67 protein-coding genes and 1 pseudogene are annotated in these 88,497 nt (G+C 39.8%); 40 read left to right on the plus strand and 28 right to left on the minus strand.

Translation table 11 applies throughout. The features are described from left to right. Nucleotides 1-962: 962 nt before the first annotated feature. Complete coding sequence (locus tag RMY32_RS14410) at nt 963-1,118, minus strand: hypothetical protein (RefSeq protein WP_322667452.1); 156 nt, start codon at nt 1,116-1,118, stop codon at nt 963-965. Between the two features lie 109 nt (nt 1,119-1,227). On the opposite strand from RMY32_RS14410, the gene RMY32_RS14415 reads away from it, so the two are divergent. From RMY32_RS14415 to RMY32_RS14425, 3 genes are all read left to right on the plus strand, one after another. Next, nucleotides 1,228-2,031 carry an SAM-dependent chlorinase/fluorinase gene (locus tag RMY32_RS14415; protein ID WP_322709117.1) on the plus strand — a complete coding sequence of 268 codons (804 nt, stop codon included), beginning with the start codon at nt 1,228-1,230 and terminating at the stop codon, nt 2,029-2,031. A 330-nt stretch (nt 2,032-2,361) separates the two neighbouring features. After that, nucleotides 2,362-3,018, plus strand: a complete 657-nt coding sequence (locus tag RMY32_RS14420; RefSeq protein WP_322709118.1) for a DUF2301 domain-containing membrane protein — start codon at nt 2,362-2,364, stop codon at nt 3,016-3,018. After that, nucleotides 3,018-3,707: an ElyC/SanA/YdcF family protein gene (locus tag RMY32_RS14425; protein ID WP_322709119.1), complete on the plus strand. Its 690-nt coding sequence runs from the start codon at nt 3,018-3,020 to the stop codon at nt 3,705-3,707. The genes RMY32_RS14420 and RMY32_RS14425 overlap by 1 nt, the downstream gene beginning before the upstream one ends. Nucleotides 3,708-3,833: 126 nt before the next feature. Here RMY32_RS14425 and RMY32_RS14430 read toward each other — a convergent pair whose 3' ends face one another. Next, the gene (locus tag RMY32_RS14430; RefSeq protein WP_409883018.1) at nt 3,834-4,970 is read right to left on the minus strand and encodes an alpha/beta hydrolase; all 1,137 of its coding nucleotides are present in this window, start codon (nt 4,968-4,970) and stop codon (nt 3,834-3,836) included. Nucleotides 4,971-5,265: 295 nt separating this feature from the next. On the opposite strand from RMY32_RS14430, the gene dprA reads away from it, so the two are divergent. Further along, entirely contained in the window at nt 5,266-6,405 is a 1,140-nt protein-coding gene (dprA, locus tag RMY32_RS14435; protein ID WP_322709121.1) for a DNA-processing protein DprA, read from the plus strand. Nucleotides 6,406-6,792: 387 nt separating this feature from the next. On the opposite strand, the gene RMY32_RS14440 is transcribed toward dprA, so the two are convergent. From RMY32_RS14440 to RMY32_RS14450, 3 genes are all read right to left on the minus strand, one after another. Next, a complete protein-coding gene (locus RMY32_RS14440; protein ID WP_322709122.1) occupies nt 6,793-7,806 on the minus strand; it encodes a DnaJ C-terminal domain-containing protein in 1,014 nt (337 codons plus the stop codon). A 122-nt stretch (nt 7,807-7,928) separates the two neighbouring features. Beyond that, nucleotides 7,929-8,498, minus strand: a complete 570-nt coding sequence (locus RMY32_RS14445) for an AAA family ATPase (protein WP_322709123.1) — start codon at nt 8,496-8,498, stop codon at nt 7,929-7,931. A 71-nt stretch (nt 8,499-8,569) separates the two neighbouring features. Then, nucleotides 8,570-9,859 carry a glucose-1-phosphate adenylyltransferase gene (locus RMY32_RS14450; RefSeq protein ID WP_322709124.1) on the minus strand — a complete coding sequence of 430 codons (1,290 nt, stop codon included), beginning with the start codon at nt 9,857-9,859 and terminating at the stop codon, nt 8,570-8,572. 1,255 nt (nt 9,860-11,114) lie between these two features. Between RMY32_RS14450 and RMY32_RS14455 the strand changes: the two genes are divergently transcribed. Both RMY32_RS14455 and RMY32_RS14460 read left to right on the plus strand, forming a co-directional pair. Continuing rightward, on the plus strand, nt 11,115-14,192 hold the full coding sequence (locus RMY32_RS14455; RefSeq protein WP_322709125.1) for an amino acid adenylation domain-containing protein: 3,078 nt from the start codon (nt 11,115-11,117) through the stop codon (nt 14,190-14,192). A 560-nt stretch (nt 14,193-14,752) separates the two neighbouring features. Beyond that, nucleotides 14,753-20,101, plus strand: coding sequence for an AAA family ATPase (locus RMY32_RS14460; protein WP_409883057.1), 5,349 nt, complete (start codon nt 14,753-14,755; stop codon nt 20,099-20,101). Between the two features lie 356 nt (nt 20,102-20,457). Here the strand turns inward: RMY32_RS14460 and RMY32_RS14465 are convergent, their stop codons facing one another. Together RMY32_RS14465 and RMY32_RS14470 are read right to left on the minus strand one after the other, a co-directional pair. Next, nucleotides 20,458-20,757 (minus strand): hypothetical protein, encoded by a 300-nt coding sequence (locus RMY32_RS14465; protein ID WP_322709126.1) that lies wholly within the window; start codon nt 20,755-20,757, stop codon nt 20,458-20,460. A 114-nt stretch (nt 20,758-20,871) separates the two neighbouring features. Beyond that, entirely contained in the window at nt 20,872-22,599 is a 1,728-nt protein-coding gene (locus tag RMY32_RS14470; protein ID WP_322709127.1) for a S8 family peptidase, read from the minus strand. A gap of 640 nt (nt 22,600-23,239) precedes the next feature. On the opposite strand from RMY32_RS14470, the gene RMY32_RS14475 reads away from it, so the two are divergent. After that, nucleotides 23,240-24,706: a glycoside hydrolase family 13 protein gene (locus tag RMY32_RS14475; RefSeq protein ID WP_322709128.1), complete on the plus strand. Its 1,467-nt coding sequence runs from the start codon at nt 23,240-23,242 to the stop codon at nt 24,704-24,706. A 105-nt stretch (nt 24,707-24,811) separates the two neighbouring features. On the opposite strand, the gene RMY32_RS14480 is transcribed toward RMY32_RS14475, so the two are convergent. Beyond that, nucleotides 24,812-25,231, minus strand: coding sequence for a fasciclin domain-containing protein (locus RMY32_RS14480; RefSeq protein ID WP_322709129.1), 420 nt, complete (start codon nt 25,229-25,231; stop codon nt 24,812-24,814). 150 nt (nt 25,232-25,381) lie between these two features. Between RMY32_RS14480 and RMY32_RS14485 the strand changes: the two genes are divergently transcribed. Continuing rightward, a complete protein-coding gene (locus RMY32_RS14485; protein WP_322697759.1) occupies nt 25,382-25,618 on the plus strand; it encodes a DNA-directed RNA polymerase subunit omega in 237 nt (78 codons plus the stop codon). A gap of 75 nt (nt 25,619-25,693) precedes the next feature. Beyond that, nucleotides 25,694-26,341 carry a hypothetical protein gene (locus RMY32_RS14490; RefSeq protein ID WP_322709130.1) on the plus strand — a complete coding sequence of 216 codons (648 nt, stop codon included), beginning with the start codon at nt 25,694-25,696 and terminating at the stop codon, nt 26,339-26,341. Between the two features lie 654 nt (nt 26,342-26,995). Here the strand turns inward: RMY32_RS14490 and RMY32_RS14495 are convergent. Continuing rightward, entirely contained in the window at nt 26,996-27,316 is a 321-nt protein-coding gene (locus tag RMY32_RS14495) for a TMEM14 family protein (RefSeq protein ID WP_322709131.1), read from the minus strand. Between the two features lie 87 nt (nt 27,317-27,403). Between RMY32_RS14495 and RMY32_RS14500 the strand changes: the two genes are divergently transcribed. The 3 genes from RMY32_RS14500 to RMY32_RS14510 all read left to right on the plus strand — a co-directional run bounded on the left by RMY32_RS14500 (nt 27,404) and on the right by RMY32_RS14510 (nt 31,834). After that, nucleotides 27,404-28,777: an ATP-binding protein gene (locus tag RMY32_RS14500; protein ID WP_322709132.1), complete on the plus strand. Its 1,374-nt coding sequence runs from the start codon at nt 27,404-27,406 to the stop codon at nt 28,775-28,777. Between the two features lie 296 nt (nt 28,778-29,073). Continuing rightward, entirely contained in the window at nt 29,074-30,411 is a 1,338-nt protein-coding gene (locus tag RMY32_RS14505; protein WP_322709133.1) for a tellurite resistance TerB C-terminal domain-containing protein, read from the plus strand. A 94-nt stretch (nt 30,412-30,505) separates the two neighbouring features. Beyond that, nucleotides 30,506-31,834, plus strand: coding sequence for an ATP-binding protein (locus tag RMY32_RS14510; RefSeq protein WP_322709134.1), 1,329 nt, complete (start codon nt 30,506-30,508; stop codon nt 31,832-31,834). Between the two features lie 51 nt (nt 31,835-31,885). Here the strand turns inward: RMY32_RS14510 and RMY32_RS14515 are convergent, their stop codons facing one another. From RMY32_RS14515 to RMY32_RS14530, 4 genes and pseudogenes are all read right to left on the minus strand, one after another. Next, nucleotides 31,886-33,262 carry a serine/threonine-protein kinase gene (locus RMY32_RS14515; RefSeq protein ID WP_322709135.1) on the minus strand — a complete coding sequence of 459 codons (1,377 nt, stop codon included), beginning with the start codon at nt 33,260-33,262 and terminating at the stop codon, nt 31,886-31,888. Nucleotides 33,263-33,578: 316 nt separating this feature from the next. Then, nucleotides 33,579-34,061, minus strand: coding sequence for a cupin domain-containing protein (locus RMY32_RS14520; protein ID WP_322709136.1), 483 nt, complete (start codon nt 34,059-34,061; stop codon nt 33,579-33,581). A gap of 60 nt (nt 34,062-34,121) precedes the next feature. Next, nucleotides 34,122-34,310: pseudogene (locus RMY32_RS14525) on the minus strand (Uma2 family endonuclease); the annotation flags it as partial. Between the two features lie 108 nt (nt 34,311-34,418). Beyond that, a complete protein-coding gene (locus RMY32_RS14530; protein ID WP_322709137.1) occupies nt 34,419-34,631 on the minus strand; it encodes a hypothetical protein in 213 nt (70 codons plus the stop codon). A gap of 50 nt (nt 34,632-34,681) precedes the next feature. Between RMY32_RS14530 and RMY32_RS14535 the strand changes: the two genes are divergently transcribed. After that, the gene (locus tag RMY32_RS14535) at nt 34,682-36,820 is read left to right on the plus strand and encodes a peptidase domain-containing ABC transporter (RefSeq protein WP_322709178.1); all 2,139 of its coding nucleotides are present in this window, start codon (nt 34,682-34,684) and stop codon (nt 36,818-36,820) included. A 116-nt stretch (nt 36,821-36,936) separates the two neighbouring features. Here RMY32_RS14535 and RMY32_RS14540 read toward each other — a convergent pair whose 3' ends face one another. The 3 genes from RMY32_RS14540 to RMY32_RS14550 all read right to left on the minus strand — a co-directional run bounded on the left by RMY32_RS14540 (nt 36,937) and on the right by RMY32_RS14550 (nt 40,939). Continuing rightward, the gene (locus RMY32_RS14540; protein WP_409883031.1) at nt 36,937-38,574 is read right to left on the minus strand and encodes an HlyD family efflux transporter periplasmic adaptor subunit; all 1,638 of its coding nucleotides are present in this window, start codon (nt 38,572-38,574) and stop codon (nt 36,937-36,939) included. Nucleotides 38,575-38,677: 103 nt separating this feature from the next. Next, entirely contained in the window at nt 38,678-38,953 is a 276-nt protein-coding gene (locus tag RMY32_RS14545) for a hypothetical protein (protein WP_322709139.1), read from the minus strand. A gap of 804 nt (nt 38,954-39,757) precedes the next feature. Next, on the minus strand, nt 39,758-40,939 hold the full coding sequence (locus RMY32_RS14550; protein WP_322709140.1) for an AGE family epimerase/isomerase: 1,182 nt from the start codon (nt 40,937-40,939) through the stop codon (nt 39,758-39,760). A gap of 198 nt (nt 40,940-41,137) precedes the next feature. On the opposite strand from RMY32_RS14550, the gene RMY32_RS14555 reads away from it, so the two are divergent. After that, the gene (locus RMY32_RS14555; protein ID WP_322709141.1) at nt 41,138-42,037 is read left to right on the plus strand and encodes an aspartoacylase; all 900 of its coding nucleotides are present in this window, start codon (nt 41,138-41,140) and stop codon (nt 42,035-42,037) included. Between the two features lie 53 nt (nt 42,038-42,090). On the opposite strand, the gene RMY32_RS14560 is transcribed toward RMY32_RS14555, so the two are convergent. The 8 genes from RMY32_RS14560 to RMY32_RS14595 all read right to left on the minus strand — a co-directional run bounded on the left by RMY32_RS14560 (nt 42,091) and on the right by RMY32_RS14595 (nt 47,922). Further along, the gene (locus RMY32_RS14560) at nt 42,091-42,450 is read right to left on the minus strand and encodes a type II toxin-antitoxin system PemK/MazF family toxin (RefSeq protein WP_322709142.1); all 360 of its coding nucleotides are present in this window, start codon (nt 42,448-42,450) and stop codon (nt 42,091-42,093) included. Beyond that, nucleotides 42,437-42,667: a CopG family transcriptional regulator gene (locus RMY32_RS14565; protein ID WP_322709143.1), complete on the minus strand. Its 231-nt coding sequence runs from the start codon at nt 42,665-42,667 to the stop codon at nt 42,437-42,439. Before RMY32_RS14565 ends, RMY32_RS14560 begins: the two co-directional genes overlap by 14 nt. A 193-nt stretch (nt 42,668-42,860) precedes the next feature. Then, nucleotides 42,861-43,655 carry a Tab2/Atab2 family RNA-binding protein gene (locus tag RMY32_RS14570; protein WP_322709144.1) on the minus strand — a complete coding sequence of 265 codons (795 nt, stop codon included), beginning with the start codon at nt 43,653-43,655 and terminating at the stop codon, nt 42,861-42,863. A 2-nt stretch (nt 43,656-43,657) separates the two neighbouring features. Then, nucleotides 43,658-43,882, minus strand: a complete 225-nt coding sequence (locus RMY32_RS14575; protein ID WP_322709145.1) for a hypothetical protein — start codon at nt 43,880-43,882, stop codon at nt 43,658-43,660. Nucleotides 43,883-43,931: 49 nt separating this feature from the next. Further along, nucleotides 43,932-44,201 carry a YciI family protein gene (locus RMY32_RS14580; protein WP_289799149.1) on the minus strand — a complete coding sequence of 90 codons (270 nt, stop codon included), beginning with the start codon at nt 44,199-44,201 and terminating at the stop codon, nt 43,932-43,934. Between the two features lie 15 nt (nt 44,202-44,216). Further along, nucleotides 44,217-44,612 carry a hypothetical protein gene (locus RMY32_RS14585; protein ID WP_104909346.1) on the minus strand — a complete coding sequence of 132 codons (396 nt, stop codon included), beginning with the start codon at nt 44,610-44,612 and terminating at the stop codon, nt 44,217-44,219. A gap of 92 nt (nt 44,613-44,704) precedes the next feature. After that, nucleotides 44,705-47,155, minus strand: a complete 2,451-nt coding sequence (gene pheT, locus RMY32_RS14590; protein WP_322709146.1) for a phenylalanine--tRNA ligase subunit beta — start codon at nt 47,153-47,155, stop codon at nt 44,705-44,707. Nucleotides 47,156-47,424: 269 nt separating this feature from the next. Further along, nucleotides 47,425-47,922 carry a hypothetical protein gene (locus tag RMY32_RS14595; RefSeq protein WP_322709147.1) on the minus strand — a complete coding sequence of 166 codons (498 nt, stop codon included), beginning with the start codon at nt 47,920-47,922 and terminating at the stop codon, nt 47,425-47,427. Between the two features lie 616 nt (nt 47,923-48,538). Here RMY32_RS14595 and RMY32_RS14600 point away from each other — a divergent pair. After that, a complete protein-coding gene (locus tag RMY32_RS14600; RefSeq protein ID WP_322709148.1) occupies nt 48,539-48,718 on the plus strand; it encodes a hypothetical protein in 180 nt (59 codons plus the stop codon). A gap of 357 nt (nt 48,719-49,075) precedes the next feature. Beyond that, nucleotides 49,076-50,344: a hypothetical protein gene (locus tag RMY32_RS14605; protein WP_322709149.1), complete on the plus strand. Its 1,269-nt coding sequence runs from the start codon at nt 49,076-49,078 to the stop codon at nt 50,342-50,344. A 336-nt stretch (nt 50,345-50,680) separates the two neighbouring features. Here the strand turns inward: RMY32_RS14605 and RMY32_RS14610 are convergent, their stop codons facing one another. Beyond that, complete coding sequence (locus RMY32_RS14610; protein ID WP_322709150.1) at nt 50,681-52,087, minus strand: response regulator; 1,407 nt, start codon at nt 52,085-52,087, stop codon at nt 50,681-50,683. 747 nt (nt 52,088-52,834) lie between these two features. Between RMY32_RS14610 and RMY32_RS14615 the strand changes: the two genes are divergently transcribed. The 24 genes from RMY32_RS14615 (at nt 52,835) to RMY32_RS14730 (ending at nt 85,032) form a co-directional block, all read left to right on the plus strand. Beyond that, nucleotides 52,835-53,509, plus strand: coding sequence for a vWA domain-containing protein (locus RMY32_RS14615; RefSeq protein ID WP_322660910.1), 675 nt, complete (start codon nt 52,835-52,837; stop codon nt 53,507-53,509). A 52-nt stretch (nt 53,510-53,561) separates the two neighbouring features. Further along, entirely contained in the window at nt 53,562-54,344 is a 783-nt protein-coding gene (locus tag RMY32_RS14620; RefSeq protein WP_322709151.1) for a PP2C family serine/threonine-protein phosphatase, read from the plus strand. 58 nt (nt 54,345-54,402) lie between these two features. Continuing rightward, nucleotides 54,403-56,571, plus strand: coding sequence for a tetratricopeptide repeat protein (locus tag RMY32_RS14625; RefSeq protein WP_322709152.1), 2,169 nt, complete (start codon nt 54,403-54,405; stop codon nt 56,569-56,571). A 327-nt stretch (nt 56,572-56,898) separates the two neighbouring features. Further along, nucleotides 56,899-57,672: a glucose-1-phosphate cytidylyltransferase gene (gene rfbF, locus RMY32_RS14630; protein ID WP_322709153.1), complete on the plus strand. Its 774-nt coding sequence runs from the start codon at nt 56,899-56,901 to the stop codon at nt 57,670-57,672. A 116-nt stretch (nt 57,673-57,788) separates the two neighbouring features. Continuing rightward, complete coding sequence (lhgO, locus tag RMY32_RS14635; protein ID WP_322709154.1) at nt 57,789-59,003, plus strand: L-2-hydroxyglutarate oxidase; 1,215 nt, start codon at nt 57,789-57,791, stop codon at nt 59,001-59,003. Between the two features lie 434 nt (nt 59,004-59,437). Further along, nucleotides 59,438-60,466: an SDR family oxidoreductase gene (locus RMY32_RS14640; RefSeq protein ID WP_322709155.1), complete on the plus strand. Its 1,029-nt coding sequence runs from the start codon at nt 59,438-59,440 to the stop codon at nt 60,464-60,466. A gap of 100 nt (nt 60,467-60,566) precedes the next feature. Further along, nucleotides 60,567-61,520, plus strand: coding sequence for a glycosyltransferase family 2 protein (locus RMY32_RS14645; protein ID WP_322709156.1), 954 nt, complete (start codon nt 60,567-60,569; stop codon nt 61,518-61,520). 38 nt (nt 61,521-61,558) lie between these two features. After that, entirely contained in the window at nt 61,559-62,566 is a 1,008-nt protein-coding gene (locus RMY32_RS14650) for a glycosyltransferase family 2 protein (protein WP_322709157.1), read from the plus strand. Nucleotides 62,567-62,616: 50 nt separating this feature from the next. Next, nucleotides 62,617-63,459 carry a phytanoyl-CoA dioxygenase gene (locus RMY32_RS14655; protein ID WP_322709158.1) on the plus strand — a complete coding sequence of 281 codons (843 nt, stop codon included), beginning with the start codon at nt 62,617-62,619 and terminating at the stop codon, nt 63,457-63,459. 21 nt (nt 63,460-63,480) lie between these two features. After that, nucleotides 63,481-64,326 carry a phytanoyl-CoA dioxygenase family protein gene (locus RMY32_RS14660; protein WP_322709159.1) on the plus strand — a complete coding sequence of 282 codons (846 nt, stop codon included), beginning with the start codon at nt 63,481-63,483 and terminating at the stop codon, nt 64,324-64,326. Between the two features lie 237 nt (nt 64,327-64,563). Further along, entirely contained in the window at nt 64,564-65,121 is a 558-nt protein-coding gene (rfbC, locus tag RMY32_RS14665) for a dTDP-4-dehydrorhamnose 3,5-epimerase (protein WP_322709160.1), read from the plus strand. A 343-nt stretch (nt 65,122-65,464) separates the two neighbouring features. Continuing rightward, a complete protein-coding gene (locus tag RMY32_RS14670) occupies nt 65,465-66,778 on the plus strand; it encodes an NAD(P)H-dependent oxidoreductase (RefSeq protein ID WP_322709161.1) in 1,314 nt (437 codons plus the stop codon). Nucleotides 66,779-67,095: 317 nt separating this feature from the next. Next, complete coding sequence (locus tag RMY32_RS14675) at nt 67,096-68,196, plus strand: glycosyltransferase (protein WP_322709162.1); 1,101 nt, start codon at nt 67,096-67,098, stop codon at nt 68,194-68,196. A 120-nt stretch (nt 68,197-68,316) separates the two neighbouring features. Then, on the plus strand, nt 68,317-70,548 hold the full coding sequence (locus RMY32_RS14680; RefSeq protein WP_322709163.1) for a polysaccharide biosynthesis tyrosine autokinase: 2,232 nt from the start codon (nt 68,317-68,319) through the stop codon (nt 70,546-70,548). 885 nt (nt 70,549-71,433) lie between these two features. Then, nucleotides 71,434-72,153, plus strand: a complete 720-nt coding sequence (gene hepC, locus RMY32_RS14685) for a heterocyst development glycosyltransferase HepC (protein ID WP_322709164.1) — start codon at nt 71,434-71,436, stop codon at nt 72,151-72,153. Nucleotides 72,154-72,451: 298 nt separating this feature from the next. Continuing rightward, the gene (gene hepA, locus RMY32_RS14690) at nt 72,452-74,302 is read left to right on the plus strand and encodes a heterocyst formation ABC transporter subunit HepA (RefSeq protein ID WP_322709165.1); all 1,851 of its coding nucleotides are present in this window, start codon (nt 72,452-72,454) and stop codon (nt 74,300-74,302) included. A gap of 187 nt (nt 74,303-74,489) precedes the next feature. Further along, entirely contained in the window at nt 74,490-75,650 is a 1,161-nt protein-coding gene (locus RMY32_RS14695; RefSeq protein ID WP_322709166.1) for a glycosyltransferase family 4 protein, read from the plus strand. A 51-nt stretch (nt 75,651-75,701) separates the two neighbouring features. After that, on the plus strand, nt 75,702-76,694 hold the full coding sequence (locus RMY32_RS14700; RefSeq protein ID WP_322709167.1) for a glycosyltransferase family 2 protein: 993 nt from the start codon (nt 75,702-75,704) through the stop codon (nt 76,692-76,694). 237 nt (nt 76,695-76,931) lie between these two features. Continuing rightward, complete coding sequence (locus tag RMY32_RS14705; protein WP_322709168.1) at nt 76,932-78,128, plus strand: glycosyltransferase family 4 protein; 1,197 nt, start codon at nt 76,932-76,934, stop codon at nt 78,126-78,128. Beyond that, complete coding sequence (locus RMY32_RS14710; RefSeq protein WP_322709169.1) at nt 78,046-78,981, plus strand: glycosyltransferase family 2 protein; 936 nt, start codon at nt 78,046-78,048, stop codon at nt 78,979-78,981. The genes RMY32_RS14705 and RMY32_RS14710 overlap by 83 nt, the downstream gene beginning before the upstream one ends. A gap of 113 nt (nt 78,982-79,094) precedes the next feature. Continuing rightward, nucleotides 79,095-80,564, plus strand: a complete 1,470-nt coding sequence (locus RMY32_RS14715; protein ID WP_322709170.1) for an O-antigen ligase domain-containing protein — start codon at nt 79,095-79,097, stop codon at nt 80,562-80,564. A gap of 174 nt (nt 80,565-80,738) precedes the next feature. Beyond that, nucleotides 80,739-81,872: a glycosyltransferase family 4 protein gene (locus tag RMY32_RS14720; protein ID WP_322709171.1), complete on the plus strand. Its 1,134-nt coding sequence runs from the start codon at nt 80,739-80,741 to the stop codon at nt 81,870-81,872. A 287-nt stretch (nt 81,873-82,159) separates the two neighbouring features. Beyond that, complete coding sequence (locus RMY32_RS14725) at nt 82,160-83,809, plus strand: GMC family oxidoreductase (RefSeq protein ID WP_322709172.1); 1,650 nt, start codon at nt 82,160-82,162, stop codon at nt 83,807-83,809. A gap of 233 nt (nt 83,810-84,042) precedes the next feature. Further along, entirely contained in the window at nt 84,043-85,032 is a 990-nt protein-coding gene (locus RMY32_RS14730; protein WP_322709173.1) for an adenosine kinase, read from the plus strand. Nucleotides 85,033-85,358: 326 nt separating this feature from the next. Here RMY32_RS14730 and RMY32_RS14735 read toward each other — a convergent pair whose 3' ends face one another. The 3 genes from RMY32_RS14735 to RMY32_RS14745 all read right to left on the minus strand — a co-directional run bounded on the left by RMY32_RS14735 (nt 85,359) and on the right by RMY32_RS14745 (nt 88,273). Then, the gene (locus RMY32_RS14735; protein WP_322709174.1) at nt 85,359-86,552 is read right to left on the minus strand and encodes an MFS transporter; all 1,194 of its coding nucleotides are present in this window, start codon (nt 86,550-86,552) and stop codon (nt 85,359-85,361) included. Nucleotides 86,553-86,783: 231 nt separating this feature from the next. Next, nucleotides 86,784-87,788, minus strand: a complete 1,005-nt coding sequence (locus tag RMY32_RS14740) for an SDR family oxidoreductase (protein WP_322709175.1) — start codon at nt 87,786-87,788, stop codon at nt 86,784-86,786. A gap of 293 nt (nt 87,789-88,081) precedes the next feature. Further along, entirely contained in the window at nt 88,082-88,273 is a 192-nt protein-coding gene (locus RMY32_RS14745) for a hypothetical protein (RefSeq protein WP_322709176.1), read from the minus strand. Nucleotides 88,274-88,497: the final 224 nt, after the last annotated feature.

Below are 88,497 nucleotides of genomic sequence, written 5' to 3' on the forward strand. Positions count from 1 at the left end.
TCTTGCAGCCTTTCAACCAATATGATTGACATCGGATGGTGCGGGGACAGCCGAAAATGCTTGTTTGTCCAAAGGCGAATCCTGAGTTTGCCGAATTTTGCATCTAATAGCTCAATGGTTTGTGTTGGTTCTGACCAAGTATTGGCGTCATTGAGTTTAAACTTGACCATACTGTATGGTCTCCTGCCAAAATGATACGTCCTTGTTTTGGTATTTTTTTACTGTACAGCCTCATCAACTTGTTGCGTTTTGGTCTTGTATCCTGTATCGCTTCATATATACTTGACCATTGACGACGGAATACTGGACACATTGATAAATCTGCCAAGCTGTACGCTTTGCGTGACAGTAACACTGCATCCATCAATTCAAAAGTTGCATCTTTAGCTCGGCATAAACATTCATATGCTGCTTGACGGAATTCCCTTAGTTGTGCAAAAACATCCATAACGGGGTAGATGGAAATTGGTTGTGCTTTTTTCATCTTCCGTTACGGGGTGCTTGTTATTACAGGCATCCCTTTATTTTTTCCACTAGCTGCTAAAAACACGATCGCTCTTTTTTAGTCTAAAGTCCAGAGTAGACCGCAACTATGGCGTAGCCTGCGAAGTTTGTTTCCCATCTGGCTGATTTTGGTTGATTTTTGGAGTTTATAAATAAGATAATCTGATCATTTTCCCAGACAATCGGCTTTTTTCCATTCCTCCAAAAACGGTATCGTACACTACTATTTTTTAGCGATCGCTACGCCCGCCGAACGCGAGTGCGTCTCGTAGAGAAGGCATCGCTGAAGTTTTCGGTCTACTGAATGTAAGGTTGAAGGAACTTTCGCTTAGTGGAATCAATCTCGTCGCTTGAGTAAGGATGATAAGCTTTTATAGCTGTTGCCAGAAAACCTCCTAAAAAGAAAAAACCCGCCGTAGCGGGTTACACAACAAAACTATGAACAATGAAAACTTGATTTAGCTGGAATACCTCATTTCAGCTTCCAGTTGACGAATTAGCTGCTCGTCGCCTTTTGCTCTAGCTATTTCCAAGCGATGCTCTAGGCTTTTTTGAATATTCGCTCTGTGAGTTTCTCGTGATTTGCTCAAACTTTGTAGTCTATTTTGACTCATAGTGATTACCTGCTTTAGTTTTTCAATTTATGTCTTGTATTCCTAACATAACACACATTTTGTAGCTGTTGCTACAGAAAATATATTTTTTATATAATTTGGCTAAAATATGTCTAATAACCAGATAGATAAACAACCACTCGTGACTTTACTGAGCGATTTTGGTGATCGCGATGTTTATGTAGGCATAATCAAGGGAGTCATAGCCCAAATCAACCCCAGACTGACGGTGGTAGATTTAACGCACCAAATTCCACTGCAAGACATCAAAGCAGCCCGGTTTAGCCTGATGAATGCTTATGCCTATTTCCCAGTTGGGACAGTGCATCTGGCAGTAGTAGATCCAGGTGTGGGAAGCAAGCGACGAGCGATCGCAGTAGAATTTGCTCAAGGGTTTTTGGTCGGGCCAGATAATGGTATATTCAGCGGGGTACTGAATCAAAGTCTGGCGATCGCAGCCGTCGAACTTACAAATCTTAATTATTGGCGCACTCCTCAACCAAGCAAAACTTTTCACGGTAGGGATATCTTTGCACCAGTCGCAGCTAATCTTGCTAGTGGTGTCCCCCTCAAACAGCTAGGGCAAGAAATCGATTTAGTAAGTTTGGTAAACCTGGATATAGGCAACTGCAAGCAGACAACCACTGGTGTAGTAGGTTGCATTCAATATATTGACCACTTTGGCAACTTAGTGAGTAACATTCCAGCCAGTTACGTGCAAGGTAAAAGTTGGTATGTGCAAGTTGCAGGATTGAGTGTATCAGGCTGTGAAACTTACAGTGAGGTGAAACTGGGAGAGATACTAGCTTTAGTTGGCAGTCACGGTTGGGTAGAAATTGCCATTAATTGCGGAGATGCTCACTCACAATTACAGATTAATTTACAAGATCCGTTAGAAGTGTTGTTTTTTTAAGACAATCAGACCAGTGAATCTTGCTAAAGTTAAGACAGTGAAAAATTACCAGGCTGCAAAGTGCCTGTTGCTAATTTGTGGTCAAGTCAAAAAAAGGGGAAAATTCTAGATATAAAAAGGAGCGTGGGCAACTACACACCACTTAAAAACAAGCATTTTCATTCACCGTAGGCAGTGCCAATTTGACAAAAATTTCCAGAAAGCAACTGCTAAAAGATGTAAGTTGAAAAATGGTGACATGAAGTTGCCTTATTGCTCATAATAATAAAAGTAACCCTTGAGCAATTTCCTGTTGTACTCTACTAGAGAATCATAATTCTATTCTTAGCTATGACTACACAAACACTCTCTGCACCAGAAGTTTATCAAGGTCAGTTTGGGGAATTTACAATTACTCAAAGCGATCGCACTGGCGTAATTATCTATCGCGCTGGGTTAATGGTAGCAGCACTGAGCTTTGCCATTGGCAGCGCCTTGATTTTACTCAACAATAACCCAATTGTTGTAACTTTACTGACACCTCTATATGCTTGTTTTAGTCTGGCTCTTGGTGTAAGTTTATTTACCATCCATATTTACATGGCATCACTGCACCGAGCATTGCAAGTTTTTTGGGCAATTGGTAGTATCGCATCAGTGATTCTGGCGATCGCTAGTAGTGAACCTTTAGCTCTTGCGATTTACAATCAGCCAATTACCTTATTGGGAGTTGGTTTTATTTTCGTCGCTTTAACAGGTATTTATTTTAAAGAGGCTTTTTGCTTCAATCGCCTGGAAACCAAAGTATTAACCCCAATTGTACCGCTACTGTTGTTAGGACATTTGGTAGGAATTTTACCAACTCAGGGAGAAAGCATTTTATTAGGAACTTGGGCGATATTATTTTTAGTGTTTGCCCTGCGAAAGACAGTCCAAGCAATTCCTGCTGATATTGGAGATAAATCTGTGTTTAGCTACTTGAAAGAACAACGTTTAGCTAAGGGTTAATGCAGATAAAAAATCGTCGGTGTCAAAAATTTCCTAAAATCAAATTAATCAAACGCCAAGAAATGTGGACACTTACGGCTCAAGGGTGGGCGATTGCGATCGCTTTGATTGTTTATTTAATATTTTTCATTTTTACTCATGTACACTCATTTCTCGCCGTAACTTCCCCGATCCAATCAGCAGAAGTATTAGTTGTTGAAGGATGGCTACCAGATTACGCTATAGAAGAAGCTTTGACTGAATTTCAAAACGGTTCTTATCATCAAATAATTACTACCGGAGGTACATTAGGAAAAGGAAGTTATCTTACCGGATACAAGAACTTTGCAGACGTGTCGGCTGACACCTTCATAAAACTCGGTTTAGAAGCAGAAAAAGTAGTAGCCGTTCCGACACCTTTTGTGGTTAAAGATCGTAGTTATGCATCTGCTGCGGAATTTGAGCGTTGGCTATCCAATTCAAATTTAAAGATAGAATCGATTAATGTTTTTTCTTTGGACGTTCATGCCCGTAGGAGTTGGTTTCTTTTTAAAAAAATACTTAACCCTCAAATTAATGTTGGTGTGATTGCTGCGACAACACAAGATTATAATCCAAACAAATGGTGGAATTCTAGCGAAGGCGTGCGGATGGTTATTGATGAAGGTATAGCTTATCTTTATGCACGGTTTTTAAATTGGAAAGCCTAATAGTTATAATTCGTAATTCGTAATTCGTAATGACGCTCGTGGACTCGCTACCGCTACGCTAACGTAATTGGTAATTCCCAGATCCCCTACTTCTCAAAGAAATCGGGGATCTATCTGCTGAAGTGCTTACTTACCCAGGATTTGTAATAATGCTTGCCGATAAATTTTCAAACCCTCTGCATTCAGATGGTCGCCATCACTGGTTAAATTTTCTTTAAGAACATTATTTTCATATAATGGTGCTAGTCCGGCTGCGGCAACTGGCACTTTTTCTGTTTCAGCCACTTGATTAATCAAAACATTAATTTGTTCAACTCTCTTAAGTGGGGCTGCTACTGTTGGATCTGAGCTTGCTGCCACTGTCGAATAAAAAGCCGGAATTAGAAAAATCTCTTTAGTTCCCATTGTGCGGATAAGTGCGATCGCCTCTTGGAGATTTTTGCTAAATAACTCATCACTGATTTGATACAAAGCATCATTTCCACCGATGGCAATAATGGCTTTTTCGCATTTCACCTTGGTAGGAATTAAACTTTTGAGTTGTTCTAGTAATGAGATTGTACTCAGACCATTTAACCCAAAATTAAAAGTACCACTCCCAAGGGTATTGCCAAGTCCAGCCGAAATAGAATCGCCAAATAAGCAACCTGAGAACTGTTTATCCTGGGCGGCAAGTGTTTGATATTGTAGGGCAACTTTCCCTAAAGGTGAAGAACTTACGTCATCTTTCGGCGGCGCATCAGCAGAACTAGCAGAGGAATTTGCCATATCGACTAGCTTCTGAATTTTTGACACATCAATAACTAGTCGATCGCTGGGATAAGCTTCTAGAAAGGTGGTTATTCCTAAACCTTCTGGCGATCTTGCTCCGACGATCAGGGCAGATCGTAGTGCTTGTATACTAGCTCGATCGCGACGAGCGATCGCACCGGATGCAAAAGATAAAATTTGCTTGCCCATTCCTGTGTTTACCAGCTTATCTAAAGCCACAATATCAAGCGACATTTTCACTTGAAGGGCTTCTTGAAATTTCTGTTTCTCTTTAGCGCTGAGGTAATCTAGAAAAGATTTCAGATCGGCAGAAACTTTTTGTGTCTCGTCATAGTTGCGTATATCTGCCACCGGGATCGATTGCTCAAACAATCCGTATCTGACGGTAACTTTTTCGGCTGCCAAACTAGGTAATAAACCAAGGCCACTATGTACCAGTAAAAATATTAAGCACCCAGATAGGCTTATTAGAACACGATAGAAATATTTCATCACAGAAGATAAGAAGATAGATAGTCAATAGTTAATAGTCAAGAGTCAAGAGTCAAAAGTCAAGGGGAATTGGGAATTGGGCATTGGGCATTGGGCATGGAGAAGAGACAAGGTAGACAAGGAAGAGGGGGGAGACTTGGGAGAGACTGGTTCAATAATTCCTCCTTGTCTCCCTTGTCTCCTTGTCTCCTTGTCTCCCTTCCCTGCTCCCCCTGCTCCCCCTGCCCCCTCATCTCCACATCAACAGCCAACCCTAATTTGGGAATACTCAATCCAGTGGCGTGAGGATAGAACGGTGGTAGAAGAAGGCGCATATTGGCTAGCTTGGGCACAAATTTCGGGAATTGGGCCAGTATTACTGCGACGGCTACAACAGCATTTTGGCACGCTGGCAACAGCTTGGAACGCTACTAAGGTACAGTTAGGAGAAGTAGAGGGTTTTGGTTTTCAGACACTAGAAAAAGTAGTACAACAGCGATCGCGTTTGCACCCAGAACAACTATTCACCAAGCACCAACAGGAAAACTCTCATTTCTGGACGCCAGCAGATGCAGATTATCCCCGTTTACTGCTAGAAACTCCGAGTCCACCGCCAATTTTGTACTATCGCGGTGAAGTCGAACTCCAAGAAAATCTCGGACAAAAACCAATGGTTGGGATTGTCGGAACCCGCCAACCCTCAGAATACGGTATCCGTTGGACTCGCCAAATTAGTACAGCTTTGGCTAAAAATGGCTTTACAGTCGTTTCTGGTATGGCAGAGGGAATTGACACTGAAAGCCACATCGCCGCCATGAAAGCAGGTGGACGAACGATCGCAGTTTTGGGAACTGGTGTAGATGTTATCTATCCACATAAAAATCGGGATTTGTACAAGCAAATTTTAGCTGCGGGGTTAGTTGTAAGTGAGTACCCGACAAAAACTCCACCCGATCGGACTCATTTTCCCCGTCGCAACCGGATTATTGCAGGCTTAAGCCGCGCCATTCTAGTAATGGAAGCGCCTTTAAAATCTGGTGCCTTAATTACTGCTACCTACGCAAATGAATTTGGTAGAGATGTCTATGCATTACCTGGAAGACTTGACGATTATCCATCCCAAGGATGCTTAAAGTTACTGAATCAGGGAGCAACTTTCATTCTTAAGGAACTAGACGAACTGTTAACAATGCTAGGAGCAATACCACAAATTGATGCGATTGAAGCTTCTACAGCACCAGAACAGTTAATGCCAACTTTATCGCCAGAATTGCAAACAGTAATGAATGCGTTCGCCGCAGGCGTGCCGGAGGCACTCGCAAGTGATGCTTTACCCTTCGATTTTATTGTCCAACAAACTGGTATGGCTGCTGGCTCAGTTTCCAGTGCTTTGTTAGAGTTGGAACTTATGGGTTTTATTTCGCAACTACCAGGTATGCGGTATCAAAAAAGTTAAGAATTAAAAGATAACAACATTATTTAGCTTTGTTTTTAGCAATTAAATCATCAGATTTCTGCCAATATAAGAATACAATTTTTATATAAAAACAAACTACTTAAAGTAAAGAATCAGCGGGCTTTTGAATACCAAGTAGAACTATTGTGCCTCGAAATACAACTCCAAGGCTAATAGTTCAAATTCTCTTAACTGGACTAAACAACAATTTATCTCAAGTTCGGTTAAAACTTGCTCGAAAATGATTCAAGTCCACTTAAGTGAACAGTAGCTCAAAGCCGCAGAACTTAAGTTCTAGACAGGATGTGGTTTAGCATAATACTTTGACTGTTACCAAAATGTGGGTAATGATGAGATTTTCAATTATGGGGATTCTCTTTTTGCTTGTTAAAGCCTAAATTGGTTCAGATGACTACGGGGATTATAAGTACGTATAGCCCGGATTTTTTCATAATATTCCCGCTCTTGTTGGCTGAGGTCTTTTGGTGGAACGATCGCCACTTTCACCAACTGATCGCCGCGTCCACCTTTGGAGAGGGGCCAACCTTTGCCACGTAAACGTAGAGATTGCCCAGAACGCACTCCTGCTGGTAGTTTGACATTAACTGAACCATCGGGAGTGGGTACATCAATAGATGCTCCCAGAGTCGCTTCATCTGGTGTGATTGGCACTTCGCATACCAAGTTATCGCCTTCCATTTGAAAGAAGGTGTGCGGCTGAAGTTCGACTTTTAAGTATAAATCTCCCCGTTGTTGAGTCATGGGGTTAATCTGACCTTTGCCCCGCACCCGCAGGCGAGTACCAGTTTTAGCCCCAGATGGGATGTTGACATCTATTGTTTCATTACCTAAACTGAAGCGCTTTTTCACACCATTAAATGCTTCAGCAAAAGTTAGAGCGATCGCAGCTTCGCTATCCTGGGCAGTACCCACACCTCCATCTTGAAACCCAAAATCGTTAAAGCTGCTGCTAAAATGAGTTGAGGTACCCGGAGAAGTGCGGTAAGAGTGACTTCGTGCCTGACTTTGGCGCGCCCCACCACGAGGGGGAGAACCACCAAAGCGTCCTAGCAACTCATTAATGAACTCATCAAAATTGCCGTATTGACTAAAGTCAAAATTACCCATATCGGGAGCAGCACCACCAGATGGGAAACCTTCACCAGCTTGTTTCCAATATTGACCGAATTGGTCGTACTTTTTGCGTTTATCTGGGTCTGATATAACTTCGTAGGCTTCGCTAACTTCTTTGAAGCGTGCTTCTGCCTGTTTGTTGTTTGGGTTGACATCAGGATGGTATTTGCGGGCTAGTTTACGAAAGGCTTGTTTAATTTCCTCTGAACTGGCAGTCTTACTGACTCCCAAAATAGCGTAATAGTCCTTGAAGTCGGTTGCAGCCATCTACCAGCCTCCTAATTAGAAATTCCCGTTATGTTTTTTTGAAGATGAAAGATATTTAATTTGCCTGGTTATAGTGCCAAACAAAAAGAATCTGATTTCAAATTAACAAAAAATATAGAAAATCAAGTGTGGTTCTTGCTCACCAAGGAATCGCAATTCCCGTACTCCGATTTTTCTGATAAGCGGCTGAGGCTGTCTAGTCCTTCTTCGCGGCTTGGGGGAGCATCCCGAAGTTGACGGTGCATCCGCAAAATAATTTCTTCTGGAACTTGGCGCGATCGCCTTTTATTCCGTGCCAAACACAGCCAAACTGGTGTATCCACCCAAATTCCCCTAATGTAGGTAAAGCCCTGGTTACGGGCGAAAGCAATCACTTCACGACGGTGACGGCGCTGGGCATTGGTGGCATCAAAAATAGCTGTATTAGTTGTAGAAATAGCTTGCTGAAATTGCCGCTCAATTTCGCGCCAAATCAGTAGCCACGGCCCTTGAACGGCTTGGGAACCGAACAATTGCCCCCGAATGGCATCGGTAGAAATTAGCGCCATTTGGGGGCATTCTGCCAGTAATTGTTTTGCCAAAGTTGACTTACCACTACCTGGAAGACCAATCAGTAAAAAAAGTGAGGAGTGAGAAGTTAGAAGTGAGGAATTAAAAGTGATGAGTGAGGAGTAATCAGAATTTTTAGTCATTAACTCATAACTCCTAACTATCAAAATTTTTAGTCATTAACTCATAACTCCTAACTCCTAACTCCTAACTATCAAATGATAGTTCCATCAGGAATTACAGCATTTTTCAGTACGACAACTATGCCACTACGGATGTAGAAACCTTGACTTTCTCGGTCAGCTTCTTGCACGTTATCTTTATTGATGATTTTGACATCGTGACCGATGCTAGCATTTTTATCAACGATCGCACCGCGAATAATCGAGTCAGTACCAATACCTACAGGAATTTCACCTTTTTCTAGGTTACATTGGCGTTCTACAAAAGGTTGATAAAAATCTGCACCCATCAGTAGGGACTCTTCGATCACACAACCAGATTCAATTCGCGATCGCACTCCCAACACTGAATGTTGAATGCGGCAATTTTTCAAAATGCAACCTTCGCCAATAATTGATTCTGTGATTTGGCATTCTAAAAGTTTACTTGGAGGCAAGTAACGAGCGCGGGTATAAATTGGCGCTTCTTCATCGTAGAAACTAAAGGGTGGCTGAGGCTGCTGAGTGAGGGCTAAATTGGCATGATAAAATGCTTCGATTGTTCCAATATCTTCCCAGTAGTCATCAAAAAGGTAAGCTTGAACGTTGTAATCTTTAGAGGCATCAGGAATAATTTCTTTGCCGAAATCAGTCCTTTCTGTACCTTCTCTCAACAACTTGAACAAAACCTCTTTTTTAAAGACATAAATCCCCATTGAAGCGATGTAGGGCTGTTGCTGGGCATGTTCTTTTGATAATCCCAGTACACTTGTATCAACTTGCATTTGGCGTAACGCTTCACCTTTGGGTTTTTCGCTAAAATCGATTACTCTACCAGAATCATCAATTTTCATCAAGCCAAAATCTGAGGCGCGGCGCTCATCAATGGGGATGACTGAGAGAGTAATATCAGCCCCCGTTTCCTTATGGCGCTGGATAAACTGGCGATAATCCATCCGGTACAGGTGATCGCCTGAGAGAATTAGATATTCTTCTACATCCCATTCTTCCATTAACCACAGGTACTGACGTACAGCATCCGCTGTACCTTGGAACCAGTTGGGGTTTTCTGGTGTTTGTTGTGCCGCTAGCACTTCCACAAACCCTTCATTAAAGCCAGTAAAGTTATAGGTACGGGCGATGTGACGATTCAGGGAAGCTGAGTTGAATTGTGTCAGGACGTAGATTTTGAATATTTCGGAATTTATGCAGTTACTAACAGGGATATCGATTAAGCGATACTTACCCGCTACTGGTACTGCTGGTTTAGCGCGTAGTTTGGTTAGTGGGTAAAGCCGAGTACCCGCGCCACCACCAAGGATGATTGATAATACTTTCTTCACAAAATTTCTCCTGACTGCCTTTCAACTCTCACTCTCAGTTTAGGACTGTCTGCCACCACAGGTAAGGGGGATCGTCTGATTCTTTGGGATGAATTTTACAGAATGCTACTGGTAATGGATAGTGGGGCGATCAGTAAAAATAGAACATTTGTATTATATCGATCTGAAAAATGTTAGGAACTGTTGGCTAAAATGCTCTCCCGTAGAAAACAAAAAGAAGATAGATATATTGAAATTTACTCTTGTCATTTTTGCATTGAATTAGCCATTAGATATTTAAAGCAGCATTTTGGTTTAGGTGACTATCTTCTGTTTTTGGGAACAACTTATTGACCTATTTGTGTATTTAGCTTGTGTTGCTACTCTTTATTGTGCTTATTCTAAATGCAACAACTGGAAACTGAAACGAACTAGATGCCAGAAATTGAGGCTTTGAGTTTTATTTTTAGTTTTTTCCACCTTCATAGAAGACTCTAACATGAAAGCGATCGCTAAAATACTTTCCCAAAAGTCCGCTCCTTTGATTAGTCTTGTAGCTACCAGTTTCTTAGTTAGACCAGATTCTCCGTCTGACCGCTTTAAATCTCCGTTGCAACACTTTAAGAGGTCAGCCCAAGAGCTTCATTTCTGGAGCGTTTTCTGCAAAAGTATAGTTTGCGTACAATTACTTAAATATTTAAAATTAAAATATTTATTTTATGAATAAATTAATTAGTGCAATAAAATTATTAATCAAATATTAATATAAAGTTTTATTAAAAATAAATGTAGACTTAATTTGATATTTTTACTTAAATATTTTTCTCTGCACTAATTATATTTATTTGATAAAGTTAAAGATTTGGCAAATTTCTAGATATTTCAGAATATTTTTGTCACAATGATTATCTATAAACCAAAATTTTTTTTAATCAACTTGCTTTGAGAAAATTACACAACATCTTAAGAAATGAAATCTTCTTTTTGTTTTTTTCTGTGCGTACTCTTCGCTCAGCCGCTGTGCATATATGTGTACTAAGCTGCGGCATCTACTTCTGAGAATGCGGTTTGTCAAAAACTAATTTTCACAAGTGAAATAGGATAGCTCTCACATCTCAAATTATAAATTAGCAGTATGGAGAACGCTGATGTAGTCATTATCAGGTTTTCCTTAGCTTTGCTTAGCTTTGCTTAGCTTTGATATTTAATTGTTGTCAGGGCGATTTTACCTACCTCTAAATTTGCATTTTTTGGATAAATCCGTATCGATATTCAAATGAAAACTCAAAATACCCAAGTCCATCAAACAATTGTTTCCTTAATCGAACTTAGTTGTCAAAAGTATCACGATGAACTGGCAGTAATTTTAGAAAATCGACAGTTTACTTATGGAGAATTACAGGATCGGGCAGAACATTTATATCAGTATTTAATAACACAAGGTTGCTTAAAACCTAACAGTTTAGTTGGACTGTGTATAGAACCTTCTTTTGAAATGATTATTGCTATCTATGCCATTTTGAAAGCAGGTGCAGCTTTTGTTCCCCTCGATCCAGATTTACCCCGCCAGAGACTCAGCTATATGATTGCTGATGCTAAATTAACCACGATTCTGACACAACAAAAGTTTGCTTTTGATATTGAGCCAGCAATGCGGCAGAGTGGTTTGAATGGACAAATGTATTTTTTGGATACTCCTGCTGTCTGGGAACAGTTAACTACACCCTTTGCATTGCCTTCACTAGTAGAGCCTGAGCAACTAGCTTACATTATTTATACCTCTGGCTCTACAGGTGTACCGAAGGGGGTAATGCTTACCCATCGAGGTTTATTAAATCTTGCTCAAGCTAGCTGTAGTACTTTTAATATCAAACCAGGCTTGCGTTTACTTCAGTTTGCCTCCATCAGTTTTGATGCAGCAGTGTGGGAATTAGTTACAGCATTATGTGGTGGGGCGACTTTGGTACTGGGTGCAAGAGAGCAAATGCTTCCTGGAAAACTATTAGCAAACTTCATGATGAGATACCAGGTACAATGGGTGATGTTACCCCCTTCTGTACTTGCAACACTGACACCTTTTTCCGACCAGCTACCTGATTTACAAATGGTAGTGGTAGGTGGTGAAGCTTGTCCCATATCACTTGCTAAAGCATGGGTTTCACCTCATACCCGCTTTTTTAATGCTTATGGGCCAACAGAAATAACAGTTTGTTGCACAATTTACGAATTTAAGCAACAGGATATGAGTCTGCCTATTGGTTATGCATTGCCAAATGTAGAACTTTACATTTTGGATGAAGAATTTAAACTTTGTATTCGTGGTGAAAAGGGTGAGTTATATGTAGGTGGTTTAGGAATAGGAAAAGGCTATCTAGATAAACCTGAGATTACAAGTACTCGTTTTTTAGACAACCCTTTTGGTTTGGGCAAAATATACAAAACTGGTGATATCGTTTACGAAGATCCGCACGAACTTGGGCTGTTACACTATGCTGGCAGATCAGATCATCAGGTAAAAATTCGGGGCAAGCGTATAGAAATAGAAGCAATTGAAATGATACTTGCCCAGCATCCTGGGGTACAAACAAATGCAGTCAAAGCAATTAGAACTTCACGGATAGAACGTAGCGATGTGACAGAAAATTATGGCGTATCAATGCTTGTTGCATATATTGTCCCTAAAACTGGACAGTTTTTGATAGAAAAGCACCTGCAACGCTTTGCTGCTGAACAACTACCAGATTACATGGTACCTGCGCGGTTTGTTTTTATGGACGAATTGCCTTTATTACCTAATCGCAGTAAAGTAGACCGAAATGCTTTACCAAAACTGCCAGAAACCTCATCTTTCCTGACTGATACGATGGATGGCTCTCTCAAAATAGCGGTAGTTTTTGATGAAGCTTTAGAGTTACCTACTGGAACTTGCAAGCCTCACACGAATTTCTTTGAGGTAGGTGGTAGCTCACTTTGCATCGCTCATGTCTTGTATGCACTCGATCGCGATTTTGGTGTAACCCTTCCTTCTCGCTTAATTTATGAATATCCTACACCCTCGGGTTTAGCACAATTGTTAGAACAGTTTAAATTCAAAAACGAAAGTGCAGTTAATGATGGACATATTAACTTACAAGCAGAAGCCAGACTTTCTCCATATTTGAATACATCTATTTGGCAACAACCACCACAAGTTAAATATGACTGTGCATTAATTACAGGTACAACAGGTTTTCTAGGGGCACATTTGCTTTATGAACTGCTCATAAAAGGCAGCTATCGCAAAATTTATTGCTTGGTACGAGGAGAAAACGATGCAAATGCAATGGCAAGGCTGCGTGTAACTTTTATCCAATATCAGTTACCAACAACAATATTGGCGGAAGTACAAGTAATCGCTGGCGACATTCAGCAACCACAGTTGCAACTACCAACAATGTTATTTGACAAACTGGGTGAAGAAGTAGATCATATTTATCATGTAGCTGCTGACACTAATTACATCAAACCTTATTCGCTAATTAAAAAATCCAATGTAGATGGGACTGCGAATATTCTTACTTTAACAGCGCATCGTCGTCATAAAACACTGCATTACATATCTACTGTGTCTGTTTATGGAGCAGTAACTTCATTATTAAGTATAAATGAAGTTTCAGAAGATTTTGATATTGATTTTAGCCTACCAATTATGTCTGTAGAATACGGCTATGTACGGGCAAAATGGGCTGCCGAACGCATGGTCAAATCAACTAAAGAAAAAGGATTAGCAGTATCTATTTACCGTCCTGGTTTTATTTCTGGACACAGGCAAACAGGAGTTGCTAACCTTAACGACACATTCTACCGCTTTATTAGTGGTTGTATTGAGATGGGCATATATCCAGACTGGCCCGAAAAATATTGGACTCCTGTACCTGTGGACTATGTTGCTGCTGTCATTGCCCATATTTCTTTAGATGCAAAGCACACAGGTGGCAATTACAATATTGTTGTACCTCGAGAACAGGAATTAAGTAATACAGAAATATTTGAGTGCTTCAAGGAGTTGGGCTATCCTTTACAAAAAATTTCACCCAAAAACTGGTTGAATGCTCTCTCTAGTTTGTCAACAATTAATCCCTTGTATCCATTGACTTCTTTTTTTCAAGAAAAAGTGTATCAAAACCGTAGCACTATACTAGAAGTACACCATCGTACTCCTATATGCAAAGTAGATAACACCTTTGATGCTATGCAAAATTCGGGTATTTTATGCCCCAAAATTGACAAAGAACTAATGAAACAATACTTACCCAAATTTGATAAAAATTTTTCTACCAGAGAACTCCAGAATGTAACAGCCCTTAATTATTAGTGAAAAACTACATTCCCGATTTTTATAAGAAGTCGGGAATCTAGATATTTAATTTTTCACAAATTAAATAGAATTATATAGTAGAAATATCTTGAGTTTATGACTCAATCAAAAACATAGTTAACCTATTTTATCTACTATTTTATCTAAAACGCCTATTTTGCCGTAAACGCTGGCTGATGCTTGAAAACAGCGATGTCTGCGACAAGCTGCTAACAGCATCATTTATGCACGCTCGAAACCATTCACGAAATATCTGTAATTACATAAAGTTACATAAAAAAGAGTGCAAGATATCGCAACCGTAACTGAAGTAAAAAATAAAAATATATTGATACTTAATAATTACTTATTTCATGATAACTCTTTCTTATTGTATAGGTTTTTGTTTTTGACAACAATGAAAAATTTACTATGTCTTTTAATAAAAATATTTATTTGATTAAAAAATAGCAAAAGTGGGAATCATAAATACATAAATATACACAATTTGGTCTTTACTAAGAAGGGTAATGTCAATGCTCACATCTGGGTCAATTTCAGGGTACGATCTCAAAGAAATGCTCCATGAGGGAGATGATACAATTATTTATCGCGCTACATCACAACTTGACAAACAATCTGTAATTCTGAAAATTCTTAAAACAGATTATCCCTCCATAGATGCGATCGCTCGTCTGAAGCATGAATACAAAATTACAGAAAACCTGGATTTAGAAGCTGTTGTCAAAGTATTAAGACTCGAAACCCACGAAAATCGTTTAGCGATCGTATTTGAAGACTTTGATGGATATTCCCTTAAACAACTACTGATTACAGGCAAACAAGAGTTAAAGAGTTTTATTCGGATTGCAATTCAACTGGCACAAGCTTTAGTATCTGTACATACTTGCCAGATCATTCATAAAGATATTAAACCTGCCAACATTATCATCAATCCAAAAACTGGAGTTGTAAAGCTTACCGACTTTAGTATTGCCTCACGCCTCGATAAAGAAACAACGCAACTAGCTAACCCTAATCAACTAGAAGGTACCTTAGTTTATATATCACCGGAACAAACCGGGAGAATGAACCGTACTCTTGACTATCGGAGTGACTTTTATTCTCTTGGAGTTACCTTCTATGAAATACTTACCGGGCAATTACCTTTTCAAAGTTATGACCCATTAGAGTTAGTTTACTGTCATATTGCTAAACAACCTACGGAGATCGAAACATTAAACCCAGAAATACCGACTGCCATTTCGTCTATTGTCAATAAACTGATGGCGAAAAATGCTGAAGATCGTTACCAAACAGCTAAAGGACTCTTGGCAGATTTGGAAATCTGTCAAGAGCAGTTAGAAGCAACAGGTGAAATCATTGATTTCATACCTGGTCGTTTAGATGTTTTGAGTCAGTTGCTCATCCCTCAAAAGCTTTATGGCAGAGAAACTCAAGTTAACTCACTCTTAGAGGCTTTTGAGCGAGTCAGCCAAGGAAGCCGTGAACTTATATTAGTTTCTGGCTATTCAGGAATTGGTAAATCTTCTGTAGTAAATGAAGTCAATAAACCCATTACTCGCGCCAAAGGCTTTTTTATTAGTGGTAAGTTTGACCAATTCCAACGCAATATTCCCTATGCATCGCTGATTCAAGCTTTGAGTTCATTAATGCGGCAGCTGCTTACAGAAAATGCTATTAAACTTGAAACATGGCGTAGGGAAATCTTAGCCACCGTTAAATCACATGGACAAGTCATCATTGATGTAATTCCTGAAGTTGAATTAATTATAGGTAAACAACCAGAAGTAGTTCAACTGAGTGCGGTAGAATCACAAAACCGCTTCAATCGTGTTTTTAGTGAATTTATCCACATCTTCGCCAAAAAAGAACACCCCTTGGTTATCTTTTTAGATGACTTGCAATGGGCAGATTCAGCTACTTTAAAGTTAATAAAACTGCTAATTACTGACCATAATACTAAATATTTACTGTTGATTGGAGCCTATCGAGATAATGAAGTTAGCATTACACATCCCTTAATGGGAATAATAGAAGAAATAAATCAAAAGGGCACTGTTGTTAATAATATTATTTTACAAGCTCTTGCTATTGAAGACTTTAATTACTTAATCGCTGATACATTACATCAAAATCCAGATCCTATAAAATCATTAGTAGATTTACTCTACAATAAAACAGGAGGGAATCCATTTTTTTTAATACAGCTACTGCTGGTACTTTATCAAGATAATTTATTAAAATTTAACTTTGAAACTACTTTATGGGAGTGGGATATAGAAAAAATTCAAGCAATTGGTATTACTGATAAGAGTATAGTAGAACTGATTGCCAGCAGAATTAAAAACCTCCCACAAGCCACACAAGAAATATTAAAACTAGCAGCTTGTATTGGCAATAGATTTTCTCTAGATATACTTTCTATCGTCAGCGCAAAATCCATTACAAGTACGGCTAGTGAACTTTATTCTGCATTACAATGTGGGTTAATTTTGCCTTTAAGTGATGCTTATCGTATTCCCTTAGCTTTTGAACAAGAAGAATCTGTTAAACTAAATTTTGATTCTAAACAGATTAGTTATAAATTTTTGCACGATCGCATTCAGCAAGCTGCTTATTCACTGATTCCAGAAAATAATAAACAAGGAACTCATTTAAAAATAGGTCAGTTATTACTCCAACAGACACCTGCTGAATCGTTGACAGAAAATATTTTAGATATTGTGAACCAGCTGAATGTGGGTTTGGACTTATTGACTCAACAATCTGAAAAATATAATCTGGCAAAACTTAATCTTCTAGCTGGTAAAAAAGCCAAAGCAGCCACTGCTTACGAGTCTTCTGGTAGGTATTTAAATATAGGTTTAGAACTGTTAACAGTAGATAGTTGGAATCAATTTTATGATCTAACATTAAATTTATATATTGAGGCTACAGAAGCAGAGTATTTAAATGGTCATTTTGAAAATGCTCATACATTAGTAAATATTGCACTGAGTCAAGCAAATAGTACCTTAGATAAGGTTAAGTTGCATGAAATAAAAATGCTAATTTACATGGCACACAATCAGATGCTAGAAGTCCTAAAAATTGGTGTAAAAGCTCTTAAAGAGCTAGGAGTAATATTACCCAATAAACCTACAAAATTAAATGTTTTGTCAGCTTTAATTAAGACAAAACTAACACTAATAGGTAAACCGATAGAAGACTTAACTTTGTTACCTGAAATGTCTGATCCCTATAAACTAGCAGCTATGCAAATATTATTGCAAATTGTTCCAGCTGCTAGTCAGGCAGGATCTTTCCTTTTTGTATTAGCTGTATTTGCTATGGTCAGATTATCTGTAAAATACGGTAAATCACCTGTTTCGGCTTATGCTTATGCTGCTTATGGTACTATTCTATCTGATAAATTTAACCAAGTTGAAACAGGATATAAATTAGGAAAGCTAGCAATAGAGTTACTTTCAAACACGAATAATAACTCACTCAAAGCCACAGTTTACTTTGTACATAATGGCACAATTAGGTTTTATAAAGAGCATATTAAAGACACAATAGCACCACTCTTAGAAGGGATGCAGAGTGGATTAGAATTAGGAAATATAGAAAATGCTGGCTATTGTGCTGTAATTGCAGGCTATCATTCTTTGCTTTCTGGGGAAAACTTAGAGTTGGTAGATAAAAAAATATTGAGCTATGTCGAGTTGATGCAGAAGTTAAGGCTTGAATCTCTAGCAGCAGCTACAAGTGTTTTTAGACAAGCGACTTTAAATTTACAGGCAAAGTCATTGATGAAAACTGCTTTAATTGGCGAGGCTTTTGATGAAATGACAATGGCATCTGAAATAACTAAAAATTACTCTTTTAAAGGTTTTTACTATGGTTCTAAAACTATATTATGTTATTTATTTGAAGAATATGAACTAGCAATTGAAAATGCAATTATTGCTGAAGAGACTCATGCCGATAACGTTGGATTATTAATTTATACTGTTAATAATTTTTATTATTCTTTGGCTCTCATATCATTTTCTGAACAAGCTTTACCTTTGAAGAAAAAGCAATACTTAAAACAGGTAGTAGCGAATCAGCAGCAAATGAAAAAATGGGCAAAACAAGCACCATGTAACTTCCAGCACAAATATGAACTAGTGGAAGCAGAGAAAGCCAGAGTATTGGGTAAATTACAAGTGGCAATAGATTTATATGACTGTGCTATTGCTGGAGCTAAAAAAAATGGTTATATCCAAGAAGAGGCTTTGGGAAATGAACTAGCAGCAAAGTTTTATATCGGTTTAGGTAAAGAAAAAATTGCCAAAATGTACATGACTGAAGCTTATTATGGTTATATCAATTGGGGAGCTATAGCGAAAGTACAAGACTTGGATGAACGCTATACTAATTTTATAATTCGTAATCAAAATATTAAACAATTAGAAATAGATGTAACTAGAACTATTGCTACAACAAAAATAAATTACTCCCAAACTACAAGTAACAGCAATGGTGTCTTGGATTTAGCTACGGTAATAAAGGCTTCACAAGCCATTAGCAGCGAGATAGTTTTAGATAAATTGCTAAGTACTCTTTTAAATATAATTCTTGAAAATGCTGCTGCTCAAAAGGCTTGTCTGATTTTAGTTAAAGATAACGAATTATTTATAGAAGCAATCAATACTACAGAAAATTTCTCTATTATTCTGCAATCAACTCCGATTAAAGCAAGCCAAGATATTCCGATTTCAATAGTTAACTACGTTGCTAGAACCCAAGAAACTTTGGTGATAAATGATGCGATTTATCAGACTTTTTATCAATCAAATGTTTATATCCAACGCCATCAGCCAAAATCAATATTGTGCAGTCCTATTTTCTATCAGGGTAAATTTATTGGTATTTTGTACTTAGAAAATAAACTGATTGCAGGTGCATTTACATCAGAACGTGTCAATATATTGAATTTAATCACATCCCAAGCTGCTATTTCTTTAGAAAATTCTCGACTTTATCAGCAAGCTCAAGACTATGCTAAACAATTAGAATTTTCCCTGTCTGAACTCAAGCAAATGCAATTGCATCTTGTGCAGAGTGAAAAAATGTCTACTTTAGGTAATTTAGTATCAGGGATAGCACATGAAATTAATAATCCTATTGGTTTTATTATTGGTAACTTAAAACCTGCAAGTGAATATGTAAAAGACTTGTTAAAATTAATTAGCTTATATCAACATTACTATCCCCAACCTGTAGCAGAAATTACAGAAACAGTTGAAGAAGTAGACTTGGAGTATGTGCGTGAAGATTTACCTAAACTAATTACTTCGATGCAAGAAGGGATAAACCGTATTTATGATGTAAGCATAAGTTTGCGTACTTTTTCTAGAGGAGATACCCAAACAACAATTTTTTGCAATCTCTATGAAGTTATCGAAAGTACAATTTTGATTCTCAAACACCGTCTGAAAGCCTCACATATTCGTCCGGCGATTGAAGTAGTGAAAAATTATGATGACATCCCGTTAGTCCGGTGTTTTCCTGGCCAACTTAGTCAGGTATTTATGAACCTGCTTGCTAATGCTATTGATGCTTTGGAAGAGTCAAATATAGGGCGCAGTATAGATGAGATTAAGCTAAATCCTAATCGAATTACTCTAAGTACCAAGCTAAACGAAGACCAGAAGAGTGTGTTGATACGAATTAAAGATAATGGGATAGGAATGACCCCAGAAGTTAAGCAGAAAATTTTTGACCACTTATTTACTACCAAACCTGTTGGTAAAGGAACGGGTTTAGGATTAGCGATCGCACTTCAAATTATCATTGAAAAACATGGTGGAAGCATTGAGGTAAATTCTACGCTTGGGCAAGGAACAGAGTTTGTAATCCAGTTGCCAATATAGAGGATTTCTTGCTGAGTAACTTGGTCTACTAGCAGTCTAATGTTTCTGCCTTCTGAAGGACTTCCTTGCCCCACATTGACACAAGACCAAGCAATTGCCGTTGCGCTTAAGAAACTTAATAATACTCAGTCTTGCTGCTGTTTACTCATAATTAGAGCATAAAAGCTCTGGCGATCGCACACCAAAAAGTGCTGTCAATTTGTGCCTTACAATACGGACACTATATTCCTTATATTACCGAAGGCTCTGCTGAAAGTAATTTGGAAATTCAAGTGAAGTGTAAGTTTCCAGAAAAACCAAAACCTGATTCACAGTAACAGCAAAAAATTATCTCTACAAAAGGTAGGCAATACCAATTAAACACCCAACTTGCCTATATTTATTTTTCTATTAAGCAAACTTAATTGCTGCGATCGCTTCAAATACTTCACCCAAGGTTGCTCTGATAACTGGGAAATGGCTTTTGGTGAAAGTGTTGCTGTGAAAATATCTTTGCCACTGCTAACACCACTGACACCAAAGCTTTCTAAAACAGCAGTTGCAGTAGAGTTTAAAATTGGTTCAGTATGGATGAAAACGCCCAAACTCGTTTCTTCTGAATTTTGAACATCATTCAGCGCTGTAGCAAGGGCGGCATCTAGTTTCTGATAATTCATCAGCAATTCCTCGGTAAAAAGGGTAAGCAATTATTGCCTACCCTAACCTATCAAAGTTATAAGTTTTTATCGCCTATCCTTGTACAGAAATAATATCCATCATTCTCAGTCTAATTACAGATTAGCTGCGTTAATTACTCCATAACCCCATTTATCATCAAATGTGCCTGCGGGTTTGCCAGGAATGGCACTATTTTTACGTAGCAAGTCTTTGACAGCAGCCGCATCGAGTTTAGGATCTCGCTGCAACAGCAGTGCCACTAACCCACTTACAAACGGTGTCGCCATACTCGTACCAGCCTGCACCACAAACTTGGAATTAATCATCGATGAGCGGTCAAAATTAGCATCGGCAGAAAGTGTGGAAACAATCATCGCTCCTGGTGCTGCTACATCGGGCTTCTGCCCATCATTGCGTAGAGGCCCTTCACTACTAAATTCCGAAATAGTATCCAATTCTAAGCCCATTTCTCGCACTTGGCCATCAATATCTGTGTACTTGGTTTTAGTAGTATAGGCGGCAACTGTAATTGCACTGCTGGCGGCTCCTGGCGAACCAATTTTTAACGCATCTTTCACACTTTTACCAGTGAAAAATACTGATGAACTATCATCTAGTGTCCACACATTTAAACATGTGTCAGTTGAAGAAGTGTTGCGGACTCGCAACTGCCAAATACCTCCCATGACTGGCGAGGGGTCAATACCGCGTATTTGCACAAAGAAATTATGGTCGCCGTTGGCTTGGTCTGGTGCTGGTGTCGCTAATTGCACCCGTGCATCTGGTAATTGGTAATCTTGGGCAGCATTACCTTCAGTAATGATTTTTTGGAAGGGAGTAACAAAACCGTTCGGACTCCGCACAGATACTTCTAATTCGCTGTCTTTGGCATACCAAGCGTTTAACCAAACGATACCTACTTGATTCAAAGGAACATTGAAACGCATACCACGAGTGCGTCCACTGGGTATGGTCGCTTGTCCATGAATGTTGTCATTTCCTTCGTTACCGGCTGCACAGCAAACTATTCTTCCAGGGCCAGTTTCAGCATCAATAACTTTGGATAAGGAATCGCTACCATCATGAGCATCAGCGTGTCCGCCCAAGCTGAGATTCACCACTGCTGGGCGTCCCAACTCTCTAGCAACTCGAAAAATGTAACGCACACCATCTGCAATGTGGGCATCTTGTAAATCTGACCTGACGACAACTAATTCCGCTTCTGGTGCGACACCGCTATAACAAGTATCGACACCAGCGGCAATGCCAGCGACGTGAGTACCATGACCGCCAGTATCCTGAGAAACTGTCAGTTGCGCTCCCGTAAATTCAGCCCCATAGCCGCCCTCTGTGACTCCTGGCCCTGGGAGTGTTTGATCCCAAATGTGTAAAATTCGTCCAGCAAAGGCGGGGTGTTTCGGATCGATGCCACTGTCTATAATGCCGATGATTACTCCTTTACCAGTCAATCCGGTTTGATTCTTAAATTCCGGCAGTTTGACTGTTTCCATTGCAGTGTCCATCCTTAAATGAAGTTTGCGTGATGGCTTAATCCGCACAATCACATCTTCTTCAGATAAGACATCTAAACTATCTATGGGTAAGAAAGCTGTCCGCACACTCCCGGAGTTTTGATTGACTTCAATATTATATTGTGATAAATAACTTAAGTCTGCATCAGGGTCGCAGTAGATAAAAACGACGCTCTTAGTGGGCTTAACCGGGCTTTTGTGGGCAATGATGCCAAGTGATCGCTTGTGTGTAACTAAAGCTCGATCTCCTTCATTTTGATAGTCTTGATATGCCAAAAGTAGTCCAGGAGAAAGTTTTTCGTGTCTCATTTTTACCTTAAATTAAATTGAGTTGCCGTCAACAAAGTAGTGGTTATAGCAGGATAAGTCGCTCTCGGATTAACACAGTCTATGTAGTTTTTTTGCTTTGATTATTTGATGCGACTATAGTTATCTATTTATTTTATAGATAACATCAAATAAGCTTAGGAGGTAAGAGTTATTCCTAAGACAATTGCTAATTCATAACTCATATTCTGGAATTGCGTATCCCTCATAGTGATTTTCTGTGGTTCCTGAGACATCTTCGCTCGGTTGCATTTAATAATTCCCAAAATCTGAGGTAACAGTAATTTTTATGAAACTATTAAACTAATCCATCATCTGCCTAAATCATTACGGACAAAGTGAAGAAAATAAAATTAAGAAGAATTAAGTAATAAATAAATTTATTAAAGAAGATTTAAGGCTCAGAATGCAATCAGTGAGGAGTCTGTGTATATGAACTGTTAAAAACTAAAATAAATTGTAGTCAAAATAGTTAAGACTGATAACATTTGCGTATAAAACAGCATGAAAAAGGCTAAATCACTAATGAATACTGAGAAATCACAGATTCTCTATCATAAGTAAGAGCCATAAAGAAGCTAATATTTGCAACGATCGCTTCTGAACGTACAAAGAGTTATTCATGCAAATTCAAACACCAGACTGGGTGAAGCACGCTGTTTTCTACCAAATTTTCCCAGATCGTTTTGCCAGAAGCAAACAGCCACGCAAACGGTTATTGCAAGAGGCCCGTTGGGAAGATTGGGACTCTATGCCAACCCTCCAGGGCTATAAAGGCGGCGATTTATGGGGCATTATGGAGGGTTTAGATTACATCCAGAATTTGGGGATTAACGCGATTTATTTCACACCGATTTTTCAATCCGCCAGCAATCACCGCTATCATACCCACGATTATTACCAAGTTGACCCGATGTTAGGGGGCAACGAAGCTTTTAAAGAATTGCTCGATGCAGCCCATCAACGGAATATCAAAGTCGTTCTGGATGGGGTATTTAACCATTCTAGCCGGGGCTTTTTCTTTTTCCACGACGTTTTAGAGAATGGCCCCCATTCACCTTGGGTAAATTGGTTCAAAATTGAAGGCTGGCCGCTTTCAGCTTACAATGGCGAGTTTCCTGCCAACTACGTGGGTTGGGCGGGAAATCGCGCCTTGCCAGAATTTAACCACGGTAATCCAGAAGTACGAGAATACATTATGGAAATTGCCGAATATTGGATTAAATTCGGCATCGATGGTTGGCGATTGGATGTACCATTTGAAATTAAAACTCCTGGTTTTTGGCAGGAATTTCGCGATCGCGTCAAAGCCATCAATCCCGAAGCTTATATTGTGGGCGAAGTCTGGGGAGATTCCCGCGAGTGGTTGGATGGAACGCAATTTGACGGCGTGATGAATTATCTATTTGCTGGGCCAACAATTGCCTTTGCAGCAGGCGATCGCGTAGTCTTAGAACAAGTCCAAAGCCGCGACTATCAACCCTACCCACCCTTATTTGCTGCCGAGTACGCCACCAAAATCCAAGAAGTACTGCAACTTTACCCTTGGGAAATTCAGCTAACTCAACTCAATTTGCTTGCAAGTCACGATACAGCCCGATTGATGACCATTGCAGGCGGCGATATAGCCAGTATAGAATTGTCAACTCTATTGTTACTCACCTTTCCCGGTGCGCCCAGCATCTACTATGGTGATGAAGTTGGTTTACCTGGTGCTATAGACCCCGACTCACGCCGTGGTTTTCCTTTAGAGAGTAACTGGAATCAAGAAATTTTCAATACTCACCGCCAGTTAATTGCCCTCCGCCACACTTACCCAGCCTTACGTACTGGTGATTACCAAGTTCTCTATGCTCAAGGAGAACTTTATATCTTTGCGCGAACTTTGGGAACAGAGGAATTGATAATTGTCATCAACGCTGGCACAAGTTCGGCAACAGCGAATGCAGATGTCGCTACTTTGCGTACTCAACCCAACAAGCCTTTATATGGCACTGCTGAAGTTGAGTGGAATAGTAAAGGAGAAACTCAGCAGTTGTCATTGACTGTTCCTGCACGCAGTGGGTGCATTCTGGGGACTGGGGGCTAGGAACTGGGGATTGGTGATTGGGGACTGGGGGATGAGGGCGACAAGGAGAATAATCAATGCCCAATGCCCAATGCCCCATGCCCCATGCCCCAATACCCCAATACATTACTTCCCCGCCACCATTGCAGGCACCAACACCGCATCAATAATATGGATCACGCCATTGTCTGCCAGAATATCTGTTTTGAGGACATTGGTGTTATTTACTTTAAATTTACCGTCGGCAGATTCAATGGCGACAATTGACCCTTCAAGCGTCTCTGCCTCGTTAATCTGTACCAAATCATCAGACCTGACATCCCCACTAGCGATATGATACGCCACAATTTTCTGAAGCTTGGGGATATCTTGTAGTAGCGAGTCTAAAGTTCCCTCTGGCAGATTAGCAAAAGCTTCGTCAGTTGGTGCAAACAGCGTGAAAGAACCAGGGCTTTTCAAAGTTTCGATGAAATTTACAGCTTTAGCAGCCTTTATTAGGGTATTGAAATTACCCGCTGCGATCGCAGTTTCCACAAGGTCAGCCATGAGGGTGCGTTATTTAATACTACAAGTTACTTATAAAGTGACTAAAATATCTTAGCCTCTATCAATAGAGAGGTTGCTGGCGATTTAACAGACAGCAGTAGACTGATTTAGTACTGTTACACTGGAGAATGACCCCAAGAACCACTGATTATGCTAAAGCGTTCTAAGTTCGAGACAACTCAATCTCAGATTATGCACCGTGCTGAGGATCTGATTAGTGCAGCCTCAAATCGATACCGCATTACGGTTCAGGTAGCAAATCGTGCTAAACGTCGGCGTTACGAAGACTTTGAAACTAACGAAGATGCAATGATGAAGCCGGTGCTAAGGGCAATAATCGAAATGTCCGATGAATTGACTCAACCAGAAATTATCGGCGAACTATAAGATTGAGTGCTGAGTGCTGAATTCTGAATCAGGCAAATTCATCTTTCCACTCAGCAACGCCCAAAATATTGTTTTATGAAAAAGAAAAAATTTCTATTTAAATCAATTTTCTCAAAACTCACAACTCAGTACAAGCGAAACGCCCCGCTGCCGCTAACACCACTACTGCTTACCTTAATACTAGTGAGTGTAATTGTTTTAGGTTCAGGAGCGGATAAATCAATAGATAGAAATTTATTTAGTATCCAACCTGCTTCTGCTCAGAGAATCACGCCTAGCGATGTTTGGCAGCTGGTGTATCAACAGTTGCCAGATTTTCCATGGGAAAATAAGTATATCAGTAAAGAAAATGGGAAAGTTGCCGAAAACAACACCTTAGCAAATCGCCTAATTAGATATCACATTTATACCAAAGGGCGGGCCCCTATTTATCGCTTAGATTGGAAGCTGACTTTAGCTGATTACCTGGGTGTGAACGAAATTATGTATGATACTACCTATCCAGGAAATGATGCACTACGAGAAAATCCGATAGAAGGCGATCGCAAAGCTATCAAAAGTCTCACGCGCAGCCAACGAGATGCTTTAGTACAAGTCTTAGTCAATATATTTAATCCTGCTTCCCAAAATACCCTATCTCCTAATTCCAATACCGCACCCAGTCCGACGACATCAACTACCCCACAGCCACCACAACGAGGAGGTGCCGAACTACTAAAATGATAAATTTTCCTTTGCGTCCCTCTACGTTTAAAAAACTAAACTATAGAAGATGTGGAAAGGCAATTCGACAGTAGTCTTTCAGAACTGCAACGCCGAGAAAATTTTTACTTTTCTTTCTACTCTCTGTTTCTATGTGGTTAAAAAGTGATTTTTTAAACCAGTAATGCCCAAAAAAACAGTCATAAGAGCAATTAGAGCCGTAGTCACACAGATTAAGACAGTATTGATTGCTCAAAGTTTTGAAACAACTGGGTTTTGACTCAGCACTCAGCTATATTTGCCAACAATTTGACTCACCTTGATAAAGGTACTGTGCGCCTCTACCCGTTTACCTTATTTAACGTGAATTCGATAAACCTCTCCCTGCCTTGAACTTTAGTTCAAGGCTGTCCCTCTCCGACTCGGAGAGGGACGATTTTGCGTAGTAAAATCAGGGAGAGGTCTTTATTGATTGAGCGAATTTTGCAGACACTATATAAGCCGTCGAATTCACGTTTATTTAGACAGAAATCACTATAACTCATTGAGAATCCTAGAAGTTATTAGGCAAAGGTAACAAGTCACAGTAATATAAACGTACTAATATAATTCAAAGCAGAGAAACTCATGCCACACCAAAAAAACAGGAGGGTGGTTATTGCTGAGAGACTAATGCTACCTTAAAGCCACAAATTGATTCACCATCACCGCCAATGCCAACATACCCAAAATTGTCATTAATCCCGCAGGCATAAACTTGCGTGTTTTTGCCAGTCTCAATGCAAAGAAAACTACTAAAACAGCAGTAACTAACACTGCTAAAATCGCACCCCAAGTTTGTCCTTGGAGTTGAAAGTAAGCGGCAAGTATTAGTAATAAACCGCTAATGGTACCGCTTAAGAGTGAAACCTTACTTGTAGCTTGAATGTAGCCAATAACCCCACCAACAATCGCTAATATACCGTAGGCAAAAGCAGCAATTATACTTAAATTCATTGTTAAAACCTATGTAGACTTTGACTTTACTGCCAGGGTCAGCAGACAATTTACCATAGCTATCTAGCTATACCACACAGTTGATTTATGGATAATCAAGCGATGCCAATGGCAAGTACTTCTTCATATACAAAGATTCAATATCTCCAGCGCCAAGCAGCCTCACTTTTACTGTACCAATCTGTTCTGCAAGGCGAAGTCGGGATAGCATTTCTGGAACTTTTGCAAGCTATACGTTACACTGACACCGATGCACGGGGTTGTCTCCAAGCTTACGGCAATTACTTTTACGCTTTGGCTGCTAGAAATCAAAACTGGGAAGACTATTTAATTACTCAAATTCTCTTTTGTGAGAATCCTTTTACAAGGCTGGCGGGAGTGCAAGAATTTGAAGATTTGCCTCCAGCTTTAATAACAGCAGTTCAGCATGATTTACAAGTGTTGCAAAGCCTCTATGAGTGTAGCAGCGCTTCTTTGAGCGAGTGGGTACAAAACGTAGCTCACATGCCGATTTCACCAGTAGTGTGGTATAAAGAGCAAGAATTGGTAGGAGTAGAGACAAAATTCATTACATATCTACAAGAGTTAGATAATTGGGGTGATGCTGTAGAAGAGTTAGCAGCTTATTATCGGCAATGTGGCTCTGGTTTATTTGCAGAATATCGCGCTTTACGATGGCAATCTGGGCAGTTTATCGGTATTAGATATTCTGACCCGGTTAAACTGAGTGCGCTTGTCGGTTACGAATCTCAAAAAGATGCTTTGCTGAAAAATACAGAGTTTTTATTATCAGGAGAGATGGCACTGCATGTATTACTTTACGGTAGTCGCGGTTCTGGCAAATCTTCTTTAGTGAAATCTTTGTTGAATGAATATAGCGATGCCTCCGGCAAGGGCAAAGCCCAACGCAGCCTCCGCTTGTTGGAAGTGGCAAAATCCGATTTAAAAGACTTACCAGAAATCGTGGAACATTTACGGGGTGTGTCACAAAAATTTATTATCTTTGTCGATGACCTTTCATTTGAAGAAGATGATGATGCCTTTAAAGCCCTCAAGGTAGTTTTAGAAGGTAATTTAACGGCGCGGCCTCAAAATGTAGTTGTGTATGCTACTTCCAATCGCCGCCACTTGATTCGGGAGTATTTTGTGGATAGACCTACCCCCAAGGATAACGAGGAAATCCATGCCTGGGATACGATGCAGGAGAAGCTTTCGTTTAGCGATCGCTTTGGTTTAACCTTAACTTTTGAACCAGCTAATCAGAAAACTTATTTAAAAATTGTACAACATCTCGTGGCACAAGCTGAAATTAATATTACCCAAGAAGATTTAGAATTTCAGGCATTACAATGGGCAACTCGTCATAATGGTCGTTCTGGACGCACAGCACGGCAGTTTGTTGATTTTTTAAAAGCAGATTTAACAATTTTTCATGCAAATAAAAATATATCCAACACTTAACAATAAAATTATTTCATTAATGATTGCACTTTTTTGTAACTTCCAGAACAATGTTATGCAATATTAACTAAAATGAAAGATTTCATAACAATTACGATCCCAAATCTGGGAAAAATATCTTGAATAACAAACAGAACAATAAATTATAAACCACTTACATTAAGTATTTTATGTATATGTGTTGTTTAATTACGAATTACGCTAGTGTAGCGGTAGCAAGTCCACGTACTCTTTCAGAGAAGCAAGCTACGCTTTTAGCGTCTCGTAGAGAGCGTCATTACGAATTATAAATTACTATGAGAGCTACTTATTTAGATAATTTAACTACGCTAAAAACCAGCAATATGCAATCAGTAACGATCGGCAATAGATTTATACTAGTGATAGTTGCCTTTAGTGTGAGTTTTGGTCTTAGCCTTGTCCCAAGCTGGGATTTTAATAAAGCCTTTCTCACAGGTGTAATTACTGCCGTTACTATCCATACAACAGCATTATTCATAGACAAGAGGCGCAGAAATTATGAAATGTTTGTTTTAGGTTCGCTCCGCAAGCGAATTAAAGATATGGAGGAATTAAAGGCTCGTGTTGTCAGAGAAATCAATCAAATTGAAGAACATCATAATTTACTATATGCTGAATCACAACAGTTGCAAAATCAAGTCATAGAAAGCCGTAGCCAAAGAGATAGTTTACATCGAGAATTAAGAACATTTGCTGGACAAAAGAAGCAATTAGAAACAGAAGTTAATAGCCTGCAAATTGAAATTAATAATTTGCAGAATAATCAAACTGAATTGAACAATGCTTTTTCTATTCTCACCGCAGAAAAGCGGCGTTTAGAGTCAAATTGTAATGTATCTCGCGCTGAAATCGCTCAGTTGCAAAGTCAAATTTCCGAGCTACAACACGAGAAACAAGAAATTGAAAGTAATTTAACTCTTTTAGGCAGACTCAAACCCCAATTAGAAGAAAAATTATACGAACTGCGAATTGCAATTCAAGAGCTAGAAGTTGAGACAACCCAAAATAATCAATTGCTGGTAGCAACGAAAACCGAAAGAGAAAATATCCAAGCTATTCTTAATTATTCACAAACCCAACTCGCAGAACACAAAGCCGAATTACAGCAATTACAAGGCCAAGTTTCATTATTGCAAGAAGAACGAGACTCATTACAAAATCAAGTATGGGAATTACTACAACAAGTAGAAACCTTAAATCCAGAGCCTTTGTTGGATAATTCCCAAGAAGATGATATTGAGTTGTTTCCATTTTCCGAAATAATTGAACCTTCAAATGTAATTAAAAATTCGGAAGTTGAGACATTGGAAAATATCTCCGAAGAATGGACTAATTTTCTAGTAAATCTCCCAGGACATGAGTTACAAGTATTAAAAGCTATAGTTGAACAAGATAATCCTAATAGTGCTATTAAAACAATTGCTGAAGCAAACATCACTATGCCAAATTTATTAATTGATTCTATAAATGAACGTGCAAATGATACTATTGGCGAATTAATAATCAATTCTGATTCTGAAAGACCAAAAGTTTATCAGGAGTACATAACAGATGTCAAAAAAATGATTGCGATGTATGAAGGCCTCATGACCAGACATACTTCGTCAAATTAAATTGTTATTGCCGTCGTAAGATTTAGTAGTAAGATGATACACCTTACCTACTTACCGCGTGCTTCTGCGTTTAGAATAAAGTGAAGTGTAATACATGGCAAAGCTCAAAATCTCGAAAAAAATATCCACTGCTTTAATCAATTCCCTTGGTGCGGGGGTAGTACCAAGAGTGGGAGTTGAATATATAGCAGTAGGGCGAGAAAAAGAACTAAAAAGCCTATTACAAAATCTCGATGATATTGCAGAAGGTGTAGCAGCATTTCGGTTCATAATTGGTAACTACGGTTCCGGTAAAAGTTTTTTACTGCAACTAATTCGCAACCGTGCGATGGAGCAAGGTTTTGTAGTAGCTGATGCTGATTTATCCCCTGAACGGCGATTAGCTGGAAGCAACAATGAAGGTGTAGCCACCTATCGAGAATTAATGAGCCACCTAGCTACAAAAACTCGTCCTGATGGTGGTGCTTTAGTCTCTATTTTGGAAGGATGGATTAATAAAATTCAACAAGAAGTGGTTAAAGAAACTGAAATGCGTCCAAATGACGATGGTTTTGATGACCAAGTTGAATCGAAAATTAGGGAAGTGGTTCAGTATATTGAAGACTTAGTTCACGGTTTTGATTTTGGTAGCGTAATTATCGCTTATTGGCGTGGCTATCGAATGGATGATGATAATTTAAAAAATGCGGCGATGCGCTGGTTGCGGGGAGAATTTACTACTAAGGTTGAGGCGAAGGCTGCTTTAGGAGTGCGCGTTATTATTGATGATGATAGCTGGTATGACTATATAAAACTGTTTGCTAAATTTGTAGCTGAGATTGGTTATAAAGGACTGTTAATTTTAGTTGATGAAGCTGTACATTTATATCAAATATCTACTACAGTTACGCGGGAAAAAAATTATAATCGACTCCTGGCAATGTTTAACGATACCATGCAATGTAAAGCAGAACATCTTGGTATTGTTGTTGGTGGAACAACTAAATTTTTAGAAGACCCCAAACGAGGACTTTTTGCAGACCAAGCTTGGCAAAGACGCACCAAAGAAAGTCGTTTTGTTGCACAAGCTAATGTTCAAGAACATTTAGGGGCAGTAATTCGGCTAAATCCGTTGAGTGAAGCAGAAATATTGATGCTTTTGCAACGTTTAGCCGAGATTCATGCAGTAAATTTTGGCTATGAACAGACTTTGACAAATCGTGAGTTGAAGGAGTTTGTGCAAGAAATTATTAGTCGCTTGGGTGCAGAAGCATTACTGACACCAGGGGAAATTGTGCGAGATTTTATGAGTGTGCTGAATATTCTTCACCAAAATCCAGGAATTGTGTTTGGTGAATTAATTCATGGCTCTAAATTTAAACCTACTGCTATGGGTAAGGATGCAGATGTGGATGAGGATGGCGCAGCCGAATTTAGTTTGTGATTAATAATGAAGACACTGAACAATAAAAATAACCAGATTACTCTACAAAGTTTACTTTTTTGTAATTGGTAAGCTTAGCCAATCGCTGAGTTCATGAGCTAGCCAGTCAAGTTCCAAAAGAGTTACAGTAAAAATATCGAGTTCATTACTGGAAATTACATATTTTTTAATACCTGCCCATATTGTCAAACGATATCTATTGTACTCACTTTTGTTTATATCTAACCGTAAAATCTCTTGTCTAGAACTTGGAAGCGGATTGTGACGTTCAAGCTGAAATATTTTATAAATCAAATAAATCTGCTGTCGATTTATGTAAAGTCGCTTTCGCCCAAATACACATATACAAATCAGAATAAAAGCTACAGGGGAAATGAATAAAATACCTCTTAATAAACTACTCCAATCACCACTTAATAGCGGAATACTCATTATAAAAAGTATAAAAAAGTAGAGAATTATAAATGTAAGTGTTTGAATAGATAATAATCCTGCCCCTGGAATGATAATATCTATAAAATTAGCATTCTTATTCAACAAAATTTTACTACCATGAGGTTTTTTAGGAATTGAATTAATTGCCGTGCCCCTAAGCTGACTCTGATTATCCTCTAAGATTCGCATAGCATCTTCAGTGGAAGCCAAGCGTTTACTCATAATAGGTTCTGTCATCCGCCTTAACCAACTGCTAAAACCAAAACTAATATTAGCAGCTTGTTCAAATTCAATTTGTAGGTCTGTTTGTGGTAAATCGCCTGGATGCTGACCTGTTACTAAATGAATTAAAGTTGCTCCTAAACTGTAAAGGTCAGAAGCACGAGTAGCTTTACTATTAAATTGTTCTGGTGGCATATAGCCGTAACTTCCCACAACTGTCATAGTGCTGCTTGTTCTGGCGATGGTTTGCACTGAACCAAAATCTACTAAGTAGACTTCACCCACACTATTACCAGAGCGATTTGTTAATAAAATATTACTTGGTTTGATGTCACGATGAATTACGGGCGGTTGACGACCATGCAGATATTTGAGAATTTCTAGAATGGCTTTTGCTAGTTCTTTGACTTCTTCTTCACTAAAACTACGCCCTGCTTTGAGTTGCGCTTCTAGAGATTGGGCTGGGATATAACTTTGTACGAGTGCAAATCCTCTGCTGTTAGGTAAATCTAGCTCAAAGTAGTCAAGGTAACGGGGAATGGCTGGGTGAGAAAGTGCTTTGAGAGTTTCAGCTTCTCGCTCAAACAGTTTGAGGTCGTTCCATTCAAACTCATTACCAAAGGACAGTATTTTGACTACTACTAATTCTAGAGTTTGTAAGTCACGAGCTAGCAGCGTCCGTCGTCCAGCTTTTTTGCCTAATTCCTGTTGCACTTGATACCTTTCTAACAGGATTTCTTGATTAGAATCTGGCGATTCTCGACTTGTCATTTGCTCGTGACTCCAAAGCTTTGTTGCTTTTATAGCTTTGCTGTTTGTTACTGCCCCACTGTAAGATTACTTAAGTTAGCAACAAGCATTAGGGAAAGTATTTTTCTAAAATTTGACTTACTATAGTGATTACCAGTTACGTGAGGTACAGATAATATTTTGAAACGCAAAGGGACGCTAAGTAAAGCGCAGAGGTACGCAGAGATTTGTACCTCAACAGACTAGGAAACGCTATATCTACTCAATACTACTTAGATTTTGCCTAAAAAAAATGTATAGGAATAAAACTCAATCAAAACTACAATTATCATCGAATTCATCTGCTTTCAGTATTGGTTAAAATAGCTTTTGGTTGATTAGCATTAAATAGAGAAGCAGACAACAGAATAATCGGCTTGTTTGTTTGGTTTTCTGCATAATGAACCATTCCGGCAGATTCAACTAAAGAATCTCCCACTGTAAGCTGTATAGTTTTCCCTTTTTGAAGAATCAATTCTGCACCGTTAGCTTTCGTTACTTTAGCTTCTCCTTTCACAACAGTATAAGTTAAACTTCCCGCCTCTACTCGTTCAATCTGCATTCCCGGATGAGTATGAGTAGGGAGTTTTGCTCTTGGTGCGATGGTATAGCGTACAAGCTCAAGAATCTGTTTTTGATCTTGAGTAGGATAACCATTCGCTAAAACTTCACGGGTAACAGATTGAGTGTAAGTATTGGGTGAGGAGATTTCTTGGCTCTTAACAACTACACTGCCAAAAGCTAGGATAGCTAAGGGAAGAATCAGAGACAGTTTTCTCATATTAAAAGTTTTTTGTTTGGGCAATACCTTTAATTAAATCATTTAAAGCATAAGGTATCAGTCGCCTAGAAGCCGATCCAATTGACGGCATAGGATAGAACTACAAACTGTATGAGGCGTTCCCTTTGCTGTCATTTAAATCAGTTCCCCTCGAATCAATTCAATACGATCGCCTTCTGTGAGAAATCCGAGTTCAATCAATTGATGGTATTGTGCGAGCGTAAATTGCTTAGGTGTCACAGCATTCATCAGACATCCTTCCAATGGCAATGATTCCACTTTGACTTGTACACTAACAGAGATTAAACTGGCTGCTTTGTTTACCGCCACAGGCATTGCAATAACTTACAGTAACTTTCATCTTAAATAGACCATGCAATAGGACACAGCAATCAATACTGCTCGGTTAAGGGAAATGGAAGGTGAAATCAAGAAAATTTGTTGGATAGACAGTTGTAAAGTCAGGATGGCTTGTTGTAGCAGTTGGGCTTTAGAAATAATGTCCGAGTCAAAAGCAGGCATTGCTCCCGTGCCTATGGCGGTGGTAATTAGGGGGAGCTTTGTGTTCATTTTAAAACCCAATTGGGAAACATAAAGTAAAAAATTGGGTATTTTCTGTGATGAAAGCGGTTTTACAACATAGTGAAGAAGATTGTGGTGCTGCTTGCCTTGCAACCATAGCACAACACTACGGTAGAACCTTCGGCATCAACAAAATGCGGGAATTAGTAGGTACAGGTAAGCAAGGTACTACTCTGCTTAGTTTAAGACGAGGAGCGGAAAACTTGGGTTTTAATACCCGTCCAGTGAGAGCAACTCCTGAATTAATAGAACGCTTGGATAGAATTTCTCTACCTGCCATCATTCACTGGAAAGGATATCACTGGGTTGTATTGTACGCACAAAAAGATCAGAAATATGTTATCGTCGACCCAGCAGTAGGTATTCGCAAGCTCAACCATCAAGAGTTATTAGAGGGATGGACGAATGGTGTCATGCTGTTATTAACTCCAGATGAAACTCGTTTTTATCAACAGGAGTCGGATAAAATAGACGGCTTTGGACGTTTCCTCAAAAGAGTTTTACCCTATAGCAAAATACTTGCGGAAGCGATCGCAATAAATATTGTAGTTGGACTTCTTTCTCTGGCTTATCCTTTAATGATGCAGCTCCTTACAGATGATGTTTTGGTGAGGGGAGATATACAGCTATTAACTACCGTAGCCATTGCGGTTATTACCTTAAATATTTTTCAAGCTGCTATTGGTATTGTTCAATCTCACTTAGTAGGACAATATGCTCAAAGGCTAGAGTTGGGATTAATTCTAGATTACGGGTATAAACTCCTGCGCTTACCCTTATCTTATTTTGAGGCCCGTCGCAGTGGAGAAGTTGTTAGCCGCATTGATGATATAGAAAGAGTTCATAATCTAGTTTCTCAAATTGTTTTGGGTTTACCCAGTCAATTTTTTATCGCTGTCATTTCTTTAGGAATCATGATTTTTTATAGTTGGCAGCTTTCTTTAGCTTCCTTATTTGTCTTTATAATAGTTGTAGGTATTAATTGGCTATTTTTACCGGCTTTACGACAAAAAACCCGTGCTTCTATTATTTTAAATACAGAAATTCAAGGTTTTCTTGTAGAAACTTTTCGCGGTATGCAAATACTTAAGACTACCCAAGGTACTCCTCAAGCTTGGGAAGAGTATCAAGCTAATTACGGTCGCCTCGCTAATTTTAAGTGGAGTACCATGAAGCTAGGGTTTTACAGTACCACCGTTACAACTCTATTCAATAGTTTGACAAATATTGGTTTACTTTGGTTAGGCAGCTACTTTGTAATTAATCGCACTCTAAGTATAGGTCAATTACTTGCTTTTAACGGCATGAGTGGAAATTTCTTAGGGTTTTTGAGTTCGGTGGTCGGCTTAGTTAATGAATTTATTACTGCTCAAGTAGTAATTCAACGCCTCACAGAAGTCTTAGATGCTACAACAGAGGATGAGAAAGAGTGTAAAAAACCTTGGGCGGAAATCACTGCTGACACAGATATTATTTGTAATAACCTAAATTTTCATTATCAAGGTAGAGTTAATTTATTAAAAGATTTCTCTCTCATCATTCCTGGAGGAAAAGTAACGGCCTTAATCGGACACTCAGGTTGTGGAAAAAGCACTTTAGTTAAGTTATTAGCGGGATTATATGACTTGCAATCTGGTAATATTCGTTATGGAAATTATAATCAGCAAGATATATCTTTAGACTGTCGCCGTCAACAAATAATATTGATTCCTCAAGAACCGCACTTTTGGAGTCGTTCAATTATCGAAAATTTCCATTTCGCCTATCCTTCAGTTAATTTTGAACAAATCGTGAGAGCTTGTCAGATAGCTGGTGCAGACGAATTTATTAGCAATTTACCTGATAAATATCAAACTGTCTTAGGGGAATTTGGTGCAAATATTTCTGGAGGACAGAAGCAAAGATTAGCAATAGCTAGGGCAATTGTTAGTAATCCACCAGTGCTAATATTAGATGAGTCTACAGGCGCTTTAGACCCAGCATTAGAAACTAAAGTTTTAGATAATTTATTAGCAGATCGTCAGGGTCAAACAACTATTATGATTAGTCACCGCCCTAGAGTAATTGAGCGGGCTGATTTCATTGTTCTGTTAGAAACAGGAGAGTTAAAGCTGACTGGAACTCCCAATGAATTACGTCAGCTACCCGGTCAGCACTTGAAATTTTTAACTCCCTAATATTCTGAAGTAAAAGTTTTTATAGCGATTCTCAGTTACGTGAGGTAGAGATAATATTTTGAAACGCAAAGGTACGCAGAAATTTGTACCTCAGCAGATTAGAAAACGCATACATATCATACATTGGCTATTAATCTTGCTTTTCTCAAAATAAATTGTAAGACAGTTTCCTCTTGAGAGATAATATCAGCGCTTCCTTCCATTCCTAATTGGATTGCACATTCTTTTCCTGCAATCTTCAATATATAGTTTTCTGGTTTAATATTCACCTTGTAACTACCTGTTTGTGAAATTCCCCCCATCCCTAAAGAAGAGTTAGAAGAATTTAAATTAGATTGAGGTTCTATTGCATCTGGAGAAATGCTGCTCACTGTTCCTTGTAAAGAGCCATAGTCGGGATAGGGACAAGCAGATACGCGCATATATACTTTTTGTCCTAGCCGAATTTTACTGATTTCCTCAGCAGGAATATCGGCTTTAATTTCCAATGGTGCTTCACTAGGAGCAATTTGGGCAATCATCTGTCCAGAACCAATGACTTGGGAGATATTTCGTAGATTGAGTTGTGCTATTGTGCCAGAGGCAGAAGCACGAATTATGATATTTTGAAGTTCAATTTCTATTTGTTTGAGTTCTTTTTGGAAGCTGTTTAATTGGTTTTCTAATTCTGTTCGTCGTTGAATAAGCTGTTCTCTTTCTTGTTGGAGTCGAGATAAAGTTGCTTCTCCTCTAGCTTTTTCCTGAGCGATTCTTTCATGAGCGATCGCTACTCCTGCTGCAGAGTTAAGGGTAGTTTTAGCTTTTTTTAGCCTTGCTTGGGCTGCTTCAACAGCTCTTTGTTGCTTTTCTACAGTTTGCTTGTGAGCTTCTACTATTGCTAATTGGGATAAAAGTGTTTGTTGTTGTTGTTGAACTGCGAGAGTTACTTCTTCGTATGCGTCTTGAGAAAGCGCACCAGATTTGACTATCGGTTTATAGCGATCGCGTTTGACGATCGCTGCCTTGAATGAAGCTTGGGTTGCAAGTGAACTCGCTTGAGCCGACTTTAATTCTGCTTTGGCTGTTTCTAAATCATCTTGAACTAATTTTAAGTTAGCTACTAATTCTTCTACTTCCGTGCTGGTGCTAATTTCACTGTTGCGATAATCCGTTTGAGTGCGTTGCAGTTCAGCTTGAGCAGCAGATGTGGCACGATTTGTTTGTTTGGTTTCTGCTTGAATTTGTCTATATAAAGCAGAAATTTGAGCAGTTATTTGAGTTGATTGAACTGTAGTTTGTTGAATATTGCCAAGAAGTTGACTTTTTTTAGTTTGTAAGCGAGAGCCATCAAGTATAGCGATAATATCTCCTTGCTTAACTTGCTGATTTCCTTTTACTAAAATATCTTTTATTATCCCTTCCGTTGCAGCTTGTACTAGACGGAGTTCTCCAGCAGGACGAATGGTAGCAGCTACTTTAACTGTAGTTTTATATTTGAGGATACTTGCAAGGGTAACGCCTGCAACAAAGGTAGCTATAAGTATCAAGCCGCCAATAGTTGTCCATTTACCGATCGGAGGTAAAAAGTCTTCTGGACTAGCAGCAGCTAGAGAGTTAAGATTAATTTCTTCTGGCTGAGGTATTGCTTTTTCTACCTTGGAAAAGGAATGAGAATTTGGGACGAAAGAGATATCAACATTAGTCATAGTTAAGTAAAAGAAGACAAGTTTAATAATTTCTAAAATTTTTAGTTGCACTTGAAGTCTAGTAAGCAAAAAGCTCTGCCTTTAATTGTTTGAAGAAGGCAGAGCTTGAGTAACTGCATTTCTCGGTTAGAGTTGAGAAATCAGGTAGATAAGTTGTTTGAGTTTTGCTAGTCTAATTTCCGTCTAATTGGCCCTCTCCCACTATTCCAGTTGCTTCTAAAGCTAGCTCACCTGCTGTATAGAGTCCAAGTGCTGTCATGCCTCCAGCCTGAGTGACTCCGTTGCCTGCATTATTCAAAGTTTTTATTGTAGCCTTTGAGACTACTTTTATAGCTTTTTTCCACCAACTTTTACCTCCTGTCAATTGTTCGCAACATTCATCTGATAAGACTTCAAACAATTCTTCTTGGTTTTCAATTCTCAAGCTTTCATTTTTGTTAATAGACATAATCGTTATTCTCCAAAATAAATACGAAAGTTAACTTGTTAATTCTTGAGCTAGAAAATTATATTGTTTCTGGCTAGAACTATTAATTAGATTAATCAAAAATAATCTATATACACAGACTTGACAATCTAACTTTTGGAAGATAGCAGATATCCATGACAATTTTTTTGCTGTTGATTCAGTATTTATATGGCTCATTTTCCCAAACTAAGCTTAGTAAGTAAATATATGGAATTTTATTCGCTATATAGTCTTTATTCTTATAATTATCAAGCTTTTCAAATGCAATATTTTTTAGGTATTTACATATATAAATAATATTTATATGATCATTATGAATTAGTTATAGTTTTACAGGATTTATTTAAATTTATTAATAAACTTTTTAAGTTATTTCTGCCTATTTACACTGAGATTTATTTTCTGCTAAGGTATCAATTGTATGAAACGCTAAACTGGCATAGCTGCTGTAGCTTGCAAACAAGACATTGGAACAACACGATTTTGTGAGGTTAGCTTAAAAATAAGCGATCGCACGACGAGACAATTCAGCTTTACGTTGCTGTTGCAGATAGCCACTATTACATTAAAGTAAGCTACTCCATATTTAAATTGCATAATTACGGCGGGCAAGATGCCCACCCCACAAGAGTTATATAAATTTTAGATATGCAAACTAGATGTGGTTTAGCTTATGACTTGACTATCTAAAGTGGATCGGTTCTATAGTCTACGCTATCAAATAATTGTTTGAGCATAAAAAATAAGATGCGTTTTCCCTAAAGATTAAACTGACTGCGTTGTTTACCGCCCCAGGTTTTGCAATGCTTCAAATTGTTGCCAACAAAGGTACAATGCACGCGGTACGTGAAAACATCCTTTCCATTTGCCGCCTTTGAGGTTCAATAAGATTTCTCCACGCCGATTCAGATAGCCAAACCATTCACCATACTCGGAATCAGCAAAGTGTGACCAGGCGTAATCGTGCATCTTTTGATACCATTCCCAACACACCTCACGCCCTGTCAACCGATAACCCATCGCTAATGCAACCAATGACTCTAGGTGAACCCACCACAGTTTTTGATCCCATTCCAATTGTTGTGGGGGATGACCATTTGCATCCATAAAGTAATACAATCCGCCGTACTCGTTATCCCAAGCAAAATTCAGAATATTTAGCACTACATCAACGGCTTGGTTAATAGTTTTGGTGTCGTTTTTCCGACGCGTGATGTCCATGATAAACCACATCGCTTCGATACCGTGACCTGGATTAATCAGCCTTCCCTCAAAACTATCGATGTGGGAACCGTCAGGGGCAACGTTTTCGTACATTAGTCCCCGCTCTTGGTTGAGAAAATCCGTCATCACTTCGCGGACTGTCTCAGCTAGGACATTCTCTAGTGTTTCCTTTGGTAGCAACCATTCCATTTCTAGAGTCAGGTTGGCTAAAATCATCGGTACAGCCAATGATTTCATCGGGCGTGTGCCGGGATAAGTTTTATTATATTTGCCCTTGGGGTTATCTTTGCGGCGTAATACGTTGTTATAAGCTTGCATTGCTACATCCTTTGCCCATTCTTCGCCGCCAGCGAGTGCATATTGACTAAATGCCATCGCTGCAAAGCAATCAGAAAAGATGTTGTAAGGGTGAACTAATGGTTTACCTTCACGGGTGAGGGCAAAGTACCAGTTACCATCGCTATCTCTGCCATGTTGGGCAAGAAAATTAGCGCCATTGCTGGCAATTTTTAGCCAGTTTTCGCGCTTTTCTAGCTGGTTGTAAAGCATCGAAAAAGTCCACACTTGGCGGTTTTGCAGCCAAATGAATTTGTCTGTATCATAAATTTTGCCTTCGCGATCGAGGCAGGTGAAATAGCCGCCTTGCTGCCAATCAAGAGAATATTTTTCCCAAAAGGGGAGTACGTCGTTGAGGAGGGCGTTTTTGTAAAGTTCAGCGTTCGCTTGAAAGTCCTTCTCCATAAATTTCCTCCCTTTTTGTACTAAATCTAACAGCTTAACAGTTATCATATTTTGGCTCTAATATGGAGCGTAGGCGTAGCCCTTCGTAGACATCGCGTCAGGCTTTTACAAGATTTAATCAACAGAAGTTATACTTCTATCTTGGATCTTGCACCATTCTCAATAACCGTAGGGTAGTTTTTTAGAGATGAGGTTGTTATGAGTCAGATTGAACGAGTTGCGATCGTTGGAGGAAATCACGGTAATGAGCTAACAGGAGTACATTTAGTCAAAAAGTTTCAGCAATATCCTAATTTAATTAATAGGGCAAGTTTTGAAACTCTGGCATTACTTGGCAATCTCAAAGCTATTGAAGAAGGAAAACGATACATTGAAAAAGATTTAAATCGTTGTTTCACTAATCAAGGTTTACAAAATCCTCAACTCTTAAGTTATGAAGATATGCGGGCAAAAGCAATTCAACAGATATTGCAACCGCAAAATCAGCCCTTTGTAGATGTAATTGTTGATTTGCATAGCACAACTGCCAATATGGGGTTAAGTCTGATTTTTTGTGATATGCATCCTTTCTTGCTCCGGTTAGGCGCTTATTTAAGTTCTATCAATCCTTTGGTGAAAGTCTTTATTAATCAGGAATCAAAAGAAAATGGTTTTCTCCGTTCTTTGTGCGAATTGGGTTTTGTTATAGAAGTTGGTGCTGTAGCTCAAAATGTTTTAAACGCCAAATTATTTCAGGAGACAGAACAGCTTATTTATGCAGTTTTAGATTATTTTGAAAAGTGCAATCAGGGTAATATTCCGCAGACAAGCAATCACCTTACACTTTATAAATACATTCAGACTATCGATTATCCGAGAAGCGATGCCTACGGTGGGCTGCGCCTACGCGGGGAAATTCAAGCCATGATTCACCCCCAGCTTCAGTTTAGGGATTATGAACCTTTGCATCCAGGCGATCCAATGTTTCTGACTTTTGAAGGAAAAGATATTTTCTATGAGGGAGCGTCTACTGTTTATCCTATTTTTATTAATGAAGCAGCTTACTACGAGAAAGGAATTGCGATGTATTTAAGTCAAAAACAGGAAGAAATAGTTTGATTTGTTCATCGCCTTTGCCTCATTTTTATCTCTATTTTTATTCCCTAATACCTCTAAACCACAAATCCTAAAACTACATTTAAAGCTGTATGAATAAGTTCCCAGTAGTCTGACTCTAGTACACCAATTAAACCCAAAATACGACTACAATCAACAGCACGAATTTGCCCAACATCAATAAAACGGTCTTGGTCTAGTCCATTATTTAGTGTTGCTTTTATATTGACAACATAGGGGGCTTGTTTACTTCCGGGGCGAAATGGTATGACGATTGTCAGTAATCCATACTGATTCATGATGTCATTTTGCACAATCAAACAAGCGCGGATTTTTTTTGCTTCAGCTCCCACTGTTGGATCGAGATTCACCCAACGTATTTCTCCTCGCCGATAAGTTAAATTACTCCCTGGCATTTATGCCATCTCCTGCAACACCATCCCAAGCAGCAATTTCAGCTTGATACTCTGCATTTTCAACATCCTGCTTTAGCGCTATAATCATTTCTGCTGCTAAAATTCGGCGGCGGTGTTCTGCTAGCAGTGTATTGATGTATGCACTACGGTTTCCCTGTGCATACCGATCTACAAATTGCAGAATGTCTTCTTCTAAGGTAATTGTGACTTTGAGCATCTATCAATAATTTTGAGTATTACTATTTAGTATGACTTTATAATCATACTAAAATTTGCTAGACTTATACACTTGTCCTGTATAGGCAAATTACAGTAAAGCGTAGACCCATATTTACTTGTGGTCAGACATCACTTTAGTCGATTTATTTAGCGATCAAAATTAAGCAGACAAATATTTTTGGCCATTAATATTAATTTTCTGCTTGTAATAACCAAAAGCCGCTATAAGTCATACCAGAATCATCGGGTTGAACTAACAAAAAATGCAATCCTCGGCAATGCTTTTTACGTTGTTCAAATGCTTGGGCTGCTGTTGTAACTTCTGGATCTTCAAATGTGGCAACAATCCACCTATCCACCAAGCTAGCTTCTAATATTAAGCCATCCGGTGCGCCAGAAATGTAGTTCAAGCTTACAGGACGGGCTTGCTGCAACCACCGTGCTAGGCGCATTGATTGCCGTCCCCCATAAATTACTACACCAGGAACGGGGACTGTTGATGCCAAACCTAAATTGATCGGTTTGAAATGTTCCGGGATGTGCAAAATGGGAATAGGGCGATCGCTAAATCTCGTTTCTACATCACTAGCAGCTAAACTTGCAAAACGCCATTGTTCTCCCCAGAGGTTTTCTGGTAATGGTGCTGGGGGTGGTTTATCCAGCGTTAAGGGATATTGCTTTTCTTGTAACCACTGCTTTAACGCCAAGGTGTGGCGGGTAGGTTCGACATTTATACTTAAGTTGCGTCCAGCCGCTTCAATTAAGCTTAGAGACTGAGGACGAAACACCTGAATTACATCTGGCAATTTTTCCCCAGCAGCTAGCTCAAGTTGAGTCGCAACCCAATTAGAATTTGCTGCTGACTGGAGACAGGTGGCTTCATATTCAAAGCTGCGAGTTGCGTCACAAATCAACAATTCCCATAAAATTTGTCCAGACGCATCTTGTGAGGGACGACGATAAAAATCAACCTGCCAAATTTTCATAATTATGTGGGCATGGGGCATGGGGCATTGGGCATGGGGAGATGGAAGAGATCGGTGAGAGTTAAAACTGAAAGTTTCATGCTCAGAGGTTCAAGGTTCATGCTCAGAGGTTCAACGTTGATGTTCAAAGGTTCAAGGTTCATGCTCAAAGGTTCAACGTTGATGCTCAGAGGTTCAATGTTGATGTTCAGAGGCTCAACGTTGATGCTCAAAGGTTCAACGTTCATGTTCAAAGGTTCAACGTTGATGCTAATTCTCCCATGCCCAATGCCCAATTTATAAAGCCTGAATCCATTCTTTGACTGAATATTCAGTCCAGATGCCATTTTTCCAGTAAGGATCGTTCTCAATTAACTGGCGCACAGTGGCTTCGTCTTCGGCTTCGTAAATCCCAAAAACTTTTGTAACATCCTTAGTGGGGCCGATGGTAATCAGCACACCGGATTCTTTCTGTTTTGCTAATCCGTCTAAATGAGCTTGACGATAGGGGGCGCGTTTTTCGATAACGTCTTCGCAGTAAGTTCCCCAGAGTACATATTTAGGCATAATTGCTTGTTACTCCTACTGGTTAATAAGATATTGCTCTGCCAAGAGCTTGAGCCGATCTCCCTCTAAAATGAGATTGTCAATTGCTTGTTTGATTTCAATGTATGGCTGACGAGATAATTTTTTTTCTCGTTCAATTGCACGTCGAGTTTCTGCCCTCAACCTTCCAGCCCACTTGTGTTTACCAAAAATATCTAAGCCAACCGACACAACACTATCTGTACCAGATTGACTTGCTTCTTGATTAATATTACGTATATTTGCATTAACCTCCTTTTTGATCGCTCTAAGTTGCTTTTGTAATAGAGAAATTTGCTTAACCTGTAGTTTGACTGATTTAGGACTATCAAACGTGAGAGACATGTGTGATTGCGTCTGCTGAATTTGTTGAATTATTTCCAGCGTGTTCATAATACGCCCCGATCTAGAGTTGAAAATTTTTGGTCAGTAAGTAGAGTATTCCCAGGTTCAACCTGGGAACTAGACCAAAAAACTTCTAACTCCTAACTTCTCAGGTTAACGCCGAATTTTTCCACCAAGGCTTCGCGGACTTTATTGTGTACTGGTTCCACTTCTGCCTCAGTAAGGGTACGATCGCTAGCCCGATAAATTAAGCGGAATGCTAAACTCCGTTGTCCTTCGGGGACGTTTTCACCCCGATATTCATCAAATAATTCCACTGATTCGAGCAAATCTTTACCAGCTTTAGTAATTACTTTTTCAATTTCGACAACTGAGATTTTCACGGGTGCGAAAAAGGCAATGTCGCGATCGCTAGCTGGATATGTAGAATAAGGCCCGAATGTGGGAATGAGGACTTCATCTTCTCCGAGAGAATCTAAAAGCACATCTAGATCCAACTGAAAAACGTAAACGGAATCTGGTAAACCTTTTTCTCGCCGCAGTTGGGGATGGAGTTGCCCAAAAATCCCTAGTCTGTTACCCTGAATCCAGAGGGAAGCGGTGCGTCCGGGATGTAAGCGATCGTCGCGGCGATCGGGTTGAAATTCGATTTGCAAGCTAAGTTGCCGAAATACACTTTCTAAAATGCCTTTGGCTTCAAACCAGGTGATAGGTTCTTCACGTCCACTTTTTGACCATTTGCCAAGGGAAACATCCCCTCCGATAATTCCCGCTAGGGCTTCTGTTTCTTGCAAACCGTCTTCTTCTTGCCAGAAAATCTGCCCGATTTCAAAGCCGTTAAGGGCACCATTACCCTGCTCTAAATTGTATTGAAAAGCATCAATTAACCCAGATATCAAATCGGTTCGCAGTGCTGAATATTCAACAAATAAGGGATTGGACAGGACTATATTTCTGTCTTCTCCTGGTTTGACTAAAGAATAGTGGATTAATTCTGTCAATCCTTCAGCCCGGAGGAAAGCTCGTAATTTGCGAATTACTTCCTCATCTAAAGGCAGATAGCCAGCTTCCGCTTTTTCTGGTAAAGTATCGCAGAATTTGTTGTAACCATAGAGACGGGCGATTTCTTCAATTAAATCAATTTCGCGCTCTAAGTCGCGGTAACGATAGGGTGGTACGGAAACTGACCATCTAGGTTGATGGCTGCTATCTTCTCCTGAAGAAGTTAACTGACACCCCAATGCAGTTAGGATGCGCTCAACATCTTGTTTTTGCAGTTCGCCTGTATCTTCTCCTAAATCTATCGGCCCCAATATCTGATTAACTCGCTCTAAACGCAGGGCGATAGAACGACTCCAGGTAGACGGATCGGGGCGGGTGTCGGCAATTTCTTGCTGGACTATAATTCCACTCGCTAATTCGCTAATTAAGGATAAGGCGCGGCGATTGGCTATTTCCAACTCAGCCCGGTTAACTCCCCGTTCGTATCTGCCAGAAGCCTCACTTCTTAATCCAACACTGCGGGAAGAACGGCGAATTGCCACGGAATCAAATAAAGCTGCTTCTAAAACTAGACTTTGAGTACCTTGATGGACTTCTGTTTCTTCCCCACCCATGACTCCCGCCAAGGCAACGGGTTTTTCGTTAGCGGTGATTAACAAATTTTGGGATGCTAGGGTGCGAGTTTGTCCATCTAGGGTTTTGAGCGATTCTCCATTATTGACGAAGCGAACGCCGATGCTTAAATTTTCACCACCTGCAACAGATTTTAGGCGATCGCGGTCAAACGCGTGCAGTGGTTGTCCCCATTCCAACAAAACGTAGTTAGTAATGTCCACCACATTACTGATAGGACGTACCCCAGCCGCCCGCAAACGCTGTTGCAGCCATTCGGGAGATGGAGCAATTTTCACCTGTTCAATTACCGTACCGATGTATGCAGGACAAGCTTGGGTATCGGCAATTTTTAAAGTTAAATTTCCGGCATTTTTGGAAATAGAGACTTCAGCAGGTTCAGGAATGCTCAACTTTCCACCCGTTAAAGCTGCTACTTCTCTGGCTACACCTACCATACTCAGAGCATCAGCGCGATTTGCAGTTGCCGTCAGGTCTAAAATTACATCATCTAAACCTAACAACGGTCGGACATCACTACCCAATGGTAAATTTTCCTGGGTAAAAATGTGGATTCCGTCTACATCGGTAGGCAAACCGAGTTCCTTTAAAGAACAAATCATGCCCTGAGATGGGACACCACGTAGTTTTGCAGGTTTGATTTTTAAATCAATTTTGGGTAAGTAAGTACCCGTAGTTGCCACTGGGACATAGATATCTGCCTTCACATTGGCAGCACCACAGACAATATTTAAAGTTTCACCTGTACCGATATCCACTTGGCAAACACTCAATTTATCGGCGTTGGGATGGGGTTGACGCTCAAGCACTTTGCCAATCACTACGCCATTTGCCCAAGTGCGGCGATCTTCAATCTCTTCAACTTCAAACCCCGCCATTGTCAGGGTTTCGGCTAATTCTTCTGGACTAAGTTTTATCTCTACTAGTTCGCGCAGCCAATTTAGAGAAATACGCATGGAGTGTGCTTGTTTTAGGAATCGTCTTTTGCTCTTATTTTAGGGTGCCTGCTAGCGATCGATGGCTACTCGCCCCGCAAGGCACACCCTTTCACTTGAACAATCCTACTACGTTAGACAGGCAATGTAAAAATAAGTAAATATATCTACGCAGGCAAGAAATACCGATTCTCCAAAATCAGGCTACAGATGTAAAGCTGAAAATCCAGATTCAGTCTAACTTTTTTAATTACGAATTACGAATTACGAATTACGAATTATTTAGTCATCTAATTTTTACTAACAACAATTTTAGCAATGTAGTCTTTGAGCGCGATCGCCTTTTTGCTATTTGGGTACGGGGAAACCTCGATCAATTTCACCGAATACTTATCTAAAAATTGAATTGGTAAAGCATCACGACCTGGGACAAGGGTTAGCGTTAATGTTGAAACTTGCTGACCATTTTTTATGATGTCTAATCCAATAATAACTTGCCCTTGCCAAATACAAGTTACATCAGAAGGACACCGAGAATCCTGGATAACTTTTGAAAATTTGATTTCAATATTTTCAGTGGGGAGGTAAGCTGTCCTTCCATATCTCAGATAAAATGGAGTATTTAAAGTAGTTCCAACTCTAGCCATCAATTGTTGATGATTACCTGGAGCAATTGATTTAACTTCTATGCTTGAAGGCTTGATATTGGATGATATTCCATAGCTAGGAAGACAATTTGCTCCACCAATCAATGTTAATATAACTGCTGCGCTTACTACACTTTTCATTTTTTATACTCCATAGTCAGGAAATTTTATTATTAGTTTAACCAGAAAGCAGACTGATAAATTATTTTGTTTTCTGCTAGAGTGAAGCTTCAAAACACAAAACGTAATTAGTTAACCTTTGTGCGTTGGCGCAACCCGTCGTAGACATCGCTTCTTGTATAACTATTAAGAGTGAGAACCGTTTGGTTTCTCACGCTTCAGTTAAAATACCATAAAACCAGCAATCTAAATACACAAGCTTTTTTCTGATTTCAAGAACTTCAACAGTGCTTTGCAAGGAATTTTTTGCTTAATTTAAGTAGAACGATACAAATAAAGCTAACTACCAATAATCGTCATTTGTCATTTGTCATTGGTCATTTGTAAAAGTTTCAAATGGTTTATGTTTCTTAATCTAGTTGGGTTTATTCTCCCCGACTTACTTATCTTAAAGATTCACCTACTTTTACTTTCTAGCACTATTAGTCCATAGTTTAGCAATTATTACATTATGTAAAAGGGACATTATTTTTTCTCTCTTCTCAACAAGCCCAGCTTATTGAAATGAGCAACGATCGCGATTTCACAAGGCGTAGCCCATCGGAGATATGGCTTTGAGACTTGGAAAATAAATCAAATGAGAAATGTTGATTTTTCTCGTTGGTTCTTAACATTGGTTGCGATCGAGAGTAATTTAGATGCGTTTGCTCTAGCGATCGCAGAACTTGAATCTTTAAAACTCGAGCAAACCTCACAAGTAATATTTTCTCATTCAATAGACTACAAAAATTACACTTTCCTCTTTTTTGTAGTGTAATTATATTGTATTGTGTTGTCGAACTCCAAAGAGATAAATTTGCCCCTCTTGGAGCCGAACAAATTACTGTACAAACTGCCTCTAAAGCATTCACTATCAGGATGATCGGACAATTTGCTGAAATCTATCTCAACAATATCGAAAGAATAGACAATCCAATCTAAAGAATAGGCAATCCAATCGAAATTTTGTTCATTTTAAATGTAAATCTGATTTTATATACTTTTACTAAATGTGGTGATTGCTGTTTTTATTAGTAGTTTTTATTGAAAAAAAGTAAAAAAATGCTTTCATTCATGTCGTTAATCTTCCTCTTGATAGAGGTATTTCAGTTTGAGTAATAGGAGTTTAATTCTAATGGCAACTTCTGGCAATAGCAATCAAACAACTGGGTCACAAAGTACTAGTAAGAATTTAACTGGTAATGGCAATTTTTCTTTCAGTGATGGCAAATGGCAGTCTACCGATGGCAGCAGTTTAGATGGTGGCGATGGCTTTGGTAGTGCTGCTAGCGGTGGCTTTGGTGGCAGTGTCTCTGGTGGCGATGGCTTTGGTGGTGCTGCTAGTGGTAGTAGTGTTTTCGCTTCCTTCATCGGTGGTGGTAACTCATCCACAACCAGTGAAGATGGAAAGTACAAATATAATTATGAGCGACCACTTGACGAGCGGGCTTTAACTGATACTAATAATCCGTTCAATCAACTCATCGGAGTCCTTGGCGGTGATATTAGTGTATTAGGTAGTGGTAGCGACAACCCCTTTGCTGGTGGTGCATCTGGTGGTAACGCATCTGGTGGTAATGCATCTGCTGGTGGCGCATCTAGTGGTAACGCATCTGCTGGTAATGCATCTGCTGGTGGCGCATCTAGTGGTAATGCATCTAGTGGTAGCGGCAACCCCTTTGCTGGTGGCGCATCTAGTGGTAACGCATCTGGTGGTAGCGGCAACCTTCCTGGTAACTTACCATTTGGCAGCACTCCACCCTCCAAGGAAAGTGGTAGTAACCTACCTGAAACTGGCAACGGTCAACCTGTACCTTATAAGAGTGACAACTGGATATCTGATATTCAAAAATTAGATGGTGCAAATACTACCGATAACAGTGGCCAAGGTAACGGTAACTGGCTATATGGTAGTAACAACACAACCGACGGTAATGGTAACTGGAATTTTGGTAGTGGTAACACAACCAACGGTAATGGAAACTGGAACTACGGTGATGGCGGTAAAACTGAAGGTAATGGCAACTGGGGCTTTGGTAACGAGAGCACAACCAACGGTAATGGTAACTGGAACTTAGGCAATAACAACGACATCCTTGGTAATGCCAATACACTACCTGGTAGTAAAAACGATATCCTTGGTAGTGGCAACACTGCCAATGTAACTAACAGCAATCTCCTGGGAAACCGGATTGAAGCTAGTGGTGATGACAAAACACTCGTTGGTAATGAAGGCTGGAATTTCTCTGTTAATGGCGAACTGATATCGCTAGGTAGTACTAAACCTAGCCAAAATATAGGAACTGATGTCAGCAGTTTACTCAGTAGTTCTGACCTTGTAACATCCGCCATATCAAATCCAGGCTACAACAACCCAAATTATGATTTCTCTACCATAGCCTAAAAGTTTGTGGCAGAAAGGCATCTGTTTTGCATCTGTAAGCCTGTCTATTGTGGCAATGGTTCTTTTTACCAACTTGAGTTGATTACATTTTGAATACAATACTTCTGGGTTAAGCTTTGCAGTTGACATTGCTCTCATTGAGCGGCGCAAGAATCAACCTTCTAGTACTTCAAGAATTTCAATCTGTTAGGACTTACGCAAACTCTACGATTCTTGACGTTATTGGCGTTCTTGGCAGTTCGATAAATTAAGCTTTTTAGCACTTTTTGCGTAAGTCTAATCTGTAATTAACCCAGAAGTATTACTCTTTAAAATGTAATGGGTAAGCTAGTTAATTTAAGTCAAATGCATAAAGACTATTTTCAGTAATTCGGCGCGAGTAAACGGTTTAGTCAGATATCCAGACGCCCCAACTAATTTGGCTTTTACTTTGTCTACGATTCCTTTATTCCCAGTGACAAAGATAATAGGAGTATTTTGAAATAGTGAATTATTTCGTATAATCCGGCACAACTCATAGCCATCAATTCCTAGCATGTTTAAATCCAACAAAATTAAGTCTGGTTTGTGCCTTATAATTGACAAAACTGCTTTCACTGGATCGTTAATAGTCACTACAGAAAAATTTTCATTTTCTAAGAAATAACTGATTTCTTTAAGAATTGTAGGGCTATCATCTACAGAAACGATTTTGTGGACTTTTTTTACTGTTACAGTAGCAGCCGTTACTCTTGGGGAAGCAGAATTTATGTTATTTGATATTGTTGGTTCCTGAACGTTTTCTTTGGAAGGAGTAGAAATCTGTGGTAATCGCTGAACAGGCACTATTTTCTCTTCAGGAATATTTTGGTAAGAATTAACAGTGTTACTTAGTTCTTGTTTCGTGTCAACTAACCCTGAAATCAATTTTGAGAAAAGCGTAGGCGTAGCCCGTCGTAGACATCGCTCCTCAAAAATCTTTGGTAATTTATCATAAGGTGGATCGGGTTCATGAAGGATAATCGCACCCTTAAGGATGTAAGGGTATAAATTGCGAGCTAATTGAATTTCATCTTGATTCAAAATTACAGCCAGATGACACAAGCTAAAACCCTTCATCCAGTTAATTAAATCTGGCTGTAGATTGGGTAAATCTTGGTCATCAAACTTGCTATTAATCAATAGATAGGGACGTTGATATGCTGAAGAAATTTTAGGTATAAAAGCCTGCCAGTTCTGTAATCTTAATTGGCAATACTCTAGAATTTTTTCGACACCTAATCGACAAATTTTTGGCATTCTATCAAGTGATTCTGTTAATTCATAAGTACCTTCTTTGATGAGCAAAAATGATTCAATTACCTCTTTAACTAATTCTTGAACCAGTACTGCTGCTTGTGTAGAATGTAGATGTTGTTCACTAACAAGCCAGGATATAGCCTGATACTCAGGAGGGTGGCTTCTCGAATTAGTGTCATCTATGATTAACTGACTGTGTGAGTCAGGTTCAAACATCAGCCGAACTTGATGGCGAACCTCATTAGTCAGGAGTGGAATTTGCTGGCTGAGGCGTCGCAAATGGCGTTCTAGTCGATCAAAGGGTTCCACGGAATGGGTAGCGTAAGTTATTTTGCCCTGTTCTAAGTAAATCGACCAAGAAACTGAGTTACTCAATACTTGTAAACAAGTACTGTCGGAACAATTGGATAATTGTCTTAACAAACTTAGAGGACGTAGTTTGGTGAATGTACCTGAGTTATTCATATTTTTCAAGTTTTTTGCGGAATCAACAAGCGAACATTTGTAGATTGAAAATATGAGCTATAAAGTATTCTCTTCTTTGTAATATTTTTCTAACCACAAATTATTTATTTGAAAATATGTACATATATTAAAAATTGTAAGACTTTTAAGTAGTCTGTTACATTTAGCACATTTTACTTAATCTATCTCAAAAATCAAGTAGGTATGAATAAAGGTAAGCATCTATCATAGCGAGATTATCAGTGGATGTTGGTTAATTCTGGATTTTACTAACTACTGACAACTCTTGAATGAAGACCTTAATAATGACGTTTCTTTATGCCCACTCACTTCAAGAAGCATATTTAATTCCAAGTTTGCGTAGTTACACTGGTATACTTCTAAAGTTAACGAACTTAATTATGGTTAATTACTTTTCCTTAAAGAAACGATTCTTCTACATAAAATCTTTAAAAACTTATCTAAAAAAGTTTACGTATTTATTGTACTGTAGGGTTAATGGATATAAATTTTTGGTAGATACATTACAACAGGTAATGCTGGGTTTTGATAAACTCTTTTTTGCTAAACTAAGCTGTACTCAAGTTCATCTTAAATATATAGAGAACTTCATGAAAATAATTTGTTTAATAAAGATTAGAGCATCTACCAATAGATACTATATTCTGTAGTCGCCTCGGCGATTGGAACTATATACTCTGAGCAAAGGGAAATAAAGCTTTGAACTTTAACATAACACAAAAAGTTATGCATGATACATTAAGACTTGATGAAGTAGTAGAATTTGCTGAGAACCCAGAACCCCGTTGTCCTTGTGTACTTTTATTAGACACATCTGGGTCGATGCAAGGAGAGCCGATTGAAGCTTTAAATCAAGGTTTACTAAGCTTAAAGGATGAACTAGTCAAAAATTCCTTAGCCGCCAGACGCGTGGAAGTGGCGATCGTCACTTTTGATAGTAATATCAATGTAGTACAAGACTTTGTGACTGCCGATCAATTCAATCCGCCGATTTTGACAGCACAGGGCTTGACTACAATGGGTGCAGGAATTCATAAAGCTTTAGACATAATTCAAGAGCGGAAATCTCAGTATCGTGCCAACGGGATTGCTTACTATCGTCCTTGGGTATTTATGATTACCGATGGAGAACCCCAAGGTGAGTTAGAGCAAGTGGTAGAGCAAGCATCCCAGCGCCTACAGGGAGACGAAGCGAACAAGCGGGTAGCATTCTTTACAGTTGGTGTAGAAAATGCGAATATGACGCGTTTAAATCAAATAACTGTACGTACTCCTTTAAAGCTGAAAGGATTAAATTTTATTGAGATGTTTGTCTGGCTGTCAACTAGTATGTCGGCTGTTTCTCATTCTCAAGTAGACGAACAGGTAGCACTACCGCCGATTGGTTGGGGGACTGTTTAATGAAAAATCGCAGCTTGATGTTTACGCAGCTAGCTGCTTGAAAAAAAAATTTATGAACATATCAAAACAGATTGCTCAATGGCGGATTGTGGCTGCGTCTGTATGTGGTACAAGTCACTTAAAAAACAATCAATTATGTCAGGATGCTCATCACTGGCAGATATTGTCAGATAATGTTTTAGTGGCGGCCGCAGCAGATGGCGCGGGTTCTGCTAGCCTTGGGAAAGTGGGAGCGATGATTGCTGTAGAGACAGCAATCGAAAACATTTCAACCATTGGGCTGACCCGAAGAAGTTTGACTGATGATACATTGGTGCGATCGCTCTTAAATGATGCCATATTCGCCGCCAAAAAAGCTGTGGAGGATGAGGCGGCTACTTGTGACAAACAGCCTCAAGATTTAGCAACTACCTTAATTATGCTGGTTGCCACACCAGAAGTTGTAGCTGTAGTTCAGATAGGTGATGGTTTGGCAGTGGCAAAAGATCGTCTGGGCAACCTGCTGGCACTGACGATGCCTGACAGCGGTGAATACATCAACGAAACCACTTTTTTAACTTCGCCTAATGCCTTAGATACAGCACAAATGAGATTATGGCGCACAGACATAGTAAACGTTGGTATCATCACCGACGGATTACAAATGCTGGCTTTGAATATGGTTGTTGGCGAACCTCACAAACCATTCTTTTTTCCGCTGTTTGAATTTGTCGCCAATACCGAGGATAAGACAGAAGCGAAGGAGCAATTGGTAAAATTTTTACGCTCAGAGCGGATTACGCAACGCACTGATGATGATTTAACACTCATTATAGCTGCATTCAACGACTCATGAGCAACAAATCTACAGGTTTCTACATCTTACAATAACTTCCGTTAGCGGTAATTTCATTATGCAGGTACTACGTTGTTCCCCCAAAAAAGAAATCCTCAGTCTCAATGTCAGTTTGGGACGTGGCGGTGAAGCTTGTGTTTATGCAGTGCCATCCGATAACGACTTGGTGGCGAAGATTTACCACAAGCCAACCACTGCTCATGCAGAGAAACTCCAGGCGATGCTTGCCAACCCGCCAGAAAACCCGACGGCGAGTTTAGGGCATATCTCTATTGCTTGGCCAGAGGATTTATTGCGGGCGGCAGATGGCAAAAATAGCATCCTGGGCTTTTTGATGCCACGTATTCAGGGGATGCGTCCAATCATCGACTTTTACAACCCCAGAACTCGTCGGCAACATTGCCCTTTATTCAACTATCAGTACCTGCTCCGCACGGCTCGAAACTTGGCGGCAGCTTTTGCCGCTTTGCACGCTAGTGGATATTGCATTGGTGATGTGAACGAGTCTAATATCCTCGTCAGTGATACAGCACTGGTAACTTTGATAGACACAGACTCTTTCCAAGTAACCGACCCAAACAGCAATGTTGTTTATCGCTGCCCAGTAGGTAAACCTGAGTTTACTCCACCAGAACTACAAAATAAAACTTTTGCCCAGCACGATCGCGAAATCTCTCACGATTTATTTGGGTTAGGGGTGCTAGTATTTCAACTTTTAATGGAAGGCACCCACCCATTTTCGGGGATTTTTCAAGGTGCGATTGAGCCACCACCTTACGAAGCACGCATTGCATCGGGTCATTTTACTTACAGCCAAAAGCGTTACGTACCCTACCTGCCGACACCCATTGCACCCCCTTGGGAAATTCTCCATCCCAGCTTACAGGAATTATTTATCCGTTGTTTTGAAGAAGGTCATAACAACCCACAACTACGCCCCAGTGCCCAGACTTGGCTCTCAGCCATCGCTGAAGCCGAAGAGTCCCTGATTACCTGTACGACAAATCCCCAGCATCGCTACAACAACCACATGCGTAGCTGTCCGTGGTGCGAACGTACAGTGCGATTAGGCGGACGCGACCCCTTCCCATCACATCGGGCTATAGAAGCTAGAGAACATCTCCAACCGCGAGTCAAAGCGAGAAAGCGCTACAATCAAACACCGCATTTTCCCCAGCGAGCCATGTCACCGCAGCAGCTAGTTAATTACTGGCAGCCAATAATGACTCCCAGCGGTTCATATAAACCTTCCAAAAAGTCAAAATTATACCCGATTATTTGTTGTTTGCTAGGTTTTGGTTTATTGGGATATGCAGACGTAATGATTAAATTTACTCAGCCGTTAGTTTCCCAAAATGCTTACACCCAACAAACAATCAAGTCTTCCCAGCCAAATAATAAACTCAGCTTCGCTGATTCTTATCAGCAAGGTTATATTGCTTATAAAGAGCGAGACTATGACAAGGCAATTGTCAATTTTAGCCAAGCAATTGAACAAGAACCGACACATGCTAGAGCAATTGTCAATCGTGGTAATGCCCGCTATAACCTGAAAGACTATGAAGGAGCAGTTACAGATTATAGCCAAGCTCTGAAAATCAATCCCAATCAAATCAAAGCTCTGGTAAATCGGGGCAATGCCCGCTATATGCTTGCCGAATATAGCAACGATCCCGATAAAGAATATAATCTAGCGATCGCAGACTATAATCGAGCCATTGGTCTAGATAATAATGAAATTGAAGCTTATGTCAGACGAGGGATTGTCCGCGCCCAAATGGCTAAATACAGCGGTGAATCTCAACAAGCTTACAAAAAAGCGATCGCAGATTTTACTCAGGCAATAAAACGTAATATCTCCAAAGCCGAAGCTTACTTCCAGCGGGGTGTTGTTTATTATCAAATTGCTCAATATAGCAGCAATTATCAGCAAGAATATAATCAAGCGATCGCTGACTTTAACGAAGCATTAGCCCTAAGCCCCAAACTAGCAAAAGCATATCTCAAACGAGGTATGGTTCGCTATGAACTGGCACAATATGGCGGTAGTGAATCGAACAAAAACCAAGCGAAAGCTGTCGAAGATATACAGACATCTGCCAAAATATTTCTTGAGCAAGATGACATGGATAATTATCAACAAGCACTCAGTAATATGTGTGTAGTCATCGAAAATAAATGTGACCCTTTATTCCAAGGCTCAAGTAATGTGGAAAAAACTAACTAGAAACAAGTAAGTTTTGTTACTAACATATTGTTGGTTTTGATTGAACAAATCAAGCCTGACTAGGGTTAGCTGGCGCTAACCCTAGTTATTTTATAGGTAATATTTTTATTTCATTGAGTAATTTATTTCTGTAGTTATAGATATTCATAGAGCTTTTATATAGAAAAGATTTTAATTTATCTTACCTTTATAATTTCATCGGAAATTACAGTTAGATTATTGACGGAGAAACAGAAATCAGAAATACATTTCTCTCCCTTGGAGTGCATCCTCTTCATCTCGAAAAAGTCGAATAATCATATCCCTACAAATCTCCGAGGTAATTGCATGAAAGCGGTGATTTTGGCTGGAGGTCTTGGTACACGCCTCAGTGAAGAAACCAGTGTTAGACCCAAGCCGATGGTTGAGATTGGTGGTAAGCCAATTCTTTGGCACATAATGAAAACTTACTCTGCTCACGGCATTAATGACTTTATTATTTGTTGTGGTTACAAAGGTTACATAATTAAAGAGTATTTTGCTAACTACTTCTTACATATGTCAGATGTTACTTTTGATATGCGCTTTAACCAGATGAACGTGCATTCTGGTTATGCAGAACCCTGGCGTGTCACCTTAGTAAATACGGGTGATAATACAATGACAGGCGGACGCTTAAAGCGAATCAGCGAACATCTTGGTAATGAAACTTTTTGCTTTACTTATGGCGATGGTGTCAGTAATATTAATATCACCGAGCTAGTTAAATTTCACAGAGAACAAAATAGTTTAGGAACACTTACAGCTGTTCAGCCCGCTGGACGTTTTGGTGCTATTTCTTTAGGATATGAGCAAACCAAAATCACTAGCTTTCGGGAAAAACCCGAAGGTGATGGAGCTTGGATTAATGGCGGTTATTTTGTGTTAGAACCAGAAGTAATCAACTTAATTGCTGATGACTCTACGGTATGGGAACAAGAGCCATTAGAAAAGCTAGCTGATATGGAACAGCTATCAGCTTTCAGGCATGATGGGTTTTGGCAACCAATGGATACTTTACGCGATAAAAACTATCTCGAAGGGCTGTGGAAGAACAATCAGGCTCCTTGGAAGGTATGGTAAGAAGAGTTAGGAGTTAGGAGTTATGAGTCAGGAGTCAAATAACAAATGACAAATGACAAGTGACAAATGACAAATGACTTTATAGATTTACTGTAATTTGAAGTGCGATAATACTAATGTATGATTTTGCGATTATAGGTGGGGGAATAGTTGGACTCTCGACAGCGTTGGCTTTAGGAAAACGCTATCCCAATGCCCAGATTTTAGTACTAGAAAAAGAGAGTCAATGGGCATTTCACCAAACTGGTAATAATAGCGGGGTAATTCATTCTGGTATTTACTACAAGCCAGGGAGTTTCAAAGCTAAATTTTGTCGTGATGGTTCTCGTTCAATGGTAGAATTCTGCCAAGAGCATGGAATTGACCATGAAGTTTGTGGTAAAGTAATTGTCGCCACTGAAAAACAAGAACTACCACGCTTAGAAAATCTTTACCAACGCGGCTTAGACAATGGCATAGAAGTCCAGAGAATTAGCCCCGAAGAAGTTAAGGAAATTGAACCTCATGTTAGATGTGTAGGTGGAATTCGGGTATCCTCAACTGGTATTGTTAATTACAAGCAAGTTTGTTTGAAATATGCCGAGCTTATTCAACAGCAGGGTGGAAATTTACACCTGAATACAAAAGTCCTAAAAATCTTTGTAAGTGGTAAAAATCAGGTATTGCAAACAAACAACGGCAACTTTGAAACCCGCTTTGTAATTAATTGTACTGGATTGCATAGCGATCGTACCGCCAAACTAGGTCAAGTTGAACCCCAAGCCAAAATTGTCCCATTCCGGGGAGAATACTACGAACTCACCCCAGAAAAACGTTATCTGGTCAAGACACTAATCTACCCAGTTCCCAATCCAGATTTCCCCTTTCTAGGTGTCCACTTTACCCGGATGATTGATGGTAGCGTCCACGCAGGCCCAAACGCGGTTCTATCCCTCAAACGCGAAGGTTACAAAAAAACCGACTTTGACTTACGAGATTTTCTGGAAGTCATTACCTATCCCGGTTTCTGGAAATTAGCAGCTAAACACGCTGATGAAGGCATCCAAGAAATCATTCGTTCTTTTAGCAAAGCAGCCTTCACCAGAAGTTTACAAAAACTAATTCCCGAAGTGCAAGCAGAAGATTTAATTCCCACCCATGCAGGAGTCCGTGCTCAAGCCTTAATGAACGATGGCAAGCTTGTAGACGACTTTTTGATTGTTTCTGGTCAAAACTCCATTCATGTTTGCAATGCTCCTTCTCCTGCTGCCACATCTTCTCTAGAAATCGGCAAAGCGCTTGTGGCAGAAATTCCCCAACTTTCGCATCTAGAGAGTGTAGTAATTGCATAGATAGCATCGTTGTTATTTCCGGGACTGCTGAATTAAGGGATGAATCTTGTATAGTGGGCATCTTTGTCTGCCTGAAAATACAAGGGACAGGTAAGACACCCATCCCACAAGAAAAAAGTGTCATGCATCAATTAAGAACCGCTATAGAGTGCTGCTACCCAATAAGTAAGCCTGCAAAGGTTTTAATAATTACATAATGACTTTAGCCAAGTTATATATAGCAAAGTGCTGTTAGCGGTAGCGGGGCGTTTAGCCCGTGCTGAGTAAAAACCCAGTTTTGTCAAGGTTTTGAGCGCTCAATACTGTCCTAACCTATGTGACTACGGCTATACAGCGCTTCCCTTCTAGATGCAACACACTCTAGGGCGTACATCTATGCGTCCAGTTAAACGAAGAATTCAACTCATCAATACAATACAAAGGAATTAACCACAATGAAAATATTAGTAACAGGAACAGAAGGTTATCTAGGTTCATTATTACCGCCTCTGTTAATCGAACGAGGACATGAAGTTATTGGTCTAGATACTGGTTTCTATAAAGTTGGTTGGCTGTACAACTCTAGTGGAGTGACACCCAAAACCCTTAATAAAGATATCCGCAACATCACACCTGATGATTTAGAAGGTATTGAAGCCATAGTTCACATGGCAGAACTTTCCAACGACCCAGCCGGACAATTGGCACCCAATATTACCTATGAAATTAATCATGTAGGTTCAGTTCGTTTGGCTAGTCTAGCTAAGGCTATGAATGTACGTCGTTTTGTATATATGTCTTCATGCAGTGTCTACGGTGTTGCTACCGCAGGTGATGTTACAGAAGAATCCGCAGTTAATCCCCAAACAGCCTACGCAGAATGTAAAACTCTCGTAGAAAGAGATGTCGCACCACTCGCTGACGATGACTTCTCTCCCACCTTTATGCGGAATGCAACAGCCTTTGGTGCTTCTCCTAGAATGCGCTTTGATATTGTTTTAAACAACTTAGCAGGGTTGGCATGGACAAGCAAAGAAATCAAAATGATTAGTGATGGCACACCTTGGCGGCCATTAGCCCACGCATTGGATATTTGCAAAGCAATAGTTTGCACCTTAGAAGCACCACGAGACATTGTACATAACCAAATCTTCAACGTGGGAGATACAGCGAATAATTATCGCGTTAAAGAAATTGCGGAAATTATTGCTGATGTTTTCCCAGATTGTAAATTATCCTTTGGTGATAACGGCGCAGATAACCGCAGCTATCGCGTATCTTTCGAGAAAATTAACACAATCCTACCCGGATTTAAATGTGATTGGAATGCCCGACTTGGTGCCCAGCAGTTATTTGATTTATTCAGTCAAATACACATGGCTGAAGATACGTTCTTGTTTAGAGGATTTACTCGCTTAAAACAGCTAGAGTATCTAATTCGGACAGAGCAGATTGACAAAGATTTTTTCTGGAATAAAAAGTAGCTAAAGTTGCCTATTAGTAACCAAAAATAATTTAAGCATCCGAATCAAATAGTATTGATTCGGGCTTACTTCATCCATAAAAATATTTGTAAACTATTATATGAATAAATTACTGACTATCGCAATTCCTACATTCAATCGTGCTCATATTTTAGATAAACAACTTACTTGGTTAGCCAATTCTATTAAAAAATTTGAGTCTGACTGTGAAATTTTTATTTCTGATAATTGTTCGACAGATAATACCCAAGAAATTATTAAAAAGTGGCAGTTAATTCTTAGTAATGTCACATTTACATCAAACAGTAATAGTGAAAATATTGGGGTCATGGGTAATATTGCGTGTTGCTTAAAAGCCCCAAATAGTAAATATATTTGGACAATTGGCGATGACGACCCAATTCAAGAGAGAACCCTAGATTATGTGTTAACGACACTAAAAAAACATTCAGATTTAGGACTAATGCTTTTAAACTTCTCTGGTCGTCAAAAACAAACAGGTCAACTTGTTGTCGAACGCTGGTTGAATAGTGATAACGACGAACTAAAAGTTGATGGTAAAACTGTATTTCAAAGTTACCTGAATGAAAATTTTGGTGGTGTAGTTTTTATATCAGCAGCAATTTATCGCACAAATTTAGTGCAACGAGCTTTACAAAAATGGCCGTCTGCTACTAATAATTGGGCGTCTCAAGCATATTGGACTGCATTTTGTGCTGCTCATGGAAGTATCATCGTCACTAAAGACACTTATTTAGAATGTACTATGGGCGCTAGTCTTTTGGATCTTGACCCAACATGGAACTTTAGAATGCGATATGCATACATACCTGAAGTTTATATCAAACTACTACAGGTAGGATATCCTCATAAATTTTGTCAGGAAATGATTTGGCAGAATTTCCATCAAAAAACTGACTTGAAAATTTTATTAGGTGCTTTAAAACGTTGGCCTTTCTTGACAATCAAGATATTTATTCCTTACCTACGTTTGTTAAGTATATCAGCTTGGGCAATTCTTTTCCCACCCAAACAGCTAGAGACTAGCCTGTAACCATTTATATATCAATTTATTAACTACTATTTATTACCATGCAGAAATTATTGACCATTGCTATACCGACTTATAATCGGGCTGAATTACTAGATAAACAGTTAGCATGGCTAGCTCAAGCTGTCAAAGGTTTTGAAGATGATTGTGAAATTTTAGTTTCTGATAATTGTTCAACAGACAACACTCAGGATGTAATCAACAAATGGCAAATAATACTTAGCAATATTCTATTTAAATCAAATAAAAATCCTCAGAATTTAGGCGTTGTCAAAAATATTATGTATTGCCTAAATTCGACAACAACAAAATATGTTTGGACAATTGGTGACGATGACCCAATTCAAGATAGAGCTATTGCTTATGTAATTAGCAAACTTAAGCAATACGAAGATTTATCACTATTGTTTCTCAACTTTTCCGGTCGAAACCAAATTACTGGTGAACCAGTTCATCCACCAACAATTGTTGGTAATCGCTGGTTTGATATAGATAGTGAAGATGGTGATGGTGATGGTAAAGCTATATTTGAGCATTGTTTCTCAAAAAGTGTTGGTGCAGTTATTTTTCTGACTGCTACAATTTACCGTACTGATTTAGTGAAATGCGCTCTCCAAAATTGGCAAGATGCTGAGAATAATTGGATATCTTTAGCATATTTAGCCGGGTATTGTGCTTCTAATGGTCGTGTAATTGTCACGAAAGAGACTTATTTAGAATGTGTTGTGGGTGTAAGTTATTGGCAGAAAGAACCAAAATCTGCACTGTTAATGCAATACAAACACATACCCGAAGTAATTTTGAAATTGGAACAGAGTGGATATTCTAAGCAGTTTTGTCGGCGGATGCTTTTGCAAAACGGTAAAGAAGTCAACTTGAAAGTTTTCTTAGGTGCTTTAAGAAGATGGCCTATGTCTGCCATTAAGACAGTAGTCCCATTTTTGGCTTTAGTCGGTTTATGTGCTTTTGACGTGATAATTTCTAAAGAATTTAGTTTAGCCGAATCAAATGAAATACCTGCTCAAGAAATACGAAACTATAAGCCATAAGCTACTAAATTACTGATAAATCGACATTGAAACTGGAAATAGTTTACCACATGTTTAGTGTAATTAAACGCAAAATATTTACGCTGTCTGCTGATTTTGAATATTATGTAGCTCGTTGGAAGCATAGCAGAAATCTGCCAGCATTGGAAGGGCGCGATCGCAACATTCTCAAAGCTCTCAAAAAAGACGGTGTTTGTGTCACAACACTGGCAGATTTAGGCTTCGACTCTAGCTCCGAACTGCTCAAAGCTGCTTATCAGCAATTGTCTCAGATGGAAAATCCCAACAACGACCATCTAGATGAAAAGTTACCACAAATTTACACGGTTACAGGTTTAGCAGAATTTTATGCTTGGGCAATGGAGAAAAGACTTCTCAATCTGATCGAAAATTATATTGGTCTGCCTATTGCTTTTCATGGTGTACATTTACGTAAAGATTTCCCTAGCAAACATCAGTTTGGCACACTGCTATGGCACAGCGATGCTGAAGACCACCGCATTATCAAAATCTTTATTTACTTGAATGATGTCGAAGAAAAAACTGGGCCTTTTGAATACATTCCCCGCTCTTTAACTTCCTTGTTTAGTTGGAATTATATTCAGCTTTACTACAAACTTTGGAAATCAGGTTATATGGGCATCGATGATGAAAAAGTAAAACCAGTCATCCCCAAATCAGCTTGGAAATCCTGCCCAGGGCCAGCAGGTACAGTCATTATTGTAGATACGAAAAATGCTTTGCATCACGGCACAGTCCGCACAGAAGAACGCTCAACACTATTCTTTTGTTACACCGCTAACCCTCCTGAAAGACCAGAACTCTGCACCCAATACTGGGATGATACTTATCCCAGAGCAGAGTTAAGGCAGCAAGTAGAAAATAGCCGATAGTCTATTAAAGGTAGTCATGTCATGCTGCTCAAGATTAAACGCAAAATATCTTCACTGGGATCTGAATTAGTTTACAGATTAGCACTTTTAAAACACGCTGCTAATTTGCCTGTACTAGAAGCAAGCGATCGCAAAATTCTTGATGACCTTAAATTTGATGGTATTCATATTACCACACTTGCTGAATTGGGATTCGATTCAACAGCAGAATTGCTCAAGGCAGCTTATGGTTATTCGTCCCAAATGGAATCTAGCAATCATGACGATTCAAAGGAAAAATTTCCCCAAATTTACACAGTTACATATTTACCTGAATTTGCAACTTGGGGAAGCGAAAAAAGGCTTCTAAACATCATTGAAAACTACATTGGTCTGCCAATCATTTTTCATGGTGTACATCTCCGCAAAGATTTCCCTAATAAAAATCAGTTTGGTACACAACTATGGCATAAAGATGCAGAAGACCGCCGCATGATCAAAATCATTATTTACTTAAATGATGTTGAAGAAAAGCACGGGCCATTTGAATATATCCCAGCCTCTTTAACCTCTTTATTTAAATTCAACTATTACCGTACTTACTACAAGCTTTGGCAATCTGGTCATTTAGGTATCACCGATGAAGAACTAAATGAAATCATCCCGAAAGAGGCTTGGAAATCTTGTACAGGATCGGCAGGAACAGTCATTATTGTCGATCCCAAAAAAGCCATACATCACGGTACATCACGCACTGAAGATAGGTTAACTTTATTCTCGTGCTACACTTCTACTTCTCCCGATCGCCCAGAAGTTTGTACTCAATATCGAGACAATACTTTTCCCCAACCAAAGTTAACTGAACCAGTCAGTAATAGCGCCATATAGTTCAATACAGTTCAGTTAAGCTTTTTATCTCTCCCCCTGCTTCCCCTGCTCCCCCTGCCTGCCTTAACAGATAAATTTGCTTAACCCAAGCGTATTGCCATATAGTTCAGTTAAAGCAAGCTGCTTGTTAATCTAAAAATCTGCTCAAAACTATTTTTGATGAGATTTCTAACAAGTTAAGTTTTCAAATTTGCCAAGTTTTGTTATCGTCAATATTCCTATCAAGGTTATTCATTCATGATCTTCACTCAAACTGCACTCAAAGACGCATTCATCATTGATTTAGAAGAAAAGCCAGATCATCGTGGTTTTTTCGCTCGGTCTTTTTGCGCTCAAGAATTTGCAGCACACGGATTAAAGCCAACAGTTGCCCAATGTAATCTGTCTTTTAATTATAAAAAAGGCACTATCCGCGGAATGCACTATCAAATTTTGCCAGCAGCAGAAACAAAATTAATTCGCTGTACTAAAGGTGCAATCTACGACGTAATTATTGATATGCGTCCTGAATCTCCTAGCTTTTTATCATACATTGGTGTAGAGCTAACCCCAGAAAATCACCGTGCTTTGTATATTCCAGAAATGTTTGCTCATGGCTATCAAGCGCTAACCGATGAGACTGAAGTTGTATATCAGGTGGGTGAATTTTACACTCCAGGATATGAAAGAGGTTTACGCTATGACGACCCATTTTTTAACATTGATTGGCCTCTAGATGTGACTGAAATCTCCGAGAAAGATTTAAATTGGCCTTTGTTGAGAATGATGACTGTTGGCGGTACAGCTTCCAGATAACTATAGCAAGGGACTGGGGACTGGGGACTGGGTGAAAAGCCTTTTTGTGTCTAAGTTTTATCGTCTGTTGATGTCCTAACCACCAAGACTTGTGCTATATATAGCGATCCTAAATGAGATTGTGAAAATTTTTGTTATGGTCGTCCTTTGTCATTTGTAATCACAAATGACAAATGACAAATGACTAATGACTAATGACAGCCAATTATAACATCTAGCAAAAAACCAGTTAGTAGCTGTCATTAATGAAAATGTACTTAATGTTGATCTGTAAAAAATTATTAAGTGCAAAATTATCGAGAATTTGTAACACAACAAACAGTTCCAAAATGGAGTTTAGTTCATGATTATTATCGATCGCGCCTTACAAGCCCGTGCAGCAGCAGGAAATCCTATCAAGGTGGGAATGATTGGTGCTGGTTTTATGGGTCGAGGAATTGCCAACCAAATTGTCAATTCAGTGCCAGGAATGGAGTTAGTTGCTATATCCAATCGCCAGATTGGTGCAGCTAAACAAGCTTATTCAGAAGCAGGAATTGAAGATATTCAAGTTGTTGCAACTGTCAGCGAATTAGAAGATGCGATCGCTAACGGTAAGTATGCAGTCACAGAAGACGCTAAGTTACTGTGTCGGGCTGAAGGCATCGATGCATTAATCGAAGTCACGGGTGCAGTGGAATTTGGCGCTGAGATCGTGATGGAAGCGATCGCCTACCGCAAACATGTGATTATGATGAATGCTGAACTCGATGGCACCATTGGCCCCATCCTGAAAGTGTATGCCGACAAAGCAGGCGTGATTCTCAGCGCTTGTGATGGCGATCAGCCAGGGGTGCAAATGAACCTTTATCGCTTTGTCAAAAGCATTGGTTTAACTCCCTTATTGTGCGGTAACATTAAAGGACTCCAAGACCCCTATCGCAATCCCACCACCCAAGAAGAATTTGCTAAACGTTGGGGTCAAAAGTCCCACATGGTGACTAGTTTCGCCGACGGAAGCAAAATTTCCTTCGAGCAAGCGATCGTTGCTAATGCCACAGGTATGAAAGTCGCCAAACGGGGAATGCTAGGATATGACTTCAGCGGTCATGTCGACGAAATGACTCAGTTATATGATGTTGAACAACTTAAAGAACTGGGCGGTATTGTCGATTATGTAGTTGGAGCAAAACCAGGCCCAGGTGTATATGTATTTGCCACTCACGACGACCCCAAGCAACGCCACTATCTCAACTTATATAAATTAGGCGAAGGCCCACTTTACAGCTTCTATACTCCTTATCACCTCTGTCATTTTGAAGTTCCTTTGTCCGTAGCGCGTGCTGTTTTATTTGGTGATGCTGTGATGTCTCCGCTAGCAAGTCCGCTAGTAGATGTTGTCACCACCGCCAAAATCGACCTGAAAGCAGGAGAAATCTTAGATGGCATCGGTTACTACATGACCTACGGACAATGTGAAAATTCCGATATCGTCCAACAGCAAAATCTTCTACCAATGGGTTTAGCTGAAGGGTGCCGCCTCAAACGAGATATTTCTAAAGATCGAGTCCTCACTTATGAGGATGTAGAATTACCTGAAGGCAGACTTTGCGACCAATTACGAGCTGAGCAAAATGCCTATTTCGCTCCAGAAAAAATCTTAGTAGCAGTTGGATAATATCGGTTCTCAAAACATTTGCCACAAAATTTGCCACAAATGAATTAGCTGTAGGGGCGTACAGCTGTACGCCCCTAATACGGTTTGGATGAGATCCCCCCGTCTGCGGCGACCCCCTTAAAAAGGGGGTGAAAGAATCAGAAAAAGCCCCCCTTTTTAAGGGGGGTTGGGGGGATCTCCGAGTCCGCTACCAACATATTTGTCACAAAAATTTCATCAAGAGGATAAGAAGCTATACTGCGGGACACTAAAGTTGTTGATAGTAACTTGCTGGGGAGCGTTTCAACAAACCCGATCGAAACTTTAGGTCAAATTCCATGAAAATTGCTCTCGTCCATGATTATTTAACCCAGCGAGGTGGGGCAGAGCGTGTGTTTGAACTGCTTTGTAAGCGCTATCCCGAAGCAGATATTTTCACATCTTTGTACGATCCCCAAAAAACGATCGATCTAGGCGATCGCATAGTTAATACAACCTTCTTACAAAAGATTCCTGGTGCAGCAAAATATTTCAGGTCGATGGCTCCTTTATATTTTCCTGCCTTTCGTGCCTTGGATTTGCAAGACTACGATTTAATTATTAGTAGTAGCACCAGCTTCGCCAAAGCAGTACGAAAAAACCTCAATGCTCGCCACATTTGTTTTTGCCATAACGTTACCCGTTTCTTATGGGATACAGCAACTTATTTAAGAGAGTACGGAGACTATCGATATTTTGCTCCTTTAATCGAACAAATATTTCAAGTCATGAGAAAGGTAGACCTGAAATATGCACAGGAACCTGACCTTTACATTGCTAATTCCAGCGTTGTTGCCCGCCGAATTGAACATATTTATGGCAAAAAGGCAATGATGGTGAACTATCCAATTGATACTAGTAAATTTGTTTTTTCAGATATAAAAGATGAATATTATCTGGCCTCCGCCCGGATGATTAGTTATAAGCGACTTGATATAATAGTCGAAGCTTTTAATTGGTTAGGGTGGCGGCTATTAATATCTGGTGACGGGCCAGAACTAGCACGGTTAAAATCCAAAGCATTACAAAATATTGTGTTCTTGGGACACGTAAGTGATAGAACCCGCAAAGACTTGTTTTCCAAAGCCAAGTCTATTATTGTCGCAGCCTTAGAAGATTACGGATTAGTTCCAGTAGAAGCTAATGCTAGCGGTACACCAGTCATCGCTTATGGTGCTGGTGGAGTATTAGATACTCAAATCCCAGGTGAAACAGGAGTCTTTTTCAAAAGGCAAACACCCGAATCTCTCCAAGTTGCCTTACTAGAAGCTAACAGCATTTCTTGGGATTACGATCGCATCCGTAATCATGCAGTAGCAAATTTTTCAGAAAATGCATTCTTTGGCAAGGTTGAGCAAATTATCAATCAAGCTTGTGGCGTGCAGCAATTATTCATTTGATTTCTGAATTTTCCACTATAAAATTACCTATTTATTTTCTCGTCCTTGGCGGATTGTTAAAAACAATAGGTATTCTTCGGAATCTCTCTTAGCGTAAGTCTTGAAGACAAGGATATAAAAGTGGTTCAAACTAGTCTAAATCCTCATCTAGCTCCAGCTTCTGAAAATGAACCAAGTTACGGGCAAATGTTTGCCGTATTTGTGCGGCGATTTCCTTGGTTCTTAGCAGTATTAATTAGTTCTCTTGTCATTGCCAGCATAGTAACTGTAAAAACAAAGCCTACTTATAAAAGTTCTATGCAACTGCTAGTAGAACCTAACTATCAAGGGAAAACGGAAGGTGGTGCGGGGGTAGACAATCAGTTTACTGACTCTAATGTGGTCATAGATACTGCCACTCAGCTTAACTTGATGCAAAGTTCGGGACTCATCCAAAAAGCAGTTGATAAACTTCAGTCTAATTATCCAGATATAACTTCAGCAGAAATTAAAGCTTCTTTGGTCTTAACTCAAATTAGGAGCAAAGAAGATAATGTCGCTACTAAAATATTTCAAGTTGAATACACCGCTGGAGATCCTGAAAAAACCCAAAAAGTTCTAGATGCAATTCGACAAGTTTATCTGGAATATAACAAACAACAACAGACTGCGCGTTTACAAAAAGGTCTACAAATCATCAGGGAACAGTTAAGTAAAGCCAGTGAAGAAGTAAACGCGGCTGAAACAAATTTACAAAGATTTCGCAGAAATCAGAACTTAATCGATCCAGAATCACAGGCCAAAGCGATTGAAACAGCTTTGAACAATCTTTCCCAAGAAAGACAGACAACTCGCGCTCAGTACGGGGAAGCTTTAGCACGCCAAAAATCTTTAGAAGAACAACTTAACCGTTCTCCCCAAAATGCTCTAGTTGCTTCTCGTTTGAGTCAGTCTACTCGTTATCAAGGCTTACTAAACGAAATCCAAAAAAGCGAATTGGCACTAGCACAAGAACGCTTACGCTTTACAGATCAAACTCCGAGCGTGCAAAAACTGAAAGAACAGCTTCAGGGCCAGAAGGAATTATTGCAACAAGAGGTGGGAAGAACTTTAGGCGGAAAATCTGCTGGTGCATTCACGAATGGAGACTCTCTTCTCGAAAAAGGACAACTGGGCCAAATCGATCTCAGCCTTGCTGGTCAGTTAGTAGAAACGCAGACAACTATAGTTGCTTTAACTGCTCGCGACCAAACTTTGGCTCAGAAAGAAAACGAGCTGCGTTTTGAAATCAAACGCTTCCCGCCTCTGTTGGCTTATTACAATCGGATGCTACCGCAGTTGCAATTTAGTCGTGAAAGATTAGAGCAACTTTTAAGAGCAGAACAACAATTACGGCAAGAACTTTCCAAGGGTGGATTTAATTGGGAAGTGGTAGAAGATCCCCAAAAAGGCGCACAATTAGGCCCCAATCTCCAACAGAATTTGCTGTTAGGTGCTGTGGTTGGCTTAATGTTAGGAGGTATTGCTGCCTTTATCCGCGAATCGGCTGATGATGCAGTTCACACCACTGCTGAATTAGAGAAGCAAATGGCCATGCCGTTGTTGGGAACAACTCCCAAGTTACCGCCAGCCAAACCCAGAGAATCAACGATCAAGTTGCCTTTTGGTAAGCCAGAAGTTCTTGCTCCTTGGACAATTCAGGTATTGCAATCTCCACCGCGTTGGGAATCGCTCGATCTGATTTACAAAAACATCGAACTTTTAAATACTGTCACTAATTTAAAATCTTTGATGATTACCTCAGCTTTAGCCGATGAAGGTAAATCAGCTTTGGCGTTGGGTTTGGCAATGAGTGCTGCTCGTTTACACAAAAGGGTACTGCTGATTGATGCCAACTTACGCGATCCCAGTTTGCACCATCAACTGAATCTTCCTAATGAGCAGGGGCTTTCAACTTTATTGGCGAGTGATACAACTCTACCCAATCAAATTAATCTTCAATACTCAGGTTCCGCCTACATCGATATTTTGACCGCTGGCCCCAAACCTAACGACCCAGCTAATCTGTTGAGTTCCCCGCGGATGATGCAATTAATGGCAGCATTTGAGGAAAACTATGATTTGGTTCTGATAGATGCTCCCCCAGTTCTCGGTTTGGTGGATGCTATGCTTACCGCATCATCTTGTCGTAGTGTGATTATGGTGGCAAGCATTGGTATTGTGACGCGAAGTCAGCTTAATCAAGCGACAGCTATGCTGAGTAAGTTAAATCTGATTGGGGTTGTAGCTAATGGGGTATCAAACTCTAATAGTAATTACGTACCTAATATCAAACAACAGCAATTGGCTCTGCGACAAGCTGTAGAAAAATAGCTAGTACGGCTAGATGATAAATCCCCGACTTCTTAAAAAGGTCGGGGATTTTGCGTTTCGTATTTATAACCAAAATTTAATTTTGTTGCGATCGGGATAAATTCAGTATATTTATGCTATCTTCATGGGTTTTCAGAGAAATCACTGACTCTTTAAAGAATAAATAAAGAAGTTATTTGAGCGATCGCTATTTCTACATACTCTTATATTCTAGAAATTAAAGCACCTTCATAAAGGCTAGAAGACAAGAGCAGACTGGTTTTTCAAATCTATCGAGACAATGAACACCTCAGCGTAATTAAACGTAGATATAGATTCATGGGTAATTTCTCTCTACACTTCTCTACTATCAGTAGTTTCCGGAAAATCAAGATTTGCCCATGAATGTTAATAGTAGCAGTCCTAAATCATTTGTAAAATATTTTTGGAGTTGGCTGTCATTAGTCATTTGTCATTTGTCCTTTGTTATTTGCAATTACGTAGACGCGCCAGCGGTGAAGCAGCGCGGTCTTCTCCCAAAGGGAGAGGCTAGCGCCAAGGGGGTTTTCCCCATGAGCGACTGCTGAACCCGTTGGCGCAGTCTCTCGTAGAGAAGGGCTTCCCGCAAGGTAGGACAAATGACCAAGGACGACCATAACAAAAATTTTCACAATTTCATTTAAGATTGCTACCTATGTAATTAGTATCTGTCTAATTTGTAAATCTCTACACCAGCAGAATTCTACGCAATACATGCTTGGCTGAGTGGCAAATACCATAGCATATTTTTGCCCTCAATTCTCTCCAACTTTTTGGACTTACAACAAGATTCGGATTTGGGTCTTTGGCATTAATAGCCTTTGATAACGCCTCAGTAATTCACTTTTGTATAAACCCAAAGACATTATGACAACTTCAATAATTCCAACTCTAGAGAATTTATATGATGTAACCCAGTCACACCAAGATAATCGTGGGTACTGCACACTCCTGTGGCGGCGGGGTAAGCTGTTGGTGAAGCCGCTTGGAGGACTGAAACAACCATATCTGGCTTCATTAGATAATAAGCGATCGCTAGTAGAATGCTTACAACATTCTCCAGTAAGTTTGGTCAGCATAGATCCAAAATTGGGTGAGACTTTGCTCAAATTTTGGGCAGATGCATGTGAAGCAGCTCAAAAACCAATATTCCTAAGCATACCCGCTGACAAAAAACTTCCTAACCAACCCTTCAGACAATTGCAGCGAATAATTGATTGGATTGCTGCTTTCGTATTGCTGCTATTAGTAAGTCCAGTAATGTTGGGATTGATTGGATTAATGCAGGTTTACTCGCCAGGGCCAATTTTTTGTCATGAATGGCGTGTTGGGAAACGAGGTAAACTCTTTCAAGCGATGAGCTTTTGCACCCACAATACCACACCGCTAGCGCGTTGGATGGGTAAATACAATCTCAACAATCTGCCACAGTTATTTAACGTGCTATGGGGTGACATGAGTTTAACCGGATCTCGTTGTTGGACTTTGGAAGATGCAGTACAGCTAAATAAATTACCAGAAATTACAACTTCCTGGGAAGTAGAGGCACAGTCTCATCTGTTACATCTGGATAGCCAAACTCTGTAATACCAATTCGTAATTCGTAATTAAGAAAGTCTAATTTCATCTGGTTTTACTGGTTTGAATTTGTTGCCGGATTTTAGAGAATTAGTAGAAATTCATCTGTGCGGTAATTGATTATTTCATCTACCGCACTGAGGCTCAAGTAAAAATTGTTTACATAGCATCTATAAAGTAATCTGGTTCTAGATAATTTGTTTTTCAAACGTGATAAATCGCATCTCTACATCATGGGTTTGAGCTTATCTGAACTGTATCAATCTATAGATGTCTATCTACTTGCCAAAATATTCTGAGAAAATTAATGAATTTTAAACTTCCTCAACCACTCAGTAATCTGCTTAAAGCTAGCAGCTTTTGGCAGGATAACTATTTGATATTGCGAGAATTTAAACACTTTCGCAAAATTGCAATCTTAGCTCTGATTTTCTCAATTTTGGCGGCAACCTTTGAAGGTGTAAGTATTGGTTTCTTACTTTCCTTTTTGCAAAGCTTAACTAGCCCCAACGCTCAACCTGTCCAAACAGGAATACAATGGTTCGATCTTTGGATTTTAGGAGCCAAGACTTCAGCAATTAATCGTTTATATCGCGTATCTTTGCTAATTTTATTGAGTACTTGGTTACGTGCCACTTTCAATTATTTTTCTCAAGTCTATACTGAATTATCTCAACTACATCTTGCCGATCGCTTACGCAAGCAAATTTTTGAACAGTTACAATCATTATCGCTAAGTTACTTTAGTAAAACTCGCTCTGGCGAACTAATTAACACAATTACTACAGAGATTGAAAGGATCAGACAAGGTTTTAGTGGCGGAGCTTTTTTAGTAACTAGAGGACTCACAACCTTTGTTTACTTAATATCAATGTTTTTAATTTCATGGCAATTAACGATAATATCAGCATTGCTATTTACACTTTTAGGTGTGGGGTTGTCAAATTTAAATGCCAGAGTTAGAGAATCAAGTTTTGGCATGACAACTGCTAATGCTAATTTTACATCAACAGCCATAGAATTTATTAATGGCATTCGCACTGTTCATTCTTGTGGTACTCAAGAATTTGAGCGTCAGCGTTACTATAAAGCTAGCGATAAGGTAATAAGTAGTACAACAAAGGTTGTATTTACCTGGACACTTGTGAAGCCAATTGCCGAAGGGGTAGCGACTACGGTATTGATTGGAATGATTATTTTGGCATTCACTAGTCTTGTCACTAATGGAACGCTACAAGTTGCTTCTTTGCTAACCTTTTTCTTTGTACTCTTTCGCTTTATCCCATTTGTTCAAGATATTAATGGCACGAGAGCATATCTTAGCACTTTACATGGTTCAGCAGACAATATTAAAAATCTGTTGACAAGTGATGAAAAATATTACTTTCAAAATGGCAGAGTTAAGTTTAAGGGATTAAACAGGTCAATAGATTTAGTATCTGTGGATTTTGGCTATGATGATGAAAATTTAGTGCTACATAATATTACCCTGACAATTGAAAAGGGAAAAATGACAGCATTAGTCGGAGCATCTGGTGCTGGTAAAACAACTCTTGCTGATTTGATTCCTCGATTTTATAATGCTACAGATGGATACATTTACATTGATGAAATCGAGATACGGCAGTTTGAAATTAACTCTCTCCGTCGCAAAATAGCTGTTGTCAGTCAAGATACTTTTATCTTCAATACTAATGTTTGGCAAAATATTTCTTACGGAACTCCAGAGGCGACGAATGAGGAAATTCAAGAAGCCGCTAAACTAGCAAATGCACTAGAATTTATTTTGGAAATGCCCGAAGGTTTTGATACCCAATTAGGAGATCGGGGTGTTAGGTTATCTGGAGGACAAAGACAGCGAATTGCTATTGCACGCGCTTTACTCCGGAACCCAGAAATTTTAATTTTGGATGAAGCAACTAGTGCCTTAGATTCGCTATCTGAGCGCTTAATTCAAGATTCATTAGAAAAGCTATCTGTTGGTAAAACAGTAATTGCGATCGCTCACCGTCTTTCTACTATTTCTAAAGCAGATAAAGTTGTAGTTTTAGAACAGGGACGGATAGTAGAGCAAGGTAAGTATCAAGAACTATTGGAGCTAAAAGGTAAGCTTTGGAAATATCATCAAATGCAATATGAACTAAGGCAGCCAGATTAGAAACAACATCTAATTACCAAAGTAATTACAACATATTCATCGGCTGTATATCTTTACAGCCGTAACTCACTAATATGTATCAATAATTTTGCCAAGTTAATAGTCAAATAATAAGATTTTAAACACTTATTATTCCTACAGATAAGTTATTAAAGTTCGTCCTATATACTTAAAATTCATAGAGAATATGTCCCAGAAAATCTTTGATCAAGACCTAATCTATCAATGCTCAAGTTTCGGTGTCGGTGGGAGTGGAGGTGTTGAAACTTATTTAGCTTCTCTGTTTGAACATCGACCACCTGATGTTAGCGATCGCGTGATAAAATCACTGAAAAATATCGATCAAAAACAGTTCAAACTGTTGCACATCCACAGTCCAGATTTGCTATTGCAGCTTACAGGCGAATGTCCTGCTATCTTCAGCGTTCATAATCACTCATTTTACTGCCCTAGTGGTACAAAGTATTTAGCGGAGCATCGGACAATCTGCGATCGCAACTTCTCTTACTTAGGATGTACCTGGGGTAAATTAGCAGATAAGTGTGGTAGCCGTAGACCTTTAAGAACTCTTAGAGAACTTCAAACCACTCATCAGTTTTTAGATGTCTTGAAAAGGCTAAAAATTACTTTCATTGCAAATAGCGAATATGTGCGGCAAGAGTTAATTCAAAACGGTGTATCTCCCGAACAAGTTATAACACTACATTGTGGAATCTCTATACCAGAAACAGCAAGTTCACTCCTAAGCTTGGAAGTACATCAAAATCATCGAATTTTGTTTGCTGGACGAATTGTTTCTGATAAAGGTTTGGAATGGCTACTCAAAACCTTAATACATACAGACCCAAAAATTCAACTTGATATTGCAGGTGAAGGTTGGGAACGACCGCGGTTAGAAAAATTAGCAAGCACACTCGGATTGAATCAGCGAATCACTTGGCATGGTTGGTGCGATTCAGATAAATTAGATAAACTTTATCAACAGTGTTTTGCAGTCATCTTTCCTAGTGTTTGGCCTGAACCTGCTGGTCTTGTAACTCTGGAAGCATACTCTCGTTGTCGTCCTGTAATTGGTAGTGCAGTCGGAGGAATTCCAGAACATTTACAAGATGGAGAAACGGGTATTCTTGTTCCAAGCAATAATATCCAAAAGCTGGCTGATGCTATTAATGAATTGTCTAGAGATTATCAAAAAAGCCGATACATGGGCGAGCAAGGTCATACTTTATTGATGAAGGAATTTACAATGGCTGCTCATGTAAATAATCTCCAAACAATTTATGCAAAAACAATAGCTGAATTTCCTTCCCAAGCGAACAAACTATATAGTATCTCTCCAGCTAAATAAGCTGGATTAAATAGTGCATCTTTTACTTAGAAAATATCAAGGTAGAAAAATATGTCATTACATCAAGAATGTCAACAACCTTTAGTCAGCGTTGTTATCCCCACCTATAATCGACCAGACTATCTTAAGCAAGCGATCGCAAGTGCAATAAAACAAACTTATCAAAATATTGAAATTATTATTTCTGATAATTGTAGTACAGAAAATCCTCAAGCAATTGTCGCATCTTTTGGTGATTCACGCATCAAATTTTGGCAGCATCCGCAAAATGTGGGAATGTTAGCTAATCAGCAGTATGGCTTTAGCATGGCGCAAGGTAAATATGTTGCTAGTCTACATGACGATGATATTTGGCATGAAGACTTTTTAGCAAAGCTTGTACCACCACTAGAAGCCAATTCTGATTTAATTCTCGCTTTTTGTGACCAATATATTATAGATGCTAATGGCATAATTAATCATGCTGGTACTGAAGAAAACACACGCGTTTACAAGCGAGACAAACTAGCAGAAGGAATTTATAAACCTTTTTCCAAAATTGGATTAATAGACAAAAGTATACCTACTGCTGCATCTTGCGTGATTCGCAATAATTTGGTGGATTGGTATAGTATTCCCTCAGAAGTTGGTGGGATGTGGGATTTATATTTAACCTATCTATTTTGTATATCTGGTTATGGCGCTTACTATTGTCCTGAAAAATTGACGCGATATCGCGCCCATGAGCAAACTGATACTATGCTCAGTGGTAGTCGAGATGTGCAAGCAAAAATTCGCAAAGCAAAAAGCGAAATGTTTTGCTATCAAGTATTTATGGAAGACCCTCGTTTACAGGAATTTAGAACTCATTTTCAGCAGAAATGGTTAGAAGCTAATACTACTTTGGGAATAGGTTTGCTACGAAGCGAACAAATAGCCGCAGCACGTCCTTATTTTTGGCAAGCGCTGAATCAACAAAAATTTAATGTGCGAACTATGGCAGCACTTAGTCTTAGTTTTACGCCGCGATTTTTAACAAGTAAGTTAATCGGGGTATCGAAATAATATCTCAATATCTCTTATAGCAATCTTAAATGAGATTGTGAAAATTTTTGTTATGGTCGTCCTTGGTCATTTGTCCTACCCTGCGGGAAGCCAAGCCGCTGGCGCGTCTATGTCATTTGTGACTACAACGGACAAATGACTAAAGAGCACAAAGGGAAGAAAAGAAGATTATTTTTAAATTATTTCTCTGCACCTCTGTCTCTGCGTGAAGCTTTTTATCCTTAAGGAAGATAGTGGATGAAACTTTGTATTGTTACTCATAAAATCAAAAAAGGTGATGGTCAAGGACGAGTAAACTATGAGGTTGCGAAGGAAGCAATTCGTCGCGGTCATCAATTGACATTATTAGCTAGTGAAGTTGCACCAGAACTAGAAGAAAATAGCCAAGTCAATTGGATGAAAATTCCAGTCAAAGGCTATCCTACAGAATTTGTGCGTAATTTCATATTTGCCCAAAAAAGTGCAGATTGGTTGCATAAACATCGCTCTGACATTGATTTAGTTAAAGTTAATGGAGCAATTAATCTGGCTGCGGCTGATGTGAATGCTGTACATTTTGTCCATAGTTCATGGTTGCGATCGCCTGTTCATATTTCCCGTAACCGCCGCGATTTATATGGTTTTTACCAGTGGCTATTTACGGCTTTTAATGCCCGTTGGGAAAAACAAGCTTTCCAAAAAGCGCGGGTTGTGGTGGCTGTATCTGAAAAGGTAGCCCAAGAATTAGTCAACATTGGTGTACCGCGTTCTCGAATTCGCGTAATTGTCAATGGCGTTGACTTAGAAGAGTTTACCCCTGGGCAAAGCAATCGCCAAAAATTAGGTTTACCGGAGAACGTCACCCTAGCCTTGTTTGCTGGAGATATCCGCACACCCAGAAAGAATTTAGATACAGTACTACACGCCTTAGTGAAAGTTCCCGATTTACATTTGGCGGTGGTAGGTCATATCGAAGGTAGTCCCTTCCCACAACTAGCGGCATCCTTGGGGTTAAGCGATCACGTGCATTTTGTCGGATTTCGCCGCGATATCCCCGAAATTATGCGGTCAGTAGATTTATTTATTTTTCCTTCCCGATATGAAGCTTGTAGCCTCGTATTGTTAGAAGCACTTTCTTCAGGACTACCAGTAATTACTGCCACAGCTACCGGGGGTGCAGAGTTGGTGACACCAGAATGTGGCATCGTCTTAACCGATTCAAATGATATTGATGCTTTGGCTGTGGCGATGATGTCCTTAGTAAATGTAGATATGCAGCAAATGAGTCAAGCTGCTCGTTCTGTGGCAGAACAACACAGCTGGACTACTATGGCTCAAACTTATGTGGATTTATTTGAGGAGTTAAGCAAGAATGCGGAACACCGTTCTGATACCGACTTATCGGCGTCCACAAGACCTCTCACGCTGCCTTTTGGCGCTACAGGAGCAAACTAAACCAGTCGATCAAGCGATCGTGGTTGTCCGCGATACGGATGCAGAAACTTGGCAATTTCTGGCCCAATACACAGCGCCCAACTTGCCACTGCATCCCGTGAAAGTGACACAACCGGGGGTAGTAGCAGCCCTCAACGCCGGACTAGCAGCAGTGGAGGGCGATATTGTTTCCATTACCGATGATGATGCCGCACCCCACCCCGATTGGTTAGAGCGGATTGCAGCTTACTTTACCTCTGATAGTCGCCTCGGCGGACTGGGAGGGCGTGATTGGATATACCACGGCAGCAAATTAGAAGACGAATCCCGCCCAGTAGTGGGACAGTTGCAATGGTTTGGGCGAGTCATTGGCAACCATCATCTGGGAGTGGGAGAACCCCGCGAAGTCGATATTCTCAAGGGCGTGAACATGAGTTTTCGTACCCAAGCAATCGGACAACTGCGCTTTGACGAGCGGATGCGCGGTACTGGAGCGCAAGTACACTTTGAAATGGCATTCACTCTGGCATTAAAGCGAGCGGGTTGGAAGATAATTTACGATCCTAGCGTTGCTGTAGATCATTATCCAGCACAACGTTTTGATGAAGATCAGCGAAATAACTTTAATGAAATTGCCTTTATTAATTTAGTCCATAATGAAACCTTAGTTTTATTAGAGCATTTGTCATTTTTCCGGCGGATTGTATTTTTGTTATGGGCAGTATTCGTGGGTACGTGCGATAGTTTGGGCTTGGTACAATGGCTGAGATTTTTACCTAGTCAAGGGCAATTGGCGGGGAAAAAGTTATTAGCATCTTGGCGTGGACGTTGGCAAGGATATCAAGAATTCAAAATTCAAAATGACGCTCGCTGACTCGCTAACGCTGCGCTAACAAAATTCAAAATGAGGCAGAGCCTCGAATAACTTCATTCCCAGGCTAGAGCCAGGGAACAAGTTGATTTATTTATGTGTACATCTAAAATTGAATGAATTCTAAGCAGATACTTTTCAATAGTTTTTTACAAGAAAACTATTCTCCCGAAGAGCGATCGCTACAGGGTTGGATGGCGATCGCAGGCTTTATATTACTAACTGTAGTTTGCTATTTTGGTGGTGTTACTGCCGGATTGCGCCTAATTTTCCCAGCGACAGCTTTAGTAGTAGCCTTATTTTTATACTTGCGGCATCCCATTCTCTACATTGGCTTTACTTGGTGGATTTGGTTTCTCACACCCTTAGCGACTCGCTTAGTTGACTATCGGGTGGGCTGGGATGCTAGCCGTCAAATGCTCATAGCACCCTACTTAGTGGTGTTTATAACTATAGCAACATTTTTGCGACACTTTCCCCGCGCTTCTCGCCAAGGGGGTTTGCCGTTTGTTTTGGCTTTTATCGGAGTTTTCTATGGCTTTCTCATCGGTCTAATTTACAACCCACCTATCCCTGTAGCACGCGGATTAATGGATTGGCTCAGTCCGGTTATTTTCGCTTTTCACTTATTTATCAACTGGCGAGATTATCCCAGCTATCGCCAGAACATTCAACGAACATTTCTCTGGTCTGTGTTGATTTTAGGAACTTATGGCGTATATCAATTTGTAGTAGCTCCTGAGTGGGATAGGTACTGGCTCATACAATCAAAATTATTCATGAGTTCTGGAAACCCTGTACCTTTCGGGATGCGCGTCTGGAGTACATTACACTCAGTCGGCCCCTTTGGTTCTGTGATGCAGGCTGGGTTACTGTTATTATTCACCGGTTCAGGAAGCTTAATTTTTCCGGCTTCGGCTGTTGGTTATTTATCTTTTCTATTAACACAAGCACGTACTAATTGGGGAGGCTGGTTATTTGGAATAATTATGATTATGGGTTCAGTCAAAGCCAAAATTCAAATGCGCTTAATTACCATAATTGTGGTCATGGCTATTTGTGTTGTGCCATTGACAACTATCGAACCAATTGCTGGAGTAGTAGCAGCACGTTTTGAAACTTTTTCTAATATTCAAGAAGATGGCAGCTTTAAAGATAGATCGGGAACTTACGACAGAAATCTTGGTTTAGCCCTTTCTAATGGTCTAGGTAACGGCTTAGGAAATATTTGGAAAGTCGACGAAAAAACTGGTCAAATTGAAGTAGTAGTAATTGATAGTGGCATTTTAGATATGTTTTTTACCCTTGGTTGGTTTGGAGGCATATTTTACATGGGTGGATTAATCTTTTTAATTATTACTGTTAGCAGTTATGGTGAAGGTCGTTTCGATAGTTTTGTCAGTGCTGCCCGTGCCATTGGGATCAGTTCCGCTTCACAGTTAGTTATCGGTAGCGGGATGTTGAGCGTGTCAGGGATGATTCTTTGGGGATTTTTAGCTATGGCTATGGCAGGACATAAGTACTATAGCAATCCTCAGATGTTCTCCAATATTCCTAACTTCTCTAATAAATCGAGAATCTCATAAATCTTTTGACATCCTCACCGCCGTGAACGCACTCTTAAGAAGGAGTAATGAGTAAATACCCATTTTTCATCCACTCATTACTCATTACTCCTTACTTATTACTTGAAAGCCGTGCTGGAAACACGGGGTTTAAAACCCATTTCTCTTATCACTTAAATAGGAATTTTATAGATTATGAAAGTAATTATTGTTATGCCACTGGCCGAGCAACGAGGCGGTGGTGAAATGATGCTTTGGGATTTGGTGCAGCAGGGACGTAATGCTGGTGTTGAGTGGCTGGTAATATTTTTAGAATCCGGGCCGATGGTGGAACAAGTAAAGTCTCTCGGTATTGATGCGCGAGTTGTAGAAAGTGGACGTTTACGCCAAATCCACCGTTTTATTGGCGCTGTTTTGCGGATAGCTGCGATCGCACGCCGCGAACGTGCAGATATAATTGTCAATTGGATGTGGATTACGCATATATCTGGAGGTTTAGCGGCAATGTTGGCGGGCTTGCCTGCTGTGTGGTATCAACTAGAAGTACCTAGCGATAAAACTTGGTTGGTACGAATCGCTACTTTAATCCCAGCGCGGGCAATTATCACTCTTTCGCAAGATGGCAAGCAAGCACAGGCAGAGATTTGGCCCCACAGACCAACACCTTTGGTTTATCCTGGTGTCGCATTAGACCGATTTGAGCCGAATGCTTTACCAACTCCTGAAGAAGCACGGCGAAAATTAGGCTTACCTTTACACGGGCCTTTGATTGGAATTGTGGGACGATTGCAACGATGGAAGGGAATGCACGTATTGGTGCAAGCAATGCCCAAAATTTTACAGAAGTATCCCGATGCCCATTGTGTAGTAGTTGGCGGTAAGCACGATTTGGAACCAGATTATGAGGACTTCTTAAAAGGTGAAATCACTGCTTTGGGCTTGAAAGACCAAGTAATTATGGCTGGACTACAGCGTAATATCCCGGAATGGGTGCAAGCGATGGATGTATTCGTTCATGCATCGGATAAAGAACCCTTTGGGATTGTGATTATTGAGGCGATGGCATTGGGTAAACCTGTAATTGCTGGCAGTGCAGGTGGGCCGACAGAGATTATTACCGATGGGATGAATGGACTATTAACACCTTACGGCAATGCAGATAAATTAGCGATCGCAATTCTCCGCTATCTTGACGAACAAGAATTTGCCCAGAGTGCAGGAATAGCTGCTAGACAACGCGCCCTCGATTTTTCAACGCAGAATTATGCCCAAAATTTTATTAATGCAATTCGTTCTGTAATGCCTAGCCCTCTATCACAAAAGTTTTGATCGGTTTGTAGTAAGTACTTTAGTGCTTAAAAATTCAGGAATAAAGTCCTTACTACAAACACATTATTAACGTGAGTTCGACGGCTCTAAAAACCCCACTTCCATTCCTCTCCCCCACTGGGAGAGAGGCTTTGAAACCCTAACTTTTTCGTTGTCAACTAAAAATATTTCTGCCCCTCTGTGCCTCGGAGAGGGGTTGGGGAGAGGTTCATCGAACTTACGTATTATTAATACCCTCTATGCATCTACGCAATATAAAAAATATTTATGCAAAAGGAATTAAATAAATGTTGATTGATAGCCGCAAATTACCAATAGATGAAATTATCAATACGGAAGTTTGTATAGTTGGTGCTGACCCAGCAGGAATTACACTCGCACGAGAATTAATTGGGCAAGACTTTCGAGTGTGCTTACTAGAAAGTGGTGATTTGGAATTTAATCAAGAAACTGCATCTCTTGGTGAAGGTGAAACGGTTGGAGATCCTTTTCCACCCTTACAAGATATGCGCCATCGTCAATTTGGTGGAATGGCTAATGTCTGGAATATTGAAATTAATAAAAATCAACTTGGTCTGAGGCACGTGCCGTTAGACGCAATAGATTTTGAACAACGAGATTGGGTTCCATACAGTGGCTGGCCTTTTAGCAAATCTCACCTTAATCCATTTTATGAGCGCGCGCAAGCAGTCTGTAAACTCGGTTCTTTTGCTTATGAAGCTGAGGCTTGGGAAAATACTCAATCTCCTCGGACACATTTCACAAGTGACCGAGTTACTACCAGTATGTTTCAGTTTGGCCCGCGCGATATTTTCACCAATGAATATCGCCATCAAATCAATCAATCTCCTAATATAACTACATTCCTCAACGCCAATGTGGTAGAAATTGAGGCAGACGAAACAACTCAAACAGTGAAACGCGTGCAAGTTGCTTGTTTATCTGGTAATAAATTTTGGGTTGTTGCAAAAGTATTTATTTTAGCCGCAGGTGGGATTGAAAACGCGCGTTTATTATTACTATCAAACAAAATTCAAAAGAATGGATTAGGCAATCAACATGATTTAGTGGGTAGATTCTTCATGGATCATCCTTTTATCCGTTGTGGTATGCTTGTTCCCCAAAATCGCAAAATCTTTAATTCGATGGCTTTGTATGACTTACGTCGGGTGAATAATGTCACAGTCATGGGAAAATTCGCGCTGACAGAACAAGTAATGCGCCGCGATAAATTACTAAATATGACCGCGTTGTTATATCCCAGAGATGAAAGGTATAGATCGGCGGCAAAGGCTTCTGCAAAAATTTTGTTCTCTTCAGTTCGACAAAGACAGTTACCTAAAAATATTTTTCAGCATTTGCAAAATGTCATAAATAATATTGATGATTTAGTCGCTGATTGGTATAAATACAATCTCAAAAAAGAATATTTATTTCCTGATTTGAGTCATGGAGGATGGTCTGAGCGTGAAGGTAATGAACAGAAATATACAAAGTTTGAAGTTCTCAGCCAAACTGAACAAACACCAAATCCAAATAATCGGGTAACACTCAGTAATCAACTAGACAAACTGGGTTGTCCGCAAGCAAAATTAATTAATTATTGGAGCGAAATAGATATTTGCAGTCTGAAGCGATCGCAGTTAGTATTTGCACAAGAGTTTGCTAGCGCCGGACTGGGTGAGTTGCAGATTGAATCAGATGGAGATCGTCCAGTTGCTTCTCTTAGTACCCATCATAATATGGGAACAACGCGTATGCATCACGACCCAAAACAAGGAGTAGTCGATGCAAATTGTCAAGTTCACGGCATCTCTAATTTATTTATGGCAGGTAGCTCTGTTTTCCCTACAGGAGGCTATGCTAATCCGACGCTCACCATTATTGCCTTGGCAATTCGATTAGCTGACCATCTGAAAGCTGAATTATCTCACTAAGTATAACTTTGTGTAAAATCGTCACGTTTTAGATGTAGTGATCGCCTGAGTTTTTCTTCGTGCCATTCTGAGGATTTGTACTCGTAGTGTCACAGTAGTAGTAATTATATTTGCTTGCTCGTCTTTTTGAAAGTATTTCATCAACGAGTAAGCTTTTTCTACCTACGGGAGTTGCCTATCTGTTATCATCAGTTCTGTTCAAGTCAGATAGAAATTATTCTCGGAGATCAACAATGGGCAAGAAATATGATGTTTATGGTGTAGGTAATGCTTTAGTAGATATAGAATACGAAGTACCTCCAGAGTTACTACAAAAGCTAAAGATTGATAAAGGTGTAATGACACTTCTAGATGAAGACAGTCAAAATCATATTTTGGAAAATCTCAAAAATCTTCATTGCCATAAGAGTTGTGGAGGATCGGCAGCAAACACAATAGTGGCAATTAGTCAACTAGGAGGAAAAACTTTTTATTCCTGCAAAGTAGCTAATGATGAATTTGGAGACTTTTACATCGAAGATTTAGTCAACTCTCAGGTAGATACCAACTTAAAAAATGGCGATCGCCAATCAGGAATAACAGGTAAATGTTTGGTGTTAGTAACTCCCGATGCAGATCGCACCATGAATACATTTTTGGGAATTACTGGAGAATTTTCTACACAAGAATTAGTATCATCAGCGATCGCTGATTCAGAATATCTATATATAGAAGGATATTTAGTGGCTTCTCCCACAGGAAAAGAAGCAGCTATAAAAGCTAGAGAAATAGCTGAAAAAGCGGGAGTAAAAACTACCATGTCCCTATCTGATTACAACATGGTTAAATTTTTTAAAGATGGTTTATTAGAAATCATTGGCCCTGGTTTAGACTTAATTTTTGCTAATGAAACTGAAGCATTAGAACTAGCAGATACAGAAGATTTTCAAGTAGCTGTAGACAAACTAAAAACCCTGAGTAAGAAATTTGCTATTACTCGCGGTTCCAAGGGTTCAGTAGTATTTGACGGTCAGAAATTAATCGAAATCGCTGCACCTCAAGTAAAAGCTGTAGATACAGTAGGAGCAGGAGATATGTATGCAGGAGCTTTCCTCTATGGAATTACCCAAGGTATGAGCTATGAAGAAGCCGGAAAATTAGCATCGGCCGCAGCTTCTAAGATTGTTACATGCTATGGGCCAAGATTAAAAACTGAGGAGTTAAAGGCATTAGTTATTGCTTAGAGGATGTTTGAAAAGTATCGTATAGCATATTCAATTTTGATATTACCCCCCTAACCCCCCGATGTATTGGGGGGCTTTAAGAGACTATTTCCCTTTCCAAGGGGGGGTTAGGGGGGTATTAAAGGTTGTTTTAAAAGTTCTTTGGTCGGTAGCAAAACGTTTTAGATCCCCCTAAATCCCCCTTGGAAAGGGGGACTTTGATTCCGGTTCCCCCCTTTTTAAGGGGGGTTAGGGGGGATCTAAAAATGCCTAAAATCACAGCGAAAAACTTTTCAAACATCCTCTTAGATACTTTGGGTAACAAATATGGGTAAGTTTTTTGAGACTTAACGAGAAAAGTCAGTTACCGAATGTTGTACCAGCCAGCAATGTAAGCCCACCATTAACAGCGCCAATGGCAGCATTAACATTGGGATGATTTCTAAAGTTGTCCAACTTGCAACCCAACCGGCTCCAGTGGGTACGATCGCTGCGCCCAAACTGGCAGCACTAGTGGCAATGCTAACAGCCGCAGGAACATGGGGATCTGGTAATCGTTGAGGGATTAACCAAATGGTTGCAGGAAAGATGGCTGCCAACCCAAAGCCAATCAACGGTAAGCTAATCCATTGATCTGGCAATTGCCACCAAGCAAGCAATCCAATGATTACAAGACTGAGCGACATACTGATTGTGCGCACCGCCCCAAGCGATCGCAAGAAATAACCTAAGATGAAACGTCCTAATGTTAATCCCACCCAGTAAGCACTAACGCTGTAACCAGCAATCAGCGTGGGCGTGTGACGAGCGACAGACTGCACAGTGTATGCCCAGTTACCAATGCAGGCTTCAGTGCCAACATAAACCAGCAAAAGTAGCCCAGTTAGCAGTACTATCGGAGTTTGCAGCGCTCTGCCTAGATTTTCTAAAGCAGTTGTCTTTGATGGCAATATCCGTACTGTCATTGGTGTGTAGTTGAAGATGATAACACCCAGCACGCTGACAATTAATAAGCTGACAATCCCGGCTAATACCCCATAAACTTGCCGCCAGTTCATGCCAACTGCTAACAAAGTAGTAGCGATCGCGGGGCCAGAAAGAGCGCCAATACCATAGAAAGCATGGAGCAAACCAATCAAACTGGCACTGCGGGAATCTTGCACAATGTAAGTGTTAATGCCTGCATCAATCAACCCAATGCCCAATCCCAACGCCGAGCCAGCGGCAACCATGAGAAACCAAGAGGGTGAGATGGCATAGATCGTCAGTGCCATCGTCAGCGCACCCGCAGCAATCAACAGCATTCGCGCTAACCCCAGCCGACTACTCACCAGACTGCTGGTGAATGCTGCCAGAATGTAACCGCTAATTTGACTGAGAAACAGTAGGGTGACGGTTGCCGGAGTCAGGTTATAGGTAGACAGAATCGAGGGCAAAAGAACTCCTAATCCTGCTTCAGCAATGCCAATGGCAATAAAGGCATAAAAAGCGATCGCCGAACCTATCCACAGAGGCGGTAAGGTGCGTTGATAGTCTGTCATTGGCTGGAATGCTCCTGGATCGGAAAATTTGACTGCTGAGATTTACTCTAACTACAAGAAACTTATGGTTGTGCAAAGTATGAATAGTTAAAAAGATTTTTATAACTACTAAATAGCATTATTAGTAATTATCTCGAAATCTCATCACTATGTTGCTAAAAAGTTTGCAATGATTTCTCTCAAACCCTTGTAAAAACTGGATTGCAAATTTTCCGAAAAGTTTATTTATCCTTAATCTTTGAATACTTGAGTTGCTAAAAACGCTAATGCTGCTGTACCAGCGATCGCACCCCACTGAAGAAGCGGATTTTTTTCTAGCCAGTCGGAAATGCTAGGTATAACTAAGTTACTAAAATCACCCTTAACTCTGTCATCTTCAGGAACAGATTGGTAAAAATTATTTGGTGCATCTTCAGATTTCGCCTCAGAAGAACGTAGTAAATCGAAGCCGACGAGCAGTAACAGTGAATCTACTAATGATGGTGAGACGCGCTGTACCACATCTAATATTTTAGCTACATCCCCAACTAAGTAGTCACGAGTTGGATGTTCGGCTACGTAGAGAATAGCATCAGCTACAAGTTTAGGATCGTAGTAAGGTGGTATCCCGGAAGGCTTTACACCTAATTTCGTCAGACCATTATTCCAAAAGGGAGTATTAATCACCGCTGGTTTCACACTCGTGACGCTAATCGGCCATTTTTCATGTTGCAACTCCAGGCGCATGGCTTCGATAAAGCCCTCAACTCCGTGCTTGGCTGCCGAGTAAGCACTTTGGTAAGGGAGCGATCGCTTACCTTCCATTGAAGAGACATGGATCAGCGCCCCCCGTCCCTCACGCTTCAAATGGGGTAGGGCTGCCATTGCACCATACACTTGTCCCATGAGATCGACATCAATGACATGCTTAAACTCTTCTGGTGTTATGTTGTCGAAAGTGGCAAAGATGCCGATCGCAGAGACATGTACCCATGTATCGAGTCGCCCGTACACTTCTACAGCTTTATCTGCGATCGCTTTAACTTGGTCAAATACTTCCACATCAGCTACGTAAAAAGTTGCCTCACCGCCAAAGCCGCGAATCTCCTCTACTAAAGACTTTAGCTTCAACTCACTCCGAGCCGAGACTACAACTTTTGCGCCGCGTCTAGCAAACTCAAGAGCTGTGACACGTCCGATCCCACTGGAGGCTCCGACGACAGAAACGACTTGCTGATTGATTGGCTTTAATTGCATAAGTGTTACGTTTTAAAATAAATTAGGAATTGGAAATTGGCTTCGAGAATGTTAGAGACTTTAGCTTCAATAGGTAATTCAGCCGCTTTGTTACTATCAGTTGTTATTAAAAATATTTCTTAATAACTCTCATAGTACATATATATGTTAATTATTATTACGGTTGCATTTCTCTGTCTATTGGGGAATCTGAAAGCGCCACAGGTAGTAGATTGCAGGAGGCAGAGGGGCAGAAGGGCAGAGGGGAAAGACTTACTGCAACTTTCCCCCTGCTCCCCTGCTCCCCAATCTGTTTAAGGGAGCCACTGTAATCCCTTGTTCTGTAATTTCTGCTCGATATGCTGCATTTCCTGGATAGTTTCTCCAGTCACGATCGCATAAATTTCGGTGTAGATTTTTCCGTATTTGACCTTCTCTAAAGCCGACAGAACGATTAATTCCTTGCGATCTAGTTCTGGTTTTAAGGTGACTAAAATTGAATCCAACGTACCTTCCATATTGAATCTAATTGTAGCAACTAGTTCATACTTTAAATAAATGCGAACGCAACCTAATTTCAAAACGCTAAATTATATCAAGTTCGGATAAATACTTATAATAAAGCTGGGATCGTTGCAGTGTATCTATCTACGTCTTATGCCGAAACGGATTGCGATCGTTAACCACATGAGTACGGAAGAACTACTGGCTCATTATCGTCAGGCGACAG

It is taken from the genome of Nostoc sp. ChiSLP03a (assembly GCF_034531215.2).
Taxonomy (GTDB): Bacteria; Cyanobacteriota; Cyanobacteriia; order Cyanobacteriales; family Nostocaceae; genus Nostoc.

Coding starts and splice junctions, on each gene's coding strand:
- hepC (WP_322709164.1), top strand. CDS start 71,434: ATGACAACTTCAATAATTCCAACTCTAGAGAATTTATATGATGTAACC.
- RMY32_RS14655 (WP_322709158.1), top strand. CDS start 62,617: ATGTTTAGTGTAATTAAACGCAAAATATTTACGCTGTCTGCTGATTTT.
- RMY32_RS14570 (WP_322709144.1), bottom strand. CDS start 43,655: ATGAAAATTTGGCAGGTTGATTTTTATCGTCGTCCCTCACAAGATGCG.
- hepA (WP_322709165.1), top strand. CDS start 72,452: ATGAATTTTAAACTTCCTCAACCACTCAGTAATCTGCTTAAAGCTAGC.
- RMY32_RS14410 (WP_322667452.1), bottom strand. CDS start 1,118: ATGAGTCAAAATAGACTACAAAGTTTGAGCAAATCACGAGAAACTCAC.
- RMY32_RS14645 (WP_322709156.1), top strand. CDS start 60,567: ATGAATAAATTACTGACTATCGCAATTCCTACATTCAATCGTGCTCAT.
- RMY32_RS14530 (WP_322709137.1), bottom strand. CDS start 34,631: ATGAACACAAAGCTCCCCCTAATTACCACCGCCATAGGCACGGGAGCA.
- RMY32_RS14725 (WP_322709172.1), top strand. CDS start 82,160: ATGTTGATTGATAGCCGCAAATTACCAATAGATGAAATTATCAATACG.
- RMY32_RS14515 (WP_322709135.1), bottom strand. CDS start 33,262: ATGACAAGTCGAGAATCGCCAGATTCTAATCAAGAAATCCTGTTAGAA.
- RMY32_RS14430 (WP_409883018.1), bottom strand. CDS start 4,970: ATGAAATATTTCTATCGTGTTCTAATAAGCCTATCTGGGTGCTTAATA.
- RMY32_RS14500 (WP_322709132.1), top strand. CDS start 27,404: ATGGATAATCAAGCGATGCCAATGGCAAGTACTTCTTCATATACAAAG.
- RMY32_RS14705 (WP_322709168.1), top strand. CDS start 76,932: ATGAAACTTTGTATTGTTACTCATAAAATCAAAAAAGGTGATGGTCAA.
- RMY32_RS14555 (WP_322709141.1), top strand. CDS start 41,138: ATGAGTCAGATTGAACGAGTTGCGATCGTTGGAGGAAATCACGGTAAT.
- RMY32_RS14490 (WP_322709130.1), top strand. CDS start 25,694: ATGAAAAAGAAAAAATTTCTATTTAAATCAATTTTCTCAAAACTCACA.
- RMY32_RS14510 (WP_322709134.1), top strand. CDS start 30,506: ATGGCAAAGCTCAAAATCTCGAAAAAAATATCCACTGCTTTAATCAAT.
- rfbF (WP_322709153.1), top strand. CDS start 56,899: ATGAAAGCGGTGATTTTGGCTGGAGGTCTTGGTACACGCCTCAGTGAA.
- RMY32_RS14585 (WP_104909346.1), bottom strand. CDS start 44,612: ATGAACACGCTGGAAATAATTCAACAAATTCAGCAGACGCAATCACAC.
- RMY32_RS14605 (WP_322709149.1), top strand. CDS start 49,076: ATGGCAACTTCTGGCAATAGCAATCAAACAACTGGGTCACAAAGTACT.
- RMY32_RS14470 (WP_322709127.1), bottom strand. CDS start 22,599: ATGAGACACGAAAAACTTTCTCCTGGACTACTTTTGGCATATCAAGAC.
- RMY32_RS14600 (WP_322709148.1), top strand. CDS start 48,539: ATGAGAAATGTTGATTTTTCTCGTTGGTTCTTAACATTGGTTGCGATC.
- RMY32_RS14455 (WP_322709125.1), top strand. CDS start 11,115: ATGAAAACTCAAAATACCCAAGTCCATCAAACAATTGTTTCCTTAATC.
- RMY32_RS14565 (WP_322709143.1), bottom strand. CDS start 42,667: ATGCTCAAAGTCACAATTACCTTAGAAGAAGACATTCTGCAATTTGTA.
- RMY32_RS14620 (WP_322709151.1), top strand. CDS start 53,562: ATGAACATATCAAAACAGATTGCTCAATGGCGGATTGTGGCTGCGTCT.
- RMY32_RS14720 (WP_322709171.1), top strand. CDS start 80,739: ATGAAAGTAATTATTGTTATGCCACTGGCCGAGCAACGAGGCGGTGGT.
- RMY32_RS14640 (WP_322709155.1), top strand. CDS start 59,438: ATGAAAATATTAGTAACAGGAACAGAAGGTTATCTAGGTTCATTATTA.
- RMY32_RS14415 (WP_322709117.1), top strand. CDS start 1,228: ATGTCTAATAACCAGATAGATAAACAACCACTCGTGACTTTACTGAGC.
- RMY32_RS14615 (WP_322660910.1), top strand. CDS start 52,835: ATGCATGATACATTAAGACTTGATGAAGTAGTAGAATTTGCTGAGAAC.
- RMY32_RS14740 (WP_322709175.1), bottom strand. CDS start 87,788: ATGCAATTAAAGCCAATCAATCAGCAAGTCGTTTCTGTCGTCGGAGCC.
- RMY32_RS14660 (WP_322709159.1), top strand. CDS start 63,481: ATGCTGCTCAAGATTAAACGCAAAATATCTTCACTGGGATCTGAATTA.
- RMY32_RS14465 (WP_322709126.1), bottom strand. CDS start 20,757: ATGAATTATCAGAAACTAGATGCCGCCCTTGCTACAGCGCTGAATGAT.
- RMY32_RS14440 (WP_322709122.1), bottom strand. CDS start 7,806: ATGGCTGCAACCGACTTCAAGGACTATTACGCTATTTTGGGAGTCAGT.
- rfbC (WP_322709160.1), top strand. CDS start 64,564: ATGATCTTCACTCAAACTGCACTCAAAGACGCATTCATCATTGATTTA.
- RMY32_RS14675 (WP_322709162.1), top strand. CDS start 67,096: ATGAAAATTGCTCTCGTCCATGATTATTTAACCCAGCGAGGTGGGGCA.
- RMY32_RS14535 (WP_322709178.1), top strand. CDS start 34,682: ATGAAAGCGGTTTTACAACATAGTGAAGAAGATTGTGGTGCTGCTTGC.
- RMY32_RS14425 (WP_322709119.1), top strand. CDS start 3,018: ATGCAGATAAAAAATCGTCGGTGTCAAAAATTTCCTAAAATCAAATTA.
- RMY32_RS14595 (WP_322709147.1), bottom strand. CDS start 47,922: ATGAAAAGTGTAGTAAGCGCAGCAGTTATATTAACATTGATTGGTGGA.
- RMY32_RS14480 (WP_322709129.1), bottom strand. CDS start 25,231: ATGGCTGACCTTGTGGAAACTGCGATCGCAGCGGGTAATTTCAATACC.
- RMY32_RS14670 (WP_322709161.1), top strand. CDS start 65,465: ATGATTATTATCGATCGCGCCTTACAAGCCCGTGCAGCAGCAGGAAAT.
- RMY32_RS14650 (WP_322709157.1), top strand. CDS start 61,559: ATGCAGAAATTATTGACCATTGCTATACCGACTTATAATCGGGCTGAA.
- RMY32_RS14575 (WP_322709145.1), bottom strand. CDS start 43,882: ATGAACGTTGAACCTTTGAGCATCAACGTTGAGCCTCTGAACATCAAC.
- RMY32_RS14580 (WP_289799149.1), bottom strand. CDS start 44,201: ATGCCTAAATATGTACTCTGGGGAACTTACTGCGAAGACGTTATCGAA.
- RMY32_RS14485 (WP_322697759.1), top strand. CDS start 25,382: ATGCTAAAGCGTTCTAAGTTCGAGACAACTCAATCTCAGATTATGCAC.
- RMY32_RS14700 (WP_322709167.1), top strand. CDS start 75,702: ATGTCATTACATCAAGAATGTCAACAACCTTTAGTCAGCGTTGTTATC.
- RMY32_RS14550 (WP_322709140.1), bottom strand. CDS start 40,939: ATGGAGAAGGACTTTCAAGCGAACGCTGAACTTTACAAAAACGCCCTC.
- RMY32_RS14610 (WP_322709150.1), bottom strand. CDS start 52,087: ATGAATAACTCAGGTACATTCACCAAACTACGTCCTCTAAGTTTGTTA.
- RMY32_RS14505 (WP_322709133.1), top strand. CDS start 29,074: ATGAGAGCTACTTATTTAGATAATTTAACTACGCTAAAAACCAGCAAT.
- RMY32_RS14520 (WP_322709136.1), bottom strand. CDS start 34,061: ATGAGAAAACTGTCTCTGATTCTTCCCTTAGCTATCCTAGCTTTTGGC.
- RMY32_RS14495 (WP_322709131.1), bottom strand. CDS start 27,316: ATGAATTTAAGTATAATTGCTGCTTTTGCCTACGGTATATTAGCGATT.
- RMY32_RS14420 (WP_322709118.1), top strand. CDS start 2,362: ATGACTACACAAACACTCTCTGCACCAGAAGTTTATCAAGGTCAGTTT.
- RMY32_RS14445 (WP_322709123.1), bottom strand. CDS start 8,498: ATGACTAAAAATTCTGATTACTCCTCACTCATCACTTTTAATTCCTCA.
- RMY32_RS14560 (WP_322709142.1), bottom strand. CDS start 42,450: ATGCCAGGGAGTAATTTAACTTATCGGCGAGGAGAAATACGTTGGGTG.
- RMY32_RS14715 (WP_322709170.1), top strand. CDS start 79,095: ATGAATTCTAAGCAGATACTTTTCAATAGTTTTTTACAAGAAAACTAT.
- lhgO (WP_322709154.1), top strand. CDS start 57,789: ATGTATGATTTTGCGATTATAGGTGGGGGAATAGTTGGACTCTCGACA.
- RMY32_RS14695 (WP_322709166.1), top strand. CDS start 74,490: ATGTCCCAGAAAATCTTTGATCAAGACCTAATCTATCAATGCTCAAGT.
- RMY32_RS14735 (WP_322709174.1), bottom strand. CDS start 86,552: ATGACAGACTATCAACGCACCTTACCGCCTCTGTGGATAGGTTCGGCG.
- RMY32_RS14475 (WP_322709128.1), top strand. CDS start 23,240: ATGCAAATTCAAACACCAGACTGGGTGAAGCACGCTGTTTTCTACCAA.
- RMY32_RS14730 (WP_322709173.1), top strand. CDS start 84,043: ATGGGCAAGAAATATGATGTTTATGGTGTAGGTAATGCTTTAGTAGAT.
- RMY32_RS14710 (WP_322709169.1), top strand. CDS start 78,046: ATGCGGAACACCGTTCTGATACCGACTTATCGGCGTCCACAAGACCTC.
- RMY32_RS14460 (WP_409883057.1), top strand. CDS start 14,753: ATGCTCCATGAGGGAGATGATACAATTATTTATCGCGCTACATCACAA.
- RMY32_RS14545 (WP_322709139.1), bottom strand. CDS start 38,953: ATGTCTATTAACAAAAATGAAAGCTTGAGAATTGAAAACCAAGAAGAA.
- RMY32_RS14625 (WP_322709152.1), top strand. CDS start 54,403: ATGCAGGTACTACGTTGTTCCCCCAAAAAAGAAATCCTCAGTCTCAAT.
- pheT (WP_322709146.1), bottom strand. CDS start 47,155: ATGCGTATTTCTCTAAATTGGCTGCGCGAACTAGTAGAGATAAAACTT.